105 protein-coding genes and 1 tRNA gene (1 of these 106 running past the window's edge) are annotated in these 114,362 nt (G+C 45.5%); 39 read left to right on the forward strand and 67 right to left on the reverse strand.

Features of this window, described 5'->3' with window-relative positions; translation table 11 throughout:
• Nucleotides 1-142 precede the first annotated feature (142 nt).
• From ABHV44_RS12295 to ABHV44_RS12315, 5 genes are all read right to left on the reverse strand, one after another.
• Entirely contained in the window at nt 143-691 is a 549-nt protein-coding gene (locus ABHV44_RS12295; protein ID WP_459074996.1) for a DUF4924 family protein, read from the reverse strand.
• 3 nt (nt 692-694) lie between these two features.
• Nucleotides 695-1,378, reverse strand: a complete 684-nt coding sequence (locus ABHV44_RS12300) for an OmpH/Skp family outer membrane protein (protein WP_459074997.1) — start codon at nt 1,376-1,378, stop codon at nt 695-697.
• Complete coding sequence (locus ABHV44_RS12305; protein WP_459074998.1) at nt 1,375-1,641, reverse strand: hypothetical protein; 267 nt, start codon at nt 1,639-1,641, stop codon at nt 1,375-1,377. The genes ABHV44_RS12300 and ABHV44_RS12305 overlap by 4 nt, the downstream gene beginning before the upstream one ends.
• A 71-nt stretch (nt 1,642-1,712) precedes the next feature.
• Nucleotides 1,713-3,179 carry a T9SS type A sorting domain-containing protein gene (locus ABHV44_RS12310; RefSeq protein WP_459074999.1) on the reverse strand — a complete coding sequence of 489 codons (1,467 nt, stop codon included), beginning with the start codon at nt 3,177-3,179 and terminating at the stop codon, nt 1,713-1,715.
• Nucleotides 3,172-4,302, reverse strand: a complete 1,131-nt coding sequence (locus ABHV44_RS12315) for a hypothetical protein (protein WP_459075000.1) — start codon at nt 4,300-4,302, stop codon at nt 3,172-3,174. Before ABHV44_RS12315 ends, ABHV44_RS12310 begins: the two co-directional genes overlap by 8 nt.
• 91 nt (nt 4,303-4,393) lie before the next feature.
• On the opposite strand from ABHV44_RS12315, the gene ABHV44_RS12320 reads away from it, so the two are divergent.
• A complete protein-coding gene (locus ABHV44_RS12320) occupies nt 4,394-5,320 on the forward strand; it encodes a DUF1853 family protein (protein ID WP_459075001.1) in 927 nt (308 codons plus the stop codon).
• A gap of 274 nt (nt 5,321-5,594) precedes the next feature.
• Complete coding sequence (locus ABHV44_RS12325) at nt 5,595-6,326, forward strand: shikimate dehydrogenase family protein (RefSeq protein WP_459075002.1); 732 nt, start codon at nt 5,595-5,597, stop codon at nt 6,324-6,326.
• Nucleotides 6,327-6,500: 174 nt separating this feature from the next.
• Here ABHV44_RS12325 and ABHV44_RS12330 read toward each other — a convergent pair whose 3' ends face one another.
• A complete protein-coding gene (locus tag ABHV44_RS12330) occupies nt 6,501-6,758 on the reverse strand; it encodes a hypothetical protein (protein WP_459075003.1) in 258 nt (85 codons plus the stop codon).
• Nucleotides 6,759-6,826: 68 nt separating this feature from the next.
• Here ABHV44_RS12330 and ABHV44_RS12335 point away from each other — a divergent pair, with 68 nt between their 5' ends.
• Genes ABHV44_RS12335 through ABHV44_RS12345 form a run of 3 tightly spaced genes read left to right on the forward strand, consistent with a single transcriptional unit; the run spans nt 6,827 to nt 8,135 of the window.
• Nucleotides 6,827-7,525 carry a Dph6-related ATP pyrophosphatase gene (locus ABHV44_RS12335; protein ID WP_459075004.1) on the forward strand — a complete coding sequence of 233 codons (699 nt, stop codon included), beginning with the start codon at nt 6,827-6,829 and terminating at the stop codon, nt 7,523-7,525.
• Between the two features lie 47 nt (nt 7,526-7,572).
• Entirely contained in the window at nt 7,573-7,794 is a 222-nt protein-coding gene (locus ABHV44_RS12340) for a DUF433 domain-containing protein (RefSeq protein ID WP_459075005.1), read from the forward strand.
• Entirely contained in the window at nt 7,794-8,135 is a 342-nt protein-coding gene (locus ABHV44_RS12345) for a DUF5615 family PIN-like protein (RefSeq protein ID WP_459075006.1), read from the forward strand. The genes ABHV44_RS12340 and ABHV44_RS12345 overlap by 1 nt, the downstream gene beginning before the upstream one ends.
• A gap of 5 nt (nt 8,136-8,140) precedes the next feature.
• On the opposite strand, the gene ABHV44_RS12350 is transcribed toward ABHV44_RS12345, so the two are convergent.
• On the reverse strand, nt 8,141-8,950 hold the full coding sequence (locus tag ABHV44_RS12350; protein WP_459075007.1) for a DUF1206 domain-containing protein: 810 nt from the start codon (nt 8,948-8,950) through the stop codon (nt 8,141-8,143).
• A gap of 169 nt (nt 8,951-9,119) precedes the next feature.
• On the opposite strand from ABHV44_RS12350, the gene ABHV44_RS12355 reads away from it, so the two are divergent.
• Nucleotides 9,120-10,088, forward strand: a complete 969-nt coding sequence (locus tag ABHV44_RS12355) for a T9SS type A sorting domain-containing protein (protein WP_459075008.1) — start codon at nt 9,120-9,122, stop codon at nt 10,086-10,088.
• A 369-nt stretch (nt 10,089-10,457) separates the two neighbouring features.
• Nucleotides 10,458-11,426 carry a T9SS type A sorting domain-containing protein gene (locus ABHV44_RS12360; RefSeq protein ID WP_459075009.1) on the forward strand — a complete coding sequence of 323 codons (969 nt, stop codon included), beginning with the start codon at nt 10,458-10,460 and terminating at the stop codon, nt 11,424-11,426.
• Nucleotides 11,427-11,495: 69 nt separating this feature from the next.
• On the opposite strand, the gene ABHV44_RS12365 is transcribed toward ABHV44_RS12360, so the two are convergent.
• The 7 genes from ABHV44_RS12365 to ABHV44_RS12395 form a co-directional block, all read right to left on the reverse strand.
• Nucleotides 11,496-13,292: an acyl-CoA dehydrogenase family protein gene (locus ABHV44_RS12365; RefSeq protein ID WP_459075010.1), complete on the reverse strand. Its 1,797-nt coding sequence runs from the start codon at nt 13,290-13,292 to the stop codon at nt 11,496-11,498.
• Nucleotides 13,293-13,360: 68 nt separating this feature from the next.
• The gene (locus ABHV44_RS12370; RefSeq protein ID WP_459075011.1) at nt 13,361-14,536 is read right to left on the reverse strand and encodes a thiolase family protein; all 1,176 of its coding nucleotides are present in this window, start codon (nt 14,534-14,536) and stop codon (nt 13,361-13,363) included.
• A 23-nt stretch (nt 14,537-14,559) separates the two neighbouring features.
• On the reverse strand, nt 14,560-16,965 hold the full coding sequence (locus ABHV44_RS12375) for a 3-hydroxyacyl-CoA dehydrogenase/enoyl-CoA hydratase family protein (protein WP_459075012.1): 2,406 nt from the start codon (nt 16,963-16,965) through the stop codon (nt 14,560-14,562).
• Nucleotides 16,966-17,088: 123 nt separating this feature from the next.
• A complete protein-coding gene (locus ABHV44_RS12380) occupies nt 17,089-17,562 on the reverse strand; it encodes a MarR family winged helix-turn-helix transcriptional regulator (protein ID WP_459075013.1) in 474 nt (157 codons plus the stop codon).
• A 434-nt stretch (nt 17,563-17,996) separates the two neighbouring features.
• The gene (locus ABHV44_RS12385; RefSeq protein WP_459075014.1) at nt 17,997-18,887 is read right to left on the reverse strand and encodes a T9SS type A sorting domain-containing protein; all 891 of its coding nucleotides are present in this window, start codon (nt 18,885-18,887) and stop codon (nt 17,997-17,999) included.
• Nucleotides 18,888-18,977: 90 nt separating this feature from the next.
• Nucleotides 18,978-19,631: an ABC transporter ATP-binding protein gene (locus tag ABHV44_RS12390; RefSeq protein WP_459075015.1), complete on the reverse strand. Its 654-nt coding sequence runs from the start codon at nt 19,629-19,631 to the stop codon at nt 18,978-18,980.
• Nucleotides 19,632-19,680: 49 nt separating this feature from the next.
• Nucleotides 19,681-20,109 carry a DUF2141 domain-containing protein gene (locus ABHV44_RS12395; RefSeq protein WP_459075016.1) on the reverse strand — a complete coding sequence of 143 codons (429 nt, stop codon included), beginning with the start codon at nt 20,107-20,109 and terminating at the stop codon, nt 19,681-19,683.
• 149 nt (nt 20,110-20,258) lie between these two features.
• Between ABHV44_RS12395 and sucC the strand changes: the two genes are divergently transcribed.
• Nucleotides 20,259-21,470 (forward strand): ADP-forming succinate--CoA ligase subunit beta, encoded by a 1,212-nt coding sequence (sucC, locus tag ABHV44_RS12400; RefSeq protein ID WP_459075017.1) that lies wholly within the window; start codon nt 20,259-20,261, stop codon nt 21,468-21,470.
• Between the two features lie 86 nt (nt 21,471-21,556).
• Here sucC and ABHV44_RS12405 read toward each other — a convergent pair whose 3' ends face one another.
• From ABHV44_RS12405 to ABHV44_RS12415, 3 genes are all read right to left on the reverse strand, one after another.
• The gene (locus tag ABHV44_RS12405; protein ID WP_459075018.1) at nt 21,557-22,093 is read right to left on the reverse strand and encodes a hypothetical protein; all 537 of its coding nucleotides are present in this window, start codon (nt 22,091-22,093) and stop codon (nt 21,557-21,559) included.
• 95 nt (nt 22,094-22,188) lie between these two features.
• Nucleotides 22,189-22,830, reverse strand: coding sequence for an O-methyltransferase (locus ABHV44_RS12410; RefSeq protein ID WP_459075019.1), 642 nt, complete (start codon nt 22,828-22,830; stop codon nt 22,189-22,191).
• A 16-nt stretch (nt 22,831-22,846) separates the two neighbouring features.
• Complete coding sequence (locus tag ABHV44_RS12415; protein ID WP_459075020.1) at nt 22,847-23,818, reverse strand: putative metal-binding motif-containing protein; 972 nt, start codon at nt 23,816-23,818, stop codon at nt 22,847-22,849.
• A gap of 204 nt (nt 23,819-24,022) precedes the next feature.
• Between ABHV44_RS12415 and ABHV44_RS12420 the strand changes: the two genes are divergently transcribed.
• The 4 genes from ABHV44_RS12420 to ABHV44_RS12435 all read left to right on the forward strand — a co-directional run bounded on the left by ABHV44_RS12420 (nt 24,023) and on the right by ABHV44_RS12435 (nt 27,587).
• Nucleotides 24,023-25,303 (forward strand): mechanosensitive ion channel family protein, encoded by a 1,281-nt coding sequence (locus ABHV44_RS12420; RefSeq protein WP_459075021.1) that lies wholly within the window; start codon nt 24,023-24,025, stop codon nt 25,301-25,303.
• Nucleotides 25,300-25,968 (forward strand): CPBP family intramembrane glutamic endopeptidase, encoded by a 669-nt coding sequence (locus tag ABHV44_RS12425; RefSeq protein WP_459075022.1) that lies wholly within the window; start codon nt 25,300-25,302, stop codon nt 25,966-25,968. Before ABHV44_RS12420 ends, ABHV44_RS12425 begins: the two co-directional genes overlap by 4 nt.
• A gap of 68 nt (nt 25,969-26,036) precedes the next feature.
• On the forward strand, nt 26,037-26,384 hold the full coding sequence (locus ABHV44_RS12430; protein ID WP_459075023.1) for a translation initiation factor: 348 nt from the start codon (nt 26,037-26,039) through the stop codon (nt 26,382-26,384).
• Between the two features lie 36 nt (nt 26,385-26,420).
• Complete coding sequence (locus ABHV44_RS12435; RefSeq protein ID WP_459075024.1) at nt 26,421-27,587, forward strand: THUMP domain-containing class I SAM-dependent RNA methyltransferase; 1,167 nt, start codon at nt 26,421-26,423, stop codon at nt 27,585-27,587.
• A 55-nt stretch (nt 27,588-27,642) separates the two neighbouring features.
• On the opposite strand, the gene ABHV44_RS12440 is transcribed toward ABHV44_RS12435, so the two are convergent.
• Entirely contained in the window at nt 27,643-29,523 is a 1,881-nt protein-coding gene (locus ABHV44_RS12440; RefSeq protein ID WP_459075025.1) for a tail fiber domain-containing protein, read from the reverse strand.
• Between the two features lie 6 nt (nt 29,524-29,529).
• Nucleotides 29,530-30,492, reverse strand: a complete 963-nt coding sequence (locus ABHV44_RS12445) for a T9SS type A sorting domain-containing protein (protein ID WP_459075026.1) — start codon at nt 30,490-30,492, stop codon at nt 29,530-29,532.
• Nucleotides 30,493-31,281: 789 nt separating this feature from the next.
• On the opposite strand from ABHV44_RS12445, the gene ABHV44_RS12450 reads away from it, so the two are divergent.
• Nucleotides 31,282-32,652 carry an OmpA family protein gene (locus ABHV44_RS12450; RefSeq protein WP_459075027.1) on the forward strand — a complete coding sequence of 457 codons (1,371 nt, stop codon included), beginning with the start codon at nt 31,282-31,284 and terminating at the stop codon, nt 32,650-32,652.
• A 74-nt stretch (nt 32,653-32,726) separates the two neighbouring features.
• Here the strand turns inward: ABHV44_RS12450 and ABHV44_RS12455 are convergent, their stop codons facing one another.
• A complete protein-coding gene (locus tag ABHV44_RS12455; RefSeq protein ID WP_459075028.1) occupies nt 32,727-33,473 on the reverse strand; it encodes a DUF4197 domain-containing protein in 747 nt (248 codons plus the stop codon).
• Nucleotides 33,474-33,563: 90 nt separating this feature from the next.
• On the opposite strand from ABHV44_RS12455, the gene ABHV44_RS12460 reads away from it, so the two are divergent.
• Nucleotides 33,564-34,820 carry a competence/damage-inducible protein A gene (locus ABHV44_RS12460; protein ID WP_459075029.1) on the forward strand — a complete coding sequence of 419 codons (1,257 nt, stop codon included), beginning with the start codon at nt 33,564-33,566 and terminating at the stop codon, nt 34,818-34,820.
• A 91-nt stretch (nt 34,821-34,911) separates the two neighbouring features.
• Nucleotides 34,912-35,157, forward strand: coding sequence for a 50S ribosomal protein L28 (rpmB, locus tag ABHV44_RS12465; RefSeq protein WP_459075030.1), 246 nt, complete (start codon nt 34,912-34,914; stop codon nt 35,155-35,157).
• A 252-nt stretch (nt 35,158-35,409) separates the two neighbouring features.
• On the opposite strand, the gene ABHV44_RS12470 is transcribed toward rpmB, so the two are convergent.
• The 7 genes from ABHV44_RS12470 to ABHV44_RS12500 form a co-directional block, all read right to left on the reverse strand.
• On the reverse strand, nt 35,410-36,825 hold the full coding sequence (locus ABHV44_RS12470) for a T9SS type A sorting domain-containing protein (RefSeq protein WP_459075031.1): 1,416 nt from the start codon (nt 36,823-36,825) through the stop codon (nt 35,410-35,412).
• 78 nt (nt 36,826-36,903) lie between these two features.
• Complete coding sequence (locus tag ABHV44_RS12475) at nt 36,904-38,991, reverse strand: hypothetical protein (RefSeq protein WP_459075032.1); 2,088 nt, start codon at nt 38,989-38,991, stop codon at nt 36,904-36,906.
• Nucleotides 38,992-39,016: 25 nt separating this feature from the next.
• The gene (gene fabG / locus ABHV44_RS12480; protein WP_459075033.1) at nt 39,017-39,763 is read right to left on the reverse strand and encodes a 3-oxoacyl-[acyl-carrier-protein] reductase; all 747 of its coding nucleotides are present in this window, start codon (nt 39,761-39,763) and stop codon (nt 39,017-39,019) included.
• A gap of 109 nt (nt 39,764-39,872) precedes the next feature.
• Nucleotides 39,873-40,670, reverse strand: a complete 798-nt coding sequence (locus tag ABHV44_RS12485) for a (Fe-S)-binding protein (RefSeq protein ID WP_459075034.1) — start codon at nt 40,668-40,670, stop codon at nt 39,873-39,875.
• Between the two features lie 48 nt (nt 40,671-40,718).
• Nucleotides 40,719-42,083: a 4Fe-4S dicluster domain-containing protein gene (locus ABHV44_RS12490; protein WP_459075035.1), complete on the reverse strand. Its 1,365-nt coding sequence runs from the start codon at nt 42,081-42,083 to the stop codon at nt 40,719-40,721.
• A gap of 4 nt (nt 42,084-42,087) precedes the next feature.
• Nucleotides 42,088-43,146, reverse strand: coding sequence for an MlaD family protein (locus ABHV44_RS12495; RefSeq protein WP_459075036.1), 1,059 nt, complete (start codon nt 43,144-43,146; stop codon nt 42,088-42,090).
• 6 nt (nt 43,147-43,152) lie between these two features.
• A complete protein-coding gene (locus ABHV44_RS12500; protein WP_459075037.1) occupies nt 43,153-44,343 on the reverse strand; it encodes an N-acetylmuramoyl-L-alanine amidase family protein in 1,191 nt (396 codons plus the stop codon).
• Nucleotides 44,344-44,458: 115 nt separating this feature from the next.
• Between ABHV44_RS12500 and ABHV44_RS12505 the strand changes: the two genes are divergently transcribed.
• Entirely contained in the window at nt 44,459-47,083 is a 2,625-nt protein-coding gene (locus ABHV44_RS12505) for a putative LPS assembly protein LptD (RefSeq protein WP_459075038.1), read from the forward strand.
• Here ABHV44_RS12505 and ABHV44_RS12510 read toward each other — a convergent pair.
• Nucleotides 47,080-47,637, reverse strand: a complete 558-nt coding sequence (locus tag ABHV44_RS12510; RefSeq protein WP_459075039.1) for an anthranilate synthase component II — start codon at nt 47,635-47,637, stop codon at nt 47,080-47,082. The genes ABHV44_RS12505 and ABHV44_RS12510 overlap by 4 nt on opposite strands.
• A 187-nt stretch (nt 47,638-47,824) precedes the next feature.
• Here ABHV44_RS12510 and ABHV44_RS12515 point away from each other — a divergent pair, with 187 nt between their 5' ends.
• Together ABHV44_RS12515 and ABHV44_RS12520 are read left to right on the forward strand one after the other, a co-directional pair.
• A complete protein-coding gene (locus tag ABHV44_RS12515) occupies nt 47,825-48,208 on the forward strand; it encodes a RidA family protein (RefSeq protein ID WP_459075040.1) in 384 nt (127 codons plus the stop codon).
• 217 nt (nt 48,209-48,425) lie between these two features.
• The gene (locus ABHV44_RS12520) at nt 48,426-48,587 is read left to right on the forward strand and encodes a DUF6728 family protein (RefSeq protein ID WP_459075041.1); all 162 of its coding nucleotides are present in this window, start codon (nt 48,426-48,428) and stop codon (nt 48,585-48,587) included.
• Here ABHV44_RS12520 and ABHV44_RS12525 read toward each other — a convergent pair.
• The 11 genes from ABHV44_RS12525 to ABHV44_RS12575 form a co-directional block, all read right to left on the reverse strand.
• The gene (locus ABHV44_RS12525) at nt 48,580-49,587 is read right to left on the reverse strand and encodes a PorP/SprF family type IX secretion system membrane protein (protein ID WP_459075042.1); all 1,008 of its coding nucleotides are present in this window, start codon (nt 49,585-49,587) and stop codon (nt 48,580-48,582) included. The genes ABHV44_RS12520 and ABHV44_RS12525 overlap by 8 nt on opposite strands.
• Entirely contained in the window at nt 49,584-53,066 is a 3,483-nt protein-coding gene (locus ABHV44_RS12530) for a T9SS type B sorting domain-containing protein (RefSeq protein WP_459075043.1), read from the reverse strand. Before ABHV44_RS12530 ends, ABHV44_RS12525 begins: the two co-directional genes overlap by 4 nt.
• A gap of 17 nt (nt 53,067-53,083) precedes the next feature.
• Complete coding sequence (locus ABHV44_RS12535; RefSeq protein ID WP_459075044.1) at nt 53,084-53,527, reverse strand: hypothetical protein; 444 nt, start codon at nt 53,525-53,527, stop codon at nt 53,084-53,086.
• Between the two features lie 5 nt (nt 53,528-53,532).
• Nucleotides 53,533-54,498: a hypothetical protein gene (locus tag ABHV44_RS12540; protein WP_459075045.1), complete on the reverse strand. Its 966-nt coding sequence runs from the start codon at nt 54,496-54,498 to the stop codon at nt 53,533-53,535.
• A complete protein-coding gene (locus ABHV44_RS12545) occupies nt 54,495-55,829 on the reverse strand; it encodes a hypothetical protein (protein ID WP_459075046.1) in 1,335 nt (444 codons plus the stop codon). The genes ABHV44_RS12540 and ABHV44_RS12545 overlap by 4 nt, the downstream gene beginning before the upstream one ends.
• A 13-nt stretch (nt 55,830-55,842) precedes the next feature.
• Nucleotides 55,843-56,340: a hypothetical protein gene (locus ABHV44_RS12550; protein ID WP_459075047.1), complete on the reverse strand. Its 498-nt coding sequence runs from the start codon at nt 56,338-56,340 to the stop codon at nt 55,843-55,845.
• A complete protein-coding gene (locus ABHV44_RS12555; RefSeq protein ID WP_459075048.1) occupies nt 56,321-57,250 on the reverse strand; it encodes a hypothetical protein in 930 nt (309 codons plus the stop codon). Before ABHV44_RS12555 ends, ABHV44_RS12550 begins: the two co-directional genes overlap by 20 nt.
• Before the next feature lie 162 nt (nt 57,251-57,412).
• The gene (locus tag ABHV44_RS12560) at nt 57,413-58,003 is read right to left on the reverse strand and encodes a hypothetical protein (RefSeq protein WP_459075049.1); all 591 of its coding nucleotides are present in this window, start codon (nt 58,001-58,003) and stop codon (nt 57,413-57,415) included.
• An 85-nt stretch (nt 58,004-58,088) separates the two neighbouring features.
• Complete coding sequence (locus ABHV44_RS12565; protein WP_459075050.1) at nt 58,089-59,480, reverse strand: LPP20 family lipoprotein; 1,392 nt, start codon at nt 59,478-59,480, stop codon at nt 58,089-58,091.
• Nucleotides 59,481-59,482: 2 nt separating this feature from the next.
• Nucleotides 59,483-60,859: a CsgG/HfaB family protein gene (locus tag ABHV44_RS12570; protein WP_459075051.1), complete on the reverse strand. Its 1,377-nt coding sequence runs from the start codon at nt 60,857-60,859 to the stop codon at nt 59,483-59,485.
• 34 nt (nt 60,860-60,893) lie between these two features.
• Entirely contained in the window at nt 60,894-61,841 is a 948-nt protein-coding gene (locus ABHV44_RS12575; RefSeq protein WP_459075052.1) for a DUF4476 domain-containing protein, read from the reverse strand.
• Between the two features lie 168 nt (nt 61,842-62,009).
• Here ABHV44_RS12575 and ABHV44_RS12580 point away from each other — a divergent pair, with 168 nt between their 5' ends.
• Nucleotides 62,010-63,356, forward strand: coding sequence for a saccharopine dehydrogenase C-terminal domain-containing protein (locus ABHV44_RS12580; protein WP_459075053.1), 1,347 nt, complete (start codon nt 62,010-62,012; stop codon nt 63,354-63,356).
• Nucleotides 63,353-63,859 carry a hypothetical protein gene (locus tag ABHV44_RS12585; protein ID WP_459075054.1) on the forward strand — a complete coding sequence of 169 codons (507 nt, stop codon included), beginning with the start codon at nt 63,353-63,355 and terminating at the stop codon, nt 63,857-63,859. Before ABHV44_RS12580 ends, ABHV44_RS12585 begins: the two co-directional genes overlap by 4 nt.
• A 77-nt stretch (nt 63,860-63,936) precedes the next feature.
• Here ABHV44_RS12585 and ABHV44_RS12590 read toward each other — a convergent pair whose 3' ends face one another.
• A complete protein-coding gene (locus ABHV44_RS12590; RefSeq protein ID WP_459075055.1) occupies nt 63,937-64,473 on the reverse strand; it encodes a hypothetical protein in 537 nt (178 codons plus the stop codon).
• Between the two features lie 253 nt (nt 64,474-64,726).
• Here ABHV44_RS12590 and ABHV44_RS12595 point away from each other — a divergent pair, with 253 nt between their 5' ends.
• The 6 genes from ABHV44_RS12595 to ABHV44_RS12620 all read left to right on the forward strand — a co-directional run bounded on the left by ABHV44_RS12595 (nt 64,727) and on the right by ABHV44_RS12620 (nt 71,011).
• On the forward strand, nt 64,727-65,962 hold the full coding sequence (locus ABHV44_RS12595; RefSeq protein WP_459075056.1) for a 4-hydroxy-3-methylbut-2-enyl diphosphate reductase: 1,236 nt from the start codon (nt 64,727-64,729) through the stop codon (nt 65,960-65,962).
• Nucleotides 65,963-66,013: 51 nt separating this feature from the next.
• Nucleotides 66,014-66,337 carry a hypothetical protein gene (locus ABHV44_RS12600; protein WP_459075057.1) on the forward strand — a complete coding sequence of 108 codons (324 nt, stop codon included), beginning with the start codon at nt 66,014-66,016 and terminating at the stop codon, nt 66,335-66,337.
• Nucleotides 66,338-66,344: 7 nt separating this feature from the next.
• Nucleotides 66,345-68,216 carry a DNA mismatch repair endonuclease MutL gene (mutL, locus tag ABHV44_RS12605; protein WP_459075058.1) on the forward strand — a complete coding sequence of 624 codons (1,872 nt, stop codon included), beginning with the start codon at nt 66,345-66,347 and terminating at the stop codon, nt 68,214-68,216.
• A gap of 9 nt (nt 68,217-68,225) precedes the next feature.
• Complete coding sequence (locus ABHV44_RS12610; protein WP_459075059.1) at nt 68,226-68,951, forward strand: rhomboid family intramembrane serine protease; 726 nt, start codon at nt 68,226-68,228, stop codon at nt 68,949-68,951.
• A gap of 2 nt (nt 68,952-68,953) precedes the next feature.
• Complete coding sequence (locus ABHV44_RS12615; RefSeq protein WP_459075060.1) at nt 68,954-69,898, forward strand: rhomboid family intramembrane serine protease; 945 nt, start codon at nt 68,954-68,956, stop codon at nt 69,896-69,898.
• Between the two features lie 162 nt (nt 69,899-70,060).
• Entirely contained in the window at nt 70,061-71,011 is a 951-nt protein-coding gene (locus ABHV44_RS12620) for an endonuclease/exonuclease/phosphatase family protein (protein WP_459075061.1), read from the forward strand.
• Nucleotides 71,012-71,043: 32 nt separating this feature from the next.
• On the opposite strand, the gene ABHV44_RS12625 is transcribed toward ABHV44_RS12620, so the two are convergent.
• The 5 genes from ABHV44_RS12625 to ABHV44_RS12645 all read right to left on the reverse strand — a co-directional run bounded on the left by ABHV44_RS12625 (nt 71,044) and on the right by ABHV44_RS12645 (nt 75,480).
• Nucleotides 71,044-71,532, reverse strand: a complete 489-nt coding sequence (locus ABHV44_RS12625; RefSeq protein WP_459075062.1) for a sterol desaturase family protein — start codon at nt 71,530-71,532, stop codon at nt 71,044-71,046.
• A 6-nt stretch (nt 71,533-71,538) separates the two neighbouring features.
• The gene (idi, locus tag ABHV44_RS12630; RefSeq protein WP_459075063.1) at nt 71,539-72,105 is read right to left on the reverse strand and encodes an isopentenyl-diphosphate Delta-isomerase; all 567 of its coding nucleotides are present in this window, start codon (nt 72,103-72,105) and stop codon (nt 71,539-71,541) included.
• Nucleotides 72,106-72,125: 20 nt separating this feature from the next.
• On the reverse strand, nt 72,126-72,962 hold the full coding sequence (locus ABHV44_RS12635; RefSeq protein WP_459075064.1) for a phytoene/squalene synthase family protein: 837 nt from the start codon (nt 72,960-72,962) through the stop codon (nt 72,126-72,128).
• A gap of 19 nt (nt 72,963-72,981) precedes the next feature.
• Nucleotides 72,982-74,484, reverse strand: a complete 1,503-nt coding sequence (locus ABHV44_RS12640; RefSeq protein ID WP_459075065.1) for a phytoene desaturase family protein — start codon at nt 74,482-74,484, stop codon at nt 72,982-72,984.
• Nucleotides 74,485-74,595: 111 nt separating this feature from the next.
• Entirely contained in the window at nt 74,596-75,480 is an 885-nt protein-coding gene (locus tag ABHV44_RS12645; RefSeq protein WP_459075066.1) for a peptidoglycan DD-metalloendopeptidase family protein, read from the reverse strand.
• A gap of 257 nt (nt 75,481-75,737) precedes the next feature.
• Between ABHV44_RS12645 and ABHV44_RS12650 the strand changes: the two genes are divergently transcribed.
• Both ABHV44_RS12650 and bshB1 read left to right on the forward strand, forming a co-directional pair.
• On the forward strand, nt 75,738-76,259 hold the full coding sequence (locus ABHV44_RS12650) for a glutathione peroxidase (RefSeq protein WP_459075116.1): 522 nt from the start codon (nt 75,738-75,740) through the stop codon (nt 76,257-76,259).
• 23 nt (nt 76,260-76,282) lie between these two features.
• Nucleotides 76,283-76,999, forward strand: coding sequence for a bacillithiol biosynthesis deacetylase BshB1 (gene bshB1 / locus ABHV44_RS12655; protein WP_459075067.1), 717 nt, complete (start codon nt 76,283-76,285; stop codon nt 76,997-76,999).
• On the opposite strand, the gene ABHV44_RS12660 is transcribed toward bshB1, so the two are convergent.
• Nucleotides 76,996-78,297, reverse strand: coding sequence for a lipopolysaccharide biosynthesis protein (locus tag ABHV44_RS12660; RefSeq protein WP_459075068.1), 1,302 nt, complete (start codon nt 78,295-78,297; stop codon nt 76,996-76,998). The genes bshB1 and ABHV44_RS12660 overlap by 4 nt on opposite strands.
• A gap of 3 nt (nt 78,298-78,300) precedes the next feature.
• A complete protein-coding gene (locus ABHV44_RS12665) occupies nt 78,301-79,431 on the reverse strand; it encodes a glycosyltransferase (protein ID WP_459075069.1) in 1,131 nt (376 codons plus the stop codon).
• 163 nt (nt 79,432-79,594) lie between these two features.
• Here ABHV44_RS12665 and ABHV44_RS12670 point away from each other — a divergent pair.
• Together ABHV44_RS12670 and ABHV44_RS12675 are read left to right on the forward strand one after the other, a co-directional pair.
• A tRNA-His gene (locus ABHV44_RS12670) sits at nt 79,595-79,668 on the forward strand.
• 104 nt (nt 79,669-79,772) lie between these two features.
• Nucleotides 79,773-80,363 (forward strand): DUF1287 domain-containing protein, encoded by a 591-nt coding sequence (locus tag ABHV44_RS12675; RefSeq protein ID WP_459075070.1) that lies wholly within the window; start codon nt 79,773-79,775, stop codon nt 80,361-80,363.
• A gap of 1 nt (nt 80,364) precedes the next feature.
• Here ABHV44_RS12675 and ABHV44_RS12680 read toward each other — a convergent pair whose 3' ends face one another.
• Nucleotides 80,365-81,072: a M15 family metallopeptidase gene (locus ABHV44_RS12680; protein WP_459075071.1), complete on the reverse strand. Its 708-nt coding sequence runs from the start codon at nt 81,070-81,072 to the stop codon at nt 80,365-80,367.
• A gap of 110 nt (nt 81,073-81,182) precedes the next feature.
• On the opposite strand from ABHV44_RS12680, the gene ABHV44_RS12685 reads away from it, so the two are divergent.
• Nucleotides 81,183-83,189, forward strand: coding sequence for a hypothetical protein (locus ABHV44_RS12685; protein ID WP_459075072.1), 2,007 nt, complete (start codon nt 81,183-81,185; stop codon nt 83,187-83,189).
• 75 nt (nt 83,190-83,264) lie between these two features.
• Nucleotides 83,265-83,834: a hypothetical protein gene (locus tag ABHV44_RS12690; protein WP_459075073.1), complete on the forward strand. Its 570-nt coding sequence runs from the start codon at nt 83,265-83,267 to the stop codon at nt 83,832-83,834.
• 62 nt (nt 83,835-83,896) lie between these two features.
• Here the strand turns inward: ABHV44_RS12690 and trxB are convergent, their stop codons facing one another.
• The 6 genes from trxB to secDF form a co-directional block, all read right to left on the reverse strand.
• Complete coding sequence (trxB, locus tag ABHV44_RS12695; RefSeq protein ID WP_459075074.1) at nt 83,897-84,850, reverse strand: thioredoxin-disulfide reductase; 954 nt, start codon at nt 84,848-84,850, stop codon at nt 83,897-83,899.
• A gap of 124 nt (nt 84,851-84,974) precedes the next feature.
• A complete protein-coding gene (locus ABHV44_RS12700) occupies nt 84,975-85,718 on the reverse strand; it encodes an RluA family pseudouridine synthase (protein WP_459075075.1) in 744 nt (247 codons plus the stop codon).
• Between the two features lie 87 nt (nt 85,719-85,805).
• Nucleotides 85,806-86,621 (reverse strand): 3-methyl-2-oxobutanoate hydroxymethyltransferase, encoded by an 816-nt coding sequence (panB, locus tag ABHV44_RS12705; protein ID WP_459075076.1) that lies wholly within the window; start codon nt 86,619-86,621, stop codon nt 85,806-85,808.
• Between the two features lie 73 nt (nt 86,622-86,694).
• On the reverse strand, nt 86,695-87,636 hold the full coding sequence (locus tag ABHV44_RS12710) for a calcium/sodium antiporter (protein ID WP_459075077.1): 942 nt from the start codon (nt 87,634-87,636) through the stop codon (nt 86,695-86,697).
• A gap of 9 nt (nt 87,637-87,645) precedes the next feature.
• Nucleotides 87,646-87,930 carry a twin-arginine translocase TatA/TatE family subunit gene (locus tag ABHV44_RS12715; RefSeq protein WP_459075078.1) on the reverse strand — a complete coding sequence of 95 codons (285 nt, stop codon included), beginning with the start codon at nt 87,928-87,930 and terminating at the stop codon, nt 87,646-87,648.
• Between the two features lie 120 nt (nt 87,931-88,050).
• Entirely contained in the window at nt 88,051-91,170 is a 3,120-nt protein-coding gene (gene secDF, locus ABHV44_RS12720) for a protein translocase subunit SecDF (protein WP_459075079.1), read from the reverse strand.
• Between the two features lie 190 nt (nt 91,171-91,360).
• Between secDF and ABHV44_RS12725 the strand changes: the two genes are divergently transcribed.
• Nucleotides 91,361-92,029 carry a DUF4159 domain-containing protein gene (locus tag ABHV44_RS12725; RefSeq protein ID WP_459075117.1) on the forward strand — a complete coding sequence of 223 codons (669 nt, stop codon included), beginning with the start codon at nt 91,361-91,363 and terminating at the stop codon, nt 92,027-92,029.
• 258 nt (nt 92,030-92,287) lie between these two features.
• Here the strand turns inward: ABHV44_RS12725 and ABHV44_RS12730 are convergent, their stop codons facing one another.
• From ABHV44_RS12730 to ABHV44_RS12760, 7 genes are all read right to left on the reverse strand, one after another.
• Nucleotides 92,288-94,006, reverse strand: a complete 1,719-nt coding sequence (locus ABHV44_RS12730; protein ID WP_459075080.1) for a M61 family metallopeptidase — start codon at nt 94,004-94,006, stop codon at nt 92,288-92,290.
• Nucleotides 94,007-94,048: 42 nt separating this feature from the next.
• Nucleotides 94,049-95,689, reverse strand: coding sequence for an alkaline phosphatase PafA (gene pafA, locus ABHV44_RS12735; protein WP_459075081.1), 1,641 nt, complete (start codon nt 95,687-95,689; stop codon nt 94,049-94,051).
• 71 nt (nt 95,690-95,760) lie between these two features.
• Nucleotides 95,761-96,123 carry a fluoride efflux transporter CrcB gene (crcB, locus tag ABHV44_RS12740; RefSeq protein ID WP_459075082.1) on the reverse strand — a complete coding sequence of 121 codons (363 nt, stop codon included), beginning with the start codon at nt 96,121-96,123 and terminating at the stop codon, nt 95,761-95,763.
• Nucleotides 96,120-96,728, reverse strand: coding sequence for a phosphatase PAP2 family protein (locus ABHV44_RS12745; protein ID WP_459075083.1), 609 nt, complete (start codon nt 96,726-96,728; stop codon nt 96,120-96,122). The genes crcB and ABHV44_RS12745 overlap by 4 nt, the downstream gene beginning before the upstream one ends.
• A gap of 30 nt (nt 96,729-96,758) precedes the next feature.
• Nucleotides 96,759-98,060 carry a serine hydrolase gene (locus ABHV44_RS12750; RefSeq protein WP_459075084.1) on the reverse strand — a complete coding sequence of 434 codons (1,302 nt, stop codon included), beginning with the start codon at nt 98,058-98,060 and terminating at the stop codon, nt 96,759-96,761.
• A gap of 5 nt (nt 98,061-98,065) precedes the next feature.
• Nucleotides 98,066-99,844 (reverse strand): AMP-dependent synthetase/ligase, encoded by a 1,779-nt coding sequence (locus ABHV44_RS12755; RefSeq protein WP_459075085.1) that lies wholly within the window; start codon nt 99,842-99,844, stop codon nt 98,066-98,068.
• Between the two features lie 147 nt (nt 99,845-99,991).
• Nucleotides 99,992-100,591 (reverse strand): short chain dehydrogenase, encoded by a 600-nt coding sequence (locus ABHV44_RS12760; protein WP_459075086.1) that lies wholly within the window; start codon nt 100,589-100,591, stop codon nt 99,992-99,994.
• An 83-nt stretch (nt 100,592-100,674) separates the two neighbouring features.
• On the opposite strand from ABHV44_RS12760, the gene ABHV44_RS12765 reads away from it, so the two are divergent.
• Nucleotides 100,675-102,792 carry a Tex family protein gene (locus ABHV44_RS12765; RefSeq protein WP_459075087.1) on the forward strand — a complete coding sequence of 706 codons (2,118 nt, stop codon included), beginning with the start codon at nt 100,675-100,677 and terminating at the stop codon, nt 102,790-102,792.
• 157 nt (nt 102,793-102,949) lie between these two features.
• Here ABHV44_RS12765 and ABHV44_RS12770 read toward each other — a convergent pair whose 3' ends face one another.
• Nucleotides 102,950-103,339, reverse strand: coding sequence for a four helix bundle protein (locus ABHV44_RS12770; protein WP_459075088.1), 390 nt, complete (start codon nt 103,337-103,339; stop codon nt 102,950-102,952).
• A 344-nt stretch (nt 103,340-103,683) separates the two neighbouring features.
• Here ABHV44_RS12770 and ABHV44_RS12775 point away from each other — a divergent pair, with 344 nt between their 5' ends.
• A complete protein-coding gene (locus ABHV44_RS12775; RefSeq protein WP_459075089.1) occupies nt 103,684-104,574 on the forward strand; it encodes a 3-hydroxybutyryl-CoA dehydrogenase in 891 nt (296 codons plus the stop codon).
• A gap of 319 nt (nt 104,575-104,893) precedes the next feature.
• Nucleotides 104,894-105,970 (forward strand): DNA polymerase IV, encoded by a 1,077-nt coding sequence (gene dinB / locus ABHV44_RS12780; RefSeq protein ID WP_459075090.1) that lies wholly within the window; start codon nt 104,894-104,896, stop codon nt 105,968-105,970.
• A 12-nt stretch (nt 105,971-105,982) separates the two neighbouring features.
• Here dinB and ABHV44_RS12785 read toward each other — a convergent pair whose 3' ends face one another.
• Nucleotides 105,983-106,570: a YdeI/OmpD-associated family protein gene (locus ABHV44_RS12785; RefSeq protein WP_459075091.1), complete on the reverse strand. Its 588-nt coding sequence runs from the start codon at nt 106,568-106,570 to the stop codon at nt 105,983-105,985.
• A gap of 181 nt (nt 106,571-106,751) precedes the next feature.
• Here ABHV44_RS12785 and ABHV44_RS12790 point away from each other — a divergent pair, with 181 nt between their 5' ends.
• Both ABHV44_RS12790 and ABHV44_RS12795 read left to right on the forward strand, forming a co-directional pair.
• Complete coding sequence (locus tag ABHV44_RS12790) at nt 106,752-108,401, forward strand: hypothetical protein (RefSeq protein WP_459075092.1); 1,650 nt, start codon at nt 106,752-106,754, stop codon at nt 108,399-108,401.
• Between the two features lie 114 nt (nt 108,402-108,515).
• Entirely contained in the window at nt 108,516-109,901 is a 1,386-nt protein-coding gene (locus ABHV44_RS12795; protein ID WP_459075093.1) for a vanadium-dependent haloperoxidase, read from the forward strand.
• Between the two features lie 80 nt (nt 109,902-109,981).
• Here ABHV44_RS12795 and ABHV44_RS12800 read toward each other — a convergent pair whose 3' ends face one another.
• From ABHV44_RS12800 to ABHV44_RS12810, 3 genes are all read right to left on the reverse strand, one after another.
• On the reverse strand, nt 109,982-111,709 hold the full coding sequence (locus ABHV44_RS12800; RefSeq protein ID WP_459075094.1) for a M3 family oligoendopeptidase: 1,728 nt from the start codon (nt 111,707-111,709) through the stop codon (nt 109,982-109,984).
• A 51-nt stretch (nt 111,710-111,760) separates the two neighbouring features.
• Nucleotides 111,761-112,219: a DUF5606 family protein gene (locus tag ABHV44_RS12805; protein ID WP_459075095.1), complete on the reverse strand. Its 459-nt coding sequence runs from the start codon at nt 112,217-112,219 to the stop codon at nt 111,761-111,763.
• Nucleotides 112,220-112,300: 81 nt separating this feature from the next.
• Complete coding sequence (locus tag ABHV44_RS12810) at nt 112,301-112,753, reverse strand: type I restriction enzyme HsdR N-terminal domain-containing protein (RefSeq protein ID WP_459075096.1); 453 nt, start codon at nt 112,751-112,753, stop codon at nt 112,301-112,303.
• Between the two features lie 121 nt (nt 112,754-112,874).
• Here ABHV44_RS12810 and ABHV44_RS12815 point away from each other — a divergent pair, with 121 nt between their 5' ends.
• Entirely contained in the window at nt 112,875-113,951 is a 1,077-nt protein-coding gene (locus ABHV44_RS12815) for a hemolysin family protein (protein ID WP_459075097.1), read from the forward strand.
• Here the strand turns inward: ABHV44_RS12815 and ABHV44_RS12820 are convergent.
• A protein-coding gene (locus ABHV44_RS12820; protein ID WP_459075098.1) for an OmpA family protein crosses the window boundary here: on the reverse strand, nt 113,948-114,362 show its final stretch. Its footprint extends 749 nt past the window's final position; the window shows 415 of its 1,164 coding nt (coding positions 750-1,164); its start codon lies off the right edge, out of view — the gene reads right to left on this strand; it ends in the stop codon at nt 113,948-113,950. The genes ABHV44_RS12815 and ABHV44_RS12820 overlap by 4 nt on opposite strands.

Genomic DNA, 114,362 nt, shown 5'->3' on the forward strand with positions numbered 1-114,362 from the left:
TTGATAGCCGAAAGAGTAGATCGCGAATTGATTACTCTGGAAAATGGAAACTATTCAGGAGAAATCAGGCAAACATCGAGCATTGTTTTGATTGACCTGAACACACTTGAGGAGACTAAAATAAACCTGGAGTGATTTCAGGCTAATTCAAATTAAAATTCATTTCACCTTTTTTCATCGCCTTGTATTTTTGCGATAGGTAAGCCATGAGCCTGCTAAAGGTTTCCATGGCTTTTTCGGTTTCCTGGGAGATATCGGCTTTTTTGAGTCGCAAAACCAACAAACCGTAAAGTGCAGTCAGGCAAGTTTCCACATCGTTGGAAGTAGATCCACCTGCCTTTTGAAGGTAGGCCGCCATGTTGGGTTGAGCTTCGCTAAATAGCTCAATGTATTTTTTGTCTTTGATAACGTTCAGCAGCGTGTTGTGCAGGTAGAACATCTCGCTGATGAGCTCGTTGATCTCGCTCAGGTTTCCCTTTTTCTCAATGCCCTCATCTTTCATGTCGGCCATGAGCTCCATAAACCAGCGTTTCTCTTTCTTGTAGTTTTCGTCAGACTCGGCATAAGATTGCACAAATCCCTCTACCATTTCTTTCTTGAAATTGGCAGCGCGCACAAGGTCCTGCATCTGCCAGATGAAGAGAATATATTCGGCTATGTTTTCTTTTTTCTTTTGCTCGGCTACAATCATTTCTTACTCCTTCGTAGGGTTTTTAGGTGCCGTTTCGGCTTCGTATTCGCGGTTTAGTCCTTCGAGTACTTCCTCAGTGATTTCGAGTGAATCGCTTGCCCAGAGCAATTGCCCGCCAGGCATGTAGCTCAAGATGATGTCGATATCGCGATCATCGCTGTAGCGGTCCAAAAAGTCGTTTACTTTTTCTGAAAACTGCATTTGCAATTCTCGTTGCACCTGACTGAGAGAGTTCGCTTCTTCAGTTCTGAGCCTTTCTATTTGTTGCTGCAACTCTGCCACTTCCGCTTCGGCATCAATGTATTCCTGTTCGGAAGTGAATCCGCCAGATTGCGCTTTTTGCATCAACTCGTTGTAACGGTTTTGAGCTTTGTTCATCTCGCGTTTTACGCGGGCATCACTCTGACGAGTTCGCTGAATAAGTTCGTCCTCTTTTTCTTTCAAATACTTGTAGTTGGCGTCAATCGAATCGGAGTTTACGTAAGCAATCACCAGGTCTTTTTGGTAGATCGAGGCGATGTCCAAAGTGTCTTTCAAAACCTCTTCAGGTTGATCTTCCTGCTCGGCAGTTTTTTCTACTTCGGGTTTGGTTTCTTCAGCCTCACCGGTAAACTCGCGGGCAAAAAGCACGGCCACGGCAATGAGCAGAACGATATTTAAAATCAGTGAAAGTGTACTCGATTTCATGAGTTGATATTTTTCTGGAATGTTTCGGCAAAGTCGGTGCGCATTTGCACAAACCGGCCGAGGATCGAATCTTTAAATTCCGGGGTAACTATTTTCTTTAACTCCTCAATGCCGGCCACTTCACCCGAGTTGATTTTATACACCTGTTCGAACTGCCCGATCTCAAATTTGATCAGGTACTTTTCGTTCCACTTAAACAGTGTGATTTTCATCAACTCGTCTGGGATATCGCCAACTACTCGCATCGCTAAAATTTTTTGCAAAGATACGGTTTGAAAGGGAATGCCAAGTCCTTAACTCAGCAAGATTAGAAAGAGAAAAAGAAAGCAGTGAACTATCTGGCAACAACGAGTTTCTGGACTTCCCGATGATCGTCATTTGAAACAGTCACGAAATAAATTCCTTCAGCGAAATTTTGTAGATAGACAGCAACGCTTTTGGCTGGAAGGCAGTCTTTCGCTTCGACCAGTTTTCCTGATAGATTTTTGATTTCGATGCGATTGAAAGAAAAGCCATCGCTCTTGATTTTCACACTTTCCGAGGCCGGATTTGGGAAAATTTGAATGTCTTTTTTGTTTGCACTGAAGTTGTTTGTGCTGAGACCGACTACTGCCGGATCGTATTTCACGAAGAGGAGCTCAACTGAGTTGTCGGAGGAGAATTCTTTAGCGATTCCCAAAAGAGCATGTTCATTTGCAAATACTCGATAGAGTCGATATGTATTTGAGCTTTCGTAAAAATGATCAGTCCACAGAATGTTAAGTGAAGTATCTATCGTGGCAAAAAACAACCCACTACCGACCTGCAGATTTCCATCGTGTTCGTCTTGCAACATTGATCCCAACCCCAAAACATTTGCGTGAAGGTTTAAAGTTTGGTAAACCGTACGAGCTTCAAATTCAGGCAGCTCGATAAATAAAGAATCAGCCACATTTCCCGATGCGTCAATCTTCCACAAATGATTGTCGAAAAGCAGATCCTCGTTTTCCGTGAATCGCATGGACTGAATGAATTGGTGATCGCCAGTGCTGATGCTGCTATTAAAGAACACAGAATTCCATGCCGGTACACCGATATCGTAAAATTGATTGAAATTATATTCATTAATAAATTGAAGGTCAGAATCTAAAATTGTCGTTTCATTCATCATCGAAATATGAATATTGCTGCCTATCAATTCTGATGCGAAGCCGGTTGTGAAAAATGGGTACTCCTCCCAATCTTGATCTACCCAGGTTGAACCAGTAATCTCTAAACTGTTGTTGGTTTTCATCAAATACACATCAGTGTTCGCAGGAGTGAGTCTGAGTCCTGCGTGGACTAAATCACCCGATTCTAATTGAAGAATTTTCCAATGCTCATAAAAGTCCTGATTGGAGAGTTCTGATTCTGTTAAGTCATGATTGATCAATTGTAAATCTTGTGAGACCGTAATTCGACACAAGTAGAGTTTCGTTTCTGTAGGTAGAGTCACGATTCCTAGAATGTGAAGCTCATCTTCCACTACCACGACCTTTGCGAGGTTGACGACCTGAGTGCCGAATAGTTCATGAAAATTAAATGTGGCACTTAACTGAGAAGACATCGTTTCCATGTCAATTTTCTCAATGGTCAATAGAGAGTCCATTTCATTGTGCAAAACAAAAGACTTATCGTTTATCAGAATAGCATCCAGGAACTGCCTTGATTGAAAATCTCCGTCAATTGGATAAGCTAGTTCTAGGTCTTGCCCAACGACTAATCTAGCGAATAATGAGATTAGGATAACTAGCGTGAGGTTTTTGAGGTTACAATTATTCATAGACCTTCAATCCAAGCTTGTATTCGAATTTATGCCCCATTGTATAAGTATTTATAGTCTCACCAGGAGGTGCTACAGGTGTGCAGTCACCTACGTAGTTTAGATAAGCCACAGCATTTCTGTTGATTCCAAGAGCTTGATTCTCAGCAATTCTCCAGGCTAAGTATTCTTGGACTTTTTCCATGTAAGTATTCATTCTATCACCAGTGACACATGCAAATAATTCAGACGGTTGAGAGTGCGGATACAAGTTGTTATAATAATAGACTCCTTCATTTTGCCATAAGTGATCGAGACAGCCCCAAGTTGCATAAGGAATTTCTACGCAGTTTTCATTTGGATACAATGTTGCAAAGTCCCAATGTGAAACCCAATAAAGAATAGTTACATTCTCAAAGTGGTATTCTTCTTCGCGCTGTAGAAGGGGGAAGTAATACTCATTCAACTCTGAATTAATAGCTTTCCAACTTCTTTTTGTAGCGGAAGAACACCCACCATTATATGGTTGATTATAGCAATTAGGAGCAGGGTTTTGAGCTTGCGGAATACCAATAGAATAATACTTTTCTTCAGGGTCAAACTCATTAAACGCATCTATCCAGTTCGTATTAATTGGAGCGGTGTCAACTGCCGCCAGCAAAGTCACTTCACCACTCCCTGTTGAGTTAATGTGCAAGTCGACAAGGTTGACGCCAAATCCGCTTGTCAATTTATTGTCAATGAATTGATTAACCTCAGACATGAGCTGAAATAAATCCGTCTCATGAATCATTTTAGTCCCGTTCTCATCAAAAGACGTCAGTGAGAAACTCTCGGTATACCTTGAAATATTTCGAGTGTCTAATGACTCTGGTTCACCTCTCAAAAAGTTTAATGATGCTTCTGAAAGAAACAGAGCTTCTTGTAAAGTATACGTTTCTGTAGAATTACGTTGGTTTGGGTTTTCAAATTTTTCTGCAGTTTCAGCAACCCACCTTTTAGAAGTTTCAGGGTCAATATTCAAGTATTGATCCTTTGAGAAGTCATAACTGTTCGATTTCTTGAATTCAGTTTCTTTTTCACAACTAGTGACTCCAAGAAAAGCAAGGAGCAATATTGAGTAAAATAGCTTAGAGTTGTTCATAGATATAGTTTTTTAGTTAGTTCGAATACAGCTCTAACTTAATAAAAATTCTTTCATTTAAATCGTGAAGCATTGAAATTTAACGTAATAAATGAGCGAAAGACTTTTCAAAAACCAACTTGTAGCGGAGCTCGCCTGGGTGATTGGCAGCGTGCCGCTGATGAACGGCCACGTTCCCAAACAGCGGTTTGACGTGCTGGACGAAACCTGGTTTCGCGAGCAGTACAACCTCCACATCGACTGGCTTCACGAGCTCGACAGCAACCCCGAGCCGCTTAAAGAAGCGTTGCAAACCGAACACAAACTTTTGCTCGGCAAACGCTTCGAGCGATTGGTGGAATTTTGGATTACCAACAGCTCGCAGTTTGAGTTGCTGCTGGCCAACCGACAGTTGACTTCTACTGCCGGCACTCACGGTGAAATCGACTACGTGATAAAAGAACTCGCAACGGGCCGATTGATGCACCTAGAAGTGGCTTGCAAGTTTTACCTGGGTTTCAACAATTCACCGCAGTGGAGTCATTGGATTGGTCCAAATGGAAAAGACAAACTCCGCTACAAAATGGACAAGCTCGATCGTCAGCTAGAGATTTTCAGTACCGAAGCCGGAAGGCAGGTGCTCGAAGAAAACAGATGGAAAAAGCCCGATCCGGTGCTGATGATGAAGGGCTACTTTTTTCATCATTTTAAAAACATGGCAAAGGCAAAATCGCCAAAGTATTCGACAAGTCGCTATCCGACAGGCTGGTTTGCTTTCGAGAAGGAAGTAGATCAGTTTTTCAAGGGAAATACGCTCTGGGTGGCGCTGCCGAAGAAAAGCTGGCTGGCTCTGTTTAATCGCTCGGTAGACGAAAGAGTAGAGACGTGGAATGCAACAGAAGTTAAAAAGAAAGTAAAGGGACTTTTGTCAGAATTTGGTCGATCAGTGATGCTGGTTCAGGTGGTGGAGCAAGGCGAAAGGCTGGTTGAAGTGAATCGTGGGTTTGTGGTGAGGAATAGTTGGCCGGAACGCTCCTGAAAATTCTTTTCAGTCGTGATGTAAATCTTCCTTCGGTCGATGGTGAAAAGTGGAGATAAGGTTGTTTGGTGTTGGCTCGTTTTTGCCATTGTTCCTTCTAGTGGATGAGTTGTGGTGTATCAAATTTCTGGAGACAAGCAGAGACAAAGTTGAAATAAAGTTGTGGAGTGGCTATCACCCGCGCAACTTTATATCTACCTTATCTAACCGAATGTAGTGAGGCTTTTCTCGCGACCGGTAGGGAGCATACCTCCCATTTCCCTATCCTTGCATCATGAAAAAATTCGGACTCATTGGCAAAAGTTTGTCTCATTCGTTTTCGCAGAAGTTTTTTACTGAGAAGTGGAAAAAAGAAGGGCTGACAGATCATGGTTACGAGCTTTACGAATTGGCTGAAATCGGTGAGTTTAAGTCGCTGATTGAGGAGAATGAGTTTTCTGGTCTCAACGTGACTATTCCCTACAAAGAGTCTGTGATTCCTTTTTTGGATGAACTGAGCGATGAAGCCGAAAAGATCGGAGCAGTTAATACGATTGATTTTCGCGATGGCAAAACGATCGGCCACAACACCGATGTCTACGGATTTCGTCAATCCATCAAACCATTTTTGGCAAATCACCACGAGCGGGCACTGGTGCTGGGCACGGGTGGTGCGGCAAAGGCCGTGGCCTACGGACTGCGTCAGCTCGGCATCGACAGCCTTTTTGTTTCGCGAACCCCCGAAGGCGAGCGCCAGGTGAGCTACAAAGATCTCAACGAGAACGCAGTAAAGCACTGGCCGTTGATCGTGAACGCGACACCGCTGGGTACTTTCCCGAAGGTGGAGGAGAAGCCGGAGATTCCCTACGAGTTTTTGACCGGTCGCAACTTGATCTTTGACTTGGTTTACAACCCGGAAGAGACTGCTTTCCTAAAAGCCGGGAAAGCCAAAGGAGCACTCACTTCCAACGGAATCAACATGCTACACCTCCAGGCCGAAAAAGCCTGGGAAATTTGGGGGGGTTGAGAAAGTAATTCTTTACAACTGAGCTTTATAAAACATACTGAAACAAGTTCAGCACAGGTTGAAGAGAATTAAGGAGTGAAGGGTCATTAAGGTCTTAATGTTTCAATGTTCCGTAGCTGCGCGCTATCTCCCTCTGGAGGGAGTACCCGCAGGGGGAGGGAGGACGAGGACGCATTAGTCACCTAGTCCCAAATCACCATCTAGATCCAAATTATCCATGTACTCCTGCAGCGCATCCTTATTGGTAAGGATCTCGATGTAGTCGATTGTGCGAAAACCGAGTCGCTGCCACACTTCCACTTTGAGGTCGCCCAGCAGATAGAGATGGACGTTATAGCTGCCAAAAAACCGCGAAACCACAAACTCACCGTTTTTGCGGAGAGCTTCGTACCGTTCCATTCTGGTAAGTAGGTTGAATTCTTTTGCGGTCATGAGCTTATACCAATCTTGCAGAATACAACAATAAAACATTAAAATTGATCTCTGAAAAGACAACCGAAATGGCAAGAACAGAGACCGTTTTTATGAACTGGAGTGGAGGCAAGGACTCCTCGCTGGCGCTTTACGAACTGCAGAAACGAGGTGCGAAAGTTTCCACTTTGCTCACCACCATCAGCATGCCTCAAAAGAGAATTACCATGCACGGAGTGGGCGAGGAGCTGCTCGACAGACAAGCCGAGGCCATTGGTGTGCCGTTGCAGAAAGTCTACCTGGATGCTGCAGACATGGAGAGCTACAATCGGGTGATGCAAAAAGCCATGGACAAGCGAATAGAGGCAGGCGACCGGAAAGCTGTTTTTGGAGATATTTTTCTCGAAGATCTCAGAAGGTATCGCGAGGAACAAATCCGCAAAGTTGGACTTGAAGCCGAATTTCCATTGTGGCACCGTGACACGGCTAAACTTGCCAGGGAATTTGTCGAAGTAGGATTTAAATCGATTTGCGTGTGTGTCGACCTTTCCGTTTTAGATGCTTCTTTTTGCGGTCGAGAGATGGACGCTTCATTCTTTGCCGATCTGCCAAAAGAAGTCGATCCGTGTGGAGAAAATGGCGAGTTCCATTCTTTCGTTTACGATGGCCCGATTTTCAACAAAGCTGTGAAAGTGGACAAAGGAGAGTTAATTGAAAAGTCCTACCCCGATCCAACTAATGAAGGAGGGGAGAAGCGGTTTTTATTTTGTGAGTTATTTTCAGCTTAAAGCTTTTTAATTAAACTCGTATATTTAACAAGCAAAATAGTATTGACATGGTCAACTTCAAAAAATATATTTCCATAGACCCAAGTGTAAGATTCGGAAAGCCATGTGTGACAGGTACTCGAATCTCTGTGTACGATGTTTTGAGTTGGTTGGCAAGTGGAATGACAATAGAAGAGATTAAGGCCGATTTCCCTGAGTTAAACGATGAGCAAATTCGCGCTTGCCTCGCTTATGCAGCCAATCGTGAGAACAAAATCAGAGTCGCTTAGTGAAATTGCTTTTTGACCAGAATATTTCTTTTCGAATCATTCCAAAAATCAAGGAGATTTTTCCCGAATCTATTCAAGTAAGAGAGGCTGGATTAGAAAATTCCACTGACATCCAGATCTGGGATTTTGCCAGAATAAAAGGTTATACCATTGTTACTTTTGATGCTGACTTCTATGAATTGGCCAATATAAAAGGGATCCCTCCCAAAATAATTTGGCTGAGAATGGGAAACACCTCTACAACTTCCATTTCTGAGAAATTAAGGTCCTTTCAAAATGTGATTGTGGATTTCGTTGTAGACGCTAAATTTGAAGAGGTCGCTTGTCTTGAAATTGATTAACTCAATCAGTCGATAAGAATGCTGGCGTAGCGGGCTACGGCCATATTGAATATACCGTAGGCCAAAAATCCCAATGCTACAATTCCTACCAGAATGGATCCATAGTCCATTTCAAGAAGCCAACGAAAGGCACCATCGAATCCCTTGAATTGATCTGCATTGTGATAACGGATTACTTCATAGAGAAAATAAGTTAGAATACAGAAAACTACAGCTCTGGCGAAGTAACCTGCATGGCCGAAATTTTTCACGGTGTGATAGACATGTTTGAAGTCGGGTTCGTCATTGAGCTTTTTCATGAACTTGCCGCTAATGCTCAACTTAAACTGAAACAAAGCTTGCAGTAGCACCAAAACAGCAATAGCTCCAACTAACCAGCGCCCCCAATCAGTAGCCAGGATTTCGGCTAACGCTGCTTTCTTTTTTGAACCTTCTCCTGAATCGGTGTCGAAGAATGTTTCTGCGAGTGGCTTGATGAAGTTGTAAGCGATGAAAGCGTAAACAAAGCTGGAATACAAATACCTCAGTCGAGTCGGGATTCGATTTTTGGAACCGTCACCGTTTGGATCCTCAATCACCTCGTAAATTCTCCAAAGACAGTAGCAGACAAGGCCAATGGCGACCAGTCCAACCAGGATCTTTCCCAGAGGAAGTGCCATCATGAAATGCACGACTCCTTTTTTACCCTCGATATCTCCACCAAGACCGAAGACGGCCATTGCGGTGAGTAAACCAATTAGAGAATAAACCAAACCTTTGGCGTAGTAGCCTGTTTGCCGCAAAACCTCGACCTTGTCTTTGTGGGTGTCTTTCATTTGTTTTCAGTTCGATAAGCATTAAAGAATGCTGTGCGACAAAAGTTCAGGCAGTGTCTTAGATCGACTTAAATTGCCTTTCATTGGAGCTGCTTATTAATGATTGTAACCCACTAGGAAATCGTATTTCCTAAAATTCACTACCTTCTTTTCCTAAAATTTATCAGCCTTGAATCTATCTCGTCTGCCTTTTGTCATCCTAAGCTTTTTCTTGTGCTCTTCTGTACTTGCACAACAAGACCAAAATCTTGTGCCGAATGGTCATTTCGAGGATTACTATATGTGTCCGGATGATATCTCGCAGATTGATCGATTAGCCCACTGGACGTCTTGGCGAGTTACCCCTGACTATTTCAATTCTTGCGACAGCACATCTTTTGTTGGCGTTCCTTTAAGTTCTGCAATGGGATATCAGAATGCACGAAGTGGAGAAGGTTATATCGGAATGACCGCAATTACTCAGAATAATTTAAGAGAAATAGCTGGAGTTGAATTAAACACAGCCTTGACACTAGGGCAAGATTACTATTTTGAAATGTTTGTCAGCAGAACTTTTGGAGGTCTTTACAACACTAATTGCAATTGCAGTGTAAATAAAATGGGAGCACAATTTTTTACTCAGTCGTTTGACTTTATGGAGAATCCTGTTCCAGTCAATAATTCGGCTCAGATAGTGGAAGAGTCGATAATATCCGACAGTACCTCCTGGGTGAAAATCTCCGGATGGTTCACGGCAGATGACAATTACACTCATTTAGGGATAGGTAATTTTTTCGACTTTGAGAATTGTAGTCTGGATTATCATGATTCCGAGAGTGGTGTTAGCTTTAACTCATACTATTTTATCGAGGATGTCTGCGTTGCCACTGATCCCGCAATTTGTGATCTATGGAATAAGGTATCCGAACCAGAGAATGAATCTTTACAGATAGAACGAATCGGTTCCGATCAGATTCGATTAAGAGGCTTGTCGGAGAGCAGTCAGCTCACCATTTTCGATCAGTCGGGTAGAGTGCTGGAGACAAGAACAGTTCTGCCCGAAGAACTGATTAACACAAACCATCTGGCAGCCGGGATCTACATTTTGTCCGTAGAGTCAGGGGAAAGCCTGGTCACTGGGCGATTTGTGAAGTATTAGAGAAAGTCGACTAATCCGAAATTTCTGATGAGCAGAAAAGGGGTTGTTGCACTTATGCTGCAAGTATAAGTAGAAGAGTGTAGCTAGATGACTATTTGGCTTCTCAAAATCTTTTACTAACTTAACCCTCAGTACAACACGAAAACCATGATTAAAAACCTACCCCCCCCCCCGCAAACTGAAAAACAGGTCACGCGGGTGTCTTATCGCTGAACATCCGACTTAGCCCTACTTAAGGGCGCATTTCAAACTTCACCTGTTGTGTTTTTGAAACCTAACACAGCACGCTTGCCACTCCGAAACAGTGGCGGCCTCTTCACAGCCTTAACGTGACAACTAACTAATATTTACAAATTAAAACACCTTGTCTTGTTTTATCGCTATTTCCTTTCCCTTGGACTTTGCTGCCTCATAGCTTCATTAAGTTTTGCTCAGCAAGACCAAAATCTGGTGCCCAATGGACACTTTGAAGATTACTACATGTGCCCGGATAATATTTCGCAGATAGAACGGCTAACTGCATGGAACTCTTGGAGAGTAACGCCTGACTATTTCAATGTTTGCGACTCTAGCAACTATATGGGGGTACCCATAAATGAAGTTAGTTTTCAAGATGCTCGGAGTGGATCGGGGTATGCAGGGTTGATTGGGTTAACTACGAATAACAACAGAGAGATTCTTGGTGTAGAATTAATAACCCCTCTTGAAGTAGGTGAAGAGTATTACGTTGAGTTTTACTGGAACAGGGCCTTCGGAGGTGGTTTTCATTACCAATGTGACTGTGCAAGCAATCGATTAGGAGTTCTATTCACAAACCACGAGTATGATTTCATAGATGAAGAAATGCCAGTAACAAACAATGCTCACCTTTATGAAACTGAATTAATGATTGATTCTGTTAATTGGGTGAAAGTATCTGGATGGGTAGAAGCAGATTCAACATATCAATATATGGCGATAGGAAACTTCTTTGATGCGGACTCATGTGAAACTGCCTATCTAAATGGCAATCCTGATATGGATTCTTTTAAGTCATATTACTTCATCGAGGATGTCTGCGTTGCCACTGATCCCGCAATTTGTGATCTATGGAATAAGGTATCGGAACCAGAGAATGAATCTTTACAGATAGAACGAATCGGTTCCGATCAGATTCGATTAAGAGGCTTGTCGGAGAGCAGTCAGCTCACCATCTTCGATCAGTCGGGTAGAGTGCTGGAGACCAGAACAGTTCTGCCCGAAGAACTGATTAACACAAACCATCTGGCAGCAGGTGTCTACATTTTATCGGTAGAGTCAGGAGAAAGCCTGGTCACCGGGCGATTTGTGAAGTATTAGGGACTTCAATCAAAAAACCCTGACAAGAATTCTCTCGCCAGGGTTTTATAGTTTCACTCATCTCGTCTTTTAGAAAGGATACTTGTTAGCATCGATGATTTTCGCTGCAACCACTCTGCGCGATTCTTTCACGTTGAACGGATCGATCTTCGTGAAGCGTTTCAGTCCCATCATCATCATTTTCATTTCATCGCCATCGGCAAAGGAGAAGAGCGCGTCTTTACCCGCTTTGTTGATGCGGTCGGCTGCATCGTAGATGAAAACTTTCATCATCTCGATTTGCTCTTTCACAGCGTCTTCGCCTTTTTGTCCAGCGAGCTTTTCAACCCTCAAAAGCAGCGACTCGGCAACATAAGTCTGAATGGCCATGTCGGCTACGTTCATCAAAATCTCCTGCTCTTTGGCCATCGTTTCAGAAAGCTTCTGAACTGCAGATCCGGCAACCATCAGCACCGTTTTCTTGAAGTTCTTCACATACTTTCTGTGTTGGTCGAAGATGTTGTCAGGTGCACCGCCCATCTCTGGAATCGAAGTCAACTCGTTGGCCACTTCCATGGCAGGTCCCATCAGGTCGATTCTTCCTTTGAGCGCACGCTTCAAAATCATGTCCACAGTGAGCATGCGGTTGATCTCGTTGGTTCCCTCGAAAATTCTGTTTACACGAGAATCGCGGTAAGCGCGTTCCACGCGAGTTTCGGCTGAGAAGCCCATTCCCCCGTGAATCTGAACGCCTTCGTCTACCACGTAGTCCAACACTTCCGAACCGAAGACTTTCAGCATAGCACACTCGGGAGCGTATTCCTCAATTCCCTTAAGCGTTGCCTCTTCCTTGCTCATGCCACCTTCCTGGAGTGATTTCATTAACCCATCGATGTCCTGTGTGGCGCGGTAAGTAGCAGACTCTAGCGCGTAGCTGCGAATGGCCTGCTCAGCGAGCTTGAAGCGAATGGCACCGTACTTCGCAATCGGACGGCCAAACTGGCTTCTCTCGTTGGCGTATTTCACCGAGTCGGTAGTGGTTCCTTTGGCTCCACCCAAAACACCTCCGGCCAGTTTAATTCGGCCGATGTTCAGGATGTTTACCGCGATTTTGAATCCTTTTCCGCGCTCGTAGAGTAGGTTTTCTGCAGGAACTTTCACATCGTTGAAAAACACCTGGCGAGTGGATGAACCCTTGATTCCCATTTTCTTTTCCTCGGGGTTGAGGCTGATGCCGCCCATGTCTTTTGTTACGATAAAGCAGCTCAGGTTTTCATCGTCTTCGATTTTTGCAAACACAGTGAACACATCGGCAAAACCACCGTTGGTGATCCACATTTTTTGTCCGTTCAGGATGTAGTGCTTGCCGTCATCGGTAGGCACGGCTTTGGTTTTTCCCGAGTTGGCATCCGAACCGGCACTTGGCTCCGTGAGGCAGTAGCAAGCTTTCCACTCACCAGTTGCCAACTTTGGAATGTATTTTTTCTTTTGCTCTTCGTTTCCGTAGTAGAGGATGGGCAGAGTCCCGATTCCTGTGTGCGCTCCATAAGAAACGCTAAAAGAATAGGCCTGACCAAGTGCCTCGGTGCAGAGCATCGAAGTGACAAAGTCCATTCCCATCCCACCGTATTCATCCGGAACGGAAATTCCGAGCATGCCCAGTTCACCTGCTTTGTCGAGCAAGCTGGGCATAAATCCTTCTTCCATGCTGTCCATGCGGTCGAGGTTGGGAGTGATGTTTTGCTCCACAAAATCTTCGCATGTCTGCATCATCATCTGTTGTTCTTCATTCTTTTCTTCAGGAATGAAAATGCTCTCGGCATCTATGTCGCGGATGAGAAACTCACCGCCACTGAGAGTCTTCTTTTTATCTTTTGTCTCGCTCATTTTTATCGTTTTTGCGACTGAACCCAAAGCTCAGCCTGGTGAATCTTTTTTATTTTTCTAAAAGACGATTACATCAGTTCAATCACGCCTGCTGCACCTTGTCCCGTACCAACACACATGGTCACCACACCGCGCTTCTGGCCGCGTTTTTTCATCTCATCAATCAACTGAACCGTGAGTTTCGCACCAGTGCATCCCAGTGGGTGACCGAGTGCAATGGCTCCTCCGTTTACGTTAACCAAGTTCGGATCGAGGCCAAGTTCGCGGATTACTGCCAGCGACTGACTGGCAAAAGCTTCGTTGAGCTCAACAAGCTCGATATCGTTCATTTTTAGTCCGGCTTTTTCCACAGCTTTTGGCACTGCGTAAACCGGTCCAACTCCCATGATTCGCGGCTCGAGGCCAGAAACGTGGTAACTCTTGATTTGAGCAATCGGCTCAACGTTCAGTTTCTTCAGCATCTCTTCGGAAACTACCATCACAAAAGCAGCTCCGTCTGAAGTCTGGCTGGCGTTTCCAGCAGTTACCGTCCCTTTGGCGTCAAACACAGGGCGCAGTTTTCCGAGCTTTTCGATTGACGTGTCTGGGCGCGGACCTTCATCGGTGTCTACCGTGTAGTTTTTCACCTGGCGCTTTTCGTTTTCATCGAGGTAAACTTCTTCGATGTCGATCGGCACAATCTGGTCTTTAAACTTTCCTTCCTTGATAGCCTTCGCAGCTCTCAGGTTAGATTGCAGTGCAAACTCGTCCTGATCTTCGCGAGAAACGTTGAAGTCTTTGGCAACAGCCTCTGCAGTGAGTCCCATTCCCCAATACCAGTCGGGGTGCTTTTGGGCAACCTTCGCGTTCGGCACAATTCGCCATCCGCCAAAAGGAATGGGCGACATGGTTTCAATTCCACCGGCAATGATGCATTGGTTCATGCCCGCGTGAATTTTAGCCGAGGCAATGGCAATGGTTTCGAGGCCTGAGGAGCAGTAACGATTCACTGTCATTCCCGGCACTTTTTCCGTGTCGAGCCCCATGAGTGAAACCATGCGGCCGAGATTGAGACCTTGCTCGGCTTCGGGAGTGGCATTACCCACAATCACGTCATCGACCATGTCTGGCTCGAGTCCGTCAAAATCTTTCATCAAATGTTTGATCACATCTGCACCGAGGTCGTCTGGTCGCTTAAAGCGAAACATTCCTCGAGGTGCTTTTCCTACTGCGGTTCTGTATCCGCCAATTATATATGCGTTCATCTTTTACTGTCTTTTTTGGGTGATTAATTGCGCAACACTTTTCCTTTTTGAACCATGCTCTGCAGTCGCTCTAGCGTTTTCTTCTGCATGCAGAGCTCGAGGAAAGCTTTCCTTTCGAGGTCGAGCAGGTAGCGTTCAGAAACCTGTTGTCTTTCGGAGAGGTCGCCTCCGCACATCACTTCTCCGAGCTTTTCGGAAATCAGTTTGTCGTGCTCCGAGATGTAGTTTCCGGAGAACATGCTGTTGGCTCCAACGTACACAATGCCGAGTCCTTCCTGGCCCATCACTGTGATGTCGGTGCGCTCTGCCGGCATGGAGTAGCCTTTGTTGGCGAGCTGCAGGCAGGCATTTTTGGCGTAAGCCACCTGATGCGCTCTGCTCACGATCACTTCGTCTTTTCCTTCTTGCAAGTAACCGAGCTCGAAAGCTTCGTGGGCGCTGGTGCTCACTTTGGCCTGTCCGATGGTCAGGAACCTGTTTCGAAGTTGGTTCACGCGAATGTCTCCGTCTTTGAGTTCATCGCTGAGGCGGGTAACAAACTCTTTGGTTCCGCCACCTCCGGGAATTACTCCCACACCAAACTCCACGAGTCCCATGTAAGTTTCTGCGTGAGCAATCACCTTGTCGGCATGCATGCAAAGTTCGCAACCACCACCGAGTGCCATCTGGTGTGGCGCTGCCACAACCGGAATGGCCGAGTAGCGCATGCGCATCATCGTGTTTTGGAAAGTGCGGATAGCCAGTTCGAGCTCGTCAAATTCCTGCTCCACGGCCATCATGAAAATCATTCCCACATTGGCACCTGCCGAGAAGTTGTTTCCCTCGTTGGAAACCACCAATCCTTTATAGTCAGCTTCTGCCATGTCGATCGCCTTGTTGAGGCCTTCGATTACTTCGCCACCGATGGTGTTCATTTTAGTGTGGAACTCGATGTTGAGAATTCCATCTCCAAGATCTTTAATGGTTGTACCGGAATTGCTCCAGAGTACTTTCTCATCCGGGATGTTGGCGAGAACAACCTGGTCTTCCTGTCCGGGAATCACCTTGTAGCTTTTCGATTCGATATCCCAGAATTTCTTCGTGCCGTTTTCTAGCTTGTAGAAAGTTTCGGCTCCGCTGTCGAGCATGTCGTAAACCCACTGAGCGGGCTTTTGGCCATCGGCTTCCATTTTTTCGAGAGCGGCTTTTACGCCCACTGCGTCCCAGTTTTGGAAAGGACCGAGTTTCCAACCGAATCCGGCACGCATACCGTCATCGATCTTGTAGAGCTCATCTGAAATTTCAGGGATACGGTTCGAAACGTATTGGAAAAGTCCGTTGAACGATTTGCGGTAAAATTCTCCGGCTTTGTCCTGGCCGTTGTAGAGCATTTTTACGCGCTTGTGCAAATCGTCAACTCCTTTTGTAGTCTGAAGAGTAGGGAAGTTGGTTTTCTCCTTTTCAGAGTATTCGAGCGTATCGAGATCGAGGCTCAAAATCACACTCTTGCCCTGGTCGTCTTTAATCTTTTTGTAAAAACCCTGACCGGATTTACTTCCCAGCCAGCCGTTGTCCACCATCTTTTGGACGTAGTCGGGAATTTCGAAAACATCCTGACGCTCGTCATCGGGACAGTTTTCGCGAACTCCGTTGGCCACATGCACGAGCGTGTCGAGTCCAACAACATCGCACGTTCTGAAAGTTGCCGATTTTGGGCGCCCTAGCACGGGGCCGGTGAGTTTGTCGACATCCTCCACTGACAATCCCATGTCTTTCACCATGTGGAAAAGCGACTGAATGGAATAAACTCCAATTCTGTTGGCGATAAATGCCGGAGTATCTTTACAGGGTACGGTCGTTTTTCCGAGATACTTGCTACCGTACTCCATCAAGAAATCGATCACTTCAGGATCGGTGGTAGGAGCCGGGATGATCTCCAACAGCTCGAGGTAGCGAGGTGGATTGAAGAAGTGCGTTCCGCAGAAATGTTTTTGGAAATCTTCGCTTCTTCCTTCAGTCATCAACTTGATAGGGATTCCCGAAGTGTTGGTAGTGATTAGCGTTCCTTCCTTGCGGTGCTTTTCAACGTTTTCGAAAACCTTTTGCTTGATGTCCAGGCGCTCAACAACCACTTCGATGGTCCAGTCGCAATCGGCAATGCCGGCCATGTCATCATCGAAGTTTCCGGTGGTGATGCGGTCGGCAAAAGATTTTTTATAAATGGGTGAAGGGTTCGATTTGATAGCCGATTGGAGCGACTCGTTGACGATGCGGTTTCGAACGTCTTTGTCTTCGAGCGATTTTCCTGCTGCTTTTTCCTTTTCGTTGAGTTCGCGAGGAACGATGTCGAGCAAAAGTACCTCGAGGCCGATATTGGCAAAATGGCACGCAATGCGCGATCCCATTACTCCCGAACCGAGGACAGCCACTTTGTTGATTTGTCTCTTCATATTTGGATTTTATTTTTTGCCCCAGACTTGTCAAAAGTCATTTGGGTGGATTGCTAAATTTATATTGTTAACCGTTTGATTTCTATGGTTGTTTGTTCAGTTTTTCTGACCTTCTCTTAAACGCTAGTGTTCTTTGCCGTTTTTAGAAACTCCGCTCACTTCTTGTTCAAAAATTTTGTTTTCATCAAGCGTGAGATTGATCGTTTCCATCACTTCAAAAAAGGTGTTCAATTTTCCTTGAGGAATCTTTTCTTGAAGCGCTTCATTCAGCCTAAGCACAACTTCTTTCGAAGTCTCTCGCATTTCGTTTCCTTTTTTGGTGAGAAACACGCGCACCATTCTGCCGTCTTTTGAGTCGGCTTTTCTTTCGATGAGACCTTTCTCTTCCATTGATTTCAGCGTCCTTGTTAGGCTTCTGCTTTCCATCCCCATTTTGGGCCCGAGCTTGGTGGAAGGTGTTCCTTCTTTGTCGATATTCAACAGCACAAATCCTATTGACATGGTGCCTCCAAATTTGGCGGCTTCGTAATTGTAGAGTCTGGAAATCTTTGTCCAGGCCCATCGGATGTGAAAATCGAGCGTTTCTTCTGGTTTCATAAAAGTAAGTTGATCAGGCAGTACAAAGCTTTAAGAAAAAATGAAGAATTTCTAAAACCTTGTGACGGTTACGAATGTAGGAAAAATATGTTATGCACGCATAACAAAAAGAGGAAATTTGGGATTCCCTCCTACGCTGAAGCTTCGGAGGGCAAGGAGGGGGTTAAGGGATTGAGGAGAGTGCCGTAGGTACGACAGACATCAAGTCCCACTAAAATTGATTGTCGAATTGAAGGGCGCGAAACCCAGCGGTTCCAATGTTTGTAGTCAGCCGCCTATTATTCCTGCCGACCCCGGAGTGGGTCGAATGTTTCCTGAATGTCAGAGTAACTGATAAAAAGAGTGGATGCGACCTCGCTGGGGTCGAAAATAAATCGGGTAAATCCAATAAGCTACAAATATTCGATGCCATTGGCATCGTGAGCTGCATGCGGTTAATTTTTAATGATTTTTTTGCTTATCACCTCGCCTTCAAATCTCAGGTTAAGGAAGTACATCCCAGAGGATAAATGGCTCAAATCGATTTTGATTGTTGAACCGTGAATCGCGCAATCACTCTGCACAACTCTTCCCATCGCATTTCTCACCTCAATTTCTTGTGGCTTCAATCCTGGAGGGAAGTTGAGGGTGACTTCTCCTGACGTGGGATTGGGATAGAGACTGAACTCTTCTGGTGAATTCTTCTCTATTGATAAATCGAGGGCACATTGTCCGGGGCCGTCTTTTCCCATAGGGTGAAAGATAGAATCATTTGTGCTGAAGCAGATGAGTTGAGGGTATCCGCCATCGGCAAGCCAATCCCATGGCGGACTGAACAGTCCTGCTACACTGCCAATATTCAATTTCCAGATATCATTCTTCGCTTGATTTCCATTTTCCTCGATAATCGTTATCAGCCATTGTTCAGCGTCAGGATTTCCTCCTATTATGAGTACATCTGCCAAAAAAACTTCTGGTAAAAAGTCGGATTCAAAGTATACATCCTGAATGGTGTCTCCAGTTTGTGCGCCAAAGTCGTACAGAAGAAATTCAGCAGTCGAATCTTTTGGGACAAAATAGACTTTATTCAAATTGCTCCTGAGTGCACCTTTGTATCCACCCAGGCAAGTGTCAAGTTTGGAATAAGACAGTTCATTGATCAAGGTGTCTTCATTGTCCATGCAGTAATTGGTACTTTCAAAAATATAACCATTACCGCTGTAGATTGCGTTTATCCAGCGTGCATCAGATTCTGGGAATGATTCTGGTGAAGGTGTCTGGGATAGAAGGCCTGATGAGGATGTTATTATGATAGTTAAAAGTAGAAAAGGGTATAATTTAGACATGGCATTTTTGTAAAGTGATTTTCTAAAACTAAGAAAATCTATTCTTTCAAAAACTCCAATTCTTTCGAATCCCTGGATTCACAAAGGAGCTCACTTCTTCAACCTGCCGTCAATCATTTCGATTTCGCGGTCGGCCATGGCGGCTAGTTCCTCGTTGTGGGTAACGATTACGAAAGTCTGATTGAACTCATCACGCAGTTTGAAGAACAGGTCGTGGAGTTCTTTGGCGTTGGCCGAATCAAGGTTTCCAGAGGGCTCGTCAGCAAAAATTACATTTGGCTGATTGATGAGCGATCTGGCCACAGCCACACGCTGTTGCTCTCCACCAGAAAGCTCCGATGGCTTATGTGAGGCTCTGCTTTTCACTCCCAAAAAATCGAGCAGCTCGAGAGCACGGGTTTCCACTTCTTTGCGGCTCTTTTTGCCGATGAAAGCTGGAATGCAGACATTCTCCAAAGCTGTAAACTCGGGGAGGAGGTGGTGAAACTGAAAGATAAAACCGATGTGTTCGTTTCTGAACTTCGAAAGCTCTTTGGCCGACATCGTTTGAGTGTTTGTGCCATCGTAGGCTACAATCCCTTTGTCGGCTCTGTCGAGTGTTCCGAGAATTTGAAGGAGTGTTGTTTTGCCGGCACCGGAAGCTCCCACAATGGAAATTATTTCACCCTGTTTTATCTCAAGGTCGATGCCTTTGAGCACCTCCAGTGAGCCGTAGCTCTTGTGTATGTCTTTTGCAGTCAGCATTGGAAGTGCAATGATAGGAATTCTCTTTTTACAACAGCAGCAGAATGATCTATTCCATCTCGATGGTGATCGACATGCTTTGCGAGAGTTCAAAGCTGCAGTCTTTCCATTTGGGTTTTCCCATCAGAAATGGATTGTTGGAAAATCCATACTGCTCCGTGGGCATGTTGAGCATGTTGAGATCCATTTCTTCATTGCCGTTCTGATCGTTGATCACCGCCACGGCATAGCGTCCGGGCGCAAGACCTTTAAAAGTCGTAGTGATTTTTTCAGACTTAGGTTCGAGAATGGCCTCACGGTAGGTTTTTTCTTCGTCCAGGAATGTTTCTTCTGTGTTGTACACCGCAATTAAAAGTTTACCGTCAGCCGCATCTTCAATGTTGGTGAAAGTCACTTCAAGGGTGTGCTTCTCTTCAACAGTGGCAGTGTTACTGAAGCTAAAGAGAAAAGAGGTCAGAATAAAAAATACATTAGCCATATCAAGCGATTTTGCTGTTTTCAAATTCAAAAGTGATAAACAGAGGAAGGTGATTTTTGTTGCCTTTCGGAGCTCTTTTCATTCAATGGAGCACATTCTTTGAAATCCCCTCAAAAGCTTCTACTTTTGGCGGCAAATTCCACGAAAAAATGAACATTCACGAATATCAGGGTAAATCAATTTTAAAAAGTTTTGGTGTAGCCATCCAGGAAGGAAAAGTGGCTGACACCCCAGAGGAAGCTGCAAAAGCTGCTCAGGAACTAGGAAAAGAAACTGGCACAGAGTGGGCTGTAGTGAAAGCTCAGATTCACGCTGGTGGTCGCGGTAAAGGAACTGTTACTGAAACCGGATCTCACGGAGTTGTTCTCGCAAAAGGCCTCGATAAGGTTGAGGGAATTGCAAAAGACATCCTCGGTGGTCACCTGGTGACAGCTCAGACTTCCAAAGACGGAAAGAAAGTGAACAAGGTGCTTGTCGCACAGGACGTTTACTATCCGGGAGACAGCGAGCCGAGCGAAATCTACATGTCTGTGCTGCTCGACCGCGGAAAAGGTCGCAACATCATCATGTATTCTACCGAAGGTGGCATGGACATCGAGACGGTTGCGGAAAAAACACCTCACCTGATCTTCAAAGAAGAAATTGATCCTAAAGTTGGGATTCAGCCATTTCAGGCGCGCAAAGTTGCCTTCAACCTCGGCCTCAGCGGAACGGCTTTCAAAGAGATGGTGAAATTCGTGATGGCTCTTTACAAGGCCTACGAAGGTTGCGATGCTTCTATGTTTGAGATCAACCCGGTACTCAAAACTTCTGACGATAAAATTATCGCGGTGGACAGTAAGGTAACGCTTGACGATAACGCGCTTTACCGTCACAAAGATTACGCAGAAATGCGCGACAAAACCGAAGAGGATCCAACAGAAGTGGAAGCTGGCGAAGCTGGACTCAACTACGTGAAGCTCGATGGAAACGTTGGCTGCATGGTGAACGGAGCCGGACTTGCAATGGCCACGATGGACATCATCAAGCTCTCTGGTGGTGAGCCTGCAAACTTTCTCGATGTGGGAGGTACAGCAAATGCCGAGCGTGTTGAAAAAGCGTTTCGCATTATCCTCAGCGACAAATCTGTGAAGGCCATTTTGGTAAACATTTTTGGAGGAATCGTTCGTTGCGATCGTGTAGCACAGGGAATTGTGGACGCCTACAAAAACATGGGCGAGATGCCAGTGCCGTTGATTGTTCGCCTTCAGGGAACCAACGCAGAAGAAGCTAAGAAACTCATCGATGAGTCGGGCTTGAAAGCCGAGTCAGTAATCCTTCTTCAGGAAGCTGCCGACAAAGTGAAAGAAGCATTGTCTTAGTCGACTGATAAATAAAATTTTCTGAAAGTCCCGGTGAATTCGTTCATCGGGACTTTTTTTGTTTGATGCCTCAGTATTTCTGAGATTTAATACTCTTCCCGTTCTTTCACAGCTTCTTCTTGCCACTCTTCCAGTTGGGTGAGGAGTTTTTCGTAGTCATCGATTTTGCTAAAAACCATTTCGTTTTTCAGGAAGTGATAGTCTGCAATGGCTACAGGTCTGCAATCTTGCTGCTCTTCAGGATTTTCTGAAGGAATCATCACGATGTCAATCTCAAGCTGGTAGCCGTTTTTTTCCAATCGCTTCGAGATACTCCTCGTGTCGATCATGATCGATTTTCGTTCGTACCCTTCTTTCTGGTAACAAAGCAAGTAAAGGTCATTCGATGGCAGGCGCATCGTATAAGTTCCGTCTGAAGAGCTGTGGTGAAGGGTTGTGTCGCAGTAGAGGTTTATTACAGTTATTACTACTTCAGGCACACTGTGCTCGCGACCCAGGCTGTCTTCCTGCAGTGTCTGGCCGCGAAGTAGCAAGTTTATCGAAGAGTTTTGTGAGAGGGCAGAATTACTCACTAAAACGAACAGCGAACAAATTATCGCAAGGATGAATCTTGAGTTAGACATGAATAGGCGTTAAATAGTAAGGTCAACAGCGCAAAGTTATTCAAACAATGCATATAGTTTGTCAGGTTTATCCTATTCCTTACGTAAAAATTTATTCAGAGTTTCCGCACGGCCATTACCCCATCACGCAGGGGAAGCATCACGTTTTCAACCCGGTCGTCCTTTTGAACGAAGTCGTTGAATTCCAAAAGTGCCCGAGTGTCTTTGTCGTTTGGAGAAACTTCCTCGACCACCTTTCCGCTCCACAACACGTTGTCGGCCAGGATAAAACTGTTTTTCGGCAGTTTATCGATGAGCAACTTGTAGTAGTTGAGGTAGTTAGTCTTGTCGGCATCGATAAAAACCAGATCCCACTTTTCGTCCAACTTTGGAATGATTTCCAGGGCATCGCCAAAATGGCGCGTGATGCGCTCTTCCATTTTAGCCGCTGCGAAATATTTGTCCTGAATCGGCTCCAGCTCATCGTTGATGTCGATGGTGTGGAGGATGCCGCCATCGGCAAGCCCTTCTGCAAGACAAATGGCTGAGTAGCCGGTGTACGTGCCAATTTCCAAAATCCGTTTTGGGCGAACCATGTAACTGATCAAGCTCAAAAACCGGCCCTGAACATGGCCTGAGAGCATTCTCGGTTGTAGTATTTTTTGATGGGTTTCTCGGTTGAGGTTGTGAAGAGCTTCAGTTTCCGGGGTGGTGTGCTTGCTGATGTAATCGTCAAGCTTTTCGTCTAAAAAGTCCATTTGTCTTCTAAAATATTTAATTGTCGCATTCACTTCCAATTACGGAAAGAAAGAGTAACAAATCTGAGGCATTCACTTCTGAGTCGGTATTTAGGTCGTAGGTGCAGTTTCCATCGCAGCCAAAATCGGAGAGTAGGAGCAAAAGATCCGCGGAGTTGATAGATCCGTTAGAATCCAGGTCCTGAACACATCCTCCTTCGGGAAGCTCGTCTTCGTCCAAAAACCCATTGCAGTTGTTGTCGATTCCTTCGGCAGTTCCCGGTGCTCCGGGGTAAATCGTTTCGTCAGAATCGTTACAATCCGTGTTGCTCAACGAAAAGCCTTCTTCAAGTGTGCAAGTGACAATCGAGTCTTGAGGTGATCCAAATCCGTCACCGTCCTGATCGGTATAAGCAATAAATGCCTCGTCAATCGATTCTGGATTTTGGTCGTCACAATCCAATCCGCCAAACTCCACGCTGTCTTCGCCATCGCCATCCTGATCGAAATCTGAAAGACCATCGCAGTTCTGATCGACACCATCGTACCAAATTTCTTCAGCCTCGGGATTCACGGCCGGGTTCATGTCGTCACAATCTTCGAGGTTGGTAAAGCCATCGTTGTCGTTGTCGACAATTCCCGCACACACAAAAAATGCATCGATGCAGTTTTCTTCGAGGCAGGCAGCGCAGTCCTCTTCGGTGCCGAGACCACAAGGGAAGAAACAATTTTGGATGGCGCAGTTCATCTGCTCATTAAAGCATTCGATGCAGCTCACAGAAAGAGGAGTTTGCGTTTGAAGGCACTCCTGGAGGCAAGCTTCGGGATCGGGCTGCTGCAGACAGCTCGTTCCGCAAGAGGCCACCAGGCTTTGCACAAAGTCAAGATTTTCGGAGAGGTAATCGAGGTCGGCTTCATTGCAGTTTCCATCCTGTCCCGCTGCCGGGAAAGATAAAAGAGACAAACTGATGAAAGCTACCGCCAACGGTAACCATTTTAAAATGGCCATCCTCGCTAAATTTTTTCTAAAGAAACGAAATTGAAAATTGGTTTTCAATAGGGCGGTATGAATCTTCTACGCAAGAATTGCGAATGAGTTTGATCCAGAGCGAAGAAGCCCGTCAGCCACGAAAATTTTGTTTCTTGCAGAACGATTGCGCTCAGTCGCGATTTCAATTCATAAATTTGGCTCTGCTCAACAAAAACAGCTGAAATGTTTAAAGAACTTTACGATTGGTTTAGGTCTCTTCTCGAAGACAACACAGGTCTTTCCGGAGATTCACTCGAATTTGCCCTTCTCGGCCTCATGCTTCTGTCTGTGATCATCGTTTCGTGGATCGTGTTCAAAATTGTCCGCGAAACGCTTGTGAGCATCATCCATCGCTTTGCCAAAAGAACCACCTCCGAGTGGGACGATGTGCTGGTGAAAAGAAAGTTCTTTAGATATGTTTCGCTGCTGCTCCCGGGAGTGGTTTTACTGCTTTCGGTAGATGCTACTCTAACCGACTTTGAAGAGGCCATTCCATACGTCAACAGATTTGTCCGGATTTACTTCGTCTTCGTTTTTCTTTCCATTGTCAACTCCTTTCTCAACGCCCTGGGAGATGTTCTTCAGGGTTTTCCAGCATTTGAAGACAAACCCATTCGAAGCTATACTCAGGTAGGGAAAATCCTTTTCGCGCTTGTGGCTCTGATCTTTGTCGTAGCGATTTTGATGAACAAATCTCCGGTGTATATCCTCACGGGGTTGGGTGCTGTTACAGCCATTTTGCTCTTGCTCTTCCGCGATCCGATTTTGGGCCTGGTGGCGAGTATCCAAATGAGCACGATCGATATGGTGCGCATTGGCGACTGGATCACCATGCCGAAATACGGTGCCGATGGAAATGTGGTGGAAATCAATCTCACCTCCCTGAAGGTGCAGAACTTCGACAAGACCATCACCATCATCCCAAGTTACGCTTTCATCAGCGACTCCTTTACCAACTGGCGGGGGATGACAGACTCTGGAGGGCGAAGAATCAAACGCCACGTCAATATCAAAATCAGCAGCATTCGATTTGTCGATGACAAGCTGATGGAGAAGCTCAGAAAACTGGAAATTCTCAAGGATTACCTGCAGGAAAAGTCAGACGAAATTCAGAAATACAACCGTGACCACAACTTTGACGATGAGGTGTTGCTCAACGGTCGCAGACTCACAAACATCGGTGTTTACAGAATTTACGCACAGGAATACATCAAGCGAAACGAAAACATTCATCCCGACATGATCGCCATGGTGAGGCAGTTACAATCGGGCGAGTCGGGAGTGCCGATCGAGATTTACGCATTTAGCAAAAATCAGGAGTGGCCGATTTACGAAGGAATTATGGCCGACATTTTTGATCACTTGCTGGCGGCAACTTCTTACTTCGATCTCGAAATTTTCCAAAACCCATCGGGGGCCGACTTCCAGGCACTGGCTGCATTGCGCGAATCGAGCGAGTCATGAGAAAACAAAAGATGATCGTCCAGCTGGCCACACTCACGCTCGTGGGTATGAGCGCCATCGGACTGTTGATCGTTTACTACTTTCAGGAACGAACCATCCTCGAGCTTTTTCGTGGAAAAATTCCCATTTGGCAACAGCTCGGAATCGGGTTGCTGGCAGGACTTGCCAGCGGCTGGTGTGCGCAAAAAATTGTCGACCAACCTTTCATGGAAGAAGTAAACATTCGCTACAGCCGGATGATTGGTGAGCTTCACCTAACCTGGCCGCAAATTGTCTACGTTTCGCTGTCGGCAGGTATTGGTGAAGAAATCCTCTTCCGCGGAGCCATTCAGCCTTTTTTGGGAATTCTCATCACGGCAGTCATCTTCGTGGCCATCCATGGCTACCTCAATCCACGAGATTGGAAGATCAGCCTCTACGGACTTTTCATGACCGTTGTGATTTCAGTACTGGGTTGGTTTACCAGCGAATATGGAATTCTCATTGCCATTGTGGCGCACTCCATGATCGATCTTTATCTGCTGACAGTAATGAAAAGGCGGGAAGATGATGAGCCGGAAATTGCTGACGATGTGGTTTGGACCTGGAGCGATGACGAAGACTCCACCGAAATGGATGAACCGCAGGAAGAAGACTCCGACAAAACAGTCGGTGAAAACCTCTAGGGCATGGCAGAGGAACGAATTAACGGAGCGAGACTTCACTTGTCGCAACATCTTTATCTTTGCAGCCTATGGCTAAGAAAAACAAGAAAGACCGCGTAAACGTGGTGTATTCCACAAATCCAGATTTTGATTACGAACACGACCGTGAAGAAGAGCAGGAAACCCTGCCTCCGAAGGAACAGGACCTCCGCGTGATGCTCGACAAAAAGCAGCGCAAGGGAAAAGCCGTGACGTTGATTGAAGGATTTGTCGGTACTGATGATGACATGAAGGACCTCGGTAAAATGCTGAAGTCGAAGTGCGGAGTAGGAGGAACGGCTAAAAATGGCGAGATCCTGGTTCAGGGCGACTTTCGCGACAAGGTACTCGAGCTATTGAAAGACGCAGGCTACAAAGCCAAAAAATCCGGTGGCTGATTTAATGCCGTTGAAATTTTACAAGATTTTTTACCGATGGAAGAACTAATGGACATAACGGCCAAGTGCCAAATGGGGATGGAGGAAATCCTCCAGCGAGAATTGACAGAACTGGGAGCGAAGGAAGTCAAAACCGGCAGGCGTGCTGTTTACTTCAAGGGCGATACCAAACTACTCTACGCTGCCAACTACCGCTGTCGCACTGCGCTAAAGTTTTTGGTGCCGATTTTTCAGTTTACCGCCAGCAGTCCCGAAGAGCTTTACGAAGAGGCAGTGAAAAAGCCATGGGAAAAAATCATGCGCTGCGAGCAGACGTTCTCCACCGAAGCCAGTGTGCACTCACCGCACTTTACGCATTCCAAGTACGCGGCTCTAAAGTTGAAAGACGCCATTGCCGACAGTTTTAGAAAACACATGAACAAGCGCCCCGATGTGGATCCCGAAAAGCCTGATGTGGCTTTCAACCTGCACATCGATCGTACTGTGGTTACTGTTTCTATTGACAGTACAGTAGATCCACTTTTTAAGCGCGGCTATCGTCAGGGAGGTTCTTTTGCACCAATCAGCGAAACGCTGGCTGCGGGGATGATCATGCTCACCGGATGGCATGGCGAAAAAGATTTTTACGACCCAATGTGCGGTTCGGGAACTCTTCTGATGGAAGCCGCGCTGATTGCCGGAAATATCGCTCCGCAAAAGGTGCGCGAGGATTTCGGGTTTTTCCGCTGGAAAGATTTTGACGAGAAAATCTGGAAAGAAGTGCTAGCTGAAGCCGAAGCTGCCGAGCGCCCCATTGATTGCCATATTTACGGCAGCGACATCGATCGCAGGCAGGCCGAAACCACCAAACAAAACATGGAGGATGTCGGCATGGGCGATGTGATAGAAGTGGAGCACGCAGACTTTAGAAAATTACAGCCAAAGGGCGAAACCGGATTGATCGTGATGAACCCGCCCTACGATGAGCGACTCAAGTCTGAAGACATCGAAAAGTTCTACAGTGAGATTGGCGATGCCTTAAAACAAAACTGGAAAGGATTTAACGCCTGGATCATCTCGGCAAACTTTGATGCACTCAAGCGAGTGGGACTAAAGCCCTCGAGAAAAATTCCACTTCAAAACGGTGCACTCGACTGCAAGTTTCAGAAGTACGAAATGTATGCCGGTAGTAAGAAAAGGTCGAAAAATCCGGAGATGAAGTAAAAAAACCGCCTCGCGGGTATTGAGGCGGTTTTTGGAAAAAGCTTTCAGTAGCTACTTATTGCTTGATCATTTTTTTGGTGAGTAGCTGACCATTGGCATAGAGCGAATAATAGTAAACCCCGCTTGCGTGAGAAGCTCCATTCCAGGTTGTTGAGTAGATGCCTGATTGAAGATTCCCTTCCATTAGCACTTCTACTACTTTTCCAACTTTATCAGTGATTTCTAGTTTTACTTGAGCGTTTTCAGGAATTTCAAAATCAATTCTGGTGCGGTCCTGAAAAGGGTTGGGCACGTTTTGCTCTAGTTTGAGTTGGTTATCACTGCTGTCCTCTGACGAACTACCTGACTGCGTTTGATTTTTCAGGTTGCAGCAATCATCCGTGTCCTGCTGGACTTTTTGCATCTGGCTCGATATCGAATTCAATTTCTCCTCAAGCTTCTGTATTTTGTTTTCGAGCTCCTCTATGTCGTCATTCTTGCTTTTGGTGAGCGAGTCCTGAGTAGCAATCACCTGGCTCTGTTCATTAAAGCCGGCAATGAGGATGGGGATGAGATCCTGGTAGCGGACGGCTTTGAAGGTAAAAGGTTCAATTTCTTCACCATCTTCATTGACTCTGCCTGGGGTCGTCACTTCGGTTACTAGCTCGGGCAAAACTCCTTCTAGCTGCTGGGCTATCACTCCATAGCACAACCCCTCTTCTAAGCTGAGTTCCGTAATACTTGGGTCAAAATTGTAAATCTTCGGTTCAATTTGTGCTAGTATTCCAGAAGCATCTTCAATGGGATTAATATTCTGCTTTAGGTTCTCGTCACTCGTTGTGTATCCATTAGACGAGTACACTCTTCCATTAAAAAATCCAGCCCAGTGATTTTGGTTGACAGTAGCGTTCGCATATCCATAGATGCCATATGCTCTGCCAATACTTGCAGCATTATTTGCATATCCTGAAACTCCTACATTATGAGAATGGTGTGCGTCTTGTGTACTTATTCCATCTACTCCAATGGCCCTGGTTCCCTCAAAAAATACTTGGTCTCTTGTAGCTGTTCCTCTGATTCCAATAGGCTGTCTTCCGCCATGAGCCCAAAAATAGCCTCCATAATTGAACATGAAAATCTCTTCGTAAAAGTTTTCAGAATATGAATAAATCCCATATTTATCTTCTGATGTTCCTGTTTCATGTCTGGCAATGTTTCTCACATTTAGAGCAATGTCGTCAGTAGAATGTGGTCTCTCTCCAAAATATTGCACGTCTAATCTGGCCCGGGGTTGCCCATAATTAAAATTGGTGCCATCATTCAAGCCATGTGGCATAGTGCTGAAATCACCTATACCCACATTTCCCCAAGGTGTTAGTCGCATTGTTTCAAGTCCTTGTTCTGTTGTGCCAGGACCGACTTCATCAGACCTTTGTAAAAACAAAGAACGAAAGAAATCTGCATCCTCTTCACCTGTCTGGCACCCCCAGGCCAATACGGCATCAGTAAAGTTCTCGAAAGGACTTGGGAAGAGGCTCGGAGTTGGGCTTTCCATAAGTCCGCAATAGAGAAAATCTCTATTTGCAACGTAAGAGGTTCCAACATTAAACCAATCTCGATGGAGGTTTATATCAATAATACCCGAACGAAGGTCGAGCATTGACCAACCTAAAAAATTCTCACCATTGAGTCCTAAAGACACCCGTTGTGCATTTTGGTCGCTTTCGCCATTCAAACCATTCCAAAGTGGTTGTTCAGAAATTCGAAACCTTTGAAAATTGTTGGTGGAAATTAAGATGTCCGCATTACCATCGTTGCGTAAATCCAGGTCTACATCGTCTGTGGCATCAAACCCTAACCAATTTGAAAGTGCCGGAGTATGGTTGAGCGATGTAACTTGAGAATATGTCATTGTGCAGGTGACAATGAAAAAGCATGTAATTAATATTCGTTTCATGATTGTCTAGTTTATAATCACAATTCGTTTTTCCATTATTCCTGCTTGCGTATATACCTTTATAATGTATGTTCCTGACTCAAGCTTCATATGTAAATTCTCGAAACTCATGTTAGAATAGTCTGAAACTAATCTGCCTGAGATTTCAAAGATTTGAATACGAATAATTCTGGAGTCGCAGCTCAAAAGTATGTTGCCGTTAGATGGGTTTGGGAAGACACTTAAGTTCGTTTCTTTTGGAAGTGTTTCTGTTACTTCTGTAATGAACTCACAACTATCTGGGTGAGTAGTTAAGCAGAAGTCATCAAAGAAATAGTAAGAAAGCGCATCGTACTTTTGTCCTTCGATGATTTGAGCGATTTCTGTGGCAGAATCACCGAAGAAATTTCCAAAAGCCACAAACTGGTATGCTGAGTCAGCAACAAAAGAAAATGATATTTCCGTCCAGTTCGTGGTGTCAGAGACAATCGCAGGTGAGCTGAAGGTACTAAAGTTTTCAATGGTATCAGACTCTCCTGTTGGTAAGTAGTTATCTACCATAAATAGGCAGCCTAGATTATTAGAAAACAAATTGGCCACGTTATGGCGATAAGCGGCAGAAACAAAGAATGTCATATAATAGGTCTGACCTAACTCTAAAGGCTGAGTTAATTCAACGCCAAAATATTCGCGGGCATTCTCTTGACTAGGACTGGAGCTGTAACTTACTGCTCCAAAAAACCCTTCTCCAGTTCGTGGAGTTTGATATCCAATGGCATTATTCCACCCAAGATTCTGATTCTGAGTGCAGCTATTGAAGTAATCAGAGGTACCTCTGAATTCATGCCAGCCACTAACAGATGTTTCGATTGAACTCAGGGTTTCTGGACATTCAATTAATTCCTCCCCACTGGGGTTTGGTATTAAGTTTTGGCCACTCCCAGGCTTTACCAAAAACGCAAACAAAAGGAATACAGAAAAACGAATCATGATTGATTTAGTATGTGATATTTGAAATAGTTAAGGTTAGTCCTCACTGACGCAGAGGTGCTCGTGAATCAGCAATTTTTGAATTGCTTGTAATTCAGGGTGGATTTTAATTTGGCCCTTGCAAAGGGCTAAGTGGGATGCTGAGCAAATAGTCGCCCTCGATCCCTGCTGCTATTTAGTTTGCGGGGGGGGGGGTAGGTTTTTCATAATGGTTTTGGTGTTGTTCTGCTTGTTAAGTTAGAAAAAGTTTTTGAGAGTCTGGTGGTTGGGTTGGGTGTAAAAAACCATCACAGTCTATCAGTGAACGGATGAATGACATAGTTTCCATCTAACTATTTAGTACAGCAAAGTCTCCTGCGCATCGCAAGGATCGGCCTTGAGCTCGCGCAAGAATTTTTCAAAGTCGAGACTTACGAAGACCGTGAAGCCGCCAGGATCACTCGGTCGAAGTTAGTTGAGACTAAGTAAAATTTTGAGTAGAGGTCACAGCCTTGATTTTTGCGCCACCGCTAAAGCTAAGGCGGCACGCGGTTTCTTTCTTTTTTCATCAAGGAAAAAAGATAAAAAGGACAAGCCTAACTATTGGTCAAGTTTCAACGGGAAGTGTATCAATAAATCGAATCAGTGAAAATGGTCTTCCAGTTACTAAAACCAACAATGCACTAAATTTTAGTCGTTCCCCGTTCTAACTACTGAAAAGCACTTTTAGCTTTCACCAAATTCTTTTTCTGCTACTTAAGAATTGCTGCTCTACAAGTTTATTATTCACCTTTCCAAAATAATAGAACTATGTATCGTAGAGCCCTTTTCAGCGCAGCTTTTTGCCTGCTGCCAATTCTGATTTTCTCACAATCGAACACTACCGTTTACTTCGAAGACGACAAATTCGATCTGACCTATTCCACCAAACAAACACTAGACTCAGTTGCCAATTCGATTCTCAACAATGTCGAGAGGGAAGAAATTGCCCTAATCGGTCACACGGACACTGATGCCTCGGACGGATACAACGAGCGCCTGGCAGATCGCAGAGCCAGGTCTGTAAAAGCTTACCTGATCTCAAAAGGAGTGGATGGCAAGTTTTATCTTTTCTCTCGCGGAGAATCCAATCCAGTCAACGAGAACGTTTCAGACCATCAAAAAGCACTTAACAGAAGAGTTGAAATAATCAGGGATTACAATTCTGAGAATGTGGTGTTTGCCAGCTTCGAGAAACCGGGGCAAAAGTTTAACATCAATCCCCAAAAACCAATAGTCTTGCGCTGTCAGGAGGGAACGAGCATCCACATCGGTGCAGACGCGTTTGATCTGATCGACCCAAATTCCAATGTGACAATCGCTGTTCAGGAGTTTTATGAAAAAGGAATTTTCATTGCTGCAAACCTGACCACAAAAACCAAAAGCGGAGAAATTCTTGAATCTCGGGGAATGATCAATATCGAAGCCTTTCAAAATGGCGAACCAATCGACCTGAAGGATGGAAAATCTATCGACATCGGGTTTAGAGATCGGGAGCCAAATGATGGAACAACGATTTTCGAAGGCACTGAAACGGATAACGGTGTGGTCTGGGAGGAAGCTGCTGAGCCGAAAGAAGATAGGGAGGTCACAGCATCTGAAAGTGAGCAACCTTCACGCGAGACACTTGAAAGTCAGGGCTGGAGAATGGTGAGGGTGAAAAAGAAGAAGATATACTTCTGGCACAAGAATGTTGATGGATATTGGAATGTGGGTTTTCAAAGAACACGAGCCGATGGAACAATCGAAAACTACGAAGGACTTGAATCTGATGCGGCAATGAATAATCTACTTCGCAGTACAAATCTGGGGTGGATAAATTGTGACCGCTTCTACCAAACTCCTCAGCCAAAAGTCGATTTCGTTGTAGAGTATGAGGGAGATTTTACTCCATCAGTTTTCCTGGTTTTTAAGGAGATCAACTCGGTGATGCCTTACAGCTACAGAAAAGGAAATCGGCTGTACTTCACAGGGATTCCTGTAGATATGCAAGCCGAAATTGTCGGACTCTACAAAAGTGCCGATAGAGATGAAGTTCAATTTGCAAGAAAACCCATAAAGGTCATGGGTGGAGTGAATGAAGAAATCGACTTTCTTCCAGTCGAACTAGAAACGGTCGAAGGATTGATGGCGACACTTTAGCCAGAGTAAAAATCAAAAAAGCCAGGCTCTTGTTTTGAACCTGGCTTCAATTTTTCTTTTTGGCTGGTAATCGACTAGCTTCCAAATACCTTTTGGAGAATCTCCGTCACTCGAGCTTGCGGGTTGTCGCGAATATTTTTCTCTTCTTTTTCGATGTAGACAAACAGCCCTTCGATGGCTTTTTGAGTGATGTAGGCCGTGAGGTCGGGGTCGACTTTTTCGTTGCCGCTAAACATCGTAGTGGCGTTGTACTTCGTTACAATCGGGTTCCAGTATTTTGTCAACTCCACTTTTTCAATGGCTCTCTCTACTACCGGGCGAAATTTCTCAGTCAGCTCTGCAGTTGTAGTGTTCCTTAGGTAGTTGGTGGCTGCGTCATCTTCGCCTTTCAAAATGTCGTACCCATCTCTCACAGTCATGCTCGTGATGGCGTCTACAAAAATGGGCGCTGCCTCTTTTGCCGCTTCTTCGGCAGCGCGGTTCATCGTCATCTCAAACTTTTCCACCTGGCTGTCGAGGCCCATTTTCAAAGCGTACTCTTTGGCTTTTACGGCTTCCTCGGGGAAAGGGATGTAGATGAGCTCATTTTTGTAAAATCCGTTGTTGGCAGAGGTGATGGCCACCGCTGAGTCGGCTCCCACTTTGAGTGCAGTTTTGAGACCGTCAACAATTTCTTCGTTGGAGAGCGCAGAGCCGGAAGAATTTCCGCCCATCACTTCGCGGCCTTTGTCGGCAGCGTCTTTGAGGTCTTTCAAAATCTGTCCCTGGCAGGCAGTAAAAGCGAGTAAAAGGGGTAGAAAAAGATAAATCGATTTTTTCATGTTGAATGTGGTTTGCCCGGCAAATTACAAGTTCTTTGCCAATTGATGTATCTTGCCAAAAATTTTCGGAGAATCGTTAAACTACGGGGTATGCAAGCGGAAGTTATTACTATCGGAGATGAGATTTTGATCGGCCAAACGGTGGACACCAACTCGGCATGGATTGCCGAACAGCTCAACCTGATTGGCGTTTCAATTTATCAGATCACTTCGATTTCCGACACTCGTGAGCACATCCTCGAAGCACTCGAAACAGCTTCGAAAAGATCGAACCTGGTGATCCTCACCGGAGGTCTTGGCCCAACTCGTGACGACATCACGAAAGTCACGCTTTGTGAGTTTTTCGATACTGAACTGGAGATGAACGAAGATGTGCTCGCCAGGATCACCGATTACTTTGAGCGCAGAAAAAAGAAGATGCTCGACTCTAACGTCCAGCAGGCGATGTTGCCAAAGTCGGCTCAGACAATCCTGAACGTCCGCGGTACGGCCAGCGGAATGTGGTTCGAGAAAGACGGAACGGTTTTCATCTCCATGCCAGGTGTACCTTACGAAATGAAGGGACTGATGAAAGACGAGCTGCTCAATAAAATCGCTCAGCACTTCGACCGACCTGCCATTTACCACAAAACCATTTTGACGCTCGGAATTGGAGAGTCTTTTCTGGTTGAAAAAGTTAAAGACTGGGAAAATTCACTCGATGAAGCCAATGTAAAAATTGCCTACCTGCCATCTCCCGGAAGAGTGAAGGTGAGGCTTTCGGCTTACGGAGATCGGATTGAAGATTTGGAAAAACGTGTGGAAGCCAAAGCCTCGGAGTTCGAGAATCTTGCAGCAGAGTGGATCTACGGCACCAATGGCGATTTGCTCGAGGAAGTTGTGGGGGAATTGCTGCGCGATTCGAAATCTACTCTGGCTGCTGCCGAGAGCTGCACCGGAGGAATGGTGAGCCACATGATCACAAGTGTTTCGGGAAGCTCAGATTATTTTCTGGGATCCATCGTCTCCTACGCCAACGAGGTGAAAACAGGTCAGCTTGGAGTTTCTGAGCAGTCACTGAAAGACCATGGAGCTGTGAGCCAGCCGGTGGTGGAGCAGATGGCGCTTGGAGTGCGCAAAGCCCTTGGAGCTGACTATGGAGTGGCGACTTCCGGGATTGCCGGTCCTTCTGGTGGAACGCCCGAAAAGCCAGTGGGAACCATCTGGATTGCCGTGGCTTCACCTCAGAGTGTAGTTTCAAAATGCCTGCACCTCGGCAACAGTCGCAGCAGAAACATCGAGGTGACTGCTTACCAGGTGCTCGACCTACTCAGAAAGGAGTTGTTGGTGGCTGAAAGAAAACATTGAATTAAAACACATCATTTCTTTGTTGCAAAGGAGAAAATTAGTTTCTTTGCACTCCCAAAATTTTTTGAGAAGACACTAAGGTTTTACAGATATGGCTAGAGTTTGTCAATTGACCGGAAAGAAAGTAATTACAGGAAACCACGTTTCCCACTCGAATAGAAAAACGAAACGCAAGTTCTACCCGAACTTGTTGAAGAAGAGTTTTTATGTGCCGGAAGAAGATCGTACGGTAACATTGAAAATCTCTGCGAAAGCGTTGCGCACAGTGAATAAAATTGGCATCTACAAAGCCTTGCAGCGCGCCAAAGAAAAAGGATATTACACAGAGAAGAAGTAATCGCTCTAAGAGGCGTGCGACTTCTCTAAAGATTTAATTGGTTAGATAAAGCTCTTTCGGCTCCAGCCCGGAAGAGCTTTTTTCGTTTGCCCTCCGTAGCCTTGGCGAAGGAGGGTTTGTCCTCCGTCCTCGTACTACGTAGCTTCAGCGGAGTGGAAAGCCTTGGCGTAGGAGGGTTGCCCTCCGTCCCTATTCTACGTAGCTTTAGCGAAGGAATGCGCGTTTAGCGTAGTTTGAATAAAGACTAACTCTCTACTGAATTATAAACTTTCCTGAATCGTAGAAACTACCATCTTCCAGAACCTTATAATAGTATATCCCACTATTGAGTTTTCCTCTATCGAAAGTATGCCTGTAGGGAACATTTTCTAAAGATCTCACGATCTTTCCATGACTGTCCAAAACTTGAAGGTCAAATCTCTTATCAGCTGAAAGACTCAGAAAGATTGTCGCAGAGTTCGAAAATGGGTTGGGGTAAACTGACGTTTTGCTTCTCGTAGATTCCGGACTGCTTATATTCAATGTACCAGATGAGTTCGTTTTTACTAGGTAGGCCTGGTAAGTAATGTCCGTGATATTTGCACTTCCTGCAAATGCGAAACCACCATCCTGAGTGATTGTACAGGATCTTCCTCTACTTGTTTGTGACTCTACAAAAATCTGTTCCCACTCAGTGCTACCCAATGGGTCAGTTTTGATGCAATACATTAAATATACTTGCTGAGTGTTATCAATTGCATAGCCTGTCATGATGTAGCCGTTATTTCCTACTGCCTTTACTCCACGACCGCTTGCTCCGTCAAGAGTATAATAGGTTTCTTGCCATTCTTGAATGCCTTCACTATCAGTCTTAATAAGTAAGCATTTGTTAGAAACTTCCTCATCAGTAAATATTGAAGTTCCATATATGACAAAGCCATTGTCTGAAGTGGTGTCCAGAGAGAAACATTCTGCTTCCCCACCGTTACCTACGAAGAACTCATCCCAAATCAATTCTCCATTTTCATCGATTTTCAAAAGAATGACATCGCTTCCAACGTAATTGCCAGAATCACCACAAACTGCATAACCACCATCATTTGTTCGTACTATGCTTTCAGCAAATTGATCAAATTCCGATTCATAAATCTGACTCCATATTACATTTCCCTGATTGTCAGTTTTTATCACTTTAATTTGTTGGTAAGAGTCAACAACCACATGACCAGTAATAATAAAACCATCATCTTCAGTGATAATAAGATTCTCACCAAGTCCAAAAGTCAGCAAGTCGTATTCCTTAGTCCATTCTTCGACTCCTTCTGAATTCAACTTCGTTAAGCTAAAGGTAGATCCATCGAACACATTCCCATCCGTAAACCCTGAAACGATATAACCTAAATCTGCAGTCTGATGCACGCAAGAACCTAACTCTACATCGGTATCAAGATAAGTTTGAGACCACTCCTCATTACCTTCAGAGTCCGTTTTCACCATGTACAATCCTGAACCGAGTTCAGGAACCGACACACCGCTTCGCCCAGATAAAACAAACCCTAAATCGGATGTTTGTTGTACATCATAGGCAACATCGTCAAACTCACCTCCATAGTGATTCCAGAAGTAGTTTTGAGAAGTTGCACTCAGTGAAATGGTAATAAAAATAAAAATGGATAGCAGAGCTTTCATAGGGGATAATTTTAGTTAAGAGCTGTAAATTATCCATTAAGAGTGAGTTGTGCAAATTAGGGATGCAAAGAGTAGCTTCTAATAAGCCCCATTCCGTTTTCTCAGCAGCCATTCCAGGGCGAGTAAGCCAAGCAAGAGAGCGAGGATCCACTTCTTGTTGATGAGGTCGGTGAGAGTTTCCTGCTCGTAGGCTACTGAAACGATTTCCTTTTTGTTTTTGATCAACCCGGTCAGTTGGTCGAGCTCGTTGGGGTAGAGCATTTCACCGTTGTTTTCCGTGGCGAAGTTGTAAAGCAGTTGGTGGTTGGCTCGGGTTTCGGCAAGTTCCAGCTGAATTGGGCTCACGCTGAATTCTCCCGTTTCGGTGTACTGCGTGCCGTCCAGTGTGGCCTTTGCCACATAGCTGTAGTTTCCTACAGGAAGCAAACCGGCATCCAGCGCGTACGATTCTCCGCTTTTGCTGAAAGTGAACGGGTATTCTTTTCCTTCGTCATCGCGGATGGTGATCGTCACATCGGGGCCGTTCACCAGCTCGTAGCTCTTGTTGTAAAGTTCTGCTTCGAAAGTGGCGCGCTCGTTTTCCAGCAAGTCGGTTTCGCCACTCACGCGGAAATAACTGCGATCTTCCTTGCTTGCCAGGTACTGCACCGTTTTGGTGATCATCTGGTCGAAGCGCTCGTGCGACTCAGTGCGCATGTAGTTGTAGAGCTGCCATCTCCAAATTCCGAGTCCGGCAATCAGTCCAACTTTCGTGTCACGGGTTTGGTTGAAACCGATTAGCGGCATTTCGGTCTGCACCGATCCGATGCGCTGGTAGGCGAGAGGAGTGATGCCAGCACTGGCTGAAACATCGCCAAAGGGAACGCTCAGCGGAGGAAACTCATCCATCGATCCGGTGAGGTCTTCAGAAAGCGTGAAAAGCGAAAAGCCCGGAGCGTAAGTCGCCCCGACATCGCGGAAGTCGCGTCTGTAGTTTTCCAGTGAAAAACCGAGTTGCAATTCGTTGAAGTCGCTAAAATTTGTCTCGCCACCCCAAACAAAGAGTGCCGGAACTCCACTGTCGAGTGCCTTGTTGATGGCGCTTTTTGAAAGCGAAGTTCCATCGGGAAGTTGGTGGAAAATCACCAGGTCGTATTCAGTGGTGTTTCCGTCAAATTCCGAAAGTAGCTCCGAAGTCACCTTGTAGTTGTCGTTGCTCGAGATAGCTCTCTGCAGCGATCGCAAATCGGGGTGTGGATTTGAAGCGAGCATCAAAACGCGCTGCCTGCTGTCGAGCACATCGATGAAAATGTCTTTGACGTTGTTTACCGTGGTGACTTCATTTTCAATGGTCGAAACTGAAATTCGGTAGCGCTGCAGTCCGGTTTCTTTTGCCTCGAGCGTCACCGGAATCGTCTTGAAAAACGACTCCTGGCCGATTTCCAAATTCTGGCTAAAGAGCGTTTCACCACCTCTTGAAACACGAAGCGAGACGCGTTCTCCTTCAGCTTGCCTGGCTTCCGTCACAATTTCAAGTGGAAATTTGTTACCCAGGTAAGCAAGTCTGTTGTGCGCCACATTTTTGATCAACACATCGCGTTGGGGAGTGGTATCGCCCATGGCCACAGTGTAAACCGGTACGTTGAGTTTTCGGTATGCGTAAACAGGGTTTGTTCCTTTGTTGTAAAGTCCGTCAGTGCCGATCACAATCGCACCGAGGTTTCGGTTGGTGAAGCGGTTGTAAACTTCATCGAGCAGATCCGAAAAATCGGTAAACTTTTGATCGTAGCTCAGGCTGTCGATTCCCTCGCTCACTTTTTCTCCGAAAGTGTAAGTACGGACTTCGTAGTCTTCGCCAAGTTCGGCAGAGATCTGTCTGAGCTGATCGAGGTACTCACCTCTATAAAAAGTGGAGTCTTCACCAACCACCAAACTTTCACTGGCATCTTGCGCCACCACAACGATCGGTTTTTCCACTTCGCGATCGGTTGATCTCAAGAGCGGATTGAGCAGAAAGAACGCGATGGTCGTCACTACTATGAAACGCGCTGCAGCCAGCAACACAATCAGCGGTCTACCAAAGTGACGATTGAGCCGGTCTTTGGTGTAGAGCGCTCCTGCGTAAATGGCTCCGGCCAGCAGGCAAAGCAGAATAAACCAGGTTGGATATTCAGTGATTAATGACAAATTCTTCGATCGGGATTAGGTTAGATTACATCAACATTCCACCGTCCACATTGATCACCTGCCCGGTGATGTAGGTGCTCAGATCAGAACCGAGGAAAAGCGATAAGTTGGCAACATCGTCTGGCGTGCCACCGCGTTTCAGCGGAATTGCATCGCGCCACTGCTGAACGGTTTCTTCGTTGAGTGCATCGGTCATTTCAGTTTCGATAAATCCTGGAGCAATGGCATTGCAACGGATGTTTCTGGAGCCGAGCTCGGCAGCAACTGACTTGGTGAAGCCGATGATTCCGGCTTTCGAAGCTGCGTAGTTGGCCTGGCCAGCATTTCCTTTCACGCCCACAACTGAGCTCATGTTGATGATAGATCCTGAGCGCGCTTTTAGCATGGTTTTCATTACGGCTTTGGTGAGGTTGAAGCACGACTTCAGGTTCACTTCCATCACTTCGTCCCAGTGCTCTTCGCTCATTCTCATCAAGAGGTTGTCGCGGGTAATTCCAGCGTTGTTGATCAAAATGTCAACAGTGCCAAATTCTTTCACTACCTGACTCACGAGTTCTTGAGCTTCGTCAAACTTTGCAGCATTTGATTTGAAACCCTTCACTTCACCGCCATCGGCTGAGAGTTCTTTTTCGAGCTCACGCGCTTTTTCATCTGATGAAGCGTAGCTGAAAGCCACTTTTGCTCCGTGTTCTACAAATATTTTGGCTATGCCTTTTCCGATTCCTCTTGAAGCACCAGTGATCAGTGCAGTTTTACCTTCCAGGAGTTTCATTTCTTCTTTGGTTTAAAAAATTAAATGCGATGCGGTCAAATATAGCTAAATAGAAAAGGACCGAAAACGAGTCCGATCCTTAGATTTGTTAATTCAAGAAAGCCTTTTCTCAGATCAAATCCTGAGCTTCGGCAATCAATTCTGCAATGTCTTTTACTTGTGTGGAATCTTCCTTGTTGAGGTTTTTCACTCCGTCAGTCATCATGGTGTTGCAAAAAGGACATCCTGTGGCGATGAAGTCTGGCTTAGTTTCCATCGCCTCTTCGGTGCGTTCGATGTTTACTTCCTTGTTGCCTTTTTCGGCTTCTTTAAACATCTGCGCTCCACCGGCACCGCAGCAAAGTCCTTTGCTCTTACATCGTCTCATCTCCACCAGTTCGGCATCGAGCGTGCGCAGCAAATCGCGAGGCGCTTCGTAAACATCGTTTCCGCGCCCGAGGTAGCACGGGTCGTGAAAAGTGATCTTGCGACCTTTGAATGTTCCGCCTTCTTTCACTTTAAGTCTGCCTTCTTCGAAAAGCTGGTTGAGCAGCTGCGAGTGGTGGACCACATCGTAGTTTCCACCCAGAGCAGGATATTCGTTTTTAATGATGTTGAAGCAGTGTGGACAACCCGTCACGATCTTTTTAATGCCGTAGCCGTCCAGTGTCTGGATATTTTGCATAGCCTGCATCTGGTAGAGAAATTCGTTTCCAGCTCTCTTTGCCGGATCTCCTGTGCAAGTTTCTTCTGCTCCAAGCACTGCAAACTTCACCTTGCAGTGGTGCAAAATGCGCACAATGGCTTTGGTGATTTTCTTTGCTCTGTCGTCAAAACTTCCCGAGCAGCCGACCCAAAATAAAATTTCGGGCACTTCACCGGCAGAAGACATTTCTTGAACCGTTGGGACTTTTATCGCTTCGCTCATAATGCTGTTTTTCTATTTTGAAATTCTGTTGTGATCCACTCCATTCGACTACACGTCCTGGCGCCACTTGTCTCTGTCAGTAGCCGGGAATGCCCACGGTGCTCCGTTGTTTTCCACGTTGTTGAACATCGCGGTGATGGCCTCCGGAGATTTCGATTCTTCCATGATGAGAAATCTTCGTAGGTCTACGATGATTCCTAGCGGGTCGATGTTTACCGGACAGGCATCCACACATGCGTTGCAAGTGGTGCAGGCCCAAAGCTCTTCTTCTGAGATGTGATCGTAAAGGAGCGACTTTCCATCATCCTTGATCGATCCGTCTTTCTGTACGTTCTTACCAACTTCCTCGAGACGATCGCGCGTGTCCATCATGATTTTCCGAGGAGAGAGCAATTTGCCGGTGATGTTGGCCGGACACACCGAAGTGCATCGACCACACTCGGTGCAGGAGTACGAATCCATCAGCTGTTTCCAGTTCAAATCCTGTACATCCTTGGCACCAAAAGGTCCTGGAGCTTCATCGCCTTCCGGTTCTGCCGGAGCAGCATACGGATCGGCATCGGGGTCCATCATCAACTTTACTTCGTTGGTAACCGACTCCATGTTAGAAAACTGACCTTTGGGAGTGAGCTTTGAGTAGTAGGTGTTGGGAAATGCAAGGAAAATGTGGAAGTGCTTCGAGTAGGGGATATAAACCAAAAACGCGAGAATTCCCACGATATGGAACCACCACATAAATCGTTCGGTGAAGATCAATGCACTTGTGTCCATTCCTTCGTAGATGGGAACGAGAAGCGCCTCACTCACTGGAAAGCTTCCGGCCTGAATGTAGTGGCTGAGCTGTTCTGAGATTTCTCCTCCCGAAGCCTGCGCTGCTGCAAGCTTTTGCTGTAGCAGGTAATCTGTTGCGTTCATGCTGAGGAAAGCAAACATCAAAAGAATTTCAACCACGAGAATGATTGTCGCATCGAGCTTTGGCCAGGAAGTCATTTCACGGGCGAAGAATCGCTTAAGCCTAACGATGTATCGTCTGGCCAAAAAGATGACACAGGAAAGAATCACACCGACTGCCAAAAATTCGAATGAAGCAATCAGCACATCGTAAACTGGTCCGATGAAAGCGAAGATTCTGTGTGTTCCAAAAATTCCATCAATAATGATTTCGAGTACCTCGATGTTGATGATGATGAACCCGACATAAATCAGGATGTGCATGATTCCGGCTATTGGGCGAGTCACCATTTTGGATTGGCCGAGAGCCACGCGAGCCATTGTTTTCCAGCGCTCAGACTTGCTGCCGCTGAGTTCGAGATCGCGGCCGAGTAAAATATTCTTTCTGATTTGTCTTATTCGCATGGCAAAAAGAGCAATGCCCACGGCCATCACGAGGATAAAAATAATGCTGGATATCATACAGTTAGTTCTTTTCCTGGTTCACTTCTTCTCTGGCGGCTTCTTTGGCCTCTTCCCGGATTTTCTCCATTTCTTTTTCGCTCAGCTCCTTGGTGCCGTTCTTTCCAAAGACAGAGAAATGTAGGTATTTTTTTGGATTTGCGTTGATGTCGTCAATCAGCAGTTCCATTTCTCTCGCTGCTTCCACCAGTTGATTGTGTAGTGTGTCGTTGTTGATCAACTTGCCGAGCGAACCTTCTCCTTCGTTAACTTTTTGCATGGCTTGCTCGAAATTTGCCATTGCGCGGTCGGCTTTGCGAATGGTTTGTGTGAAGTTCACTTTTGCCAGTGAGTCACTCAAGCTTTCAAAGTTGGTGAAGATCTTATTGAGTTTTCCCTCGTTTTCATTCAGGTTTTCGCTAATGGACTCAACATTGCCGAAGATTCGTTTAACCGTTTGACTGTTTTCAGCAACCATGTTGTCAAGTCTGGCTGACGTTGACTCCAGGTTTGCGAGTGTAGATTCGAGGCTTTCGAATGCTTTTGGCAACCCTTGAGTGGCTTCCGATTCGAAAACAACCTTGAAGTTAGTCACCACCTCTTCGACACTCTTGATGAGTTGCTCCGTACTCTTTTTCAAAGGCTCCAGCTCTTTTCGCAACGCCTGGGTAAACTCTACCTGGCGGATGCCAACGAGTTCCTGGCCTGTTTCGGCCATTACAGAGCTATCGCCTAAAACGATTTCCACTGCCTTGGAGCCAAGAAGGTCTGAAGAATAAATTTTTGCTTTGGTATCTGCTGGAATAGGCACGTTCGGTTCGTTCACAGAATATGTGACAACCAGGTTGTCGTCTCCCTTCTTTTCGAAATCAATTTTGCGAACCTGACCGATTTGGTAGCCATTAAGAATCACCGGGTTTCCCACAGCAAGTCCGTCAATCTGATCGTAGCGCGAGTAGTATTCTCGTTGCGTGTCAAAGATGTCGACCCCCTTCAAATAACTTAGCCCCCAAATCAGGAGGGCTATGCTAACGATGAGAACAATTCCGATTTTAAATTCCTTGGAAATCCCTTTTTTACTCAAAATCTGCTATTTGTTGTATTTTGCCAATGCTTCCTGCAAATCAATGCGTTTGCCGTTTTTCAGAGCGATAACGAAAGCACCGGGAAAACCATTGTTTTTCAATAGTTCCTGGTTGGTTTTTGCCTTTTCAAAATCGCGGGTTTTTCCCGTGGCGTATTTGTACAAACCGCTGCTAATATACTCATCAACATTGGCAAGGCCATTAAAGTTTTCGGGAGTTTTTTCAATTTTTTTTGAAGAAGTGAGTATCTGTACTTCGAAATAAATGCCGCTGTCGATCGTCTCGTTCACAACCAATTCATTGAGTGGGATTGATTTGCGATCGTCACCCTCGGGCTCAGTTGTTTTTGAATCAGGCTCGGGAATGTCCTCAGGTTGAATATCGGCAGATTCCATTTTTTCTTTGTAATCGTGGAAAGCGCGATAAATAGCCGAGGCCATGTACGTTTTTCCTACTTCACTGTGCAGAAAGTCCTCTTCTTCTTTGTTGGTCAAAAAACCGAGTTCGACAAGAGCGCTTGGCATGCTGGTGAAGCTGATTACGTAAAATCCGGCTTGCTTAACTCCTCTGTCTCTCCGGCCCACGCGTTCCCGAAACTGGTCCTGAATGTTTTTGGATAGCAACAAGCTTTGATCGAGGTAGACGTTTTGACGCAAGCTCAACTTGATGTAGGTGTCAGGGTCGTTCGGGTCAAAACCTTTGTAGGTTCCTTTGTAATCCTCCTCGAGGTAAATCGATGCGTTCTCCTGAATGGCTGTGTTTAGAGAAGCTTGCGACTTGTGAAGTCCCATTACAAAAGTCTCAGTTCCATATGCCCTCGGTGTAGCGCTGTTGCAGTGAATGGAAATAAAAATACTGGCATTTGCATCGTTCGCAATTTCCACTCGTTCCTCCAGCTTCGGGAAAGAATCGTCATCTCTGGTGTAAATTATGTTAAGATCGGGGAAAGACTCCTTGAGGTATTCTCCCAGCTGTAGCGTAACGTCCAGGGCTATGTCTTTCTCAGTGTCTTTGTAACGACCTGTACCGAGGTTCCCCGGGTCTTTTCCTCCGTGGCCGGCATCGAGCACAACGGTGTGAATCTCATTGGCGGTAGGTGGAGGTGACGGAACAGCAGCCAACATCAACAAGGCGGCAAACACCAAAAAAATGGTGATGCTTTTATTCCTTGAAATTATATCCTTTTGGCATTTCATATATACTGTTATCGGGTTTATTCGTTAGTTTTGGAGCTGCTTTTTCAAACTACAGCAAAAATAAAGTATCGCTTTGGGCTGGCTTTCCTTTCCTCACAAATTTTTCCTCGCGTTTTTGTTGATAATCGGGTTTCTTCCAGCCTTTTCGCAAGCAGATTCTTTATCGACACAAGCTCAAACGGATAGTCTGACAGCTGCTCCCGACACTGTTGGTGTAAACGCGGATTCTACAGCCATTATTTCCGAAAACGACTCGCTACCCAGCAGAGACGTGGTAAATTCGAAAGTCGACTTCCAATCTTCCGACAGTGCTTCGTTCGATCTCGAGAACAATGTCTACAAGATGTATCGAAACGCAGTGGTGAAATATGAGGACCTCGAACTGACCGCTGGTTACATCGAATACAACTTTAAGACCAACACAGTTTGTGCGGAAGGAATTCTCGACACGGCTGATCAGTTAGTCCAAACTCCGGTGTTTTTGGAAGGTGGCAAGGAGTACAATCCAAAGTCGATGTGCTACAATTTCCGCACGGGCAAGGCTTTTATTAAAGAGACCGTTACAAAGCAAGGTGAAATGTATCTCCATGCAGAATCCACCAAGAGGCAAAAACAGGGCTGGTTTAGCATCAAGGACGGAAAGGTGACAACCTGCGATGCAGAAAATCCACACTACCACTTTCAGCTGACCAAAGGAATTGTGATCCCAGGTGATAAAATCGTGAGTGGGCCGGTTTACATGAAGGTTAGAAAAGTACCGACTCCGCTGGCGTTGCCTTTTGGATTTTTTCCCAGAAAGAATGAAAGCAGCCATGGAATTTTGCTACCGGCATACGGAGACGGGGGTGATCTCGGATTCTTTTTACAGAACCTCGGGTATTACATACCGATAAAAGACTGGGCCGACACAAAGTTATTGGGAGACATTTATTCGCGTGGAAGCTGGTCTTTGAGGAATGTGACGAACTACCGAAAGCGCTACAAGTTCAACGGTAGCTTTGAAGTTTCACGAACGGTGAGGAAAAATGGCATTCCCGAATTGCCTGACTTCAATAAGGAGACTACGTTCTTTGTGCGATGGAATCACCAACAAGATCCAAAAGCCCATCCGAAGTCTAATTTTTCGGCCGATGTGAACCTTGGATCTACCAACAACTTCAGGAACAACCTGAATAGTAGTCAGGAAGACTTCCTTACCAACACATTTCAATCAAATATTCGCTACAGCAGGAGTGGAAGCTACAAAGGAGTGCCTCTAAACTTATCGGTAAATGCCCGCCAAAGTCAAAACTCCAACACAGGAAGAATGTCCCTGAACTTGCCAACAGTAGCCTTCACTGCAAGTAGATTCTTTCCTTTAGAGGGCCTCGACAAACCCGGAGCTTCGGAGTTCGTGGAAGGTCTGTCGAGAATTGGTGTCCGCTACTCAGCTGATTTTGACAATCGACTTTCAGTTGACCAGTCAGAGGTTAGTCTCGATAATCTCGGTAAACTTACGGGTCAGTTCAGAAACGGGATCCAGCACCAGGCTCAGGCCAACACCTCTTTGAAAGCCGGATATTTTACCTTCAACCCAAGTGTGAACTACAACGAATACTGGTACTTTAAATCACTGGAGCTCGGAGTAGATCCCGAGACGATGACTCAGCAGATCGATACAGTTCCTGGTTTTATTGCCGGCCGCGACTGGAGTGCGAGCGTTTCGGCAACTACCAAGATATTTACTACCATCCAATATCGCAGCGAGGTGGTGAAAGCCCTGCGCCATGTGCTCACTCCAAACCTGAGCTTTTCCTACAATCCAAATCGCGACACGCGTGAGTATGCCTACATTGGCGAAGAAGGTGAGTTCACGAGTTTTTCACCTTTCGATTATGGAATCTACGGCACCCCAAGCACTACGAGAAATGGGAACGTGAACTTTAGCCTTCAAAACAATCTGGAGATGAAAGTGCGCGACCGGAAGTCTGAAAAAGGGACGAAAAAGCTAAAGCTGATTGAAAACTTCACCATCCGTTCTGGCTATAATGTCTTTGCAGACTCCCTCAATCTGAGTCCGGTTAGTATGAATGGTTTTACCACTTTATTTGAAAACATCTCGCTCAACTATAACAGCAGGTACAGCCCATACGCTCGTGATTCTCTCGGGCGAACTATCGATAGGTTTTTGGTCAATGAACCCGGGAGCCAGGCACTGCGCCTGCAAAACGCAAGTGTTGGTCTTTCGGCTAACTTGAGAAGCAAGACGCAATCGAATATCGGAAGCACCAGAAATAATAATTTCAACAGCAATGTACCTCCATCTGTTAGAGCTCAGGAGCAAGAGGGTGGCGAGGAGCTGAACGAAGAAGAGCCATCTGAAAAGCAAAAGTGGTACCACATGCCATGGTCATTGAATGTTACTTACAACCTCGTAGCTGATCGACAATTCGATCCAGTCATTCAGTCCGATACTACCGATATTAGCCAGGCGATCATGTTTAATGGAAATGTGACTATCCTCGATCGCTGGAAGCTTTCTGTGAATTCAGGGTATGATTTTGATACAAAAGATTTTACTACCACCTCACTTCAGCTGTATTGGGACTTGCATTGCTGGGAGCTCACATTTTCTTACATCCCATTTGGAGTTCGCCAGAGTTACAATGTACAGCTGAATGTAAAAGCTTCTGTGCTTCAGGATCTCAAGCTGCAAAGGCGACAGAACCTCTCCACACAAGACGATGGCTTGCTCTACTAACCGCGCACCCAGTTCTCAATCATCTTTAAACCGTGTTGTGTCAGTATCGACTCTGGGTGAAACTGTACGGCTTTTAAATCTAGATTCTTGTGGCTCATAGCCATTATCAATCCCTCTGCATTTTTGGCGGTCACTTCAAAATTCTTTGGCATCCTGTCGATTACCCAGGAGTGATAATGACCAATTTCAAAGCTGTTGCCGATGTCTTTAAAAAGGAGGTCAGGTTTTTCGACTGTGCACAAACTCGTTTTACCGTGGAGCACAGAAGGGAGGTTTTTCAGGCTTCCTCCAAAAAATTCTGCCATGGCCTGCATGCCCAGGCAAACTCCCAAAATGCTTTTTGTCTCTGAGAAATGTTCAAGCGTTTTTAGCGTGATGCCTGCATCTTTTGGAAGTCCGGGACCGGGAGAGAGAACAATCTTGTCGAACGCTTGTATTTCATCGAGCTCAATGGCGTTGTTGCGTACTACAGTCACATCATCGCAAAACTGCTCACAGTAGTGAAATAGGTTGAAAGTAAACGAATCGAAATTGTCGATTATGAGGATGCGCACAGGTCTCGGATCTATTAACCTGAGTTCGAATTCCGCTTCTAAATAGCCATCTTCCGTCTACAAGTTTATTGAAATAGCTCGCTATTCCTTCCAAACTTGTAGTTGAAACTCACTATTTATAAGCGGTCTGAAGCCTAAACTATTAATCGAACTCAGGTTATTATTAAATTGAGCCAAAATTAATGGAATGAAAAAGATCGTAGAAACTAAAGATGCACCTGCTCCAATTGGTCCCTACAATCAGGCGGTAACACTGGGAAACCTCGCCTTTGTTAGTGGTCAGATTGCCATTGATCCGCTCACGGGCAAGCTCGTTATAGACGACATCGAGAGTGAAACTCATCAGGTGATGAAAAATGTTGAGGCGGTTTTAAAGAAGGCCGGTTTTCGTTGGGAAGACGTTTTGAAAGCATCCATCTTTTTGGCCGACATGGATCAGTTTCCAAATGTGAACAAAGTTTACGGATCTTACTTTTCTGATAACTATCCTGCAAGAGAATGTGTGGAGGTGAAAAAACTTCCGAAGGGCGTAAATGTTGAGATCTCTGTTATTGCGGGAAGTGAAGGTTAGAGTTTAATAGCATCTCTGCAGGTTTCTCGAAAACGATTAAAGATTCGTGCTTATTTTGAATGCTATCTTTTTCTTCTTGTCTCGACTCCGCTCGACAACCGGCCTACCCACGAAATTTCGGCTGGTGCGGCTGGAGGTTCTCGAGCGGAGTCGAGAGATAGCGTGGTGATGAGATTAAAGAGCGCGCCAATTTCTCAAATGAAATAAAAGTTGAATTATGCTTTTCAAGAAAATTCTGCACTACATCAATCCGGTGAACTGGTTTAGAAAATCGGAAACCGACAACGTGAATCTGAAAATGATGCACGGGATTAATAAAATCTCGTTCTTCGTTTTTCTCATGTGCCTTGCAGTGATGCTCTACCGATGGCTCAGTTGAGCTTTTTCCTTGAAGGTTTAAGCGAGCCTTCGTAAATGAGGTTGATCTGCAATGCGTTTCCACCGGCATAATTTGTGATCTCTCCAAATCGGATTGCGTAGCACATTGCGATTTTGAAGGAGCGCTTGAATTCAAATCCGACAAAAGGAGTTACTTCGCTCGCCCATCTGAAATTGAACCCTCCGAGAATGGCTGAAGAGGTTTTGTAATTGGTGAATCTCGATTCGTCACCAATGCGTTTTTCGCCAACGGCTCCAATTTCGTAAAGTTTTGCTCCGCCCTGCATCATGAACCTTCCGTGCAAGGTGACATCGGCCCAGCCAAAATTATTTTGAACTTTTCCGTATGCTGTGTGACGCATTAGGAATCGGCCATTTCCCTCTTCCAAAAATGTTTGATCCTGCATGATATGATGAGCTGCATAGCCCAAACTGTAGCTAAAGTCTCTGCTCGAAATGCGTTGCCAGTTTAATCCAAAAGCACCATCGAAAAAGCTCCTCATTTCGGCACTGAAATTTTCTTGTGTTGGCAATGTTGGGTCGTAGCCGATACCGTTCCATTGCGCATCCCATCGCAGGTCGCTGGTTTTCATGTTTCGTTGTGTCCACCCGAGTTGAAGTCCTGCTGAGAGGCTGTTTTTCCTGTTCAGTTTTAGGTGGTAGGCCGATGAGGCCAAACCTGTGAAGTAGCCCATTTGTGTGGTTCCCGCCTTGTCCTGAATCACAGCTCCTCCGAGCGACAAGTAGCCGTTGTCGTTCTTTTCTTTTCCCAGTGAAATTTCAACTGAACCACCAGAAGTAGTGAAAGTCTCCTCACCCGCAAGCCATTGGTTTTGGTAGACTGCCGAAGCGCGAATCGTTCCATCGAAATTTCCGGTTTCGGCTGGATTCACGAAAACTGGTGTAAACCAATAAGGAGAAATGGCACCGTCTTGTGCTCGCAAGCTAAAAGCCGCAAGAACAAGCACAATCAAAGCGATATGGTTTTTGAATGCTCTCATCGAATCAAAGTGACATTTCCATTTTGCTCTACGGTAGCTCCGTCTTCGAGTTTTGCTGTTAGGTGATAGATGTAAACGCCCTCAGGCATTTTTCCACCATGAGAATTACCATCCCAACCGTGATCAGGATTGTCTGAAGAGAAAACCATTTTTCCCCAACGATCGAACACCTGAAAAGTCATTGTTGTGATTGCCGGCCCGCGAACGTAAAGCATGTCGTTGGCGCCATCATCGTTTGGTGAGAAGATGTCCGGGACAAAAATTGGAGTTGGGTTGGCTACGCAAATCATCATTTCTGTGCTGTCTACACAACCTCCTATATTTTGAGTGAAGAGCTTAATCGTGTAATTACCGGGCGTGTCATAACTTGGAGAAGGGTTTTCTCCAGGCTCGTACATTTCACTTTGGCCATTGTCAAAGTCCCATATTCCTGCCACAGCATTCTGACTGAGGTCGATGACATTGAGCGGGGACGCCTGGTCGAATGGTATGCAATCTTCGTTCGGGTTTATTGAAAAATTCGTGCTGAGTGGAGGGTAGGCGGGGATATAAATCAGTGAGTCTTTACTACAACCCTGACTGTTGTTGGTCACGGTAAGCAAATGGCTACTTCCGGCATCTGCCGAAATGGCGTTGGCCACAATCGGATCGTTTTCGCCCCAGGTTGGAGTGTAGCTAGAAAGATTTACAAACTGAAGTACGGCCGAGCCAGTGCTGTCACCAAAACAAAGCGTGTCACTCACCGAAACTTGAAACTCAATTGGCGGCAATACTTCTACAGAAATTGAATCTACAGTAGGCTGTGAGCAGCCGTCCGAAACTGTAACCACGTATTGAGTATCGCCATCGGGAGAGTCTGTGTTTTCCTGAACGCCCAGCAATCCGTTGTTCCAGGAGAAGCTGAGAGATTCGTCAGAAGTTCCTCCGTTTGTGGAAGCCGTAAGCGTTACACTTGCACCGTTGCAAATTAATGTGTCGGAAGCCAGCAGTTCTGTTTCGAGTTCTGGCAAGACTGTGAAGGTCACACTATCGGAACTCATACAAACACTTTCGGAGTGGTTGAGTGTGATGGTATGCTCTCCACTTCCGAGACTGGCCGGATTGAAGATCGTGTCAGAAACTGCTCCTCCAAGTCCGTCAGGACCGGGAAAGGCGGTAAACGTAAACTCCGTGTTTACCAGACAATAGGTGCTGTCGACTCCCGAAATTTCCGCTTGCTGAAAAGTGGTGAGCTGCACTAAAACCGAGTCGTTGCAACCCGCGGGAGCATTCCAGTAAATGTAATGATCGCCAGAAGCACCCATGGCCGGGTCGTAGATTCCTTCTTGAGCAGAGCTGATTCCGGAGCCTGTCCAAATGCCACCTTCCTCCATCGATTCCAAAATCTCAAAAGGCTCTTGATCGGAGCAAAGAACGATTGTGTCGAGTGGGATTTCTGAAGGGCTGACCACTGCTACCATGCTGTCAACACAGCCGTTTTGTTCGTAAAGCAAAGTGTGACTTCCAATTCCCGCCTCTGATGGGATGAACTCGTGGTATTCCTCTTCAGCGTTGTAGCTGGTCGGCCCGAACCAATTACCGCCCCAGGGCTGTCTACCGATGGTCTCCGGAATCAGCGGCAGCGTTTCATCATCCACACAGAAATAAAGGGTTTCCGGTTGAATCACGGTTTCGATGTTCCAGACAAAAACAGTGTCGGTGCAGCCATTTTCTGCCGTGTAAATGTTTTCGGTCCACACGTTGTTGCCCAAAAGCGAAGGGTCGTAAACGCCTTCAAGAGTATCCGTGAGTGCGGGTCCATTCCAGTAGCCGGCAGGTGAAGGATTTTCGTAAAGCTCGAAAGGCTGGTTTTCGGGGCACGCAGAAATGTAGGCCGGCCCAGTGTCGATCGGCTTCACGAACAAATCCACAATCTGGTCGCAGCCATTTGTAACGTAGGTAAAAGTGACATCACCATCTGGCATTTCGGACGGATCGTAGGCACCCGCGAGCGAGTCGACAATTCCGGGGCCGTACCAGGTTCCACCTAGTGGCGAAAAGTCGAGTGTATCGATAAAATTCGATTGGCAAAGCGTGTCGAGATCGAAGGTGCCAGTGATGTTAGCCACATTTATGAAAGTACTGTCCTGGCATCCATTCAGCGCATCGTAGCTCACCATGAAGGTACCGGTGTCGGCTGGGTTGAAAAGCGAATCGGAAACGATGTAAGCTCCGCTCCAGTCTCCTCCTGGTGGCGATGCCGACAATGCAAAAGGGTCCGTTTCGGGACAAGCCGCCTGAATCGGTCCGGCATCAGCTTCGATAATGTTTATTTCTAATGTGTCCAGACAAAAGTCTGAAGCCGAGTAGATAATCTGGTTCAAGCCAATGTTGGCACTGTCGGGTTCGAAGAATCCTTCGACCTCTTCAGACATTCCAGGGCCCGACCACACGCCACCTTCGGGATACGCAGTCAGCTCAAAGCCCGGCAGGGATTGACAAATTGATTGATCGGCAAAGTCGATGTCGGCATCGGTGACCTCGAGTGTGTACTCAAAAGTTTCAACAATTCCCGTTTCCACTTCGGTTACTTCTACAGAGTAGGTGGTTGTAGTTTCGGGACAAACTTCGTGAGGGCCGTCATTTGAAGCGAGTCCGTTGCTCCAGTCGTACTGATAGGTCAGACAGTTCGGGTGCTCGAGAGTAATGTCCGTGCAGGTGCCTGCGCAGATCGTGTCTTCTTCCGAAACGATGTTGGCGTTAATGCCGCAGTTGTCGAACAGAAAAGTAGTAGACACGGTAAACGTCCAAAGGCTGTCGCACTCATCAGGAACTTGCACGGTGGCTTCGAGCGTGTATTCGCAGTTGTAGTTAAACGATTCACCGAGCAGTAGAAAAACTTCTTCCGAAAAACCATCTGTACACGCAATTGGAATGGCGTTGTTAACCGGCACGTCACCGTCTCCGGTCAGTTGGAACTCAGTTTCTGAAATCGGCTGGCAGGCTACCGGCATCGAAAAGTCTACCGTAAAATTGTTTGACCCACAACCGGGTAGGTCTACGAGTTCTATTTCCGGTGGAGTAGGAGCTGGCGCCTGAGAGTTCCAGTGGATTTCAAACCCACAGAAAACCGCGCTGTTGTCGGAGGTGAAGTGGACAGTGACAGTTCCCGAGCTGGCCGTGAAGCTTCCTGGGAGATCGGTTCCGGTGAAAGGTCCGCCTATAATTGGTGATGCTGTGTTTGGTCCGTTGTGAATGGTGACGAAGTCAAATCCATTGTCGAGACAAAAGTCTCCCACAAAAGTCAATGTGAGTGGATTGCCTGTGGAGATGGTGAATTCGAAATCTTCGTTGTTGCCGTAATTGCTGTCGCCACCAGAATCGTAGAGGATTCCATCACAATCAGTCACAGTGGTGGTGCTCATCTCGTATTCCGGCAGCTGGCACAGGCCCGCAGCAGCGAATAACGAAAAAGTGATTATGAGGAGAAAGCGCGGCATCAATTCAAATCAAAAAATTAGAGACTATCGGTAATTAGTACTTCAGGTGTCATAATTGTGTTGCTCAGGTTTCCGGCCCGATCCTCGAGCTGAATGTTAAAGCTGGTAGTTTCCTGACTCCCGTTTCCAAGCAAAAAAAGTGGATTTAAAACAACTGTGAAAGTTCCTTCGACATTTAGTGCCTGAAGTTCGGGTGTGACAGGAGGAATATGATAAAAATCGGCTTCAGATAATCTGGCGTCTTTCACGCGCAAGGTTTTTACATCCGGGTCGGGCTCACCAATGTCGCCATCGGCATCCTTGTATGAAAAAGTGACTTCGACCTGATTTTCAAATTCCACAACCTGACTGGCACTCATTGAGACGTAAGTGATTTCTGGCGATGGATCAACCGTTTCTTCTTTTTTGCAACCTAAGGCAAAAAGAACTGAAAAAGCTATGATTAGTGCAATTCTCGGCATTGTCATCAAATAATTTTTAAAATGAAAATGGAAACGATTTGCTGGCTCGATCCTTCACTGGGGATTTCCTGAGGGAAAGCCTGTTCTCCATCACTCACGTAGCACTTCACAAACAATACGTCTCCCGTCTGGTAACTGCTCAGGTCGACTGTCGCCTTGTGTTGAAAGTTGGCAGAGTTGTCGAAAAAGTCGAGTGCCTGCAAACTACCCGCTGTGGAGCACTCGGCCAGATCCTCTTCATCAAATTCTTCCAGAGAAGTGGCGATCTCCACCTGAGCGGAAATGTCTTGCTGCGGTGTGCTGTCGTCAGTGGCCAAAATCCAGATGTCGACAGTAGCGGGATCTACCAAAATCGGAGTAATGCCAACTTCAGATTCGTCTCTCTGATAAGGATCAGTGGTGTTTCCTGCCGGGAAAACTGCCAGGCCTTCTACCGTTGCCGGAAAATTGTTGGAAGCTGACGGAGCGGGATTTCCAAACATGTCTGGAGCTCCGCTGGCAATCCAGTTTTCAATTAAATCGATGTAATCTTCTCGGTACTGCGGCCAGTCTGAGTCGGGATCCACTTCCGGTGGCATCATCCCCGTGGTGTTGGGAATGCTCTCTGTAAGTCGCAGGTGCAAAAATGAATTTTCCACACTTCCGGGAACCACGCGGTATTCGTAGCTGTTTTGTGCATCGTTGGCAATCACAGGATGATTCACCAGCGTGTTGTAGGAGCTCGCTACCGATCTGAATTCGGGTTCAAAAGTTCCATCGTGGCAACCGGCATTGGCGCAAGTCGGTCTGAAAATCTTCGCGTGCAAGTAGGCGAAGTTGTCTGAAGGAATGTCCTGTGGACTCGGATTGTCGTTGGCCACAGTGTAGTCGATTTCCTCGTAAGGATTGTCGACCTTGTCTCTTCGGCAGCCCAAAACGAGCAAGGCGAAAGCAACTACGGCAATGGCGATATTTTTTTGCTTCAAGATCATATTCTGTCAAAAAGAGATTGAGTTCCCGGAGCGAGCATTCCAGCACTTTGCACTTCTGGCTTCACTCCCAAAATGTCTGCAATCGTCAGCATGCTATCGGAGGTGATTCCAACGGGATTGTTTTCACTGCCAATGCTCAGGTTTGACGGAACGTTTGGCCCGACCATCATGTTGAAAACGCGTAGTGCGTTTTGGTCGGAGTGGTCGTAAGCCAGCCAGTTGTTTTCGTCTAAAACCGCATTCGGGTTTTGATTTCTTCCACATTCCGGAGTGGCGAGCATCGTAGTGCTTCCGGCCATCTCGGGGATTTCATTTTGGATGTAGTTCCAGATGTGACCCACTGCGTGATCGGCCCTGTGAAGGTTTTGGAGGTAACCCGTAAAGTTCGAGTGGCAGGTGTCCACGCTGTTGAGGTTGACAACTGTCAATGCGGGTTTAAACCATTTCATCACTTCGCAGGCGTAGCCCACGGCCTGAAGGTCGTTGTTATCCGAAACCGGTGCGTGATCGACTGAGTTGTTTTGCGTTTTGTCGAACATGTGCTCCAGAAACTGCTTGATGTTTTGCTTCTCAGCGGCTGTGTTTCCGATGGTTTCGAGATTGCTGCCGTACTGCTCAAAAGTGTTGTCGAGGAAATATTTGAGTTGATACATCGGGTCGAGCTCATTTTCCGGATGGTACACTTTTGCATCGCTCAAAAACTCTTGCCCTTTTGGTCCGAAGGTGATGGTAGGAGCGAGGAAGTTGGCTCCGTATTGTGCTCCGTAATCCTGATGAACACTGTAGTTCAGAAGTGCGGTGGAGTTCACGAGGTTGTTACCCACAAACCACATGTCGGTTGCCGAGTATCCACCGTGCCTTCTGAGGTATTCGAAAATAGTCGGGTTCACCGGCTTTTGCTTGAGTCCCTGAGTGGTAACTGTACTTCCCTGCAAAAGGCTGTTGAGACCACCGTAGTGTCCTGCCGAAAGCGCCTGTACTTCTCTGAAAACCGTTCCCTGCTGATCGAGCGGAGTAGATAAAATCGAAGGGATTGGGTTCATTCCTCCGTTGCCTGTTCCGTAGACAATCTTTTGCTCGGGAGCGGCTCCGGTAAGCATGTTGGTCATGATATTACCCGGGTACGGGTCGCCCTCCTGGCTGTCGTCCAGGTAGCGCTGCAAGATCGATTCCTGCTGACGCACTCCACCGGCAAACATCACCAAAACCACGTGGTTGTTCATGCGGTTTCCGGTAGAGGCAAAAAGCCTTCCGCTTGGCAAAATGTAGGGAGCGACAATCGAGGCCGCTGCTGCCGTTCCGGTTTTTTTCAAAAACTCTCTTCTTTTCATCTCTTGCCGGTTTTTAGTAGTACATGTATTCGTCAGATAGGGCGAAGGAGAAGTAAACCATCTCCGGGGTCATGTATGGGTTGGAGCTGATAAAATTTCTCAGGTATTCTTTTTCGGCTGCGGTTGGGTAGTGTACGTAAAACTTCACATAAGTGTCTTCGATAAACTGATCGAGGTCAGCGTTCATGTCGTCTTCAGATGGAAGGATCACTCCCGGCTTGTTCATGAAGTTGGAAATGATCACTTCGCGGGCGAGCTCCTTGTCGCCAATCGACTGGATGCATTCGCCAATGTCGAACAGGTCGTTGGCAGAGAGGGCCGTTTGAAACAGGTTGGTGTACAAAATCGCAACGTACTGTTCGTTGGTTTTGCGCTTGGTTTTGTCACTTCCCGAAGCGTACAACTCAACATCATTGAGCACGAACTTCGGCTCGGGTTCCTTTCGGCAGGAAGCCAGGGTGAGCACCGCCAAAAGCGCTATGGCGACTGTATTAATTTTCAAATCCCGCATATTCATCTGTAATTAGAATTTGTCTTTGTATCGATTGCAAATTGCTGGTGGAACCAAAAGCCGGAGCGAGTTGACTCACCTCGGCTGTGGACGGTTCACGCGAAAGAAACGTCTGAAAAGCCCAGCGCACCATTCCTTCTTCGTATTCGTCAGACTCGGTCATGATGTCGATGTACTCGCTTTTATTTTGGGCCACCTGGCCAAAAACCTGTGCCGGCTGGTTAAGCTCGATTATTTGAAACGACTGTTCAAACTCCGCTTCTGTTGGGAAGCGATAAAAGAGGTCGTTGAAAGTGGCGTTTATAAAATTGAAAGCGCCCATGTTGATCTGGTCGTAGATCGAGTTGTAGAGCATGAATTCGTACATCCGTCTGATGTTGATCGTGCCTTCTCGCAGTCTGATTGGGCTGTCGAGAATGTCCTTTAGACGATTCGCCTGAACCATGTTTTGCTCGTAGCTGCCAATGTTGCCAGAAAGCGAATCGGCAATGGCGTTGCTGCGAAAAACGTTGTACTCCTGAGTGATCTCAGCGTCCGAAGCTCCTTCTATCAGTCTGGCTTTGGTGTCTTCGTAAAGTTTCGTGAAGTAAGCGTGGTTGTAGCTCGTGTCTCCCGGAACGGGCTCGGTGCTAAAGAAAAGCGTGTTGATGATTTCGATTCGGGCCTCGGTGCTGAGGTTGTTTTCTTCGAGGTGTTGAGTGTCTCGGTCCATTTCTTCGTCTGTCGGCTCGCGACCGATAATGTCGATAAAAAGCCTGTTGACGTAGTTGTTGACCTCAATAGTCGGGATTTCGCTGTAGGGCGGAATCGTGTTGTCCTCGTAAACGGGTTCTTCCTTTTTGCAGGAACCGAGGAAAACAAGCGCCAAAAACAAAAGTGGCACAAACCTTTTGGAGAGTAGGTGCTTCATAAAGTGAATTTAACCAAACTGACTGTTATTCAAAAAAGTCCGAGGTAAATATATCGCAAACTGCTGGCGGATGTTGTAGGACAAAGGGAGAAAATGGGGTAAACAAAAAACCCCGAAAGCTGATTGCCATCGGGGTTTGGAATTTTTTAGAGTAGAATCTTTTTATTGATTCTCGAGTTTGTTCATCTCTTGCTCGAAAGTTTCTTTGAACTTTTCGTAGTTGTACTCGGCTTTGATGCGCTCGTCTTTTGAAAGTCTTTCGTTGTACTCGCTCACGATGTCGTCTCCGGAGAGCTCGAGTGCGATGTAAGAAACGTAGCGGCCATCAGACTTTTGAGTGAGCTTGTCGCAGATCTTCTTTGCGCCTTTCAGCTCCTGGTCGATTACGGTTCTCGCCATTTCGTTGAACGTTTCGGTGAGCTCCTCTTTGTTGTTAAACTCTGTTGAGTTCACGTAGTTGTCACCAACGATTTGCATCGTTGTGGTGATGGTTTTTGCGAGCTCGGCATTGGCGTTAGAGCGTGCTTTTTTCTTGGCCGTTTCGCGGTCCATGCTTTCGCCAGTGGCGGTAGCTCTAAAAGTGTCTTTGTCGGAAAAGTAGCTCTCACCGGTGCAGTATTCGTTGATCAACACTTCACCGTCTGGCTCTTTTTCTACTGTTTCTTTGTTCTTTTTACAGCTGCCCAATCCTACAATCAGGAGTGCGGCAAAAAGGAAAAGGGTAAGATTCTGGGTACTCATCATTTTTTTCATAACTATCGATTTAGGGGTGTGATTCTTTGTTTACTTGTTTGTTATTCGTTTGGTTGCCGATTTTTCATAAACTGTGCCAAAGCTGCTAAAGTAGCGTGGAAACAATGTCTCCGGCAATTTCTTCTTCAATAATTTTTGCTCCTTTTTTGTAGGCTTCGGTGGAAGCTGCATCGAAATTTAGCTGCAAACCTTTTATCTGATTCATTCCTTTTCGATAAACTTCTTCACCGGTCGAGGCTTTTTTTACTGTGACCGTCATGTTGAGGTAAGCAACGTGGAAGCCCTGGCTTTCTCCGCCTTTGGTGGTGTTAGCGTCAACTTCGAAAATGTAGTCGGCTGCACTGCGCTCGTTTGTGAATCGAAGTCCTTCTTTAGAGAGTGAGTTTTGCAGAGCATTGGCCAGTAGCTTTTCGCTGCCTGGGCTGTCGTATTGCTTTTCAGAAGTGTTGAGTTGGACAGCGGGAAAAATCACTTCGATGGGAAGTTTCTTGCTGTCGAGCTGGGTTCCTTTGGCAATGGCTTCGGACAGGTCGGAAGCATGCTGGCCGGCAATGAGGGTTTCCGAATCGATCTTCAGGTCGAGGGCGTTGTTGCTGTCGGAGAGCTCCACTTCATCAACCACAATTTTTCCTTTTCCGTCATTTCCAGTGATGAGCGTTTTGGGTCTGCTGTACTTTCGCTTGTTGTAGTACCAGTGAATGGGAATCCCTGAAACGGGCTCGTCTTTGTAAAAAGCAGTAACTGTAATTTCGCTTGAGAAACCATTAGAATGTTCCAGTTTAACTTCGTTGGAGGAAGTCTCCAGTTTCAAGTCTGAAAGCATGTTGAGCAGGTGCGAATAAATTTCGTTGTCGAGAAAAACGGTGTCACCATTTCGCTCTATCTCGTTTGACTCTCCCCAGTAAGGTTTTAGTTCGTCCAGAGCCTGGAGGTGCAGTTTGATGGACTGACCGATGTTTTTCTTTTCTGCAGCTTCTATTGACTTGTCGAAAAAGTCGCTTGCCGAGCGCATGGCGTTGTTTTTTCGTTCGCGCTTCAATCGTTCGTGTTCGGCTTTCGAAAGTCGGTAAAAAACCCAGTACTCGCCTTCGTTTTCCCAATTGTCGACAGCTTCGTAGTCCTGAATTTCTTCACTGGTTTTGGTGACAACAGTCGACTGAAAGCTTTCCTGAAAATCGTAGTCGTGTTCGATGACGTTGAGGAAAGATTCTCCTTCTACAGTTACTTTAATTTCTGAAGCCAGGTCGTTGAGCGCATTTTTTTTGGCCACCTGAGCGTAGTCGAGCGGGTTGCGGGTTTTACTGGCCGAGCCAATTCCGATGTAGTAGCCACCGGTAGTTGGGCGCTCTTTGATCCAGTAGGGGCGCTGCGGTTCGGTTTGCTCCGGATTGGAGTCAGCCAGCTCGCGATTGCCGCTACAAGCCGCCAACAACAAAACGAAAATTAACAGCGTAGATATTTTCAAAATCCTGATCATTCCTATTGAATCACTTGTTTGAGCAATTGGCTCACTTCTCCGGAGATACTATGACTTACCTGATCGTAGAGGTTGCCTGTGAGCTCCGTTGTCGACTGAAGTTCTCTTCTTCCATTGAGCAGTGAAACGAGCTGCTGTCGGTCGTTTCTGTTCGTGCTCAGGTTTCCGTTTCTCGATGGGTAAAGGTTTGAAATTTCACCATCGTAGTCGGCAAAATTGATTTCGTCTGTCACGCTCTTGTCGACAATCTTTGAGAGCATCACTTCACCTGTTTTAAGTGAAATCACTTTGTATTGAAACGAAATGCTCGCTGAAGAACTTTTGTAGTAGCGGTTGTATTCCACCGGGCGGTAGCGAGTTTCGTAGTAGTACTTTTCATCTTCGGGATTCAGCTTTTTCACTCTGTACTGCTCATAGCCGGTTTCTTTAACTTTTTGCATGCGACTTTCCTCAGTGCCATAGTTCAGTACTTTTCCGGTTACGATAGCCTGAGCTCCAATAAGTTCCCCAACTGAAGAAGCGGTCTGTTCATTGATCACTCCCGAAAGACCGAGCTTTTGCTCTTCGATTATCTTATCGAGATTCTCGCGATCTACGACTTTTAGAAAAGGGTCGTTTACTGAAGTGAGCGCATCCAGGGTGTAGGCCGTAATTTTCGAATCCAGACCTTTCGTGGAAGTAGTGTTTTCGAAGGGCAGCAAAGCAATGGTGAAGGTGCCTTTTGTCAAAGCTTCTTCCATCAATTCTTTGGTGTCCTTGTAGTTGCTGTCCTTGTTCTCCACCATCTTAAAATGGTCGTAAGCTTCGCGGTACTTGTCGCTTTCCAGCGCTTCAACACCACTGATGTAAAGCGGCTCCAGGTAAGCGATGTCCTTGAGCTTGCCAGCATCTTTGTAGTTGGGGTCGAGCTTCGAGATTTCCTTGAAGATGGTTTCCGACTCCTCGTATCTTTCTTCCTCGAGCAGTGCAGTTCCCTCTTCGTAAAGCCCAAGCAGATATTCGGCTTTGATTTCCTGATAGTCCGATTTATACATGTCTGGAATTGAGAGGGTCACGCCCACATTTTTGATCCGCTCCAGATAATCTTCAGCTTCGCGATAGGCGTAAACAGCCTCTTTCGTTTCACCAAAGCTTTTCTTCTGGATGAAATTTTCGAGCTTTCGGGTGAGCACCTTCTGCCCGGTTTTTTTCATTCCAATTTGAGCGTCTACGTTGTTGCGGTTTTTGACAAGTGCCGTGTAGTAGGCGCTGGCAGCCTCCAGGTCCATACCCTGAGCCATCAGTTTGTCGCCTCTTTTGCTAAAAGCCTTGGAGCCGTTGCAAGCGGCAAAAGAAAAACCGAGTAAAATCAAAAATGTGAGCGCAATCGTTCTCAACATGGGTGCTGTTGTTAGTGATGATTGTTTCAGGTGATTATTTAGACATGATGAATTCATCCAGCTCTTCGATGGAAGATTCAAAAGTAAACGCATCGTTCACCTTGTAGTAGTTGTTTTGATCAACTGTGTAGTCATAGGCAAATTTTGCGTATTCCAATCTTGTATCCTCGAAGTCGAAAATCTCCATAATCGCCTTCACCTGATCTGCTTTGAGGCAGTTCGATTTAGTGATTTGCTTGGCGAGAGTAAACTGACTGTCGGAGAAACTCTTTGACTCAATCGATTTTTTTGCACTGGCAAAATCTGCTGAAGACATTGGCATGCTGCAGCCGCCTTCTTCAACAATCACCACTTCTTCTTCTTTCACAGGTAGCTCTTCTTCTCTCGAAGTGCGTGTGGTTGTGGTAGTCGTTACGGTAGTCGACTCTTCAACTTCCATTTCCATGTCGGGCACGCGCATGTCCACAGAAACTTTGGTGCCAGCCACGTCCATGTCCATTTTAACTCCATCCTGGCCACCTCGAGTAGTGGTGGTTGTCGTTGTTGTTGTAACTTCCTGCGATGGTTCAGCTGGCTTCGAAGGTGCAGCAGGCTCAACAGGTCGTGCTGGTCGCTGAGGTTCCGAAGGTTGTTCTGGAGATTCCTGGGCCAGCGGGGCATTTGAAACAGGTCGGATTACAATTTTTCCTTTCTTGTTTTGCTTAGCTATATAGGTGATAGAATTTCCGAGCTCCACAATCATTCCGGAGTTGTAGTCGTTCATCCCGGGATCTTCAAAGTCGAGCTTGAGCTTGTAGTAGTCGGCTGTGAGGTTGGGCATTTTTACCCTGTTGGCCGGTTTTTCATTGATTTGTCGGCCGTTTAGATAAGCCGTGAAAAGCTCGCCATTTTCACTGAAGACAATGGCTTCAGCAGAGTTCTGAGCAAAGAGAGTCAGGTTGCATAAAAACGCGATGATGAGGGTGGTAACTATTTTTTGCATAGCTTGAGATTTATGGGTTAAAATTACTTTTTCTCCTGTGCTTTCCCAATCGCATGCCAAAATTGTTTCGCCCTGAGATTTCAAGGACAGCTGATAGCTGAGAGGGAACTTTGCAGGTGGAAATTATATATTTGGCGAAAATCAAAAAATCAGAGAATAGAATATTTTATGAGTAAAAAGATTTTAGTTATTGGAGCCGGAAGGTCGAGTACTTCGCTTCTTCGCTACCTTCTCGAAAATGCCGAGAAAGAAGACTGGACTTTACGCGTGGGTGAACAGGATGTTGCGATGGCCGAGAAAAAAGTAAAAGGCCATGAAAGAGCTGAGGCTTTTTCTTTCAATGCTCTCGATGAAGGCGAAAGAGAAGCGGCTATCGAAGAGGCTGACCTGGTAATTTCTATGCTGCCGGCACGATTTCATCACCTGGTTGCAAAAGATTGCATTCGTTTGAAAAAGAATGTGATTACCCCATCGTACGTTTCTCCGGAAATGAAGGAAATGCATCAGGAAGCTGTAGATGCGGGAATCCTGATCATGAACGAAATTGGTGTGGATCCCGGAATCGACCACATGTCTGCAATGAAAATTATCCACCAGATCGAACGTGAGGGTGGAAAAATGAAAAGATTTGAATCCTTTACCGGTGGGCTCGTAGCCCCCGAAAGTGACGACAACCCGTGGAACTACAAGTTTTCATGGAACCCAAGGAACGTTGTGCTTGCCGGACAGGGAAGTGCTGCAAAATTTATTCAGGAAGGAAAATACAAGTACGTGCCTTACCACCGACTTTTTGAGCGCACAAGGCCGATCTCTATCGAAGGTCATGGTGAGTTCGAAGGCTACGCCAACCGCGACTCACTCAACTATCGCTCGATTTATGGACTGGAAAAAGTGCTGACGCTTTTTAGAGGCACGCTTCGCAAAAAAGGTTTTTCGAGATCGTGGAATGCATTCGTTCAGCTCGGAATGACAGACGACAGCTATCAGCTGCAGGATTCTGAAAACCTCACCTGGAGACAGTTTGTGAATCTCTTCCTTCCTTTTGACGAGACCTTGACGGTGGAAGAAAAAGTCCTGAAGTATCTGGATGACATCGATGAAACTGACCTGGCGAAAATCGAATGGCTCGGCTTTTTCGAAGAGGAAAAAACGGGGCTGGCCAACGCGACTCCAGCACAACTTATGCAAAAGAAGATGGAGGAGAGAATGTCTCTGAAACCGGGAGAAAAAGACATGATTGTGATGTGGCACCGATTCAACTACGAGCAAAATGGCGAAGAGAAGGAAATTCACAGTTCGCTCGTGGCCATCGGAGAAAATGACAACTACACGGCCATGTCTGAAACCGTTGGACTGCCGGTAGGAATCTGCGCCAAGCTGATGCTTCGCGGAGAGTTTGACCTTAAAGGTGTGGTTCAACCAATTATGCCCGAAGTTTATGAGCCCGTTTTGAAAGAGCTCGAAGAACACGGGATTAAATTTGAAGAAAGAGAAATTAAAGGAGCAAACGCATGAAAAGAATCCTGAGTCTGGTAGTGGTGATTACTTCATTTTGCCTCTGCAGTTTAGAGACTGCGGCTCAGGACGTACACGTTCCTAAAAATTATTCACTGGAGACCAGCAGCGACTACCGGGCTAATGCCCCAGCGGTAAAGAAATGTCTGGAGTGGCTGCTGGAAACTCCCCTTCACGAGTATCCCGACAAGAGAGCTGAGGTAAATGCTTTTGTGATGCTCTGGCTTACGGGAACCCCCACGCTCACTATCGAAACCAACAGTAGTCTCATGCCTTTTATCGAAAAGAATGAAGAGCTGTTTTACACTTTTGTTCATGCACTCACTCTCTACCACATAAAACACAAGGAAATCGAAGCTCAGGCGGACATTGAGTTTGCCCTCACCGAAGTCATTCGCATGTATCGCAGATCGAAGGACCTCGAAAAGGACGATGAAATGAAAGAGCTTCGCAGAGCCAGGCGTTGGGGAAAGCTTGACGAATGGATTCAGAAACATTCGTAACAAAAAAAAGCGGTGCCCAACTCTGTTGAAGCAACCGCTTTTACCTATTACTCGCTCGATCGAAAGTCCTTACAGACTCAATTCTTTTGAACTTCTTCCATTTCTCTTTTGATAGCTGACTCGGCCAAAAGCTTTGTCACTATGTATTCCATATGGAAAGTATACTTTTCGTTGTGACGGTATTCCCCTAGTTTATCATCGTAAGAAATGATGGCCATTGGGAACTCCAGAGGGCTGGTGTTGACTCCATCCAGGTATTGCTCTGGCACCAGGTCGATAAACATTTCGTACTCCGGCACGTTCATCGTTCTCTCCGGCATAGAGGTGTCGAAATAAATGCGCTTGGTAAGAGTGCCTTTCTTAGAAAATTCAATGGTGTAGGCGTGATTAAAACGGAGTCTCAATTTGAAGAAACCATTTTCATCACTGGTGTAGGAGGTCACTTTTTGATTCTCCTTGTAGATGTCAATTTGGACGTGTTCAGTGCTTCGTTCGTCTACAGTGATCTCACCTCTGACGTAAACGGCACCGATGCGCTTGATTTGCGCGTTTGCGGGCGAAGCTAGCATAGCGGAAAGAACCACCAATACCAGCATATAGGTATAGCGTATCATCGTTAAGAAATTGTTTTAAGTGTTGCTCGTTTTAAAGTGTTGGCTTGTCAGCCGCTTTTTTTTACGGGCTGTTCCTTGCTAAAGTTTTACTTTATCGAGAGTTTTTTTGCCAGGGTTTCTAACTTCTTGATATACCTGAAGATTCATGACTTTCAACTAGTGGGCTGAGTGTGGCAATTACTTTTAAAATCACTCTTAAAAATCATTTCATCCCGGTAAACAAATGGTACCTTTGTGGCGTTAGCAAGACGATATGAAAAGTTTCGATATTCCTACATTTTATCGCTCTCCAGTAATTGGTCGGGTAAAAGAATTGCGGAAAGTTACCGATCCCAGAAAGAAGGATTTCTCTCCCACCATTCTCGATTTTGGACCTGTGAGGTTTTTGCTCGCGCGCCACTTCGGGTTTTGTTTTGGTGTGGAAAATGCCATTGAGATTTCTTACCGTGCTCTTGAAGAGAATCCAGGGAAAAGAATTTTTTTGCTTTCGCAAATGATTCACAACCAACAGGTGAATAAAGATTTGAATGATCGCGGTATCAGGTTTATTCAGGATACGCAGGGAAATCTACTGATGGATTGGGAAGAGCTCACTCCAGATGATGTGGTGATCATTCCGGCATTTGGAACTACGAGAGAAATTGAAGAGCGCCTTTCAAAAATGGGCATCGAAACGAAGAAGTACGATACAACTTGCCCTTTTGTAGAGCGCGTTTGGAAAAAATCCAAAAAGCTCGGGGAAGATGCTTTTACCGTTATCATTCACGGAAAGCCAAACCACGAAGAGACACGAGCTACATTTTCGCAGAGTACTAAACACGCTCCTGCGGTGGTGATCAGAGACATGGAAGAAGCTCAGGTGCTTGCAAAAATTATTGGTGGTGAAATTCCAGCCAGTGAGTTTTACGATCTGTTTCCCGGCCGCTATTCCGAAGGGTTCGATGCTGAGAAAGACTTGCAGAGAGTGGGAGTGGTGAACCAAACCACTATGCTGGCCACTGAAACTCAGGCGATCTCCGATCACATCAAATCTGTGATTGTAAACAAAAGCGGAGAAGAGAATTACAAAGATCACTTTGCCGATACTCGCGATACGCTCTGCTACGCTACCAACGACAACCAACAGGCTACCTACGGCTTGCTCGATGCCAGTGCCGACTTCGCTGTGGTGGTTGGCGGCTACAACAGTTCAAACACTTCGCATCTGGTAGAACTCTGTGAGGAAAAACTTCCGACTTACTTTATCAACAGTGCTGCTAAAGTCCTCTCTCCCGATGAGATCGAACACTTTGACCTCGACAAAAAAGTAGAGAAGGTCACAAACGGATTTATTCCAGAAAAAAGGCCGGTGAATATCGTTCTCACTAGCGGTGCCTCCTGCCCCGATGCAATGGTGGATGAAGTCTTGCAGAAGCTGCTCAGCTATTTCCCTGAAACACGATCCGTTGAGGAAGTTCTGGCCGAAGTTGAAGAATCAGAAAACTCGTAAATTTGAAATGAACGGTCATTTTTGACCGTTGTGTTTAAAAAACATTTCATTATGGAAGCTCCTAAAGTACCCAAGGTAGTTTTTAGAAACGCCAGAAATAAACCGCGACAGTACAAACTGAGCAAAAGATTTTACGACCCCGAAGAAGAAGAACGCGAGAATCGCAGAAGAGAGATCGAAAGAGAAGTTGCCATGGAGCGCGGAGAGAAAGTTAATTATGCTCCGGGCAAGGTTTCCTTTAGAAAACAACGCACCAAGGGCGACCACTACAGAAAAGGTGCAATGGCGTCCAACTTGCGACTGATTGTTATCTTAGCCATCTTAATTATTTTGGCCTACATGGCCTATCAATATTTGGAACAAATCGGAGGTTAATCTCAATATGCCAGACATCATTCAGCTGCTGCCCGATGCAGTAGCCAATCAAATTGCTGCGGGAGAAGTTATTCAGCGACCGGCATCGGTCGTTAAAGAATTGTTGGAAAATGCAATTGATGCAGGAAGCACATCAGTAAAACTGATTGTGAAGGATGCGGGCAAAACACTTATTCAGGTTGTTGACAACGGTTGCGGCATGTCCGATACCGATGCACGAATGTCTTTTGAAAGGCACGCTACCAGCAAGATCAACAGCGCCCACGACCTTTTTAAAATTCACACCAAAGGTTTTCGCGGTGAAGCCCTGGCTTCGATTGCAGCCATCGCTCACGTTGAGATGAAAACGAGGCTCAGCGAGGAGCAAATGGGAACAAAAATCCTGGTCGAAGGAACAGAGGTGAAGGCACAAGAGCCATGTGCCACTGCAACCGGAACTTCCATTGCTGTAAAGAATTTGTTTTTCAACGTTCCGGCTCGAAGAAATTTTTTGAAGAGCGATGGTGTAGAAATGCGCCATATCATCGATGAATTTCAAAGGGTGGCGCTTACGCATTCCGATGTTGCATTTCAGCTGCATCACAATAAAAGCGAAGTTTTCAATCTACCTACCGGATCCTTGCGTCAACGAATCGTTGGAGTGTTCGGAAACAAATACAACCAGCGATTAGTACCCGTTCAGGAGAGTACCGACATCGTAAGTGTTCAGGGTTTTGTTGGCAAGCCGGAGTTCGCTAAGAAAACGCGCGGTGAGCAGTTTTTTTTCGTCAATAAAAGATTCATTAAAAACAATTACCTCAATCACGCTGTGGCTTCGGCTTATCGTGAGCTGATGCCTAAGGACGCACATCCGCTCTATTTCCTTTACATGGAAATTGATCCGACTGAAATTGACGTCAACATTCACCCGACAAAGACGGAAATAAAATTTCAGGATGAGCGTGCCATTTACGCCATCATCCACTCGGCAGTGAGAAACTCACTCGGAAAGTTCAATATTTCTCCGAGCCTCGACTTCGAACAAGAGACCAGCATTCAAATCGATCCTATTTCGAGTAACCGCGCAATCAAGCAGCCTTCGGTAGAGATTAATCCAGGTTACAATCCATTCGACAATGAGAAGAGAAGTGGAGGTGGGTCTGGCTTTGGTGGAGGTGCGAGTGGCTTCGAAAGAGAAAAACGCCAGGACTGGAAGGAGCTCTACAGAATTATTGATCAGCCAGAGCAAGATGAAAACCATGGTGAGATCAATGAATTTACTCGAGAAACGGTTGGGCAATCGGAAGATGCTTTTTCGGAAACAGAAAGTGCTGGAGAGAAAAAACCTGCTTTTCAGCTTCACAAGAAATACATCGTCACCCAGATCAAATCGGGAATGGTGGTGATTGACCAGCAGCGTGCTCACGAGCGAGTGCTCTACGAACAAACTCTTCAGCGTCTGGAGAACAGGAAAAGTGCTTCACAGCAGCTGCTTTTTCAGCAAACGGTGCACCTTTCGGCATCGGACTACGAACTCATGAAAGAGCTCGTGAAGCCACTTGAAGCCCTTGGTTTTGAAGTTGGAGATTTTGGAAACAACGCCATGGTGGTGTCGGCTGTGCCTGCTGAGGCGGCTCACATCAACGCTCCAGAACTGATGGAGCAATTCATTGAAAAATATAAACACAACAGCAGCGAGATGAAACTGGAGTTGCACGAAAAGCTTGCCTCATCGCTGGCTTATTCCATGTGCATCAAGCAGGGAAAGTCACTTTCTACTGAAGAAATGCACCATCTTATCGATCAGTTGTTTGCTTGTCGACAACCCTATTACGCGATTTCCGGCAAGCCCACAATTACTACTTTTACGCTCGCTGATATCGATCAAAAATTTGAGTAACATTCGCCTATGAACCGGCAACTGACACCCGTTGTAAAAAATCTGATCATTATAAATGTGTTGTTCTTTCTGGCAACTTCTCTGAATATTTTGCCAGATCAGATCATCTATGCCCTCATTGGTCATTATCCGGCTTCTGAGCTTTTTTATCCGTGGCAAATTGTGACACACATGTTTATGCACGGTGGCTTTTTTCACATCCTCATGAATATGTTCGTGCTGTTCATGTTTGGGCCGATGCTCGAGCAGCTATGGGGCCCCAAGCGTTTTTTGATTTATTACTTTGTCACGGGACTCGGAGCTGTTGGGCTTCATTACCTCGTAGTGTACCTCCAAATCCAGGCGATGTCAGTGACGCTTGATCCCGGTGAAGTACAAGAGATCTACAACAATGGAGCTAATATCCTGATGGATCGAACTAGGGAGTACTCGAAAAAATCTATGAACGAACTCAATCAATTGGTTAACGGAGGGCTGCTCGGGGCTTCTGGCGCTGTTTACGGAGTTCTTCTAGGCTTCGGAATGCTCTTTCCTAATACGCGTCTGATGTTGCTTTTCCCACCGATTCCGATTAAAGCCAAAGTCCTGGTTTTTATCCTCGGTGGAATTGCTCTCTACAGTGCCATCTCTAACAATCCCGGTGACAATGTGGCGCACTTCGCTCACTTGGGCGGAATGTTGTTTGGCTACTTGCTATTGAAATATTGGCAAAAAAATAACGGTTCGTTTTACTAAAGATGCAACGAAGTTTACTCGATGAAATAAAACATCGCTACAAATCCGGTAGCGCGCTCCTCAAGCTCATCTACATCAACGTGGGTGTGTTTGCGGTTTTGAAGATCTTGCTTTTGGTACTTTTTGTTACCAATATGAATCAGTTCATTATTTTAGGAAACACCTTCCTTTCCTGGAATTGGTTGGGCTCTACGCATGTTATCCAAAACACTGAAGGGCTCAACGGTTTGATTTACCGGCCCTGGAGCATTTTCACGTACATGTTTGTGCACGAAGGTCTCTGGCACATCCTTGGAAACATGCTCATCTTGTTCTTTATTGGAAGGATTTTTCTGGACTTTTTTGGCCCCAGAAAATTGGTGGCGACCTACATTCTCGGAGGACTAGCAGGCTGGGCCCTTTACTTTTTAGCCTACAATTTTTTACCAGTCTTCGAAGGAATGCGCGGACCAATCTGGGGAGCTTCGGCTTCGGTGATGGCCGTTTTCTTTGCCATTGCTGTTTATCAGCCTAACTATCGAATTGGCTTGCCTTTTATAGGTCCAGTAAAGCTGATCTACATCGCACTAATCTATTTGGCTATCGATATTATTGCGATTCCCGGTGGGCAAAATGCTGGAGGCCACATCGGTCACTTGGGTGGAGCACTTTATGGTTATCTTCTGGCGCGAGGGTTTGCTCAAAATAGAGACATAGGAAGGTGGTTCGAGAAGCTGCTCGACAACCTCGCCAATCTTTTTAAGGGCGGTTCGAGAATGAAAGTAGTTCACAATCAAAAAAGAAAAGGCAGAAAGAAAGCACGTCACATGACGGACGAGGAATACAATGCCGACAAGGTTGCCAAACAAAAAAGGGTAGATAAAATTCTCGATAAGATAAGTCGAGCTGGCTACGACAGTCTCACCAAAGATGAGAAGGACTTCCTTTTTCGGTACGGTCAAGAATAGCATTTCGCTGTGAGAAAAGGAATCCGAAAGTTGTTTAAATGGCTTTTAGTCTTGTTAACTATTGCGGTAGCAGTTGCTCTGCTACTCAGTTATGGCTCTACAGCTATTAGCCCAAATCAAAATCAGTGGTTGCCCTTTTTTGGTCTTGGTTATCCTCTTTTTATGACATTGAACCTTCTCTTTCTTGTCATCTGGATTTTCAAGAAAAAGTGGATATTTCTCGTCCCGCTTGTTTCCGTTGCCCTTGGTTTGAGCTATCATCAACATTTTTTTCAGATTCTCGGCAGCGAGAAGCCGGAGTCAAAACTCGAGAATTCAGTTTCAGTTCTGAGCTATAATGTTCGCCTTTTTAACCTCTACCACGAGCTCGACCACATTACAACTCGTGACAGCGTTTTGAAAATCCTCAAGGCTGAAAGTGCTGATATTCTCTGTTTTCAGGAGTTTTATTACACGGCCAAAAAAGATGGGTTTGATACGCGAAACAAATTACTGGAAGAGCTGGACAATAGCTATTTTCACGAACGCTACACGCACGAGTTTAGCGGAGAAAGATATTTTGGAGTAGCTACTTTTTCCCGATATCCAATTGTTCAACGAGGGGAAATTCCATTTGAGTCGGACGATAATAATTATTGCATCTACACGGATATTGATGTGAAGGGTGATACGATTCGTGTTTTCAATACTCATTTATCATCCATCCGTTTCGGAGAAGAGGACTACCGTTTTATCGCAAACCTGGGTGAAGAGCGGCAAGAGCTTGAAGAAGGAGGGAAGCGCATTGCACAGCGACTGATCACCGCTTATAAAAAGCGTCAGGCGCAAGTCGATAAAATTGTGAAGAATATTATTCGCAGCCCCTATCCCGTAGTTTTATGCGGGGACTTCAACGATACGCCTATTTCATACACTTATTCTGTAGTGGATGAGGTTTTGCTGGATGCTTTTGTGCAGAGTGGTAGTGGACTTGGACGTACTTACAATGGGCCTTTTCCATCCTTCAGGATTGACTACATCTGGCACGACAAAAACTTTGAATCTTACAATTTTAAGACACTTCCTCTGGAGCTTTCGGATCACCTTCCAATTCGCGTTGACCTCGCTTACTGAAGAGAATCGGGATATTGAATAACTGAGAGCTACTAAGAGCTTTTGGCTTCTTGCTGACGCCTTTCCGCTTTTAGAGCTTCGCGGTAGTATTTCCATGGCACCAGCAACATTCCGAAACACTCACCGTGCTCCTTGCCGCGGTGCTTGTGGTGAACCTTGTGAGCTTTTCGAATGGCCTTAAAATAAGGGTGATCTGCGTTTCGTAAAATCTTAAATCGCTGGTGAATGAAGATGTCGTGAACGAAAAAGTAGGCCATGCCATAAAACAAGATTCCGAGCCCGATGAAGAATCTGAAATCGTATCCATTGAGAGCACCGAATAGGATAAGTAAAAAACTCGGTACTGCGTAGATCAGAAAGAATACATCATTCTTTTCAAAGAAACCTGGCTCCTCTACGTGATGATCCTTGTGAAACTTCCACATGAATCCGTGCATGACGTATTTGTGCGTAAACCACGCCATGAATTCCATCACAAAAAAGGTGGCAATTACCAATGCTATGTTTATCAGAATAGACATGATTGATTATAAATTCAAATTTGGTGATTCTGAGCGATAATTTAAAACTCTCTCGAAAACAATCTTAAACCATGGGGTAAAAATTTGGGGGCTGGTTTCGAGTAGATTTCTGATTTCGTCAATCCGCATAAACTGCCAATCTTCTACCTCTCCTTGATTGGGGCTCGGGGCACTATCAAATTCTCCAAGAAATACATGATCATATTCGTGCTCGAGCAGGTGGTTATCGAGTTCGCTCTTGTAAGTGAATTCAAATGCCGGAACCAGAGTGCAGTTAAATCCCATTTCCTCCTGAAGCCTTCTGTGAGCGGCTGCCTTCACTTCTTCACCCTGCCTTGGATGACTGCAGCAAGTGTTTGTCCACATTCCTCCGCAGTGATACTTGTCTGAGGCACGTTTGTGAAGCAGCAATTCACCGCTGCTGTTGAAGACAAAAACAGAAAAAGCCCTGTGAAGCAATCCCTTTTCATGAGCCTCCATCTTGGGCATTGTGCCCAACTCTTTATCGTTTTCGTCAACTAAGATCACATTGTCGAAATCAGTGGTGACGTTTATTTCATTCATTGTACTCATCTACGCTAGCTCTTCTATTTTTACAGTACGTTTAAGCTATGTCTAAAGTACGAGTGCACAAAAAGCGCATATTTCCTTTGATTCGGTATTCGTACTCTTTCATTCATAATTCGATGTGACGGGATGCGCTTAATCTTATTGAATAATCGAGTGTAGTACACATATGCGACATACACCCCGAACCTCGCATCTTTCGGTAATTTCTTTATTCCGGCAAGTCCGATCTTGAAATCCTCTTCGATCTCCTCCTCGATTTGCTTCTTTGTGTTGTCATCGAAATTTTCAATGTCGATGCCTGGGAAATACGATCGGCCGAGGTTGAGAAAGTCGGCATGGAGGTCTCTCAAAAAGTTGATCTTTTGAAAGGCTGCTCCAAGTCTCATGGCAAAAGGCCTGAGCTGTTTGTAGAGTTTGATGTTGTTTTCAGTGAAAATCTTCAAACACATCAACCCAACTACTTCAGCTGATCCCAAAATATACTTTTCGTATCCAGCTTGCGAATATTCGTGTTTGTGCAAATCCATTTCCATACTTTGCAGAAAGGTGTCTACCAACTCGCGATCGAAGTTGTAGTCGTGATAAACTTTCTGGAAACTGTTTAGGATTGGATTTAGCGAAATTCCTTCATCAATTGCCTTATGTGTATCGTCCCAAAACCGCTTGAGCAAATCTTCCTTGTCGTAGTCGTGGAATGTATCTACGATTTCGTCAGCAAAACGAACAAATCCGTAAACAGAATAAATGGGATCGCGAAACCGCGGATTCAAAAACCTGATCCCGATGGAAAAGGAAGTGCTGTAAGCCTTGGTGGTTTTTCGGCTACAAGCAATGGAGACATTGTCAAATATTTCTTTCATGTCAGTAATGTTGGTTCGTTCAGGCCACTTTGTGTTGTTGTTGTCTAATCGTTTTCAAGTGTTTTGCAACCGCTGTGGCTGCAACCTGACCTGAAATGAGCGATGGAGGTACTCCCGGCCCAGGAGTAGTTAGCTGACCGGTATAAAATATGTTACTGACGATTTTGTTTCTTAAGCTGGGTTTCAGAAAGGCCGTTTGGTTGAGTGTATTGGCCAATCCATAAGCGTTACCCCTAAAGGCGTTGTAATCTTCTACAAAGTCTTCATGAGCATAACTTCTTAAAAATACGGAGTGTTCACGAATATCGCAACCAGTTACGTTAGCAAGTCTCTGACATACGATATTGTAATATTTCTCTCGAATTTCTTGATTGTCTTTCAGTCCCGGAGCTACAGGGATTAAAATAAATACATTTTCCTTTCCTTCTGGAGCCACTGTAGGGTCTGTTTTGGAAGGAGCGCAAACGTAGAAAAGTGGCTTTTTGGGCCATTCTTTTGTGTCGTAAATTTCTTTTGAATGGATGGCGAAATCCTCATCAAAAAACAAGTTGTGATGCTCGATGCCATCTAGTTTTTTGTCGACTCCAACGTAGTAGAGCAGGCACGATGGTGCCATGGTTCTTTTACCCCAGTAGTCTTCCGAATAATTTCTGAACTGAGGTTCCAGGAGTTTCTGTTCTACGTGGTGGTAGTCAGCTCCGGCAACAACTGCGTCTGCGGCTCTAAACTCACCGTTTACAACAACACCTTTTGCTTTTTTGTCCTCAACAACAATCTTTTCTATCTCACTGTTGAGGTGGATTTTCACTCCCATTTCTTCTGCCAGTGAGGTCATTCCCTTCACCACTTCGTGCATTCCACCCATTGGATACCACGTGCCGAGCTTCATGTCAGCATAGTTCATAATGGAATAGAGAGCAGGGGTGTCTTCCGGTTTCGCACCCAAAAACAAAACTGGGAACTCCAGGAGCTTAAGCAGTTTTGGATGCGAGAAAAATTTGCGGATATAGCTACTGAATGACTTTAGTAAGTGAAGCCTCAAAGCTCCGGAAGCAATTTTCCAATTGAAAAATTCGAAGATCGACAAGGCGGGCTTGTAAACGATGTCCTTCATTCCCACTTCGTATTTGTAGCGGGCTTCTTCTAAAAAAAGGTCCAGGTTCTTGCTGCTTCCAGGCTCGAGCTTTTCAAACATCTTCTTTTGCTCATCGAGGCTGGCGGGTATTTCAAGGTGATCGTCTTTGCCGAAAATCACTTTATAAGAAGGATCGATTCTCTTGAGTTTATAATAGTCGGAAGGCTTCTTGCCGAATTTGGAAAAGTAATCTTCAAAAACATCGGGCATCCAGTACCAACTAGGTCCCATATCGAAGACAAAACCATCGGACTCGAACTTTCGGGCTCTTCCGCCAGTCTGCTCGTTTTTCTCGTAAAGATCTACGTCAAATCCCTTTTGGGCCAGGCTGGTGGCTGCTGCCAGTCCCGCAAATCCACTTCCAATTACAGCAATTCGATCTTTCATTTTTCAGTTGGCTTGGGGCAGAAAAAATATTTCTGCTGAAAAAACATAGAGTCAAAACAGGGTTTTTTGCAAAATTGTTCTGACTCTATGGAAAGATCGTGAAAAAAGAAGTTACCTGTAGCGGATACTTTGGCCTATTCTAAGAATCTTGTTGCTGGAGATGCCATTGAGTCGACAGAGTGTTCCTACCGATGTGCCGTATCTGCGGGCGATTGCACTCAATGTGTCACCGCTTCTGATGCGGTGATATTTTTTTGCTCTGGCCTCTTTTAGGTAAGCAAAGTGCTCTTGATTCAGCTTTAACACATCGTGTTTTAGGGCACCGGTTTGCCAATCGATTACATCTTCCGGATGAATCGGCTCACCTTTATATCGGCATTCAAAGTGGAGGTGGCTGCCGGTAGATCGACCGGTGTTTCCACCAAGTCCAATAACATCTCCCGATTGCACATAATCTCCCGATTTTACTTTTCGGGCGGAGAGGTGAGCGTACAATGTTTCTAATCCATTTTGATGACGCACTACAACCACATTTCCGTAAGAACGGCTGTATTTTGATATTCTCACCATTCCTTCAAAAGCTGATTTGACAGGGTCTCCTTTGTAGAGTTTAACATCAATCCCGTAGTGGTAGCGAGCACCTCGCTCTCCAAATGGAGATGTGATGCGGCCAAGCCACGGGGTAGAGTAGTCGCAAGAGTCGTATCGCAAAACCAGATCAACGGTGTCTTTCATTTTTGTTAGATCGTACTCATAACCGTGGATGGTCTTGGTGTCCCACATGCAGTAGTCATCATAAAACGGAATGGCCTGAAGCGAATCGTTGATGTCCCAGGCAGCTTCTGCAGCTTCGAAAGTGAGCTCAAGGTCAGCGGCTTTTTTTTCATCTACTTCATCGTAGCTTCCACCAGTTGATTCTTGCCCAAAACCAAGTCCAATGCTGGCACAACACAAAATGGTCAACAGCCCTTTGAAATATTTCAATGAGTTACTCATGCAGGTTTGAATTTTTTTTAGAAGGGTGAAATATCAGTTACAAACCTCTTTATACTGTCTTTATTGTGAAAAGTTTTGAACAAAGCTTTTTTCAGCTTTTACGCGTCCTGCAGGGTTTCAACGACTTATCACCTGAACAATGAGCGCTACAGGGAGTTTCCTATTTTTGAACCCCGATTTCCAGAAAAATGAAAAGTAGAAAATTAACAACAATTGTATCTCTGATAGTGGCCACAGTGGCGATTCTTGGCTTTGTGATGAAGCCTGCAGAGGTGGATGAAAATTCGATAGGAATCAAAATGAAAACACTTCACGACTTCAAAGCGCAAACACTCGATGGTGAAACATTCGACTTTTCTTCGCTTAAAGGCAAAAAAGTAATGATCGTAAACACAGCTTCAGAATGTGGGTTGACCCCTCAGTACGAAACGCTACAGGAGGTTTATGAAGAATACGGAGGAAAAGACTTCGAGATTATTGGATTTCCCGCCAATAATTTTGGAAACCAAGAGCCGGGCTCAGATGAAGAAATCAAAGGGTTCTGTCAGAAAAATTACGGAGTGACATTTCCGATGATGAGCAAAATTTCTGTCAAAGGCGATGATCAGCATCCAATTTATCAGTGGCTCACCAATAAAAGCGAAAATGGTGTTGGCGACTTTGAGGTGAAATGGAACTTCCACAAGTTTTTGATAGACGAAGATGGTAAACTCGTTCGTGATGTTCATCCTCAGACCTTGCCAGCAGAGCCGGAGATCATTGATTGGATAGAAGGGTAAAGAATTTAGAAAAACAAAATCGAATGAAGTTAGATGTATTGGCAATTGCTGCGCACCCCGATGACGTTGAAATATCTTGTGGTGGCACAGTTGCGAAATTGGTGAAGCAGGGAAAGAAGGTCGGTATTCTCGACCTGACCCGTGGAGAACTGGGGAGTAGAGGTTCAGCCGAACTGAGAGATGAAGAAGCGGCTCGCTCAAGTGAAATTCTTGGTCTTTCAGCTCGCGAAAACCTGGCATTGGCAGATGGTTTTTTTGAGTACAATCGCGATAATCAAATCGCAATTATCCGAATGGTGAGAAAGTATCAGCCTGAGATAGCATTGATTAACACCCCGAGCGACCGTCACCCTGACCACGGCAAAGCTTCAAAGTTGGTAAGTGACTCCCTTTTTCTTTCAGGTTTGCGTAAAATCGAAACTGAGCTTGACGGAAATCAGCAAGAGCATTGGCGTCCAAGGTCTGTTTACCACTACATTCAGGACCATTACCATGAGCCGGATTTTGTGGTGGATATTTCTGATACATGGGAAACTAAAATGGAGGCTATCAAAGCGTTTAAGTCACAGTTCTATGATCCCAACAGCTCAGAACCAGAAACACCTATTTCAGGAAAAGAATTTTTTGATTTTCTCAAATCGCGAGCACGCCAGTATGCCCGTCCTATCAAAACCGAATTTGCAGAAGGTTTTACTACTGAAAGAGCGCCTGGAGTGAATGATCTATTCGATCTGCTCTAAGGGTTTTCATCGCTTTGCTTCAAAAATTTACGGATAGTGTGTTTCACGAAAGTGAAGTCGGTGCGCTTAAGGAGGAAGTCACCTACGCTGGCTTTTTCCATCCGCGCAAACCACACCCACTGAAAGAGTGCCTGAATGGAAAAACCGACTGATGTGGCAGCTGCCAGTCCTACAAGTCCCATTTCTTCGCTCACACCCATTCCATCGATAGTTAGAAAGTAGCCTAGCGGAACCACAGTGAAAATTCCCACAACAGCGGTGATGGTGTTTACATGAGGTTTTCCTATTCCGGCAAAGTGGTGACTGAGAATCGCACGGATGGCCATTGCAATCATGGCAGGAAGTAGCCACCACAGAAGGTCGTTGAGAAAAGTGAACTCCTCGCCAAAAACAAACGTGTAAACCGAGTCGGGCAGGAGAACAATCACGAAGGAAGCAATGGTTGTCAAAACGACTGCAGCTTTAAAAAGTCTGATGGTCAGTAGTTTGTTTCTGAGTCGGTTGTCCGAATTGGCCACTTCGGCATACTGAACTGTAGCCATGCTGTTACCAATCACTTTTATTGTCTCGGAAAGTTGAATCGAAACGGAATAAAGCCCGAGGAAACCAGTTCCCAATAATGTTTCTGCAAAAATGTAGTTGGCACGCCTCACAAGAATTTGCAGCACATTCGATAGTTCGCTGAAGAAACCGAGGCTGGCAATTCTCTTTGAGGTCTCTTTGAATGACTGGAAATTCATTTCTTCTAAATGTCTGCTTATGAGTATCAATGAAAGCAACCAGGTAGAACCAAAAGAAATATAGAGAGCCCAAATGAATGCTTTCACTTTTTGAAAGTCGAGTAAGAAAAAGAAAACAAGCAGAGCCAGCAACACCAGAGCGATCTGCATTACCACGAGCCGGTTGAAAACTCCAATTCGTTTGTTCCCGACCATCACCTGAAAATGAAAAATGAACAGACTTTGCAACAAACCCAGGACGGCAAGATGGATTGCGAACTCATCTCGAAAATAAGTGGTGGTCATAAAAAACCAGTACATCCCAAAAGCGGTGAGGCTGGCCCAGATGTAGGCGGGAATGAATAGTTTACCTCCTTTTACTCTGGGGACGAGAAACACAATTGCGCCTCCTCCAAAAAAGTTGCTAACGGTCACCGTGATCAAAACTGCAAGGTTGATCAGCGCAATTTCTCCAATACCATCCGGGCCAAGCACACGAGTGTTCAATATCACCGTGAAGAAGGTGAGGAGTACCACCAAAATTTTCGAAAGAAGCGTGCCGGTAATGGATTTCAGCATTTCTCAGTGGTTCAAAATTCTGTTGTACAAGTTAAGAAAAGCGCTTCCTACAGCATCTTTAGAAAATCTGTTTTCAACGCTTAGCTTCACCTTTTCGGCTTCGAACTTTTCTGGATTCTCCAGAAACTTCTTGAGCGAATTTTCTAGAGCGGCCTGATCGTCCGGGTCAATCAAAAAGCCATTTGTCTCATTGACAAAGTTTTCTGGGCCGCCACTGCGCGTTGCAATCACCGGAACTCCCATAAGCAGGGCTTCAAGTGTCACCATCGAAAAAGTTTCGAACCTGCTGTTGACCACCAGTAGGTCGGCAGTTGAAATTTCGCGATGAACCTCTTCCTGAGGCAGCCTCCCCGGGAAGCTAACTCTATCGGTGATGTTGAGGTCTTTCGCCAGAGACGTAATTGTTTCACGGTCTACACCATCACCCACAATTGTCCAATGGAACTGATAGTGTTCTCTTATTGAGTTGATTGCTCTGAGAATGCCAGAAATATTCTTGTTCTTTTCGTGGAAGTCGGCTACAGTGAGAATGTGAATTCGATCGTTCTTCTTTTTTTCACGGGAAGGAACTTCAACAACGTTTGGAACGATTTCGATGTCTCTTCGAAATTTGTTTTGGATCATTGCCTTCTTCAGCTGCCCGGACACAACTGTCAGCGCTGATGCTTTCTTGGCCAGCTTTCGATAAGCAATTTTTCGCAGCGGGTTGAGCTTTTGAAAATTGCCGTTCACGTAACCAGTCCAGTGCTCGGTAACTACGAAAGGTAGCTGAGGATAGAGCTGCTGGGCCAACCAGGCCGTTCGCGCAAGCATGTGACAGTGGATTAGATCAACATTAGGCAATTCTTCATCCATTCGTTTCCTGGCTTTTCGCGCAGCGGAAAACATTCTTTTCAGTTTGAATAGCGGATGGTTTGTTTGTGGCCAATGAGCCCTAACAGTCGTAAGATCACCTTCCTTTTGAAAGTCAACCTCATCTGTTTTGGCGTTGGAAGATGTTACATGAAGCACCGTTACGCGTGCGAACTGTGCAACAGCCTCAGCATGTCTTTTTACGAAAATCGCAAGTTGAGGATCCTCTTGCGAAGGATACCACTTTGTGATGAAAAGGATGTGCAAACGACCCTGCGGCATGTCACAAAGAAACGCATTTTAGAGATGTGGAGAAGGCCCACCAAAATTTCACAATTTTCGATTGCGAATTTTGTTGCAGAGATGCAGATTAATTATTTAAATTCGCAGTCCGTTTCGAAATCAGGTATGGCTTTTACATAAAGCTTCTGAATAAGATTAAATGGTGGCTGTAGCTCAGCTGGTTAGAGCATCGGTTTGTGGTGCCGAGGGTCGTGGGTTCGAACCCCATCAGCCACCCAGAGAGCCTCTTCGGATTTCCGAAGGGGCTTTTTTTGTGGCCGGCTTTTATCAAATTCAATAGAAATTTGAAATCTTCGTTTATAGACTTAAAGTTCCGCGCCATGAAGTCTAAACATCTGCTGCTCGTTTCCTTATTTCTTTCATTATCCTGGCTCTCAGTAAAGTCGCAAAATGATTTCTATTCGAGCTTTGCTGATTCGACTCTAACTCTTGAGAATGAGGATATTCTTTACGACCCCAGCTATTTTTCTCTCGATTATCCCAACGGTGATGTTCCTGCGGGAAAAGGCGTTTGCACCGATGTTGTGATAAGAGCTTATCGGCTTTTCGGGATAGATCTTCAGTTATTGGTTCATGAGGACATGAAGTCAAATTTTAGTGTTTACCCGCAGATCTGGGGAATGAACTCAACTGATAGAAATATAGATCATCGAAGAGTTCCTAATCTGATGACTTTTTTCGAAAGGAATGGAGTGAAGCTAGAGATTACGAACGACCCGAAAGATTACAATCCAGGAGAGATTGTGTGTTGGAGGTTAGAAGGTGGAATGACCCACATAGGAATTATTGTGAATCGAAAATCGAATGACGGCCAGCGACATTTGATTCTACACAACATCGGAGGTGGACAGGTAGTCGAGGATTGCCTCTTCAGATTTGAAATAATAGGTCACTACAGGTTTAAAGGCTGACTCACTTCAACTCCGAAGCAATGCCATTCACATAGTGCTCTATAGCTTTGATCGCGGGAGCCTGACCACAACCGGGGAAACCGTCAATGTCCGAATAACTCACCTTCTCGTTGTACTGTTCAAGCATTGGGCCGGCAATTGGCATGTAGCTCCAGTGCCATTTCTCTTCATTGTAACCGGTTCGCCCGTTTTCCTTCGAAGTGTACGTCTGTTGGTATCCAAACTTAGGGGCGTTTTCCAATAGCCAATTGTAAAGCTCTTTTCCAGAGCCATCCTCGAAATATTTGTTGTTGAGATTGTTGAGGTCAATATCGGTCCCCCAGTGATGGCGTGAGGTTCCGGGCATGCTGCTATAGGTCAAAATTTCTTCAACCTTTTCGAGGTCTGATTTTCCAGACATTGCCAGTCGATTCCATTTTCTTGTCCAGATTCCTTCCTGATAGCTAAAGTTTCTCGTTGCGCTGATAATGTCTAAATCGAAGCCGGCCTCGGCTGCAGCCAAATGCATTTTTCCGAACGATATCAGAGCAGCTCTTCTGAGGTAGATGTTTGATTTTTTGGTGTACTCGGACGGTATTTTTTCAAATTCGGGGTGAGCTGATGGGGTGAACTTACCGATGAGCTCAGACTTGGGATACTCCACAGAGTTCTGCTCAAGGGTAAATCCGAAAAATAAAGCAACTAAAATGAAAAGGCCGATTTTTGTCATAGGTTAAAAATAGTGATGAATTTGATGTTATCGATAGAAATTGAATAACGGAAAATCTTTCAATAATTTGGCTGTCCCAAAAACTCGGTTCTAAACTCACTCCAATTCCCATGAAAAAGCTGATTTATCTTTTTATCGCTGTCGTAATTTTTACCTCGTGTGAAGAAGAACCGGCTTTTGAACTCGTAAACTTCGATCCTTTTTCCAACTACTCTTCGCAGTCAGATACACTTTCTCTACCGGTAAATAGCCGAAATGCTGTTGTCGAAGGAGTGGCCATTCCCTCAAGGGGTGCCGAGCCATTTGTGGCTCAGTTTACAATCAAAAGCCAGGAGCAGAAGCCTCAGCGACTTTACTACAAGCTTTACTATCAAAATGAATCTTACAAGCATGCCGAAAGCTCGGATGAAGATGGTGTCCACTACAATGAGATTTCTTCTCAGAACTTTTATGGGAGTTGGGTAGGAGCAGAAAGTGGTTTTCACAAGGTTGAAAGTAAACCAGATGAAGAAGGCAAGGTGACCATTTCCGACACGCTCCGAATTTTAGGAAACCCGAGAAATGAGGAGAAATATTTTGGGGCTGCGATGAAGAACAGGTTTATCTCTGAAGAAGAGTTGAACGCTGTAATCGAGAATATTCGGTCCAACGAAGAATGGCTCAAGGCAGTGAATGAGAAAGCGGTGAATAATCAGGTTCCGTTAGAGAAGCAGTTGGAAATGGACGCCCACTGGGTGATAAAAGATGCGAGCAAAAAGGGCAATGTGAACAACCGCTGGAAACGCAACCCGAGAATGGGTAATTATGAATTTATGCTCGTCATAATGGATGAAACGGCCTATCGCGAGTTGCCTTACTTTATAAAAGACTTAAATCTGAAGGATACGACTAAAGGAGTTTTCATAAATCCATTCTACTACTTCAACAGCACAGCCGCTAAGGGTAAAAATATTGGTGTTTACAACTCCCGAAAGGTTCTAAAAACAATGACCAGGTTGAGTGCTTCTGATGGATTGTTTGTCGACAGAATGCGTTTTGATCCTTCGAAAGTTTCTGAAGAGCAGGCTGCAGGAATGTGCGGTTACAGCGATGAACTTTTCAGAAATGCTCAGTTCGAGGAGTTTTTACCAGCTATAAATTATAACTATCAACTCGATAACCTGCCGATTGCTGCTGATGTCACTGGTGGGTACACGCAGGAAGACTATCACAAGAACGTTGAAAAATACGGAGGAAAGAGGATTCAAGAGTATGTGACAACTGCAGACGAAGTCTGCGAATCCGCTTTTTACGATCCGACTACGGATGCCATTGCAATTCGCAATATTGGCTATCAGCGCGATACTGTTTATCAGAAGATGAATGCCGGAATTAATGGACGAATTGGATTTACCTACGGCAAGTTCAGAGCAAAAATCAAGTTTCCGGAAACCATGAGTGAGGATGATGTTTGGAACGGTCTCACTTGTGCTTTCTGGCTCAAATTTCAGGAACAGGCGGAGTGGAACCACCGCACTGGTTGTTCTAGTGGATTCTTGCCCAAGACCGATGAGGACGGCACCACACCAAGAACCCAAACCAACTACTACAGTGAGATCGACATCGAAATTGTGAAATCTTCTAAACACTGGCCGCAGTCGTCCTACGGTGGGGTGGAGGACTACCCGAAAGACGATGCTTTAAACGACAACCTGATTGTAGCCTGCACAAATTGGGACCTGGCTTGTGCGGATGTCGAGAATTTTGTGGTCGGGGTGGAAAAGATCGAAGCTTTCGACAAGGAGTTCATGGCACATCGCTGGGCTGAAAACTATAAAGCAATAACTGAAAAAACTGAGAATCCACACGATGAAACGGTTGGTGGAGTTTTCTACTATGAAATCGACTGGCAACCCGAAAGGATTGTTTGGCGAGTGGGGACCAGCGAAGATGATATGCGCGTGCTGGGCTACATGGACAGCTCAATGACCAGCATCCCCAACAACCAAATGGTTCCGGTAGTAACTCAGGAGTTTCACGATGCCAGCTGGTGGCCCACTGCTCCGTTCAGCCAAAATAATATTCCGTTTCCTTTCTCGGATATCGAAGGGTTGGTATATGAAATTACCGTTAATTAGACTGAAACAACCACGGCACAAGAAATATGATCTTTAAATTTATCTTCTGCTTAGTGACAAAAATGTCCTTGGATTATGAGGCAATTTTTATTGGTTCACCTGATCTGTCTGTCAAATGTATTGGTCGGACAATGTCAAATCGATGCTGATTCAGTCAAGGAAGACTTTCTCACTTTCGAACTCGGAGTCTCGGCTAGTAATTATCACGCGACAGGAATTCGCACCTATTTCGAGTACCAAAGAGAAGTTAAAGGTCCGTGGTATCTTGGGGTTGCTTATGAGCATTCACGGTTTTTTAATTCGAGCTTCTTTGCTCCTGAGTACTCAAAAACTCTCAGAAGTGACTACAGTGTACTCTGTTTGGAGACATACTACAACTTTCAAGGGGAGGTCATCTCTATGAATCTTGGACTCGGTCTAGGTGGCGTGCACATTGCATGGGGTGACGGAGGAGATAGTTTTGGATTAGCCGCGAGCGCAACTGTAGCTTTTCTCATTCACATTTCTCCAAAAGTGTCACTTCAATTATCTCCGTTCTTCATAGTTTTTCCTAATAGGTTTTATTACTCTCCTGTTCAAATAAAAGAGTTCAATAGCTTCTATGCCACTAATCTCATCCCGATAGGAATTAGGTTCAGGCTTTAGTGGCAAAAAAAAAGAGCCATCCGAAGTGGACAGCTCTTTTGTGAAATCTATTTTTTCCGGACCTAGTGCAGTCCTTTTTCTGCCAAATATCTCTCGGCATCCAAAGCTGCCATGCATCCTGTTCCTGCTGCAGTGACCGCCTGGCGGTAGACTTTGTCAGCCGCATCTCCTGAAACAAAAACACCTTCAACATCAGTTTTGGCCGAATCCGGCTTCTTGATGATGTATCCCTGATTATCCGTTTTCAGCCATTTTTTGAATGGATCTGTGTTTGGCTTGTGGCCAATGGCAACGAAGAATCCGGTTACGTTCAAAGTCTTTTCTTCTTTCGTCTGGTTGTTGATCACGCGAACCCCTTCAACGGCATTTTCACCAAGCACTTCAAGCGCTTCGTGGTGATACATGATCTCGATGTTTTCCATTTCTTCCACGCGCTTTTGCATGGCTGCAGAGGCACGGAACTCGTCTCTTCTTACGAGCATGTAAACCTTCTTACAAAGCTTACCGAGATATGAGGCTTCTTCACAAGCAGTGTCTCCACCACCCACGATTGCCACTTCCTGACCTTTGTAGAAGAATCCATCGCAAACTGCGCAAGCAGAAACACCTCCACCCATGTCGCGAAGTCTGATTTCAGATTCCAGTCCGAGCCATTTTGCTGAAGCTCCTGTTGAAATAATTACAGAATCAGCAGTAATGGTCTTCTTGCCATCGTCAATTACCACCTTGTGCTTTGGTCCTGTGAAATCCACTTCGGTAACCCAACCTGACCGAATGTCCGTTTCAAATCGCTCTGCTTGCTTTTGAAAGTCGATCATCATCTGTGGCCCGTTCACGCCTTCAGGGTATCCGGGGTAGTTGTCCACATCTGTAGTTTCTGTGAGCTGTCCTCCTGGTTGCAGTCCCTGGTAGAGCACTGGTTTGAGGTCTGCTCTGGCTGCATAAATAGCTGCGGTATATCCCGCTGGTCCCGATCCGATGATCAGGCACTTTACGTGTTCAATATCTTCACTCATATTTTTCCTTTTAAAAGAGAGGTTTTTGCATGTTCAAAAAGCGACCGCAAATTTATGAATTAATGCCGTTTTAATCGGTCACTTCGGTCACTAAGCAGTCTCGTTTTCGACTGTCTAAAACCAGTTAGGAATTCAACTGTTCATCGAATTCCAAAAACTTGTCCCAAAGTGGATCTTTTGGAGGCGGGGCAATAATGGTTTTCAGTTCTTTTCGAACTGGATGCACGAATTCGATTTTGCGGGCGTGGAGGTGAATCGATGCGTTTTTGTTGGTGCGTCCTGCTCCGTATTTCACATCGCCTTTTATTGGGCTCCCCAATTGTGCGAGCGTTGCCCGAATCTGATGGTGACGACCGGTTTTGGGGTAGACTTCCACGAAGGTGTAGTTGTCTGCCTGGCCAATCACTTTGTATCGCAATTCTGATTCTTTACAACCATCGCAAGGTTCCGGGTGTGCGAATGACTTGTTCAGTTTTTGATTCTTAATGAGGTAGTTCACTACTCGTCCTTCCGCTTCGGGTGGCGGATTTTTCACCACTGCCCAGTAGGTCTTTTGCACCTCACGGTACTTAAACATGTTGGCGAGTCGGTTGAGTGCCTTTGTTGTTCTTGCGTACAAAATCACTCCACTTACTGGTCGGTCGAGACGGTGAACGGTTCCGATGAAAGCTTTCCCTGGCTTATTGTACTTCACCCGAATGTATTCTTTCACGGTGTCGCAAAGTACCGGATCACCGGAGATATCACTCTGGATGATATCGGAGTTGCGTTTGTTTACGGCTACAATGTGGTTGTCTTCAAAAAGCACTCGCAGATTGTCTACGTTGCTCAAGACGATAGGCTCTTTTGGTTGTTTTTTCCAGGCCATCTAATTGTGTTCTTTTTTGTTTTACAAAATTGATTTTGACCCTCAGGGGATCAGCAAAATGCTGTCAGTCTCATCAGACAGCTGTTTTTAATATTGTTCGTCTTCGTTGGGAAAATCGCCTTTGCGTATGTCGCCAACGTAATTTTCAATGGCTTTGTGCATTTGGTCGCCCATGTCGAGATATCGCCTCAAAAAGCGCGGGCTAAATTCCTGTGTGATTCCGAGCATGTCGTGAATCACCAGCACCTGTCCGTCCACATCTCCCCCGGCACCAATTCCAATGATTGGAATATTCACCGCTTTGGCTACTTTCTTCGCAAGCTTAGCCGGGATTTTCTCGAGGACGATTGAAAAGCAACCGGCTTCTTCGAGCACCTTCGCATCGGAGATGAGCCTTTCAGCTTCTTCCTCTTCGCGAGCGCGAACTACGTATGTTCCAAACTTGTAGATCGATTGAGGAGTGAGCCCCAGGTGACCCATAACTGGAATTCCAGCAGAAAGAATTCTGCGAATCGATTCCTCAATTTCACTACCGCCTTCCATCTTCACTGCGTGAGCACCTGACTCTTTCATGATGCGAATGGCAGAGGTGAGGGCTTCCTTGCTGTTTCCCTGATAAGAACCGAAAGGTAGGTCGACAACGACAAGAGCACGATTGATTGCTCGAACAACAGCCGATGCGTGGTAAATCATTTGATCAAGCGTGATGGGAAGAGTCGTTTCGTGTCCCGCCATCACGTTGGAGGCAGAGTCGCCAACCAGGATCACGTCAATTCCGGCATCGTCTACAATTTTAGCCATAGAAAAATCGTAAGCCGTCAGCATCGCGATCTTTTCGCCATTGTTTTTCATTTCCTGAAGCACGTTGGTGGTCACGCGCTTCACCTTTTTATGTACGGACATATTTATTCGTGTTTGTGAACAAAGGTAATTAGAAACGATCAGCTAGCGGAAAATGTGCAGAGGTGCCTTTTTCTTAGAGTACAAAGTAGATGTAGAGCACGTAGATGATTAGAAGCAGGAGTCCGTGAAAGCGATTGATCTTTTTGCTTGTCAGCATGATGGGCAAAAGAATGAGCGCCACACCAGCCATCCAGTAAATGTCAAAGTTCAAGGTCTGTTCAGAGACAACCAGTGGCTTGATCATAGCCGTAATCCCCAGCACTGAGAGAATATTGAAAATATTTGATCCAACGAGGTTCCCCAGCGAAATGTCCATTTCTTTTTTAACTGCTGCAATTACAGAAGCTGCCAACTCTGGTGTGGAGGTACCAAAAGCGACAATGGTTACGCCAATTACTCTGTCGCTCAATCCATAATTTTTGGCGATGTCTATTGCTCCATCGAGAAACCACTCTGAGCCAAAATGAAGGCCAACACTCGATAAGACCAAAAACAGAAGAAGCAGCCAGTAAGGTTTTGATTTGGCTCCAGAAAAGTCTTCTACTTCCTCAACTACCGACAGGGGGATTCGGCCACTTCTGGCCCTCCTGATCATGAAAAGAATGTAGATGGCCAGCCCAATGATCAGCAGAAGTCCTTCGATAAAACTCAGTTGATTGTCAAGCAAGAACACCCAAAGTAGAACCGTTGACCCCATCATGTAAGGCCAGTCTTTTCGTAAAATGCTCTTCTCAAAAGGCATAGGTAGAATGATAACTGTAAGGCCAAGCACAAGGCCGAGGTTAGCGATGTTGGACCCAATCACGTTACCAATTGAAATGTCTGGATTGTTGCTCAACACAGCTTGCAGGCTGATGATGAGCTCAGGGGCTGAAGTTCCAAAAGAAACGATGGTAAGCCCCACGATTACTGACGGCACTTTTGCCTTTAGAGCAATGCCCACAGCTCCTCTCACCAAAAGCTCACCACCAGCTATGAGTGTTGCCAGTCCTAAGATCAGAAGTAAGTACTCCATGCCCTTAGCTTAATCGTTTTTTGATTTCTGATCTGTTTGTTCAGAAGAAGAAGAAGAAGATTTCTGAGAGTTTTTAGGCTCATCCCGAAATGGCTTCTCAATTTCCTTTCGGATGTTGTCGCCACTCTTGCGCACATCGTTGGTGCTATTCATAATATCATTCTGAATATCGTTCGTGGCATCCTTGAAATAGCGAATCGTTCTGCCCAGGTTTCTGGCCAGAGATGGAATGCCTTTAGCCCCAAAAAAGATGAGGTAAATAAGAAAAATTAAAATGATTTCACCTGTGCCCATAGCGGATGCAAAAGTAGGAATTTAATAGCCGTACTGTTTACAAATGCAAGTTGGTTTTGTGCAAAAAAAAGTCCTGACGAAAAATTCCGCCAGGACTTTAATCTATTCTTGAAAAGGAGCCTAGTCCTTTTTGTTTTTGTCGAGAAGTTGTTTCGTGAAGTCTACCACAATTGGCGAAGCTACAAACAGTGATGAGTAAGTACCGACTACCACACCAATCATAAGGGCGAACGCAAATCCGCGAATGGTTTCACCTCCAAAGAGGAAGATAGTGAGCAACACAACGAAAGTAGACATCGAGGTGTTGATGGTACGGCTCAGGGTTTGATTCAGAGCGTCATTTACCACTACTTTTTGGTTCGAACTTTTGTGACCTGCAAGGAACTCCCTGATTCGGTCAAACACAACCACGGTATCGTTGATCGAGTAACCGATCACTGTCAAAATTGCTGCAATGAACGCCTGATCGATTTCAAGCGAGAAAGGCAGAATTCCGTAGAAAATACTGAACAGTGAAAGAACGATAATAACATCGTGAGTAAGTGCGATGAGCGCGCCAAGTCCAAACTGCCATTTTCTGAATCGGAAGAAAATGTAGAGGAACACTACAAGAAGCGTGAATATAGTAGCGTAAGTAGCCTCCGTTCTGAAATCGTCAGAAATGGTTGGGTCAACCTTTGCCTCAGCAATGATTTTGTAGTCTTTTCCAACAACACCCAGACCTTCGATCATAGCATTGCGAACCATAGAGTCAGCGTTTTCGTCTTCGCTGCTGATGAGGTAGCTAGTAGTGATTTTCACCTGCTGACCTGAAGTACCGAGGAATTTCACTTCTGGGTTTCCTTTACTTCCATCTTCTCTTGTGAAGTTGGCGGTCAACTCTGACCTCAACTCTTTAAGAGTGATAGGCTCTTCAAATTCTACTGTATAAGATCTACCTCCCTCAAAGTCGAGTCCCATGTTGAGGCCCTTTGTAGAAAGCGAGATAATTCCAATGACAATGATTATTCCTGAAATGGCATAGAATACTTTTCTCTTGCCGAGGAAGTCGAAATTGATATTGGTAAACCAATTCTTGGTGATTGAAGATGCAAAAGTGATCGCTTTCTTCTTTTTCAGCCTTCCGTCAAAAATCAAACGAGTGATCACAATAGCTGAAAACAGTGAAGTGAAAATACCGATGATAAGTACGGTAGCGAAACCTTTGATGGCTCCAGAACCGAAAGAGAAAAGGATGATCGCTGTCAACAAAGTTGTGATGTTGGCATCGACAATCGCAGAATAAGCTTTGTTGTAACCGTCTTTGATGGCTACTGTCAAACCTTTTCCGAGTCTCATTTCTTCTCGAATACGCTCATAAATAAGAACGTTGGCATCCACCGCCATACCGATTGTCAAAACGATACCGGCAATTCCAGGTAGTGTAAGTGCTGCATGCAGCGATGCAAGCGCACCCACCAGGAAAAACAAGTTGGCGATGAGGGCAATGTCAGAAACCAGACCGGCACCTTTATAATAGAAAATCATGTAAAGTAGCACTACCAAAAGTGCGATAACAAATGACATCAAACCGCTGTTGATGTTGTCGGCACCGAGTGACGGACCAACAATGGTTTCGTCAACGATTGTTGCAGGAGCAGGAAGAGCACCAGCCTTCAGCAAGTTGGTGAGGTCGTCCGCCTCAGCCATTTGCTGTTCTCTGGACTGAGTTCCACCAAGTGTAATTTGAGAGCTTCCATTTGGAATCGGCTCATTTACCTGTGGAGCTGAGTAAACCAGATTGTCCATCACAATAGCAATGTGGTTGTCAGGAGCAGCTACTTCAGTCATCTCTCTCCAAATGCGTGTACCTTCAGGGTTCATCGACATGCTTACAGCAACCTGACCAAACTGGTCGAACTGCGTGCTGGCATCTGTAATCGACTCTCCATCGAGTTTTGGCTTACCGCGGCCCGATTCATCTTTAATAGCATAAAGTGCAAAGAGCGGCTTTCCGATGTAGTTTCTTGAATCTTCTTTTGCAGCCCACATCAAACGCAGGTCTGCAGGAAGCATGTTCTTAACTTCGGGTTTGTTAAGGTATTTATTAACCTGAGCAGTATCCGCGGAATTGGCCCAGCCTACAACTGGCGATCCACCCTGGATTTCAGCTTTCAAAAGTGAATGCGGTGCAGCAGCAAAGAAGAACGAACGTTTTCTCTGCTCTTCAGTCATTTCATCGCTTTCGGTCTCGCCTTCTTCATCTTGAGTAAGGTCGAGATCTTCGTCTTCGGTACCTGACATGTCGATGTCGCTATCTGTAGTGTCTTGCTGAACAGAATCAGCCTCCTGAGCCAATTCGTCAGTGTCTACATCCAGCGTGTCACTCTCTGCCACTTCAGTGGTGTCGGTAGCGGTAGTGTCGAAAGCATCTGGATATTGCTCACGAGCGAGCATTTCGTTTACATCTACCAGTTGTGTAACAATCGGGTTGTTGATGTAAGTCTCCCAGAACTCGAGGTTCGCAGTAGACTTCAGCGTTGAACGCACGCGCTCTCTATCGTCCACACCTGGAAGCTCAACGAGAATTCGTCCTGAAAACTGTTGCTTTTGAACCAGTGGTTGAGCAACACCGAAGCGGTCGATACGCTTTCTGATAATATTTTCAGTGTTGTTGATGGCAGCCTTTGCTTCTTCGCGCAGGATGTTAAACACTTCTTCGTCAGAAGTCCCCGGAGGGAACTTGTCTCCAGTTTCGATGTTGTTGAATATTCTCCAAAGGTCGAGGTCAGTGTTTAGTGCATTCCACTCTTGCTCAAACAAGTCGATGAATGGTGCCTGAGAGTTAGTCTGACGTTGCTTGGCGTTGTTGAGTGCCTCTGTAAACTGAGGGTTTTCACTGTAGTCAGCCAGTTTTTTCACCAATTCTGGAACGGAAACTTCGAGCGTTACGCTCATTCCACCTTGCAGGTCAAGCCCGAGGTTGAGCTCATTCTCCTTCACTTCCTGATAGGTAAGACCGAGAACTGGATAAATCTCTGCATTAGAGCTGTCGCGCAAGAATTTGCGTTTTTCAACTCGGAGTGCGGAGTCCAGGCGAGGTCCTTCCAATCCAACGGATCTCAGCGAATCTTCATATTGCTTTGCGTAGTTTTCAGCTTCTTGTTCGTAGCTGCTCGAAACAAAACTCAGAGAAATGCTATACAGCGTGGCTATTGCCAATAAAATGGTAAAAATCCAAATTGCGCTCTTATTCTGCATTTAATTAAGGGTTTAAAAATTAACAAGGCGCAAATATAGAATTTCAGAATTGATTTACCAATTGGTCTTTTGTAGGAAAACTCTGGCATTGAGGGCGTTTCGGTAAGTGTTGAAAATGAATTGGAAAAGTCTGATTTTTGACCAAATCCACCCCAAAATAAACTTTAAATTTGAGCGATTAATGATTGTTATGAAGCGAATCTGCATTTTTATTTGTTTGGTTTTTGCCAGTTTTTCTATCTCAGCTCAACAAGCCTCAAATTATCAATTGGGAATTTTGAAATACAAGGGTGGGGGAGATTGGTATGCCAACCCAACGAGTGTGCCCAACCTAATTGAGTTTAGCAACAAGCAACTCGGAACCAACATCAATCCTGAGCCAAACTACGTGGAAGTCGGAAGTCCGGATTTATTCAACTATCCACTGATTCATATGACCGGCCATGGAAATGTGGTGTTTTCTCAGGCAGAGGCCGAAAATCTAAGAAACTATCTTATCAGCGGTGGGTTTTTGCACGTGGACGATAACTACGGTCTCGACAAATTTCTCAGACCACAGATGAAAAAGGTGTTTCCGGAGCTGGAGTTTATCGAGTTGCCTTTCGATCACCCGATCTACCACCAAAAGTTCAACTTCCCCGATGGGCCGCCAAAGGTGCATCAGCACGATGAAAAACCACCACAGGGTTTTGGTCTCATTTACAAAGGAAGGCTCGTTTGCTTTTACACCTATGAGTCAGATCTTGGTGATGGTTGGGAGGATTACGAAGTGCACAAGGATCCTGAAGACATCCGCGAGAAAGCACTGAAGATGGGAGCTAACATCGTTCAGTTCGCTTTTATGGGAGAATTGGAGTGATCTGGAAATTCCGATAGCTGCGTTACGCCTGCCTGCCGGTAGGCGGGCTTGTTTTGAAAACGGTCATTCACGAAAGTGAACTCCTTGATTTCCAAAACTGCGCAAGTACTTCGACAAGCTCAGCATATCACCTTGCTCTCGAACTTTCTTGCTCAGTCAATCTACTGTGTGAACAGACATAAAAATGCAATTCGGGAATTACGGTATTGGGGTAATTGGGAAATTTAGGGATTGAGCAAGCTCGAGCGTTTGGAATTTTTAATGCCTATGTCTCCAAAAATGGTGGGCGGCTTTTTGTGATTCATTCGATTCTGGATCAACCTGCACCTTTCTCACTTTATAAAAGCGATCTTCGTCTTTTACCGGAATCATCAGCTCCTTTAAAACACCTCTTCTTTTCACTACTACTCGAGGCATGTCGGCACTTACAAATCGCGCCCAGTCGTCTTCGTTTTTATCTGGAACAAATCCGTTGACCGATACCACTTCATCGTTGATGCACAGCCCGCCAAGATCGGCCGGTGACTCTGGATAAATATCCACAACGAGCCCTTCGTTGTTCAATTTGGTTCCCCAGTGAGAGGTCACAAAGCTGTGGTTGTCGTGCTCGGTGAGTTCCCAGCCGAGGTAATTCATCGCACGTTCCAGGTAAGGTGTGAAGTCTTCTGTTCCCCAAACGAGGTTGTCGAAAATATCATCGAAGGATTCTCCACCGACTTCTTCTATGATTCTCTTGTAGTCTGCTTCGGTGTAGCCTTTTTCTTTCTGGCCAAACTCTTCGTAGAGTCTGCGCATCACATTGTCGAGCGACTTTTTATTTCCTGAAAGCTGCATCAGTTTTACATCGCAGATGAAAGCGATCAGACATCCTTCGGTGTAGATCGAAACTTTTCTGCCAGGAACTCCCTTGGCATAGCCATCGAGCCAGGTGTCGAAAGAAGAATCGGCCACAGAAAGATTGTGTCGTCCGGGGTTGTCGTAGTGTTTTTGCAGTTGCTTGTTGAACTGACCGAAGTATTCCTGCTCGTTGTAAACTCCACTGCGAATCAAAAACTGGTCGCCCATGTAGGTTGTCACACCTTCGGCCACGTAGCCCAGTCTCGAGTAGTTTTCTTTCGTGAAGTCGTAGGGCATCATTTCAGCCGGGCGAATGTTTTTGATATTCCAGGTGTGGTAAAGCTCGTGACTGCTGATTCCCAAAAATTCATCGTAGAGGTTCTTTTTTGAAAGCTCTGGTGCTGGCCCAAGCGTGATCACCGTGGAGTTGCAGTGCTCCACACCGTGGTAAACAAAGTAGGGCAGAAAGTGAAAAAGAAAATGGTAATCGTCACAAGGTATGCCGCCAAAGGCGTGGACTTGAGAAGCTGTGAAAGCCGCAAATTCGTCTCTGACATTTTCAATTTTCAGGTGATGGGAGCCATTGATCCAGATGTGGTAAGTTTTTCCTTCCACCTCGTATGTTTCGTGCTGTAGGTTTGCGCTAGCCATCAGCGGACAGTCCATCACTTGTTGCGTGTCCTTTGCTTTTAGTGTATGCTTTCCGGTTTTGGGCATTCCTGTTGCCACTTCGTAATCTTCAGGAAGTTCCAGATTGATTTCAAATTCCTGCTCCTGATTTTCTGGTAAGTAGAGAAAGCAATTAACGGGATTGATGTAAAAAAGCGATCCGTCTAAAAAAGTCGATCCGGCATTCAGCTCGCTTGCGTAGTAGTTGTACTCAACCCTTACCGAGTCTAGATCCTTTGCGTCAACCTCCCAAAGGTCTTTGGTCTTTTTGCGAAAGGCCAGAGCGTTTCCGTTTTTGTCGAAAGCTTTCCACTGCTGAATATTTTTTGCAAAGTCACCGAGTTGGTAGCGGCCGGGCCTCCATGCAGGCAGCTGGATGTTGAGCTTTTCACTTCCATCGTGTGGAAACTCAGCTTCAAAATCGATGAATTGTCTGTGGGGCTTTTGATAGCTAACGGTGTAACGAATCATGCGCTAAATTTTAGGTAAATAAACAAAAGCCTGCTGGGATTATCAACGACTGAAAAGGCCTTTTATCGGATTTCCAGTGCAGCCACTCGTTTGACTCATTCGTAAGATGGCCGAAATTGTAGGAGCAATGTCCTTAATATAAGTAGGTTTAAAACTATCCAGCGACTGGATGGAGTGCCCAAAAAAGATCAGAGGAACATGAGTGTCGTAGCTGTAAGGAGCTCCGTGAGTTGTTCCCTGGTAAGAGTAGGAGGTGAGCCATCCCGGGGCCACTACGAGAGCTACTTCACCGGAGCGTTTTTGGTGATGTCCGCTTTTTATGATTTGAGCAATTCCATCCTGAGCTGCAGAATGAAGTTGGTGAGCAGTTGAAACGTTTGAAATCCCTTCAAACTCAATGGCGATGTTTGCCACTTCCTGAGAAACTTGAGCCAGGTCGAGCTTTTTAGAGGTGATCAATTTTCGATTGAGATAAATCTGATTGTTGGTAAAATACTCTACCCACTCGCCCTCGCCATACTTTGAACTAAGTCCAGATTCGATTTTGTTGATAAGGTCGTGGTAAGGTAGGTAGTCTGCCGGCAGTCCCTCATCCTTGAGAAATGCGGGGTTGGGGACGGCTCCATGGTCGGCTGTAAGAAAAACAGTGTAATTGCCCTTTCCAACCTTTTTGTCGAGCTCTTTCAACAAGTTGGCAATGTCTCTGTCGAAGCGCGCATAAGTATCTTGAATTTCGAGTGAGTACGGGCCAAACTGATGGCCTAGATAATCCGTTGCCGAGTAGCTCACAGACAGAAAATCAGTGATGTCATCGGTTCCCATGTTTTCATTTACCAGTGCCGAGATGGCAAACTCTGTGGTGTAGGTATTTCCCGAAGGAGTGGATTTGAGAAGATCGAAGTTGCCATTGCTTTCGCGAAGCTTTGACAATTCGTAAGGGAAAGCCGGGCGAATCATCTCTCGAAAATTGTACTCGTAAGGATTGTTATCTGCCCGATACGGTTTGTAGCGTTCCTTTTCAAAAAGCAAATTCCACTCACCACTGAGCAATTGGTCTTTTCTTTTTTGCTCGTTGAAGTCATTCACCCAATCCGGAAGTTGGTCTAGGTAATGCGAGCTGCTGATCCAGTTGCCCTCATCGCCTCCGACAAACCAATAGGCTGCATCTGCATTTCCACCGGCAGGCATAATCGCACCTCGATCTTTCATAGAGATCGCAATGGTTTTCGATTCACCAGCAGTAAAGTTTTCGAGCTCGTTCAAGAGTGTAGTGGAGAGCAATTTGTGAGGCCCCATCTGCCCGGCACTGCTTTCGGTGCCTGTTCCTGTTAGGGTTGAATCTTCTGTGATGTAAATTTCTCGTTGAAGCTTTCTGTCATACCAGTCGTTGCCTATGATTCCGTGAACGACCGGAGTTGTGCCACAGTAGATGGATGCATGGCCAGGACCAGTGTAGGTGGGAGCGTATGAAAAATGGTGATTGTGAAAATTGGCTCCTTCATTCATCAATCTTTTAAACCCATCTTCTCCGAAAAGGTGTGAAAAGCGCTCCAGGTAGTCGTAGCGCATTTGGTCGACAACAATCCCTACTATGAGTTTTGGTTTTGTGGTCTCGTTAGATTGACAAAAAGTACTTAGTGAAATTGCGAAGGCAATCAAAAAAATGGCAGAAGAACGAAGCATTCCAGAAAACAAATTAGTTCACAGCAAAGGTACAGAGAGGGTGTAGAAAGTGAAAGTAGTTGCAGATAAGTTTACGATTTCTTCATGAGCCACCACAAGATGATCAGACAGGTAAAGAGGCTGATGATCACATTTGCTGCAGCTACCCAAAAATGACCGGTTTTTATCAGTTGCAGTGTTTCGAAACTAAATGTGCTGAAAGTGCTAAAAGCACCGCAAAACCCTACGATTACGAGAGTGCCGATAAAGTTTTGGCTGTAGAGTTTGTCTTGTAGAGCTCCCACTGCAAGCCCCAATACTACGCAAGCCAAAATATTAGACAAAAGCGTTCCCATTGGCAATTGAAATCCCCAGGTGCGCGTCCACAACGAGAGGGCATAGCGACAAACACTGCCGAGCCCACCTCCAATGAAAACAGCCAAAATCAGGTTCATAGATTGTTGAGTTTTGGAATTTTATTGATCACCAATCTAACGATCAAAAAGGCAGTTGAACCGCAAAGCATGCCGAAAAGTGCCCCAACGAAAATATCTCCAGGGTAGTGAACGCCAAGGTAGATGCGGGTGTACGAAACTGCCAGTGCCCAGAGCATCATCCAAAACCACCACTTCCGGTTGTACTTTCCGAGTATGAGTGAAAAGTAAGTGGCCAGGCCAAAATAGTTCGAGGCGTGGGATGAAACAAAACTGAACTTTCCGCCTTTGTAAATTTCACCGTCAAAGTTGGTTACCAGATGGACCTGGCCTTCTAGCAAAGGATTGTGACTTGGTCGCAGTCGCTGGAAAACTTCCTTGAAAAGTTCTACCGATCCGCGATCTGCAAAAGTGATGACGAGAGCAACTCCCAACACCGAGGCTACAGCAGTCCTCCAGCCGTAGTGCTTTGCCATAAACCAGATCACAATTGGATAAACCCATGCCCAGGCCCAGCCTTTTGTGAGAATGTACATAGGTCGGTCGAGCCAGTCAGCTCTGATGTCGTTCAAAAAGAGAAAAAGATCTCTGTCGAGGTCGGCTAAAAATTGAATCCATTCGGGCATAGGAGCGCAAAGGTGATGATTTTTGGTTGATCATCGGGTGATGATAAACGGAAAGCTTTCCCGGTTTTTTCCGTCAAAAAGTTGAATGAAATAGTTCCCTGGTTTCAATTCGTCTATCCGTAAGACGCTTTTTGGACTCTGAGTTTTTTTCATCACCACCTGGCCCTGAAGATTCGTGATTTGGATTCGGATAGGACTTTGACCTGTAATTCCTTGTATGAAAAGTTCATCTCTGGCAGGGTTCGGAAAAATTCCTATTTGTCTTTTATCCAACTCTCTCACCGAGGTTTCACAATCCATGTTGCTCAGCTCAGTCCATAGTTGTGAGTCGAAAAGAGTTACCGCAGCGAGGTCGTCAATTGCGGCATTTCCAATACGGATCACGACAATGTTTTGGTCGGGAACCACATAAATTTTCTGATCGTTTTTGCCCAGTGCCGCATACATCGTTTCCGGAGCGCTGTTAACTAACTGGCCGGGGAAGGTGAAAGTAAAACCAGGAAGCATGAAGTTGTCCTGACCATTGAGCCACCAGAGGTAGCCGTAAGCCTGGTTTAGGTCCTGGGACGAAGTGATCATTTGATTGAAATATTCCTGATCGTGCATAATGGTGTCTCCGGCCCAAACTCCACCAGCGTCCATCAAAAGTCCAAATCGGGCGAAGTCTCTGGTTTTGCTGAAACGGACGTAATTCAGCCATAGTCCACCCATCCCAATTTCGCTACCCAGTGCACTTTGAGTCCATTGGTTAAAGGTTTGGCCAGTGGCGTTGGCTACAACATCCTGCACCAGTCGATAAGGTGCGTTGTGATAATACCACTGTTCACCGGCAAAAGTGCCAAACTGCAGGCATTCGGGTTCCAAACAATCGAGGTCTTCAACTTCGTAGTCGAGACCCGTAGTCATTGAAATTTGATTTTTGACCGTGATGAAATTCTCTTGTTCGGGAGTGCAGGAAGTCCAGCCTTCACCAAGGTAGTCGGAGGTTGGATCGTCAATGTCCAGGTGTCCTTGCTCCTGAGCCAGGCCGACCAAAAATGCCGCAAGGCTCTTTCCAGCAGATGCCCAGTACCAGGAGGAATCCTGAGTGAACGTTCCAAAGTATTGTTCGAGAACGATTCTACCGTTTTTTAGCACGATGAACCCTTTGGTGTTGTGCTCTTCCAGAAAGTTGTAGAGCGAATCTACTCGTTCCTGGCACCATCCGAGCTCAGTGAAATCCATTGTTTCCCACTCCTCACTGCCATCAGTTGGAGGGAAGTAGAATTCACTTTGCCCAAAGGAGAGCTGAGAGCCGAGTAAAATCAGGATTAGAATTCGAAGAGCTTTCATGATTGCTAGACGTTGTAAATCGAATTGATAAGCTCCTGGTATTTTTCTAAAATTGGTTTTCTCTTGAGCTTGAGCGTTGGTGTGAGCATTCCATTTTCAATCGTGAAAGGATCACAAACCAATTCGATCACTTTTACTTGCTCCCAGCGGCCAAAAGTTTTATTCGCCTTCTCAACGTCTTTCCAAATGCGATCCTTGATTCGTTGATTGTTGCACACTTCCTGATCTCCCGGATATTCCATGTCGTGCTGTTTGCACCAGGTTCTAAGTGCATCAAAAGAAGGAACAACGATCGCTGCGGGGAATTTTTGTGCTTCTCCAACAACCATCACTTGCTCGATAAAGAGCGACTCCTTCATTTTGTTTTCCAGAAGCTGTGGAGCAATGTATTTTCCACCGGAAGTTTTGAAAATCTCTTTCTTCCTGTCGGTGATTTTGAGGAAGCCATCATCGGAAAGTTCACCAATATCTCCAGTGTGGAACCAGCCGTCTTTTAATACTTCGGCTGTTTTATCGGGCTGTTTGTAGTAACCGATCATCACGTTAGGTCCTTTGCAGAGAATCTCACCGTCTTCGGCAATTTTCACCTCCACTTTGTCGATGGGTTTTCCGACTGTGCCAATTCTGAGCATTCCGGGTTCGCGCTCTGTGTTAACAGCAATTACCGGTGAAGTCTCGGTAAGACCGTAACCTTCGTAAACCGGAATTCCAGCTCCGTTGAAGAAGCGAGCGAGTCTCGGTTGAAGTGCAGCACTTCCCGATGCCACAGCCTTGATGTTGGTGAGCCCGAGTGCAGCTTTCACTTTGGAGAAAATCAACTTGCGCGCAATGCCCAGTTTAAATTCGTACCAGCCACCGTTTTGTCTGTCTGGCTCCCACTTTAAAGCGAGATTTACGGCCCACATAAAAAGTGCTTTCTTAATTCCTTTGTTCTCCGATCCTTTGGCTACAATTCCATCGTAGAATTTTTCGAGGAGTCGCGGCACGGCCGTGAAAATATGCGGCTGACTTCTGTTCAGATCTTCCTTGATTGTTTCGAGACTTTCGGCAAAATAGATCGTGGAGCAATTGTACATGTAGAGGTAATGCAGCATTCGCTCGTAGATATGGCACACTGGCAAGAAGCTCAGCGTTCGGCCTTCGCCTTCTTCCATCAGAGGCAGACGTTTTACCGAACAGGTGGCGTTGCTGGCAATGTTTTTATGCGTGAGCATCACACCTTTCGGAGTTCCGGTAGTTCCCGAAGTGTAGATTAGAGTCGCCAGGTCATCTTCCTTGATGGAGTCTTTTATTTTTTCGACTTCGTCCTGATTTCCCTGTTTTCCTTTTTCCATCACCTTTACCCAGCGCTCGGCACCTTTCACGTGCTCAAACGTGTAAACGCCTTGCAGCGAAGGAACCTTGTCGCGGATGTTTTGCACTTTTTCGAAAAGCTCTTCATTGGAAACAAAGCAGTAGGTGAGCTCCGCATGGTTGAAAATGTACTCGTAGTCGCGCTCCGACATGGTGGGGTAAATCGGCACATCGATGGCGCCAATTTGCAGAATCCCGTGGTCCATGATGTTCCACTCCATTCGGTTGTTGTGCGAAATCAAACCGATTTTGTCTCCCGGCTTCACGCCCATTTCGAGCAATCCTTTGCTGACCAAATTGATTTGATCAACAAATTCCTTCGTACTTATCGATTGCCATTTGCCTTCGAAATTGCTCACGAGACTTTTTTCAAGTGGCTGCTTTGCAAGCTGATAATGCGGGAAATCGAAGAGTCTAGTCGGTTCTTTCATGGTCTGTATAAATAGTTGTGCTTGTGGTAAAAATAAGAATTCTGCAATCTAATCCGCAGTTGCCCTGGACTAACAGTTGGCTTTTTTAACGAATTAAACTGAGCTGGAAGATATTGTGAATTTAGATCGGGAAGTAAGAGAGGTTGATTAAAAAACTCGAACTATCTCTCCGTTTATGCCTCCTTCCACGGATTTCACGTAGCCCATAGCTACATCCCACATTTTTGCCGGAACATGCCCGGGGAAAACATCGCGCAGTTCGTCAAAAGAGTCTTCCACGAGTCCTGGGCTGACGATGTTTATTCGCGTCCCGTTTTCCATTTCCATGGCAGCGGCTTTCACAAAACTGTTGAGGCCACCGTTTACCAGACTAACGATCGATGCGTTTTTGATTGGGTCGTCAGCCAGAATTCCGGAAGTAAGTGTGAAACTCCCGCCTGGATTAATATTATCCTGACCGAGCAAAACCAAATTGATCTGGCCGAGCATTTTGCTGTCCAGGCCTTTCCGGGCTTCTTCGGTAGTCATGTTCTTTAGCGGGCCGAAGTGTCCGCCACCGGCAGTCACCACGAGCGCGTCAAATTCGGAAACCTGGCTGTACATCTCCTTGATTGAGTCTGGGTCAGTCATGTCTACCCTTAAGTCTCCCGAAGAGCGGTTGGCTTCAATTATTTCGTGTCTTTTGGAAAGCTCTTTTTTAACGGCCCGTCCCACAATTCCGGAAGAACCTACGTGTAGAATTTTCATTGTTTTTGAGTTTTTTATTGTGGATTACAAAGTAGCTTTTTCTTAAGAAACCGCAATTTCCGCCCTTTCCCCATATTTGCGCCATGCAAATAGTTGAACTCATTTCGCGCGAGCTTTCGCTTAAAACAAGCCAGGTAGCAAAGACTGTCGATCTCCTTTCGGAAGGAGCCACAGTGCCGTTTATCAGTCGCTACCGAAAAGAACAAACCGGTGGACTGGATGAGGTGGAAATCACCAACCTTCGGGACAAACTTCAGTATTTCAACGACCTCGAAAAACGAAAAGACTTTATACTGAAATCTCTTAAGGAGCAAGAAGTTCTAAATAAAGAACTAGAGTCGGAGATCAACTCCACCTGGGATGCTAACAAGCTGGAGGATATTTATCTGCCTTTTAAGCCTAAGCGAAAAACCAAAGGTGTGGTCGCCCGAGAAAACGGACTCGAGCCGTTGGCGAAAATCATCATGGCTCAGCGGGAACCCAACTTGAAACAAAAAGCTCAGCGGTTTACCAACAAGGAAGTGAGTTCTGTTGAAGAAGCAATTGAAGGAGCTCAGCACATCATTGCCGAATGGGTAAATGAAAATGAACTTGCCAGAAACAAGGTCAGATATCAATTTGAAAAATATGCCGACATCTCAGCGAAACTGGTGAAGGGAAAAGAGGAAGAAGGCCAGAAATACAAAGATTATTTTTCGTTCAGTGAGCGCTTGAGCAGAATTCCATCGCATCGATTACTGGCCATCCGAAGAGCAGAGGCTGAAGGCATTCTGCGTGTTTCCATCGGCCCGGATAAAGAGAAAGCGCTCGACCAGCTGAACCGGGTTTTCGTGAAAAACAACAGCGAAACCGGAAGCCTGGTGGAAGAGGCTGTTAAAGACGCTTACCAAAGATTACTAAAACCATCGATAGAAACAGAGTTTAAAAACTCATCAAAAGAAAAAGCGGATGACAGTGCAATTGATGTCTTTTCGACCAATTTACGACAGCTCCTCCTCGCTCCGCCACTTGGGCAAAAACGAATTTTGGCCATCGATCCCGGTTTTCGCACCGGTTGTAAAGTCGTTTGCCTCGATGAGCACGGCTCGCTGCTGCACAACGAAACGATTTATCCGCATCCACCTCAGCGAGAATTCCAAAAAGCTTCTTCAAAAATTGCAGGATTGGTGAATGCCTACAAAATTGAAGCAATTGCAGTGGGAAATGGAACTGCCGGAAGAGAAACCGAAAATCTGATTCAGAAAACGCGCTTCGATCGGGAAGTAAAAGTTTTTATCGTGAACGAAGACGGAGCTTCAGTTTACTCGGCAAGCAAAATTGCCAGAGAAGAATTTCCCAGCTACGATGTCACCGTACGCGGAGCTGTATCGATTGGCCGCAGACTGATGGATCCGCTGGCCGAACTGGTAAAGATCGACCCCAAGGCCATTGGAGTAGGACAGTACCAACACGATGTGGATCAGGCTAAGTTGAAAAAGCGTCTTGACGAAACAGTAGAGAGCTGCGTGAACAGCGTTGGTGTGGAGCTAAACACAGCCGGAAAACATTTGCTGGCTTACGTATCAGGACTAGGTCCTTCACTCGCTCAAAACATTGTCGATTACAGATCTGAAAACGGAGCCTTCTCTAGCCGAGAGGAGTTGAAGAAAGTCCCAAGGCTGGGAGCAAAAGCCTTCGAGCAGGCCGCAGGTTTCCTTCGAATTGCTGACGCGAAGAATCCTCTCGACAACAGTGCCGTTCACCCCGAGAGCTATTTTGTGGTGAAAAAGATGGCGAAAAAGTTGAGCGTTTCAGTTTCCGACCTTACCGGCAGCAAGTCGCTATTGGAAAAGTTGAATCCGGAAGATTTTACCTCTGAGGAAGTTGGATTACCTACAGTTAAAGACATTCTTGAAGAACTCGCCAAACCCGGTCGAGATCCAAGGAGCGTTGCTCAGGTTTTCAGTTTCTCCAAAGAAATTTCCTCCATTTCAGAAGTTCGCGAAGGAATGGTTTTGCCGGGCATCGTTTCAAACATCACAAATTTCGGAGCATTCGTAGATCTCGGAATCAAGGAGAATGGCTTGCTACACATTTCTCAAATCACTGACAGGTTCATTTCGAATCCGGCAGAGGTGCTGGCGTTACATCAACAGTTGAAGGTGAAAGTTACAGAGGTGGATGAAGGGAGAAAGAGGATAGGGTTGACGTTGAGGTTTTAAAACTTCGCAAGGCTCAGTTTTATGGAGACAATCTTTTCTTCGCTTCGCTTAGAAATGAGAGATAAGGTGGATATAAAGTTGTTTTGGGCGTTAGGTCGAGCTAAATTCTCTGGCCTAAGACATGCTTTCGATTTTATGGGTTGTAGATGGCGATGAGCTATTTACGTTTTTTGTTTTTGGCGTTTTTGTAGGTTGCAGTGATGAAGTTGTTTAGTTTGACTTCAAGCACCCGATGAATACTTTTGAGTTGTTCGAATGTGGGTTGATGAATGATCGATCTTTCCAACAAAAGTTCGGACCAATGTTCCAGAGCTTCCGAAAGTGAGGCGCGAGAAAAGTGATAGAAGCGAGCTTTGTCGAGATAGTGATAGCGTGCGTATCCTTCTGCTATGTTGGCACCTACAGAATCGACCGAGCGGATAAACTGATCGCCAATAATCTTTTTCTGCTGATAGTCGAGTTTCGAATAAACTTCCCATGCGAGAGTTGACAAGTTTCTCGAAAGCTGATAAACCTCAAGGTCTTTTAGTTCGATGTAGGCTTTCATAGTGTATTGATGTTCAGGGTGAAAAATGGACCTTAATTTAAGGTTTTCTGATAAAACAGCATTTACGACCAAATTCTCAAACTCAAGTATCAACAACCACTTACACCACAACTTTATCTCCACTATGTCTACGAGGAGTTTCAGGCACCAAACTTCAAATTCCAAAGTCAAGGCCTAGTTGACTAATGCCTCTCTCAACATTATCTCTACCTTATCTCTCAAATCAACCTCCTTGACCCAATTCTTCTCCGACCTGAAAAACCGTCTCTACTTCCAACTACCATCATCCTTGCCTAATCCCCGCTAAACCCTACTTTTGTGCTCCACTAAAAACTCAGAAAATCATGAAAAATATATCAGTAATAGGAGCTGGAACGATGGGTAACGGGATTGCTCATGTTTTTGCTCAAACCGGATTTGAAGTTGCTTTGGTTGACGTGAAGCAAGACAGCCTCGACAAGGCGATCGCAACCATCACCAAGAACCTCGATCGGATGATCAAGAAAGAAAAGATCTCCGAAGTCGACAAGAAAAACACGCTCGAACGCATCACGACCTTTACCGACACGAAGAAAGGTGTTGAAAATGCGGATTTGGTGGTGGAAGCTGCAACCGAAAATGCCGATTTGAAATTCAAAATATTCACCCAGCTCGATGAGCTTACTAAGGATGATTGTGTGCTGGCGACCAACACTTCATCGATTTCGATTACCAAAATTGCCGCTCAAACGAAACGTCCCGATAAAGTAATTGGAATGCACTTCATGAACCCAGTGCCGGTGATGAAGTTGGTTGAGGTAATTCGCGGTTACGCAACCAGCGATAAAGTAACCAGCGACATTATGGAGCTTTCTAAAAACCTCGGTAAAGTGCCGGTTGAAGTGAACGATTATCCAGGTTTTGTGGCCAACAGAATTCTGATGCCGATGATCAACGAAGCTATCATCACACTTCACGAAGGCGTGGCTGGAGTGGAAGAAATCGACACTGTAATGAAACTCGGAATGGCTCATCCGATGGGGCCACTCCAGCTAGCTGACTTCATCGGTCTCGATGTTTGCCTTTCCATTATGAACGTGCTGCACGATGGTTTCGGAAATCCAAAGTACGCTCCTTGCCCGCTTTTGGTAAACATGGTGACAGCAGGAAAAATGGGAGTGAAGAGCGGAGAAGGTTTTTACGACTGGAGCCACGGCACCAAAGACCTGGTTGTTGCAGAAGCTTTTAAGAAGTAAGAAAACTCTGACAAATTCGGGGCTTGTTGTTCCTACGGATTTGTTTTACAGTAATTTATAAATTTGGAGTTGATTACTCGTCTTCAACTAGTTTGAAGTAGAGAACTATCAGTAACCGTGCGGACTCCACCCCCGCACGGTTTTTTTTTTGTGGGTACTGCCAACTTAACGCTCTTCGCGCCTCTGCGAGATTTAAACCTCGCGTCAAACACTTCCAGGATTTGTCCAGATCAGAAGCTTAATTCCTGAATATTCCAAACTATCCGAGCGAAGCGAGGACCATCTAGCAATCAACCAAAACTCCCGATATTCGCGTGAAATGGAAAAGCCACGCTATCGGAAAATTATTCACGTGGACATGGACGCATTTTATGCCTCCGTGGAACAACGCGACAATCCCGATTTGAGAGGAAAACCGATAGCCGTGGGTGGATCCCGGGAGCGGGGAGTAGTGGCGGCAGCGAGCTATGAAGCCAGAAAGTTTGGAGTGCACAGCGCCATGCCTTCGGTGACAGCAAGTAGACTTTGCCCTCATCTGATTTTTGTGAGAGCCGACTTCGAGAAGTACAAGGCCGTTTCGGAACAGATTCGAGAGATATTCTTCGATTACACCGATCTGGTTGAGCCGTTATCGCTTGATGAAGCTTACCTCGATGTTACCAAGAATAAAAAGCAAATGAAGTCAGCTACGATGATTGCTGAAGAGATACGCCAGAGGATTTTTGAGGAAACCAATCTCACTGCGTCTGCCGGAATTTCGATCAATAAATTTGTTGCTAAGGTCGCTTCGGATCTAAACAAACCAAACGGACTCGCACTAATTCCTCCAGAGCGAGTGGACGAATTTATCAAGGCTCTTCCCATCTCAAAATTTCACGGAATCGGCAAGGTGACGGCCGAGAAGATGAAGTCCAAAGGCATTGTTACAGGTGCTGATTTGCAACGCTATGACCGACACGAGCTCGTGAGGCTCTTTGGGAAATCCGGGGCTTACTACTATCAGATTTCTCGTGGAGAAGACAGGCGGCCAGTTCGTCCCGATCGCATTCGAAAATCGGTTGGTGCCGAACGCACTTTTAGCCAGGACAAAACTACGCGAGAAGAAATGGAAAGTGAGCTACTCCCAATTGCCGAAAAGGTGAGCGACCGATTGAAGAAGAACGACCTGATGGGCAAAACGGTGACGCTCAAGATTAAAGATTCTGATTTTCAGATCAACACGCGCAGTCAAACATTTGACGACTTCGTGAAACTCAAAGACGACCTTTTCAATATTGTGAAAAAGCTGCTGGAGCCTCTTCCGGAAAAGCCAGTGCGATTGTTAGGAATCAGTGTTTCCAACTTGAATATCAAAGAAACAGTCGGTGCTGATGGGCAGTTGACGCTAAATTTTTAGAAGTTTTCTCAGCTATTTATACTTATCATTCAGTCCTTTTCCCTCGCGAATCATCGGCAGAATCTTTTCGAGTCTGCTTTCTTTTGTTGCCTCTCTTTTCGCGGAAGCAATGTGGTCGGCATACTCTCGCTTCTTGCTTTTTGTAAGCTTTTTGAAAGCGTCAGCAGCTTCGCCATCTTTTTCCAAGGCCGTTTTCAGTTCGGCAGGAATTTCAAGTGGTTTGTTTTTAGCGGGCTTTATTTCGCGGCCCTGCTTTTGGTTTTCAATCGCCTCCAGAACGTAATTTTTCACGAGTTTCTCATCAATTTCGTCTGCAGAAGTGAAGCGCCACTGGCGAAGAGCTTTTGTTTTGTCGTCTGCGCTCACCAGCACTTTCGACTTATCCTTCAAAAAGACGCCATTGAAAAACCAGAGACCAGTATACGACTTGAAAGAACCCATTCCTATTACGTTTTTGCCATCAATTGTATAAGTAGGTGCTCCCCATTTAATGGTTTCATCGAGTTCCGTGGCGGTCAAAATTTCGCGAAGCTTTACAAGAATCTCCTGGTTGTGGCTGTGCTTCTCGATGAACTCAGAAACATTGGTTACCTTTTTCATAAGCCTACTTTGTTTGATTTGCTTCAAAATTAGAGAATCAAAGCTAGGACGCTTTTCAAAATTTCACTTAAAATGTATTTCCGATGCCGCGGTTCTTTAGCAATCAACTTTTTGCACTAAAATATTCTCGTCCCATTCAGAGGATTTTTACAACTTGCACCCAGATCAAAATCGCTGAAAAATGAAAAAACACCTTTGCCTCGTCATTCTTTTGATTCTGGGAGTCTCCCTTTCTGCTAGTGCACAATGGAGTACAGACACTCAGGAAAATACGCTGATTTCTGATTTTGAAGGTGAGAAAGCCGTTACCCACATTGCTCAAACCGAAGACGGAAAATACTTCATCAGTTGGTATGGCGGAGCTGACAATTACAACATGAATCTCGCTCTTCTCGACAGCACGGGATATTCACTTTGGGACGAACCTTTAGTAGTGAGCGATCACCCGCAAAATACTTGGGTAGCTGATTATTCTCTGGCTGTGGACAACGATGGCAACGCAGTGATTTCGTTTGCCGATATCAGAAATGGAAACCCCGACCTGGTGATTTACAAGGTCGATCAAAATGGCGAGCACCTTTTTGGCGATGATGGAGTGATGGTGACCGAAACTGATTCTGAAGAGTTTTTTCCTACAATTTGCGTCACCGAGAGCAATGAGACCGTTGTCACATGGCAACACTCTGATGAAAGTGGGAGTGTAGGCCTGGCACTGCAAAGAATTGACACCAATGGAGCTTTGCTATGGGAAGAACCTGTGATTCTCATCGATGAGGAGTTCGATTACAATACTCCGGTTCCTATCGCCACCACTGAAGATGAGGTTATTGTGCTTTACTTTTATCAGTCTGGTCCGTTTTTCTCACCAGACCGCGAATTGTACGCCCAGCGCTTTGATGTGAATGGGGTAGAAGTTTGGGAGAACCCAACCGTACTTTGCGGAGTTACGGGAATTCCCGGTTTTGCTTTCCCGCAGGCAAAAAGTGACGGGAATGGCGGATTGATCACAAGCTGGCAAGATGACCGAGACAACAACCAACTTGGGAACGTGGCTGTGCAACACCTACTCGAAGATGGATCTCTTCAATTCCCTGAAAATGGTATTGAACTGGTGGAGGCTGGTTCTATGGGGCATTTTTCTCCATCAACGGCTGGGATCGATGAAGCCGGAAGCATCGTGGTGTACTGGCGAACCACCAATTCGAGTCAGGGAATGTCCGGTCTTAAGTCTCAAAAAATCGCTGCTGATGGCACTCGCGTTTGGTCTGATCAGGGTGTAGAGCTACTTGAGTTGGGAAGTCACGTACAGTTGGTAAATGGAGCTGCCTTGCACGCAGACTCCAGTTGGGTGAGCTACAGCATCAACCCTGATGGCAACCAGGCGATCAATGAAGTTTACCTTTTTGGACTCGATGGTGATGGAGAAATCATTTTGGATCAGGCGCCAGTGGCGACTGCAGCAACCTCAAAAGGAGATGTGGTGATGAGTGGGATTTACAATGGCCAGTTGGTAAACGCCTGGGTAAATGACGCTGATCCCAGCGAAGTAAGGGCACAGGCGATCGAAGTGCTGGACACTGATGTTTCTGTAGAAGATTTTCTCGAGATAGCTGATAAAACAGTAGTAAAACAACTCGGTGATCGCGTTGAGGTTGAACCTGAAGTGGCTAGTCTGGAAATCTACAGCATTTCTGGCCGATTGCTTTCCAAAACGGATTGCCTTGGTAAGAAAGAAGTTCTTCTACCATCGGATTTACCAAATTCTATTTTCATCTTATTGGCTAGAGATCGTTCTGGTAGACCATTGCAGAGCTTTCAACTGACCTGGTAGCCTGATTTCGATGAAACGTGACAAAGTGTCGTTAAATGTTAAAATAAGCACGATAAAATATTTTATTTGTATTTTTGTCGACACTAAACAACAACACTTTAATCCGATAACTTTATGAAAAGGAATGTTTTAAAAGGTTTCTCTGGCATTTTGCTAGCGGGAGTTCTTGTATTTTCAGCAGGATGCCGCAAAGAAGCTGAACTCGAAAAACAACCACCCTCTCAACAACCGGCTGTCTCAACACCAGTTAATAATTACAACGCAAATGTTCCACTCCAGTGGTACAACCTTTACCTCAAGGTAGAGCGCTATGCAGATGGTTTCAGACCTCCTGTATCGGCTAGAGCACTTGCCTACATTGGCCTGAGCGGCTACGAGGCCGGGGTTTCTGGCATGCCGGATAACGAATCGATGGACGAGGTTTTTCCGGGGTTAGATATTCCCGATAGCGACATCTACTCAGAATACCACTGGCCGACTGCAATCAATGCAGCTTACGCCAGATCGATGCGCCTTTACTTTCCTCACGTAGATACAGAATATGGCCAGGACATTGACAATCTGGAAGACGCACTCAACAACTATTACGAAGGGGAAATGAGTGAAGAAGTTTACGTACGCTCCAGAGTTTATGGAGTGGAAGTGGCCAATGCCATTTTCCAATGGGCTCAAACCGATGAAACCGGAAAGTACGGCTATATGGAAAATCACCCGGTTTACAACCCACCATCTTGCGTAGGTTGCTGGCAGCCAACAGGACCGGATTACACTCCGGCACTTCTTCCTTTTTGGGGCGATGCAAGAACTTTTGCCATGTCTGGCCAGGACTTTGAAATTGAACCGCCACTTCCTTTTACTGAAGATGAAAACTCTGCACTCTACGTGCAGGCGATGGAGGTTTACGAGCTTTATCCACTCGAATACGAAGATCAGTGGATCGCGGAGTTTTGGAGTGACGACATTTTTGAGTTGACCTGTACACCAGTTGGCCGCTGGGTTTCTATCGCCAACCAGGCAGCTCAGCAGTATGAAGTTAACCTCGAAGAAGCGCTTGAGCTTTATGCAAAGCTCGGACTCGCGATGAACGATGCCGGTGTTTCTTGCTGGTACAATAAGTACGAGTACGATGTGGCTCGCCCAAGTGATTTTATCAAGGAGTACATTGATTCCGGTTGGGAAACGCACCTGATCACACTCCACGATTGTCTTAACCCACCGTTTCCAGCTTATCCTTCAGGACATGCCGCATTCAGTTCTGCTGCTGCAGGCGTGTTGGCCGATCAATTTGGTTCTGATATCACATTTACTGACAACAGCCACGAAGACAGAGATGAATTTATGGGAATGCCAAGAACTTATTCCAGCTGGCATGAGATGGCTGTAGAGAATGCGTACTCGAGAATTCCTCTTGGTGTTCACTATCAAATGGATGCCGATGCCGGAGTTGATCTCGGTTACGTAGCTTCAGACAGAGTGTTGGAGCTGCCCTGGGGTAACTAGTCGGCAGGAAAACAGAATTTTGAGAGCCGGACGTCATGCTGAACTCGATTCAGTATTAGCATGACGTCCGGCTTTTTCATTTAGAGTTTTTCTAACTCCTCCTTGATAAAGCTTGCCAGCTCGCTGACGTACTCTGGAGAGAAGTCAAACTTTATTCCTGCAGTCTCATAAATCTCACCAATGGTTTTTGTGTAGCCGAGCGAAAGAGCCTTTTTGTAGTCGGTGAGTGCTTTCTTAGGATCTTGCTTGTAGTTTCTCCACACAGCAATTGCGCCCAGCTGAGCCATTCCGTACTCGATGTAGTAGAAAGGAACTTCAAAAAGGTGGAGTTGCTTTTGCCACGCTATTTTTTTGGCTTTTTCGTAGCCACTCCAATCCACCAGGTCGCTGCCGAGTTCGTCCTCAATCCTTAACCACGCTTGGGTTCGTTGCTCTTCTGTGTGATTGGGGTTTTCGTAAATCCAGTGTTGAAACTTATCGATTATTGCAATCCAGGGTAGCGCTGAAAGCACATCCTGAAGTTGTTCTTTTTTGGCTCTTCTCAGGTCTTCGGGATTCGAATAAAAAATGTCCCAATGATCCATTGTGAGGAGCTCCATTGCCATTGAGGCCAGCTCGGCAACTTCGCTCGGACAGTTTTTGAAAGCTGCCAGTTGCAAGTCTCTCGAAAGGAAAGAGTGCACCGCATGACCTCCTTCGTGCATCATGGTGACCATGTCGCGCGGAGTTCCCACGGCATTCATGAAAATGAACGGAACACCAACTTCGTAAAGCGGGTAGTTGAAACCTCCGGGCGATTTGCCGTCTTTAGATTCCAGGTCGAGGTAACCGAGCTCGTCCATAGTTCTAAGGCATTCGCCAAAATAAGGATCGACCTTGTTGAACACTGCGATAGATTTCTCAACCAGCTCCTCAGCAGTTTCAAACGGTTTGAGCGGCCCTTTGCCAGTCGGATCCACCGCCATATCGTATGGTTTGAGAGTGTCGAGCTGAAGTTGTTCTTTGCGCTCTTTGGCAAAGGTTTCAACCACAGGTTTCACTGCTGTGCGAATACTCTCATGAAAATCGAAGCAATCTTCGGGAGTGTAGTCGAAGCGACCCAGATCGTCAAATTTGTAGTCGCGATAGTTTTTGTAATCTGCGTTTTTGGCGATTTGCGAGCGGAGCTTCACCAGGTCCGTAAAAATTCTATCCAGATCCTCCCTCACGGCCGCCCTCGCGTCCTGAACTTTTTCATAAACCAACTTACGGTGATCTCTGTCCGTTTTTTGCAATTCGGCACCTGCTCTTGGCATTGTAAGTTTCTTTCCGTCTAGCTCAATGGTGAGGTTCCCTGCAACTTTTCCAAATTCCTGCGCCTTCTCTCTCACTTCCGAGAGCAAAGGAATATTGACTTCGCGAAAGAGCTCAATTTCCTTTTCGATCTTTCTCAAATAGATGAAGTACCCTTTGTCTTTAGGTAGCTCATCCGTATATGGGCAGTCGACCAGCTTGCGATTCAACTCATTGGAGTAGGGAGCAATCTTCGGCTGAATCTCGCGAACAAAAAACTGATAGTCTTTTTCCTTTTCCTCATCAGTTGTGTCGATAGACATTCTGATGTAACGCCATGCAGCATTTTCTTCAAGCACCGATTCGAGTTCGCTGAGGTCCAGCAACCACTTTTTCAGGTCTTCCTTAGATTTTATAGGTCTTTCTTTGAGGTCGACAAAATATGGCTCCAGATCGTCCCACGAATCTATCTTGAGATTTTCCGGTAGAAAAATTCTCGGCTTTCTGGGTTGCGATGTAGTTACTTCGGTGCTCATGGAAATTAATTATAGGAATCAGTGAAAATAAAACTGAAAAGAAGAATAGGTCTACTCCTCTTCACCAGACTTGTCAGACTTACTTTCAGCAGGCTCTTCGTCTTCGCTTTCTTCCTCTTTTGCCACTTCCAGCAAGTTGTGATCGTGAAGCAAGTTGTACCAGCTGAAAAGCTTTTTCAGGTCAGATTGATACACTCGGTCTTCGTCATAATCGGGCAACACTTGTACCATGTAGTCGCGCATTTCCTGGGCAGAAGATTTTTTGGGGTCGATGGCTTTTCCACCTTCTTCCTTATCATAAATCTCCTGGTATACTTCAGCCAGTGGTACATCGTCACTGTAAGTGTAAATGCTGATGTCTTCCAAAGCACTGATTTTGTGAGCTGCATAAACAGGCATCTTTTTGCCATCGTTCAATGATTCTACAATCAGGCTGTTTTTTGATTGGGTCACCACTTTGAACAGTCCCGGCTTTCCGCTGATGGAAAGTAAATCTTTCAATACGATCATAAATGTGTTGCTAAATTTTGGTGCGCAAAGGTAATTAAAGTCAACGTTGGAGAAAATGAAAAATCTTTGGTTTCCAGCGTGTCAAACAAGCTCTTTGTAATCGGGTATCTCCTTTAAAAACGAGTAGCTTTTTTCTCGGTGGTTTATCATGCAGCAGAAGTGTTGCAGGCCATTTGTCACAGCCATAAACGGCACTTGAAGTTGCATGTTGTAGCGAGCCGCCTGGTCAAAGGTGTCCTGGGTAATTTTGATTTTAGGAGCTTTGCATTCCACGAGGAGTCTCGGAGCTCCGTCTTTTGCAAAAGCAACGATGTCACTTCGCTTTTGAAGACTATTTACTTTCAAACCTTTTTCGAGAGACATCAAAGAAAGTGGAAATCCTTTGTCTTCGTGAAGATACATCACAAAGTGCTGACGAACCCATTCCTCTGGGGTAAGCACGAGATATTTCTTTCTTATTTCATCAAAAATGTAGTGCTGCTCTTTTTCCTTTTTAATCTTAAAAGGGTAGGGCGGAAGGTTCAATTCTTGCATGAGCGCAAAGATAGTTGAACCGAAACATCTGAGATTTGAATGGATTCGGCTTAACTAGGAAATCACTTTAATTTTAGCTCGCCTCCATAGAAGTTCAATCCAAAAGTTAACTTAGCGGCCTATGACTCTTTTGATATTCTACTTATTGTTAGCTTTAGTAGTCTCGTTCTATTGCTCCATTGCAGAGGCTGTTTTACTCAGCGTCACACCGAGCTACATCGAATCTCAGATGGCGCAGGGCAAAGCCTGGAGCAAAACACTGCTTCGCTTCAAAACAGATATTGATCGCCCGTTGTCGGCAATTCTTTCCTTAAACACCATTGCTCACACTGTGGGTGCTGCTGGAGTTGGAGCGCAGGCGTCCATCGTTTTTTCTAATATTTCTGTTGGGATTATCTCAGGAGTGCTGACGCTACTAATTTTGGTTTTTTCAGAGTTGATTCCCAAAACCATTGGCGCCAGCTATTGGAAAGGTCTTGCCCTCTTCACCACGAAAACACTCAAGTGGCTCATTTATCTGATGTATCCTCTGGTGCTTCTCTCGAGATTGATCACCGGTGTTTTTAAGAAAAAGAAGCAGAACAAGGTGGAGAGAAGTGAGGTGATTGCCCTGGCAGAAATCGGTCAGCGGGAAGGAGTTTTTACAAGAGAAGAAGCGAGGATTCTTCGCAACCTCATTGGCTTCAGAACTATTCGCGTGAAAGACGTGATGACCCCAAGAACTGTGGTTGTTGCAGCTCGTGAAGAAATGACGGCTAAGGAATTTTCCACCGACAAGCGATTTAATCAGTATTCGAGAATTCCACTTTTCAAAGGATCAAAAGACAACATCACCGGTTTTGTGCACAAGCACGATGTGATGCAGCATGTGGTGAGCGGAGAGCCCGATGTAAAGTTGAAAGAGCTCATGCGCGACATTGCTCTGGTCGATGAAAACGAAAGCCTTTATAAGCTCTACACTTTTTTCACTCAGAGGCGCGAGCAGGTAGCGATTGTTTCAGAAGAATTTGGTGGAACTGCTGGTATTGTGACAATGGAAGACGTTCTGGAAACCTTACTAGGGCTGGAAATTGTGGATGAGTTTGACGAGTTGGACGACTTGCAGGATTACGCCAGAAAGCAGTGGGAAAAGCGAGCCGAAAAACGGGGAATTGATACTTCGTTTAACAATCTGCCTGACGAGGAGAAAACAGCTTAATCCTTTTCGTATAGCTCGAACTTCTTTTGTAGAATCTGAAATTCCACCCTTCGATTTTGAGCTCGGCCTTCTGCCGTGGTGTTGTCGGCAACCGGCATCTGACTGCCGTAGTACCTCATTTTTAATCGCGATTCGTCAATTCCCTTCGAAATCATGTATTGGATCACTTGTTGCGCTCTGGCTTCAGAGAGTTCCACGTTGTAGCCATCACCACCAATGATGTCTGTATGTCCGATAATTTCCATGTAGATGGACGTACTCTTGAGCATTGTTCGCACTACTTTGTCCAGGTCTTCTTTAGCTTTTTCTGTCAGATAACTTTCATCAAAGTCGAATAGCACAGCCTGAAAAGAAATCTCTCTGACTTCGGATAGCTCCATGGGCGGGTCAGTCACATTTTCTTTGATGAGG

Source organism: Halocola ammonii (genome assembly GCF_049334165.1).
Taxonomy (GTDB): Bacteria; Bacteroidota; Bacteroidia; order Flavobacteriales_D; family Sanyastnellaceae; genus JBEGHD01.

What these genes read in the sequence shown, in the direction of transcription:
- ABHV44_RS12390 (WP_459075015.1), bottom strand. Translation starts at nt 19,631, where the DNA reads ATGCTGACTGCAAAAGACATACACAAGAGCTACGGCTCACTGGAGGTG.
- ABHV44_RS12550 (WP_459075047.1), bottom strand. Translation starts at nt 56,340, where the DNA reads ATGCGGGATTTGAAAATTAATACAGTCGCCATAGCGCTTTTGGCGGTG.
- ABHV44_RS12535 (WP_459075044.1), bottom strand. Translation starts at nt 53,527, where the DNA reads ATGCCGAGAATTGCACTAATCATAGCTTTTTCAGTTCTTTTTGCCTTA.
- ABHV44_RS12685 (WP_459075072.1), top strand. Translation starts at nt 81,183, where the DNA reads ATGAAAAAGCTGATTTATCTTTTTATCGCTGTCGTAATTTTTACCTCG.
- ABHV44_RS12785 (WP_459075091.1), bottom strand. Translation starts at nt 106,570, where the DNA reads ATGAAAAAGGTAACCAATGTTTCTGAGTTCATCGAGAAGCACAGCCAC.
- ABHV44_RS12665 (WP_459075069.1), bottom strand. Translation starts at nt 79,431, where the DNA reads ATGCCGCAGGGTCGTTTGCACATCCTTTTCATCACAAAGTGGTATCCT.
- ABHV44_RS12365 (WP_459075010.1), bottom strand. Translation starts at nt 13,292, where the DNA reads ATGAGCGAGACAAAAGATAAAAAGAAGACTCTCAGTGGCGGTGAGTTT.
- ABHV44_RS12310 (WP_459074999.1), bottom strand. Translation starts at nt 3,179, where the DNA reads ATGAATAATTGTAACCTCAAAAACCTCACGCTAGTTATCCTAATCTCA.
- ABHV44_RS12450 (WP_459075027.1), top strand. Translation starts at nt 31,282, where the DNA reads ATGTATCGTAGAGCCCTTTTCAGCGCAGCTTTTTGCCTGCTGCCAATT.
- trxB (WP_459075074.1), bottom strand. Translation starts at nt 84,850, where the DNA reads ATGAGTGAAGATATTGAACACGTAAAGTGCCTGATCATCGGATCGGGA.
- ABHV44_RS12725 (WP_459075117.1), top strand. Translation starts at nt 91,361, where the DNA reads ATGAAGCGAATCTGCATTTTTATTTGTTTGGTTTTTGCCAGTTTTTCT.
- ABHV44_RS12545 (WP_459075046.1), bottom strand. Translation starts at nt 55,829, where the DNA reads ATGAAAAGAAGAGAGTTTTTGAAAAAAACCGGAACGGCAGCAGCGGCC.
- crcB (WP_459075082.1), bottom strand. Translation starts at nt 96,123, where the DNA reads ATGAACCTGATTTTGGCTGTTTTCATTGGAGGTGGGCTCGGCAGTGTT.
- ABHV44_RS12445 (WP_459075026.1), bottom strand. Translation starts at nt 30,492, where the DNA reads ATGATTCGTTTTTCTGTATTCCTTTTGTTTGCGTTTTTGGTAAAGCCT.
- ABHV44_RS12710 (WP_459075077.1), bottom strand. Translation starts at nt 87,636, where the DNA reads ATGGAGTACTTACTTCTGATCTTAGGACTGGCAACACTCATAGCTGGT.
- ABHV44_RS12430 (WP_459075023.1), top strand. Translation starts at nt 26,037, where the DNA reads ATGGCTAAGAAAAACAAGAAAGACCGCGTAAACGTGGTGTATTCCACA.
- ABHV44_RS12470 (WP_459075031.1), bottom strand. Translation starts at nt 36,825, where the DNA reads ATGAAAGCTCTGCTATCCATTTTTATTTTTATTACCATTTCACTGAGT.
- ABHV44_RS12620 (WP_459075061.1), top strand. Translation starts at nt 70,061, where the DNA reads ATGACATTGAACCTTCTCTTTCTTGTCATCTGGATTTTCAAGAAAAAG.
- bshB1 (WP_459075067.1), top strand. Translation starts at nt 76,283, where the DNA reads ATGAAGTTAGATGTATTGGCAATTGCTGCGCACCCCGATGACGTTGAA.
- ABHV44_RS12575 (WP_459075052.1), bottom strand. Translation starts at nt 61,841, where the DNA reads ATGCAAAAAATAGTTACCACCCTCATCATCGCGTTTTTATGCAACCTG.
- mutL (WP_459075058.1), top strand. Translation starts at nt 66,345, where the DNA reads ATGCCAGACATCATTCAGCTGCTGCCCGATGCAGTAGCCAATCAAATT.
- ABHV44_RS12635 (WP_459075064.1), bottom strand. Translation starts at nt 72,962, where the DNA reads ATGAAAGAAATATTTGACAATGTCTCCATTGCTTGTAGCCGAAAAACC.
- ABHV44_RS12320 (WP_459075001.1), top strand. Translation starts at nt 4,394, where the DNA reads ATGAGCGAAAGACTTTTCAAAAACCAACTTGTAGCGGAGCTCGCCTGG.
- ABHV44_RS12385 (WP_459075014.1), bottom strand. Translation starts at nt 18,887, where the DNA reads ATGTCTAAATTATACCCTTTTCTACTTTTAACTATCATAATAACATCC.
- ABHV44_RS12460 (WP_459075029.1), top strand. Translation starts at nt 33,564, where the DNA reads ATGCAAGCGGAAGTTATTACTATCGGAGATGAGATTTTGATCGGCCAA.
- secDF (WP_459075079.1), bottom strand. Translation starts at nt 91,170, where the DNA reads ATGCAGAATAAGAGCGCAATTTGGATTTTTACCATTTTATTGGCAATA.
- ABHV44_RS12555 (WP_459075048.1), bottom strand. Translation starts at nt 57,250, where the DNA reads ATGAAGCACCTACTCTCCAAAAGGTTTGTGCCACTTTTGTTTTTGGCG.
- ABHV44_RS12395 (WP_459075016.1), bottom strand. Translation starts at nt 20,109, where the DNA reads ATGGCTAATGTATTTTTTATTCTGACCTCTTTTCTCTTTAGCTTCAGT.
- ABHV44_RS12380 (WP_459075013.1), bottom strand. Translation starts at nt 17,562, where the DNA reads ATGAAACCAGAAGAAACGCTCGATTTTCACATCCGATGGGCCTGGACA.
- ABHV44_RS12805 (WP_459075095.1), bottom strand. Translation starts at nt 112,219, where the DNA reads ATGATCGTATTGAAAGATTTACTTTCCATCAGCGGAAAGCCGGGACTG.
- ABHV44_RS12520 (WP_459075041.1), top strand. Translation starts at nt 48,426, where the DNA reads ATGCTTTTCAAGAAAATTCTGCACTACATCAATCCGGTGAACTGGTTT.
- ABHV44_RS12500 (WP_459075037.1), bottom strand. Translation starts at nt 44,343, where the DNA reads ATGAAATGCCAAAAGGATATAATTTCAAGGAATAAAAGCATCACCATT.
- ABHV44_RS12770 (WP_459075088.1), bottom strand. Translation starts at nt 103,339, where the DNA reads ATGAAAGCCTACATCGAACTAAAAGACCTTGAGGTTTATCAGCTTTCG.
- ABHV44_RS12295 (WP_459074996.1), bottom strand. Translation starts at nt 691, where the DNA reads ATGATTGTAGCCGAGCAAAAGAAAAAAGAAAACATAGCCGAATATATT.
- ABHV44_RS12765 (WP_459075087.1), top strand. Translation starts at nt 100,675, where the DNA reads ATGCAAATAGTTGAACTCATTTCGCGCGAGCTTTCGCTTAAAACAAGC.
- ABHV44_RS12640 (WP_459075065.1), bottom strand. Translation starts at nt 74,484, where the DNA reads ATGAAAGATCGAATTGCTGTAATTGGAAGTGGATTTGCGGGACTGGCA.
- ABHV44_RS12530 (WP_459075043.1), bottom strand. Translation starts at nt 53,066, where the DNA reads ATGCCGCGCTTTCTCCTCATAATCACTTTTTCGTTATTCGCTGCTGCG.
- ABHV44_RS12335 (WP_459075004.1), top strand. Translation starts at nt 6,827, where the DNA reads ATGGCAAGAACAGAGACCGTTTTTATGAACTGGAGTGGAGGCAAGGAC.
- ABHV44_RS12370 (WP_459075011.1), bottom strand. Translation starts at nt 14,536, where the DNA reads ATGAACGCATATATAATTGGCGGATACAGAACCGCAGTAGGAAAAGCA.
- ABHV44_RS12415 (WP_459075020.1), bottom strand. Translation starts at nt 23,818, where the DNA reads ATGGCCATTTTAAAATGGTTACCGTTGGCGGTAGCTTTCATCAGTTTG.
- ABHV44_RS12300 (WP_459074997.1), bottom strand. Translation starts at nt 1,378, where the DNA reads ATGAAATCGAGTACACTTTCACTGATTTTAAATATCGTTCTGCTCATT.
- ABHV44_RS12350 (WP_459075007.1), bottom strand. Translation starts at nt 8,950, where the DNA reads ATGAAAGACACCCACAAAGACAAGGTCGAGGTTTTGCGGCAAACAGGC.
- ABHV44_RS12715 (WP_459075078.1), bottom strand. Translation starts at nt 87,930, where the DNA reads ATGGGCACAGGTGAAATCATTTTAATTTTTCTTATTTACCTCATCTTT.
- rpmB (WP_459075030.1), top strand. Translation starts at nt 34,912, where the DNA reads ATGGCTAGAGTTTGTCAATTGACCGGAAAGAAAGTAATTACAGGAAAC.
- ABHV44_RS12750 (WP_459075084.1), bottom strand. Translation starts at nt 98,060, where the DNA reads ATGAAAGCTCTTCGAATTCTAATCCTGATTTTACTCGGCTCTCAGCTC.
- ABHV44_RS12455 (WP_459075028.1), bottom strand. Translation starts at nt 33,473, where the DNA reads ATGAAAAAATCGATTTATCTTTTTCTACCCCTTTTACTCGCTTTTACT.
- ABHV44_RS12700 (WP_459075075.1), bottom strand. Translation starts at nt 85,718, where the DNA reads ATGGCCTGGAAAAAACAACCAAAAGAGCCTATCGTCTTGAGCAACGTA.
- ABHV44_RS12680 (WP_459075071.1), bottom strand. Translation starts at nt 81,072, where the DNA reads ATGACAAAAATCGGCCTTTTCATTTTAGTTGCTTTATTTTTCGGATTT.
- ABHV44_RS12585 (WP_459075054.1), top strand. Translation starts at nt 63,353, where the DNA reads ATGAAAAGAATCCTGAGTCTGGTAGTGGTGATTACTTCATTTTGCCTC.
- ABHV44_RS12810 (WP_459075096.1), bottom strand. Translation starts at nt 112,753, where the DNA reads ATGCAAGAATTGAACCTTCCGCCCTACCCTTTTAAGATTAAAAAGGAA.
- ABHV44_RS12795 (WP_459075093.1), top strand. Translation starts at nt 108,516, where the DNA reads ATGAAAAGGAATGTTTTAAAAGGTTTCTCTGGCATTTTGCTAGCGGGA.
- ABHV44_RS12410 (WP_459075019.1), bottom strand. Translation starts at nt 22,830, where the DNA reads ATGGACTTTTTAGACGAAAAGCTTGACGATTACATCAGCAAGCACACC.
- dinB (WP_459075090.1), top strand. Translation starts at nt 104,894, where the DNA reads ATGGAAAAGCCACGCTATCGGAAAATTATTCACGTGGACATGGACGCA.
- ABHV44_RS12440 (WP_459075025.1), bottom strand. Translation starts at nt 29,523, where the DNA reads ATGAAACGAATATTAATTACATGCTTTTTCATTGTCACCTGCACAATG.
- ABHV44_RS12560 (WP_459075049.1), bottom strand. Translation starts at nt 58,003, where the DNA reads ATGAAAAAAATGATGAGTACCCAGAATCTTACCCTTTTCCTTTTTGCC.
- sucC (WP_459075017.1), top strand. Translation starts at nt 20,259, where the DNA reads ATGAACATTCACGAATATCAGGGTAAATCAATTTTAAAAAGTTTTGGT.
- ABHV44_RS12600 (WP_459075057.1), top strand. Translation starts at nt 66,014, where the DNA reads ATGGAAGCTCCTAAAGTACCCAAGGTAGTTTTTAGAAACGCCAGAAAT.
- ABHV44_RS12485 (WP_459075034.1), bottom strand. Translation starts at nt 40,670, where the DNA reads ATGAGCGAAGCGATAAAAGTCCCAACGGTTCAAGAAATGTCTTCTGCC.
- ABHV44_RS12525 (WP_459075042.1), bottom strand. Translation starts at nt 49,587, where the DNA reads ATGAGAGCATTCAAAAACCATATCGCTTTGATTGTGCTTGTTCTTGCG.
- fabG (WP_459075033.1), bottom strand. Translation starts at nt 39,763, where the DNA reads ATGAAACTCCTGGAAGGTAAAACTGCACTGATCACTGGTGCTTCAAGA.
- ABHV44_RS12570 (WP_459075051.1), bottom strand. Translation starts at nt 60,859, where the DNA reads ATGTTGAGAACGATTGCGCTCACATTTTTGATTTTACTCGGTTTTTCT.
- ABHV44_RS12625 (WP_459075062.1), bottom strand. Translation starts at nt 71,532, where the DNA reads ATGTCTATTCTGATAAACATAGCATTGGTAATTGCCACCTTTTTTGTG.
- ABHV44_RS12775 (WP_459075089.1), top strand. Translation starts at nt 103,684, where the DNA reads ATGAAAAATATATCAGTAATAGGAGCTGGAACGATGGGTAACGGGATT.
- ABHV44_RS12755 (WP_459075085.1), bottom strand. Translation starts at nt 99,844, where the DNA reads ATGAAAGAACCGACTAGACTCTTCGATTTCCCGCATTATCAGCTTGCA.
- ABHV44_RS12615 (WP_459075060.1), top strand. Translation starts at nt 68,954, where the DNA reads ATGCAACGAAGTTTACTCGATGAAATAAAACATCGCTACAAATCCGGT.
- ABHV44_RS12650 (WP_459075116.1), top strand. Translation starts at nt 75,738, where the DNA reads ATGAAGCCTGCAGAGGTGGATGAAAATTCGATAGGAATCAAAATGAAA.
- pafA (WP_459075081.1), bottom strand. Translation starts at nt 95,689, where the DNA reads ATGCTTCGTTCTTCTGCCATTTTTTTGATTGCCTTCGCAATTTCACTA.
- ABHV44_RS12405 (WP_459075018.1), bottom strand. Translation starts at nt 22,093, where the DNA reads ATGTCTAACTCAAGATTCATCCTTGCGATAATTTGTTCGCTGTTCGTT.
- ABHV44_RS12330 (WP_459075003.1), bottom strand. Translation starts at nt 6,758, where the DNA reads ATGACCGCAAAAGAATTCAACCTACTTACCAGAATGGAACGGTACGAA.
- ABHV44_RS12340 (WP_459075005.1), top strand. Translation starts at nt 7,573, where the DNA reads ATGGTCAACTTCAAAAAATATATTTCCATAGACCCAAGTGTAAGATTC.
- ABHV44_RS12745 (WP_459075083.1), bottom strand. Translation starts at nt 96,728, where the DNA reads ATGCCCGAATGGATTCAATTTTTAGCCGACCTCGACAGAGATCTTTTT.
- ABHV44_RS12660 (WP_459075068.1), bottom strand. Translation starts at nt 78,297, where the DNA reads ATGCTGAAATCCATTACCGGCACGCTTCTTTCGAAAATTTTGGTGGTA.
- ABHV44_RS12760 (WP_459075086.1), bottom strand. Translation starts at nt 100,591, where the DNA reads ATGAAAATTCTACACGTAGGTTCTTCCGGAATTGTGGGACGGGCCGTT.
- ABHV44_RS12590 (WP_459075055.1), bottom strand. Translation starts at nt 64,473, where the DNA reads ATGATACGCTATACCTATATGCTGGTATTGGTGGTTCTTTCCGCTATG.
- ABHV44_RS12815 (WP_459075097.1), top strand. Translation starts at nt 112,875, where the DNA reads ATGACTCTTTTGATATTCTACTTATTGTTAGCTTTAGTAGTCTCGTTC.
- ABHV44_RS12420 (WP_459075021.1), top strand. Translation starts at nt 24,023, where the DNA reads ATGTTTAAAGAACTTTACGATTGGTTTAGGTCTCTTCTCGAAGACAAC.
- ABHV44_RS12790 (WP_459075092.1), top strand. Translation starts at nt 106,752, where the DNA reads ATGAAAAAACACCTTTGCCTCGTCATTCTTTTGATTCTGGGAGTCTCC.
- ABHV44_RS12730 (WP_459075080.1), bottom strand. Translation starts at nt 94,006, where the DNA reads ATGATTCGTTACACCGTTAGCTATCAAAAGCCCCACAGACAATTCATC.
- ABHV44_RS12675 (WP_459075070.1), top strand. Translation starts at nt 79,773, where the DNA reads ATGAAGTCTAAACATCTGCTGCTCGTTTCCTTATTTCTTTCATTATCC.
- idi (WP_459075063.1), bottom strand. Translation starts at nt 72,105, where the DNA reads ATGAGTACAATGAATGAAATAAACGTCACCACTGATTTCGACAATGTG.
- ABHV44_RS12690 (WP_459075073.1), top strand. Translation starts at nt 83,265, where the DNA reads ATGAGGCAATTTTTATTGGTTCACCTGATCTGTCTGTCAAATGTATTG.
- ABHV44_RS12565 (WP_459075050.1), bottom strand. Translation starts at nt 59,480, where the DNA reads ATGATCAGGATTTTGAAAATATCTACGCTGTTAATTTTCGTTTTGTTG.
- ABHV44_RS12595 (WP_459075056.1), top strand. Translation starts at nt 64,727, where the DNA reads ATGAAAAGTTTCGATATTCCTACATTTTATCGCTCTCCAGTAATTGGT.
- ABHV44_RS12610 (WP_459075059.1), top strand. Translation starts at nt 68,226, where the DNA reads ATGAACCGGCAACTGACACCCGTTGTAAAAAATCTGATCATTATAAAT.
- panB (WP_459075076.1), bottom strand. Translation starts at nt 86,621, where the DNA reads ATGTCCGTACATAAAAAGGTGAAGCGCGTGACCACCAACGTGCTTCAG.
- ABHV44_RS12540 (WP_459075045.1), bottom strand. Translation starts at nt 54,498, where the DNA reads ATGATCTTGAAGCAAAAAAATATCGCCATTGCCGTAGTTGCTTTCGCC.
- ABHV44_RS12435 (WP_459075024.1), top strand. Translation starts at nt 26,421, where the DNA reads ATGGAAGAACTAATGGACATAACGGCCAAGTGCCAAATGGGGATGGAG.
- ABHV44_RS12490 (WP_459075035.1), bottom strand. Translation starts at nt 42,083, where the DNA reads ATGATATCCAGCATTATTTTTATCCTCGTGATGGCCGTGGGCATTGCT.
- ABHV44_RS12800 (WP_459075094.1), bottom strand. Translation starts at nt 111,709, where the DNA reads ATGAGCACCGAAGTAACTACATCGCAACCCAGAAAGCCGAGAATTTTT.
- ABHV44_RS12315 (WP_459075000.1), bottom strand. Translation starts at nt 4,302, where the DNA reads ATGAACAACTCTAAGCTATTTTACTCAATATTGCTCCTTGCTTTTCTT.
- ABHV44_RS12425 (WP_459075022.1), top strand. Translation starts at nt 25,300, where the DNA reads ATGAGAAAACAAAAGATGATCGTCCAGCTGGCCACACTCACGCTCGTG.
- ABHV44_RS12580 (WP_459075053.1), top strand. Translation starts at nt 62,010, where the DNA reads ATGAGTAAAAAGATTTTAGTTATTGGAGCCGGAAGGTCGAGTACTTCG.
- ABHV44_RS12325 (WP_459075002.1), top strand. Translation starts at nt 5,595, where the DNA reads ATGAAAAAATTCGGACTCATTGGCAAAAGTTTGTCTCATTCGTTTTCG.
- ABHV44_RS12515 (WP_459075040.1), top strand. Translation starts at nt 47,825, where the DNA reads ATGAAAAAGATCGTAGAAACTAAAGATGCACCTGCTCCAATTGGTCCC.
- ABHV44_RS12375 (WP_459075012.1), bottom strand. Translation starts at nt 16,965, where the DNA reads ATGAAGAGACAAATCAACAAAGTGGCTGTCCTCGGTTCGGGAGTAATG.
- ABHV44_RS12645 (WP_459075066.1), bottom strand. Translation starts at nt 75,480, where the DNA reads ATGAGTAACTCATTGAAATATTTCAAAGGGCTGTTGACCATTTTGTGT.